The organism is Mesorhizobium sp. WSM4898 (genome assembly GCF_029625845.1).
GTDB lineage: Bacteria > Pseudomonadota > Alphaproteobacteria > Rhizobiales > Rhizobiaceae > Mesorhizobium.
In genome coordinates this window covers 852,189-961,303 of the sequence record NZ_JARTVQ010000002.1, presented here as the reverse complement: position 1 = coordinate 961,303, position 109,115 = coordinate 852,189, and the positions used below count along the sequence as shown (strand labels likewise).

The following is a 109,115-nucleotide window of genomic DNA, read 5'->3' as shown; positions in this document are numbered from 1 at the left end:
CTGCGCTCGATTCCGAGGTGGAGGCCGCTATCCAGGAGAACCTCTACAAGCTCATGCAGGGCAAGACGGTCATCGCCATCGCCCACCGTCTGTCGACCATCGCGGCAATGGATCGGCTCGTCGTCATGGACAAGGGCCGCATCGTCGAGGACGGCTCGCATGAGGCGTTGATCGCCAAGGGCGGGCTCTATGCCCAGCTCTGGCGGCGCCAGTCGGGCGGCTTCCTGCTCGAGGAAAAGCAGGCGGCCGACGATCTGCCGACGAAAGGTGAAGCCGCGGAATGATGAAGGCCGTCTATCGCTGGTTCGAAAGCTGGGTCTACCCGTTCCGCGAGCCGACGAACCTTCGTCCACCTGCCAGCGTCGGCGGCTTCCTCTGGCACTATGTCGGGCAAGCGAAGCTCGCCTTCTTTGCCATGCTGATCATCGGCGGCATCGCGCCGCTGGTCGAGGCCGGGCTGTTCTATTTCGTCGGACGGCTGGTCGATATCCTCGACCAGCTTCCCGGCGAACGCAGCTGGCACGCGCTGTGGGCAGCCGCCGGGCCGGAGCTGCTGTTCATGGGCGCGGTGGTGCTGATCATCCGCACGCTGGTGGTCGGCCTTTCGGCGCTGGTCGACGAGCAGACGATCACGCCGGGCTTCTACAGCCTGGTGCGCTGGCAGGCGCACCGGCATGTCTCTCGCCAGTCCTACGCCTTCTTCCAAAACGACTTCGCCGGGCGTATCGCCACCAAGGTCTGGCAGGCGGGGCAGGCCACTGGCGACCTCATGGAAAGCTTCATCGAAGTCGTCTGGTTCATGATCGTCTACACGGTGACGACGCTGGCGCTGGTCGCCGGCCTCGACCTCAGGCTGGCGGCGCTGGTGGTGATCTGGATCGTCGCCTTCGGCTGGCTGGCCAGGCTCCATCTGCCGGCAATCCGCAAGCATGCCGAGGCGACCGCCGAAGCCGGCTCGATGATCACCGGCCGCTTCGTCGATTCCTATTCCAATGTGCAGACGCTGAAGCTGTTCGCGGCCGACGGCGACGACCGCTACATCCGCAACGGCTTCGACATCTATCTCGATGCGCTGCGGCCCTTCACGCGGCGGCTGACCGGTGTGCGCGTGGCGCTGACGACGCTTTCCGGCATCATGATCACGGCGATCGCCGCCTTTGCAGTCTATCTGTGGGTGGAAGGCTCGATCACCGTCGGCGCCGTCGCCTTCACGCTCTCGCTTGTGCTGAGGCTCAATATGCTGCTGGGACGGCTGATGATGCAGCTCAACAGTATCCTCAGGAATCTCGGCGTGCTGGAAAATTCCAAGGCGCTGATCTCGCAGTCGCTCGGCCTGACCGACGCCCCGGATGCCAAGGAGCTGGTGGTTGCGGGTGGCCGCATCGACCTCAAGAACGTCACCTTCCACTACGGGAAAGGGGCAGGGGTCCTCGAGGGCATCGACCTCGTCGTGCGTCCAGGCGAGAAGGTCGGGCTTGTCGGTCCGTCCGGCGCCGGCAAGACGACGCTGGCCAATCTCATCCTGCGCCTTTACGACCTCGAGGGCGGCAGGATCCTGATCGACGGCCAGGATATCGCCCGTGTGACGCAGAATTCGCTGCGCGCCAATATCGGCGTGGTCAGCCAGGACACGGCGCTGTTCCACCGCTCGCTGCGCGACAACATCAAGCTCGGCATGCCGGACGCTACCGACGCCGAGGTGATCGCCGCGGCGCGCAAAGCCGAGGCGCATGACTTCATCATGGGGCTGCGCGACAATCGCGAGCGCCTTGGCTACGAAGCCTATGTCGGCGAGCGCGGCGTCAAGCTCTCCGGCGGCCAGCGCCAGCGTGTGGCGATCGCCCGCCTCTTCCTCAAGGATGCGCCGATCCTCATCCTAGACGAGGCGACCTCGGCACTCGATTCCGACATCGAGGCGGCGATCCAGGAAAACCTGGCAAGGCTGATGGAGAACAAGACCGTCATAGCCATCGCCCACCGGCTTTCCACCATCGCAGCGCTCGACCGGCTGGTCGTGCTCGACGGCGGCCGCATCGTCGAAGAAGGCACGCATGACGAGCTGGTGGCGCTGGACGGTCTTTATGCACGGCTCTGGAAACGGCAGTCCGGCGGCTTCCTCTTCAATGAGGAAAGCGCGCTGGAAGAGACGCGCCCGGCGGAGTAGAAACGCAGCCATGTCGGTCAGAATGCCCAGCAATTTCGGACGGTCAGGAGCGCAGGAAAGCGCTCTCGATCTGCTCGGCCACGAAATACTCGCTGAAAAGGCGGCCGCCCTCGGTCGCGCCGGCCAGCGCGTCGACGAGGCCTTGGCGAAGCTGCGCGAAAATGGGGAAGGCGGGGACCGCAACCGGCTGCTGAAAGAAGCGGCAGAAGCCGTCCACGCCTATTTCATCCAGCGCGAACTCTGCGGGCTGCGCAAGCATGACGCCGTCATCCGCGAATACGACATCCCGCGGGCGGTGCTGGCCAGGCTCGGCGCCAGCTAAGCGCTGACTTCCTTCCGAAAGCGCGCCAGGCGCAAGGCGAGCGCTCCGGGATTCTCATCGGCGACGAAGTGCCCGCTATCGGGGATGATGTCGCCCTCGACATTGGAGAGGCCGGCGGCCTTCAAGCCATTGAGGTAATCGGTGATCTCGCCGGTCTCGGCAGCGCCCCTGAGGCAGAGCACCGGCGTATCGATCGGGCTTGCCGGCGGAACGGCATTGGCCTTGGCGTCCTCGGAAAAGGCGCGGTACCAGCCGAAGCCCGCCTTGAGGCTTTCCGGCCGCGAATAGGCCTTGGCGTAAATGTCTCTTGCTTCGGCCGGGATGGCGGATTTCTCGTTCGAAAGGGTGTCGAAGAAGAAGTCGAAATAGGCGCGCTCGTGACCCCCAACCAGCAGTTCCGGGAGAGCAGGAACCGCGTGAAAGGCGAAATGCCAGAGGTTTGGATTGCGGATGACCTTGTCCCACGGCGCCACGCCCGGAACGACAACATCCATGATCGCAGCGGCGGAGAGGATTTCCGGATGGTTGCGCAAAAGCGCGAAGACGATCTGGCCGCCGACATCATGGCCGGCCACCATGACCTGTCGCAGGCCGCAGGCGTCAATCAAGGCCGCTATCACCCTGGCCAGATGGGCTTTCTCACCGGTTTTGCGCGTGCCTTGCGAGCCGCCTATACCCGGCAGGTCCGGCGCGATCACGCGCTGATCGGTGGCCAGCCGACCGATCACGTTCTCGAAGGCATGGGAACTTTGAGGCCAGCCGTGGAGCAGCACGAGGCCGGGCGCATCCCGTGGCCCGGCTTCGCGGATCGCAATGGTCAGTCCTTCAACCTCGATGCTGGAAGTTTCCATCCGCCCGGCCTTCACCTGTCCGATCGCTCCGACCGACAGAACTAGGCGGGAATCGGTCCGCGGACAGGGCCTGTCTCTCGAATAAGCCGCATCACTCCAGCCATTCGGTGATGAAGCTGCCGTTCTCGTGGATGTCGGTGGTCTCGAGCGGACCGGGGCCGAGATTGGTGAATTTGTGCGGCGTCTCGGCCGGCACGATCAGAATTTGGCCTGCGGTGGCCGTTATCTGCCGATCGCCGACCGTGAACAGGCCGGTGCCGGAACGGATGACGAAGATCTCCGCGTAAGGATGCTTATGCAGACGCGGGCCGCCGCCGATCTCGGGCTGATAATTGAAGATCAGGCAGGAGTTGGAGCCAAATGCGCCGCATTGCAGCTCACCTTGCCAACGGTCGGGAGTGCTCGCCCATTTGTCGCGGTCGATGACATGCGCCATGGCTCGACAATAGACCGGGCCGGCGGTTGCTGTCGAGGCAAGCGGAGTTCCGATTTACCGCTGAAGTTGGCGCTATTTAGCGCTGTTCGGCGGCCCGATCATCAAGCCGTTGCGCGGGCCGCGGCATGTGCCCGCGACAATGTGCCCTTGTGCCTCCACGCGTCTGGACAAAAACGGGCTTCACGCATAAACCGAACCTCCAAATGCCGGAGGAATTCGCTAGCCTGTTCGCCATGCGCTGTCGGGCCGGCGCGATTGAGCGGGGACAAGGCTCGGCCGCCGGCACGGAAAGAGGCGAAAGGATCAGGCACCCGTGAGCGCAACCGACATCCACGATCCCAACCGTCGCGATTTTCTCTACATCGCCACTGGCATGGCCGGCGTGGTCGGCGCCGGGGCCGTCGCCTGGCCGTTCATCGACCAGATGCAGCCGGATGCCTCGACGCTGGCGCTGGCTTCTGTCGAGGTCGATGTCTCCTCGCTGCAGCCCGGCAGCTCGCTGGTCGTCAAGTGGCGCGGCAAGCCGGTCGTGGTGCGCAACCGCACCGACAAGGAAATGAAGGACGGCGCGGCGGTTAGCCTCAACGATCTCAAGGATCCGATCGCCCGCAATGCCAACTTGCCGGCCGATGCGCCGGCGACCGACGCCAACCGGACCACGCCCGGCAAGGAAGCCTGGATGGTCATGGTGCAGGTCTGCACCCATCTCGGCTGCATCCCGCTCGGCCAGGAAGGCGATTTCGGCGGCTGGTTCTGCCCGTGCCACGGCTCGGTGTACGACACCGCCGGCCGCATCCGCAAAGGTCCGGCGCCGGAGAACATGGCGATCCCGGTGTTTAAATTCATTTCCGATACCAAGATCCTTATCGGTTGAGGCAGGGGGATATTTCGATGAGCGAGGGACACTCCACCTACACACCGAAGACGGGCCTCGGACGCTGGTTCGACGCCCGTATGCCGCTTCCCCGGCTTGTCTATGACAGCTTCATTGCCTATCCGGTGCCGCGCAACCTCAACTACATGTGGACGTTCGGCGGCATCCTGTCGATCATGCTGGTATCGCAGATCCTCACCGGCATCGTGCTGGCCATGCACTACACGTCCGACACCACACTCGCCTTCGATTCGGTCGAGAAGATCATGCGCGACGTGAATTCGGGATGGCTGTTGCGCTATCTCCATTCCAACGGCGCCTCGTTCTTCTTCGTGGCCGTCTACATCCACATCTTCCGCGGGCTGTTCTACGGCTCCTACAAGGCGCCGCGCGAGCTGCTCTGGATCCTCGGCTGCATCATCTACCTCCTGATGATGGCGACCGGCTTCATGGGCTATGTGCTGCCATGGGGACAAATGAGCTTCTGGGGCGCCACCGTCATCACCGGCTTCTTCAGCGCAATCCCGCTGGTCGGCAACTGGATCCAGGAACTGCTGCTCGGCGGCTTCGCCGTCGACAATCCGACGCTGAACCGCTTCTTCGCCCTGCATTACCTGTTGCCGTTCATGATCGCCGGCGTCGTCGTGCTGCACGTCTGGGCGCTGCATGTCGTCGGCCAGTCGAACCCGACCGGCATCGAGGTCAAGTCGAAGACCGACACCGTCGCCTTCACGCCCTATGCGACCATCAAGGACGCGTTCGGCATGATCGTGTTCCTGTTCTTCTTCGCCTATTTCGTCTTCTACCTGCCGAACTACCTCGGCCATCCGGACAACTACACGGTCGCCAATCCGCTGAAGACCCCGGCCCACATCGTTCCGGAATGGTACTTCCTGCCGTTCTACGCGATCCTGCGCGCCATCACCTTCAACATCGGGCCGATCAACTCCAAGCTCGGCGGCGTGCTGTGCATGTTCGGCGCCATAGCCATGCTGTTCCTGGTGCCGTGGCTCGACACCTCCAAGGTCCGCTCGGCGGTCTACCGGCCCTGGTACAAACTGTTCTTCTGGCTGTTCGTGGCCGACGCCATCCTGCTCGGGTGGCTGGGCTCGCAGCCGGCGGAAGGCTCTTACGTGTTCATGGCGCAGATGGCGACGCTGTTCTACTTCGCCTTCTTCCTGGTCGTCATGCCGGTGCTCGGCCTGATCGAGACACCGCGGCGGCTGCCGAACTCGATCACCGAGGCAGTGCTGGAAAAGAAAAACAAGGGAGCCGGCGGGCATCCGGCAGGCGCGGTCAGCGCGCCGGAAACCAAGGGCTGAGAATCTGAGGGGATTTGGCATGAAGAAGATTCTCACCTCGCTGGCGCTGCTTGGCCTGGTGGTCGCGGGCACCGCTGCCATCGCAGCCGAAGAGGAACACAACGCGGCTGCCCCGACGCATTTCCCGATCAATGAACCGAAGGAAATGAGCTGGAGCTTCGCCGGGCCGTTCGGCACCTACGACAAGGCCCAGCTGCAGCGCGGCCTGAAGGTCTACAAGGAAGTCTGCTCGGCCTGCCACTCGATGAACCTGGTGGCGTTCCGCACGCTGGAAGGCCTCGGCTACTCGGAAGCGCAGATCAAGACGCTTGCCGCCGAGTACACCATCCATGACGGCCCGAACGATGCCGGCGACATGTTCGACCGCCCGGGCAAGCCGTCGGATCACTTCCCGTCGCCGTTCCCGAACGAACAGGCCGCCGCGTCCGCCAATGGCGGCGCCGCTCCGCCCGACATGTCGCTGCTCGCCAAGGCGCGCGGTGTCGAGCGCGGCTTTCCGCGTTTCATCTTCGACATTTTCACCCAGTATGCTCAGGGCGGCCCGGACTACATCCACTCGCTGCTCACCGGCTACGACCAGGCGCCGCCGGCCGGCATGGTCATCCCCGAAGGCACGCACTACAATCCATACTTCCTGTCCGGCGTGTCGCTGAAGATGCCGAAACCGCTTTCGGACGGCCAGGTGACCTATGACGACGGCTCGCCGCAGACGGTCGACCAGTATTCGCGCGACGTGTCGGCGTTCCTGATGTGGGCCGCCGAGCCGCATCTCGAAGAGCGCAAGAAGACCGGCTTCCGCGTGCTGGTGTTCCTGCTGCTGTTCGGCGCGCTGGTCTACCTGACCAAGCGCAAGGTGTGGGCCGAAGTGGCGCACTGAACCGCGATCGGTCAGACACTTTCGAGGGGCGCCGCAAAGGCGCCCTTTTCAATTTCGGGACCGCTTTGATCCGGCCGTGTCACATGGCTGTCATTGCGCATCGCGATCCTGCGTTGGCTCACCTCAAAGGATCGTCCCCATGAAAAGATTTGCGCCGCTTGCAGCCGTGGTGCTGCTTCTTGTCGCCTCCTCGGCAGTCCGCGCCCAGGACGCCCAGCCCTTCGTCACCAACAAGGACATCGACCTGACGATGATCCTGCCGCCGCCGCCGGCCAATGATTCGGCCGAGACCAAGGCAGAACTCGGCGAGGTGCTGACCCTGCAAGTGACGCGAACGCCCGAAATGGAAAAGCGTGCTATCGCCGATGCCGAAGAGGATGTCTGGCGTTTCGCCGATGTCATGGGACCGAAATTCAGCAAGGAGACGCTGCCGAAGTTCAGCGCCTTCTTCGACCGCGTGGTGGCTACCGAAGGCGCGGTCGCCGATCCGGCCAAGGACGTCTGGAAGCGGCCGCGTCCGCACCAGCTCAGTGATCTGGTCAAACCAGCGGTGGAGCTGTCGAATTCCGGTTCCTGGCCGTCGGGCCATGCGACGGGTCGGCACCATGATGGGCAACATCCTGTCCGACATGGTGCCGGAGAAGCGGCCCGAGATCATGGCCCGCGCGGCCGAATATGCCCATAACCGCGTGGTCGGCGGCATCCATTATCCGTCGGATGTCGAGATGGGCAAGATTTCCGGCAGCGCGATCGCCGCGGTCCTGCTCAGCCGGCCCGATTTCAAGACCGAGTTCGAGGTGGCGCGATCCGAGCTGCGGTCCGACCTCGGCATGTGAGCCGTCCGTCGCCGACGTTTCTGCGAGGGCGCCAGCGGGCGCCCTTTTCGCTTGCGGCGCCGGCACGGGAGCAAGGCAGGCGATGCCGATCCTTTGCCGGATGCGCTTGTCTCCCGGGCTCCATCGCGGTAGCCGTTGTTGGTTGCGTTGCGCCGGGCGCGTCGACGCCGTTATACCCGACAGCCGGACACGCGGAGCTCGTCTCATGAAACCCTCGCTCGAAGACACGCTGCTTGCGGCCATCCGCACCATTCCGGATTACCCCAAACCCGGCATCCTGTTTCGCGATATCACCACGCTGCTCGGCGACGCTCGCGCCTTTCGCCGGGCAATCGACGAGCTTGTTCATCCTTACGCCGGGCTGAAGATCGACAAGATCGCCGGCATCGAGGCGCGCGGCTTCATCCTGGGCGGCGCAGTGGCGCATCAGCTTTCGGCGGGTTTCGTCCCGATCCGCAAGAAGGGCAAGCTGCCTTACGAGACCGTGCGCGTCGCCTACAGCCTCGAATACGGTCTGGACGAGATGGAGATGCACAAGGACGGCGTCTCGCAAGGCGAGAAGGTGATCCTGGTCGACGATCTGATCGCCACCGGCGGCACGGCGGAGGCGGCCGTCAAGCTGCTCAGGCAGATCGGCGCCGACATCGTTGCCGCCTGCTTCGTCATCGACCTGCCGGATCTCGGCGGGCGCCAGAAACTGGAAGCTCTCGGCGTGCCGGTAAGGACGCTGATCGGCTTCGAGGGGCATTGATCAGTGTTGAATGGTGAATAGTGAGTCGTGAATAGGGAATGGTTCACTAGTCACCATTCACTATTCACCATTCGCTACTCCACCTTCACCAGCACCGCGCTGTCGAACTCGATAACCTTATCGCCGCTGGAGTCGAAACCTTCGGAACGCAGCGTGAGCAGGCTCCAGCCGGGGCGGCCAGCAAGGGGTCGATGGGCAAGCGCTGTGCGGGTGAAGGTCACGGTTTCGCCGGCATAGACCGGCTTCAGCCATTTGAGGTTGCGAAACCCGGGCGAGGGGCCGAATTCGGGCTGCGGGCCGGGACCGGTCCAACGCACGCCCTCGGTCTCCATGCGCTTTTCGAGGTTGTATTTCATCCAGGTGGCGGCGGTGTGCCAGCCGGAGGCGCAGAGACCGCCAAGCATGCTCTCCTTCGCCGCCTCCTCGTCGACATGGAAGATTTGCGGATCGTATTTCCTGGCGAACGCCTTGATCTCGTCGGCCTCGAATTTGTGCGCGCCGAGGGTGACGGTTTGGCCGATGAGGAAATACTCGTCCAGGGTCACGCGACGGCCCCGCGGGTCAGAAACATGCCGGTGTTCTCAAGCTCGAAGACGCATTCGCCGCGCTGGTTGAACAGCTCGCTGCGCATGCTGACGAGGCCGATCTGCGGCCGCGACTTGGACTGGCGCTTGGAAAGCACGGTGACCTTGCCGGTGAGACGGTCACCGGCCAGAACCGGCTTCTTCCATTTGACGTGCTCGATGCCGGGTGAGCCTTGCGAGGTCGAATCGAGCAGGAAGGCATCGCACAGCATGCGCATGAACATCGCGCAAGTGTGCCAGCCCGAAGCCGAAAGGCCGCCCAGGATGCTGGCCTTGCCGGCCGCCTCGTCGAGATGCATCGGCTGGGCATCGAATTCGCTGGCAAACTCGATGATCTCGGCGGCGCTCACATTCTTGCTGCCGAGGTCGAGCGAGGCGCCCTCGACGAAATCCTCATAGGCCCAGGTCTTTCCGGTCATGTCGGCAATCCGGTTGACGAACGCGTGATCCCGAAGGTCGGGCATCCCGGATGGAGGCCCGAGCCAATTTGGTCAAGTCCTTTCTGGTGAGCCAGCCAGGCACTCAGGTGTTGAACTTGAACAGCATGATGTCGCCGTCCTGGACGACATACTCCTTGCCTTCGTCGCGCGCCTTGCCGGCTTCCTTGGCCGCCACTTCGCCGCCGAGCGTGACGAAGTCGTTGTAGGAGATCGTCTGGGCGCGGATGAAACCACGTTCGAAGTCGGTGTGAATGACGCCGGCAGCTTGCGGTGCCTTATCGCCCTTGTGGATCGTCCAGGCGCGCGTCTCCTTCGGCCCGACGGTGAAATAGGTGATCAGATGCAAGAGCTCGTAGCCGGCGCGGATCACCTTGTTGAGGCCCGGCTCGTCAAGGCCGATCGAGGCGAGGAACTCCATTTCCTCCTCGTCGGAAAGCTGGGCAACTTCCGCCTCGATCGCCGCCGAGATCACCACCGTGCCGGCGCCCTGCGCGGCGGCCATCTTCTCCACCGCCTTTGTATGCTCGTTTCCCGTGGCAGCGTCCGCCTCAGCGACGTTGCAGACATAGAGCACGGGATGCGATGTGAGCAGGTTCAGGCCCTGCAGGATGCGCAGATCCTCCGCCGCGATGCCATTGAGCAGGACGCGGGTCGGGCGACCTGCCTGCAGCAGTTCGAGCGCCGCCTCCATCATCGGCAGAACGGTCATTGCTTCCTTGTCCTTGCCGGCGGCGCGCTTGCGGACCTGCACGATGCGGCGCTCCAGGCTTTCGAGATCGGCGAGCATCAGCTCGGTCTCGACGGTCTCGGCGTCGGCGACCGGATCGATGCGGCCCTCGACATGGGTGATGTCGTCATCCTCGAAGCAGCGCAGCACATGCACGATGGCGTCGACCTCGCGGATGTTGGCGAGGAACTGGTTGCCCAGACCTTCGCCCTTGGAGGCGCCGCGCACCAGTCCGGCAATGTCGACGAAGGAGATGCGGGTCGGGATGATCTCCTTCGACTTGCCGATCGCGGCGATCTTCTGCAGCCGCGGGTCCGGAACCGCCACCTCGCCGGTGTTCGGCTCGATGGTGCAGAAAGGATAGTTGGCGGCCTGCGCGGCAGCCGTCCTGGTCAACGCGTTGAACAGCGTCGACTTGCCGACGTTGGGCAAGCCAACGATGCCACATTTGAAACCCATGTTCGTCCGGTCCTATCGGGAATTCGAGATTTGGTGAGGGCTATGGGCGAAAGCGCGGACGATCGTCAAGCCCTTGGCATGATCGTTTCGACGCTCAGTCTTTTCCGAACAGCTTCTTCAGCATCGCGGCCATCGGCCCGCTCTCGGGAACCTTCGCCGGCGGCTGCTGCGGGCGGGCCTGGCGGATATGGCTCTGCTGTTTTGGCGCCTTGGGCGGAGGCCGATCGTCATCGCCGGTCGGCACGAGCTTCTCGCGCAGCGCCAGGGTGATGCGGTTCATGAAGGAGTTGTCGTCGCCCTTGGCCAGCAGCGCGGCGTCGTCGGCGATCGCGTCGAGCAACACGTCGAGCCATTCACGGTCGGCCTTGGCGAAATCGCCGAGCACATGGCCGTGCACCATCTCTTTGACGCCGGGATGGCCGACGCCGATGCGCACCCGGCGATAGGCATTGCCGACATGCTGGTCGAGCGATCGGATGCCGTTGTGGCCGCCGGAACCGCCGCCGACCTTGACCCTGAGCTTGCCGGAGGCAAGGTCGATCTCGTCGTAGAAGACGGTGAGGGCGGCGGCATCGAGTTTGTAGAAGCGCAACGCCTCGCCGACCGACTGGCCGGATAAATTCATGAAGGTCTGCGGCTTGATCAAAAGGATCTTCTCGCCGCCCAGGGCGCCCTCGGCGATCAGGCCCTGGAACTTCTTCGACCAGGGCGAAAAGGAATGGCGGCGGGCTATCGCGTCCGCCGCCATGAAGCCGACATTGTGCCGGTTGTTCTGATATTTCGCGCCCGGATTGCCGAGGCCTGCAAAGACAAGCATCGTCGTCTCCTGGCGCCGAGAGAATTACTTCTCTTCGGCCTCAGCGGCCTCAGCTTCCGGCGCCGCCGCTTCGGCAGTCTCCTCCGTCTCCGGCTTCATTGCCGCGGAGCCGGCGATGGTCGCGATGGTGAAGTCGCGATCGGAGATCACCGGCTTGACGCCGGCCGGCAGGGCAACCGCCGAAATGTGAATCGAGTCGCCGATTTCGGTGCCGGCGAGATCGACGGTGATGAATTCCGGGATCGCGTTGGCAGGGCAGTGGAACTCGACTTCGTGACGAACGATGTTGAGCACGCCGCCGCGCTTGATGCCGGGCGACTTGTCCTCATTGATGAAGTGGACGGGCACGTCGACATTGACCTCGGTGTCCTTGCCGATGCGCAGGAAGTCGACATGGACCGGGAAGTCCTTGACCGGATCGAGCTGAAAATCCTTCGGCAGGACCTGGATCTTCTTGCCGTCGACATCGATCGTAGCGATCGTGGTCAGAAACCCGCCGCCGTGGATCTTGTAGAAGATGTCCTTGTAGTTGAGGGCGATCGCCAGGGGGGGCTGCTTGTCGCCGTAAATAACTGCAGGCACTTTGCCGTTGCGGCGAACTGCACGGGCGGACCCCTTACCGACCTGTTCGCGCGCTTCGGCCTTGAGCTCGTAAGCCTCGTGGCTCATGGCATTTCCTTTCGCGTGTTATGGAGCGTTCGCGGCGGGCAAGCCCATCCGTAAACGTCGAAAGCCGTCGCGGTCTTGCATGGTCGATCCAACGCTTTTGGCTGTCCAAACGCTTCGGGGATCATGCAGGCCTGGCCGGCCTTCCTCCGCGTTGCCTCCAAGGGTGTCTACGCGGGTGGCGGCTCTATAGCGGAAGGCGGGCAGGGGCGCAAGCCGTTGAACGGGAAGGCTCGGCCAGGCTGCGCGATGATATCCAGTCGGGGAGGCATAGCCGACGCGTTGCTTCGCTGCAAAGTCGGATCTGGCGAGTTGCGCCGGGTCCCGCCCGCATGCGTCATGTAGCATCGGGCTGGTTTCAAACGTCCTTGGCAGGCAATCGAAGGACTGGAGATTGACATGAAACTACTGTTTAGCCGCAATCCCAATCCTCGCCTCGCGGTCGCGGCGGCGCGCTATCTGAAGGCCGATGTCGCCTTCGAATTCGCCTCGCCCATGGCGCCGGGGCAGGCCGAGCGCTACCGCGCGCTGAACCCCAATTTGACTTTGCCTATCCTGGTCGGCCCAGGATGGAGCCTCTGGGAAGCCGATGCGATCGCCTGCCGGCTCTCGCGCGACATGCATTCGGATTTCTGGCGCACCGGCGACGACGAGCCGCAGATGATCCGCTGGCTGAGCTGGGGCAAGGAGAATTTCGTCAGGGCCTGCGACATGGTGCATTTCGAGCGCGGCACGAAACAGCGCTGGGGACTGGGGCCGATCGACAAGGCATTGGTCGAGGAGGGGCTGAGGCAGTTCCACATGACAGCCGCCATCCTTGAAGCAGAGCTTTGCGGGCGCCAATGGCTGGTCGGCAATTCGGTTTGCTATGCCGACTTTCGTATGGCGACCTTTCTCGCGTTCAACGATGCTGCCCGGTTGCCGCTCGATGACTATCCATCGCTCAGCCGCTGGTATCGGCGGATCGAGCATATCGATGCCTGGCGCGACCCGTTCCAGGGGCTGGATGCGCCGCAACTGCCGCCGGTCAGCAGCGAGGAGCAAGCAAGTACTTTGAACGTTCCGTCTTGAAAGGACCATTGTCGAGGATGGCTGCCAAGCCGCGGCGGAAATGGCTCGCCCCTGCGATGGGACGCGGGCCGTGGCCTGCACTGGACTTTGTCCGGCGTTTGGAGGTCAGGCAGCATCAGCCGATTGGTCGCCGCTCAACGCATCGCGCAACGCCCGGACTTTTCGCGTGAGAGCATCGATCTCGGCCGAGGTCATGCCTGAACGCTCGACCAGCGTTTCGCCCAGACAGCTGCATTGCGTGAGCAGCGCCCGGCCTGCCGCGGTGAGATCGACCTGCACCTGCCGCTCATCGTCGTGGCTGCGCTGGCGGGTCACCAGACCCGCCTGCTCCATGCGCTTGACGAGCGGGGTGACGGTGCTCGATTCCAGCGCCAGCCGGCGCGCTATGGTGCCGACCGACATGCCATCGGCCTCTCCAAGCGCATTGAGCACGAGATACTGGGGATACGTGATCCCCATCTCGTCGAGCATGGGCTTGTAGGTACGGTTGATCGCCATGCTCGTGGCGTAGAGCGCGAAACAGAGCTGATTGTCCAGGGGCAGAGGCATCGCGCCATGATCCTTTGTCGACGTCGTGAGGCTCTTTAGCACAAAAAATCATATCGCGATACATATTATCGTGGACAAGAAGTCATTGTTGCGCTAGACACATCATTATCGCGATATCATTTATCGCGACACCTAAAACGGAGATTGAGATGACTGAAGCTTCACATGCGAAGGCCGGCTCGGGCAGCGGCACGATCACCACCAACGACGGCACGCAGATCTACTACAAGGATTGGGGCACCGGTCAGCCGGTCGTCTTCCACCATGGCTGGCCACTGAGCAGCGACGACTGGGATGCCCAGATGCTGTTCTTCCTCTCCAAGGGCTATCGGGTCATCGCCCATGACCGCCGCGGCCATGGCCGCTCCAGCCAGACTGACACCGGCAATGAGATGGACACCTACGCCGCCGATGTGACGGCGCTGGTTGCGCATCTCGACCTCAAGAACGCCATCCATGTCGGGCATTCGACCGGCGGTGGCGAAGTGGCGCGCTATGTCGCGCAGTACGGTTCCGGAGGCCGTGTCGCCAAGGCTGTGCTGATCGGCGCGGTGCCGCCGATCATGCTCAAGACCGCTGCCAATCCCGGCGGCTTGCCTATCGAAGTGTTCGACGGCTTTCGCTCGGCGCTGACGACGAACCGCGCCCAGTTCTTCCGCGACGTTCCGGCCGGCCCTTTCTACGGCTTCAACCGTCCAGGCGCGACGGTGTCGGAAGGTGTGGTCGACAATTGGTGGCGGCAGGGCATGATGGGCGGCGCCAAGGCGCATTACGACTGCATCAAGGCGTTCTCGGAAACCGACTTCACCGAGGAGATCGACGTACCGGTGCTGGTCATGCATGGCGACGACGACCAGATCGTGCCGATCGCGGATTCGGCGCTGCTCGCGATCAAGCTGCTCAAGAAGGGCGAGCTCAAAGTCTACAAGGGCCTTCCGCACGGCATGGCGACGACCCATGCGGACGTCATCAATGCCGACCTCCTGGCTTTCTTCCAGGCCTGAGTCCCAGCGCCAGAAAAGCACCCGCCATCGCGCGGGTGCTTTGCTCTCTGGAGCTCGTCCGGAGTGGCCGGCTCAGGCTTTCCTGGCCTCCTTCATGTTCGGCAGGAACACGGTCAGCAGGCCGAGGAAGGGCAGGTACGAGCAGACGTGGTAGACGAAGTCGATGCCTTTCATGTCGGCGATGACGCCGAGCACGGCCGCAGCGATGCCGCCCATGCCGAAGGCGAAGCCGAAGAAGATGCCGGCGATCATGCCGACGCGGCCGGGAACCAGTTCCTGCGCGAAGACGACGATGTTGGAGAAGGCCGACGACAGGATCAGGCCGATCACAACGGTAAGCACCATCGTCCATTCCAAATTGGCGTAAGGCAGCGCCAGCGTGAAGGGCAGAACGCCGACGATCGAGAACCAGATCATCGCCTTCTGTCCGTAGCGGTCGCCGAACGGGCCGCCGAGCAGGATGCCAAGCGCCGAGGCGCCGAGGAACAGGAAGAGCATGACCTGCGACATCTGCACCGAAACGCCGAACTTATGGATGGCGTAGAAGGTGTAGTAGCTGGACAGCGAGGCGATATAGGCGTTCTTGCTCAACACCAGCAGCGTCAGCACCGCCAGTGCCCCCATGACCTTTTTGCGTGGGAAGGGCGAGACGTGAGCCGCCGGCTTGCGGCTGGCCATCGAGGCGCGCAGCCGGCTGTACCAGCCGCCAACCTGCCACAGCACGACGATGCCGATCAGCGAGCCGACGGCGAACCAGGAAATGCTCGTCTGGCCGAAAGGCACGACGATGAAGGCGGCGAGCAGCGGGCCCATCGCCTGGCCGAAATTGCCGCCGACCTGGAACAGCGATTGCGCGAGACCGAAGCGGCCGCCCGAGGCGAAGCGGGCGATGCGCGAGGATTCCGGATGGAAGATCGCCGAGCCGATACCGATCAGCGAGGCGCCGATCAGGAGCAGCCAGTAATGGCCGGCATGCGCGAGCACCACCAGCCCGACCAGTGACGAGGCCATGCCCCAAGGCAAGGAATAGGGCATCGGCCGCTTGTCGGTGATCATGCCGATCACAGGCTGCAACAGCGAGGCCGTCACCTGGAAAGTGAACGTAAGAAGGCCGATCTGCCAGAAATCGAGACCGTAATTCTCTTTGAGCAGCGGATAGATCGCCGAAAGCAGCGACTGCATGATGTCGTTGACGCAGTGGCAGAAGCTCACCGCAAGAATGACGGTGAAGGCCGTCGCTTGCGCCGAGGTGTGGCTTGCCGGCGCTGGGGTGGCGACGGCGGTGGCGGTCGTATCGGTCAAGGCAATGCTCCGGGTCTTTTTGGCGGCGAACCGCAGCCAGCCAGCTTTATTGGCCGCTTGTCTTATAATCGGCTTGAATGGCGACTTCTTTCGTGGTTTGGTCCAATAGTTTCGCAAGTGGGCCACATCGAATGCCGCATGGCCGGGAAATCTTCAGGGGCGATGCCGCCGAGCTCGGCCGGCTGCATGAAAGCCGCTGGCAATGGTTGGAGCAGGCGGTCGGGCCGGCGGTCGCGCTGCCGACCGAATATCCCGACGGCTACCACGTGCCGCGGCACCGCCACAGCCGCAGCCAGTTGCTGCATGCGCTTGTCGGCGTCGTGCTGGTGACGACCAGGCACGGTCGCTGGATGGTGCCGCCCGACCATGCGATGTGGATACCGGCCGGCATCGAGCATTCGGTCGAGATGCTGGGCGACGTCTCGATGCGCTCGGTTTATGTGGTGCCGGATGCAATTCCCGGCCTGCCGGAGGGCTTACGTGTCGTCGGCATTACCGAGCTGATGCACAGTCTGATCGTGGAATCGGAGAAGCTGCCTCAGGGCGGCGAGCTCGAAGGACGCGCCGGGCTGATCATGGGGCTCTTGCTGCATGAGATACCGAACCTGCCGGAGCGGCCGCTCGGCCTGCCTCTTCCGTCGGATCCGAAGCTCGCGGCGCTCTGCCGGCGCTTTGTCGCGGCGCCCTCGCCACATGCGACGATCGACGAATGGGCGGATGCCGCTGGCATGAGCCGGCGCTCCTTCACACGCGCCTTCCACCGCCAGACCGGGCTGTCGCTTTCCACTTGGCGCCAGCAGGCCTGCCTGTTCGCGGCGCTGCCGAGGCTCGCCGACGGCGAACCCATCACCAGGGTGGCGCTCGATCTTGGCTATGACAGCGTGCCGGCGTTCATCACCATGTTCAAGCGCATGCTCGGCAGCTCGCCGCGCGGCTATATGCGCGGCGCGCGCGAGTCAGGCGAGGGGCCAAAGCGATCAAGCGGCCCGGTTCAAGCCAGCAGCGCCGCGGCTTAGTCGAACAGGCTTGAGACCGATTCTTCTGTCGCCGTGCGCGAGATCGCCTCGCCCATCAGGTCGGCGATCGAGATGACGCGGATGTTGGGCGCGTCGAGCACGGCCTGGCTCGGCTGGATGGAATCGGTGATCACCAGTTCCTGCAGTTTCGAGCCACTGATGCGGGCAACCGCGCCGCCCGAGAGCACGCCATGGGTGATGTAGGCAGTGACGCTGGTCGCGCCGTTGGCGAGCAAGGCATCGGCCGCGTTGCAGAGCGTGCCGCCGGAATCGACGATGTCGTCAATCAAGAGGCAATCCTTGCCGGCGACGGCGCCGATGATGTTCATCACCTCGGATTCGCCGGGCCGCTCGCGGCGCTTGTCGACGATGGCGAGCTGCGCATCGAAGCGTTTTGCAAGCGCGCGCGCCCGCACTACGCCGCCGATGTCGGGCGATACGACGACGACATTGCCGAGCTGCTTGTATTTCGCCTTCACGTCGCGGGCCATCACCGGCACCGAGAACAGATTGTCGGTCGGAATGTCGAAGAAGCCCTGGATCTGGCCGGCGTGGAGGTCGAGCGTCAGCACGCGATCGGCGCCGGCGCGGGTGATCATGTTGGCGACGAGCTTGGCCGAAATCGGGGTGCGGCCTGAGGCGCGGCGGTCCTGCCTGGCGTAGCCGAAATAGGGAATGACCGCCGTGATGCGCCTTGCCGAGGAGCGCATGAAAGCGTCCATCATGATGAGCAGTTCCATCAGATGGTCGTTGGTCGGATAGGAGGTCGACTGCAGGATGAAGACATCCTCGCCGCGCACGTTCTCCTGGATCTCGACGAAGATCTCCTGATCGGCGAAGCGCCTGACGCTGGCCTTCCCCAGCGGGATGTTGAGATAGCGAGCGACCGCTTCGGCCAGCACCCTGTTGGAATTGCCCGCAAAAAGCTTCATGCACCGTTCCTGGTGAAGGATGGAGAGACGGGACAGACTCTCATGAGCCTTTATGCCGGGCTTTTAGCGGCCCGCGCCGGTATTGCAAGCCTCGTGATCGGGAATCGTTCGACAAGGCGCAACAAAGGCCGGCTGGATCGCAAGCCGGCAACAGGTTGGTCGATCAACCGGCGCCGCCGTTGCCGAGCCACGCGGTGAACTGGTCGATCGTCTGGTCGGCGATGGCCTGCATGGTCGCCGGCGCTACCGCCGGCCAGCCTTCGCCGCTGCCGACGGAAACCGCTTTCTGCTGGCCATTGATGCGATGCAGGCGGTTGCCCGACGGATCGTAGATATCCCAGACATAGATGACTGTGGTGTCCTTGCCTTCGGACATGGTCGAGAAATAACCCTTCAGCACATGCGTCGCCGTCTGGTCGGTGCTGCCGACAAGGGTCACGCCGCGCTGCCTGGCGCGCGTCTGCAATTCCGCCGTCAAGGGTGCTGCGGCCTCCACCGAGGCGCCGACGATCGGCGCTACCTGCAGCCGGGTCTTGGCGATGGCGGCGGCCTGAGCCGGCGTGGCAGGCGTTGAAGCCGCCGCGGTCGCTGTGGGCGCGGGCGCGGTGGTCGTTGTTGGCGATGCGGTGGCCGACGTGCCCTGGGTGGCCGGCAAAGCCTGGGCCGAACCCGCCGGCGGCTTGACGGCAGAAGGATCGAGGACGTCCTTGGCGTTGGTGCAGGCGGCCAGCGCCAGCGCCGCAAGCAATGACACGGTCGTCACCTGCGATCGTCTCATTTGCCCGACAACTCCCTGGTGGCGAACGCCCCCGCGTGAACCAACCATTATGGATTCACTGCACGATCAAGTCGAGATCATGGCGCGAGAGCGGCTTCGGCGCCGATTCCGTGGTAAGATAGGTGCGGCCGAGCGTCATCGCCGTATCGGTTTCCGAATCCATGATGATCATATGCGCGAACAGCGTCATGCTGGGCGCGATCGGCTCCGGATTGCCCTGGTAGAACATCGGCATGTCCATCCAGGACGGCGTGAAGCGGGCGCCGAGCGAATAGCCGCAGGCGTTCAGCCGGTGCTTGGTCAGATTATGCGCCTCGAGCGTGCGGGCATGCGCGTCGAAGACGTCGCCGAAGGAATTGCCCGGCGTCATCGCCTTCTCGACGGCAAGCAGAGCCGCGCGGGCGGCATCGAACAGTTCCTGGTGGCGCTTCGAGATCTTCCCGGTCAAAACGGTGCGCATCATCGCCGCGTGATAGTGATGGAAGACGCCCGCCCATTCGAGCGTCAGCTGGTCGTTCTTGGTGAGCTTGCGGCGGCCGGCCTTGTAGCGGCAGAGCAGGGCATCGGCGCCGGAGCCGATGATGAATTCGTTGGCGGGATAGTCGCCGCCGCCGGCAAAAACTGCTCCTTGCATGGCGGCCAGGATCAGCGCCTCGTCGCCGCCCTGCTTGATCAGCGGCAGCGCGGCATCGAGCGCATCGTCGGCGAGGCTTGCGGCTTTTTCGGCCTTGGCGATCTCGGCCGGACTCTTGAAGAGACGCAGCCGGCCGACGATTCCGGAAGCATCGGCGATCTGGCCGAAGGTCTGCAACTGCTCGTCCACGCGACGGCCATTGTAGGCCGTGAGGCCGTGCGTGTCGTATTCCACGCCGATGCGGGCGCCAAGCAGATCGAGATCGTTGAGTAGGTTGCGCAGGTCGATCGCGGGATTGGCGCCATCACGATCGGTCCACAATACGATATTCTCGATGGTCGAGGTGTTTCGCGCCTGCCTCAAATCGGCCGAGCGGGTGAGCAGCACCATCGAGCCGTCGCCCTTCACCACCAGGCACTGGAAGAAGCAGAAGCCGAAAGTGTCGTAGCCGGTCAGCCAGTACATGCTCTCCTGCGCGAACAAAAGCACGGCGTCGAGCTTCTTCTCGGCCATCTCGATCAGCAGCCGGTCGCGCCGCGCGTCGAATTCCGAACGTTCGAAATGCAGCGCCATTTACTCTTTCTCCAGAACGATTGCCGAAACCTGCCGCCCGTAATCCGCTTCCTTGCGGTGGGTGGTGCGGCGGTAGGAATAGAAAAGGTGTTCTTCGGCGTAAGTGCAGCGGCCGAGCCCGTCGGCGGTCACGCCGGCCTTGCCCAACCGATCGACCGTATATTGGTTGAGGTCGAACATCGAGTGGCCAGGGTTCTGCGACGATCTGAAGTAGAGTTGATTGCCGGGGTCGGCCTCGACGAAGCGAGCGACGAATTCCGGTCCCACCTCGTAATTGTCGGGTCCGATGGAAGGGCCGAGCACGGCGACGATGCGATCGCGGCGGGCGCCGAGCCCTTCCATCGCGGCTACGGTGTTTTCGAGCACGCCGGTGAGGGCGCCTTTCCAGCCGGCATGGGCCGCGCCGATGACGCGCGCCTCCGCGTCGGCGAACAGCACCGGACCGCAATCGGCCGTCGAGGCGCCGACAGCGATGCCCGGCCGGTCGGTGACGATGGCGTCGGCCTGGGGGCGAGGGCCGGCAAAAGGCTCCCTGGCAATGACGACATCGGGAGAATGGACCTGGTGCGCGGTGAGGAGATGATCCGCCGGCACGCCCATCCAGTAGGCAACGCGGCGACGGTTCTCGGCAACCAGCGTCTGATCATCGCCGGAGCCCGTGCCGATGTTGAGGCCTTGATAGATGCCGCCGGAGACGCCGCCGATGCGGGTGAAATAGCCGTGGCGTATGCCTGGCGCCTTCGCAAGCAGCGGCGAGCGTACTGGATCGGGTCTGGTCTGATTCAGCATGGAAGGGTTTGTTGTCCGCGTGGGCGATTTCGTCAAGGTGGAGTTCGGTTGGGGGATGTGAGGCTCGGGCAAGTGGCAGGGTCAGCTTGCACGGGTTGCCCGCCGATGTCAGCCAGTTTTCGCGGCTGGCAGGATCTTCATCACCTTGAACAGCTCGCCCATCGCATCGGGGCCGGCAAGGCGCTTGACCGCCTCGGAAATCGCCTGACGCGCGACATCATCGGCCCGGGCGCCCAGCGCGCCGGCGCGCTCGAGCAAGCCCATGCCGAGCAGGAATTCGCTCTGCGTGGTCAGTTCCGCCTGGAGGCCGTGCTCCCGGACGGCTGCGGCCAACGCGGCGAAATCGACGTGAGCGGTAAGATCGGCCCCGCCGGGATTGGCCAGCACGTCTTCGTGATCGTGCCTGCGCACAGCCTGCAATGTGTCGCCGAAGCCCGGCTCAAGATGGCCGTAGTCGATGAACAGCCCGGCGCCGCCATGGCCGGCGATACGCTCGGCAATCGCTGCCATCAGCGCGGCGCGGGCCGGCGCCACCTCGACGATGGCGCCTTGCAGAGCATCGGCCGCGCCGGCCGGCAGCAGCGCCGGGTCGACGGAACCCGCGCCGGCGAAGAAATGAAGATTGTCTTGTTCGTCGAGCCCGACCATGCGCTCGCGCCAGCCGGCGCCGACATAGACGAACTGGCGGATCGGCACGGCGTCGAAGAGTTCATTGCCGACGATGAAGAGCGGCTGCTGCGGCAGCGTGTCGATGGTTTGGTGCCAGCTCAGGGCGGGGCTCTGGCCGGCGAGCGTCTCTTTCTGGATTTCGGCCAGGCGCGGACTGGTCTCGATCATGGCGAAGGAAGCCTTGGCGGCAAGCGCCGGATCGAGGCGGGACCAGGTGCGCAGCATGTCCTTCATCAGCGTGCCGCGACCGGGGCCGATTTCGGCGAAGGTGGCTGGCAGCGGACGCCCGCCGCCTTGCCAGGCCTGGTAGAGCCAGACGGCGACAAGCTCGCCGAACATCTGGCTGATCTCCGGCGCGGTGACGAAGTCGCCGGCGGCGCCGAAGGGCTCGCGCGTCGTATAATAGCCGTCCTCAGGATCGAACAGGCAGAGCGCCATGTATTCGCTGACCGGGATCGGCCCCACCGCGCCGATCAGGCCGATGATGCGCTCCTTCAGCCTGGTCATGCCGGCTGCGTCTGCGTCGTCGGCTTTGCGGTGGCCATGGCCCAGATGCCGGCGAGCACCATCGGCGAGGACAGGACCATGCCCATGGTCAGCCAGTTGGTGCCGAGCAGATAACCGAGCTGCTGGTCAGGCTCGCGGAAGAACTCGACGAAGATGCGAGACAGGCCGTAGCCGCAGATGAAGGCGCCGCCGACGAAGCGCGGTGTCTTCAGCTTCAGCCGCGAGTGGGTGAGAAAGCGCAGCACCAGGAAGAGCACAAGACCTTCCAGCAGCGCCTCGTAGAGCTGGCTGGGATGCCGGGTGAACGGGCCGCCATTGGGGAATTCGATCGCCCAGGGCACGTCCGACGGACGGCCCCAGAGCTCCGAATTGATGAAATTGGCCACACGCACCAGCCCAAGGCCGACCGGCACGCCAGCCGAGACGACGTCAAACAGCGTCCAGGTATGAATGCCGCGCTTGAGCGAAAAGAGGGTCATGGCGAGGATCACGCCGAGCAGTCCGCCATGGAACGACATGCCGCCCTGCCAGACCGCCAAGGTGTCGAGCGGATGCGCGATATAGCGTGGAAGGTCGTAGAAGAGGACATAGCCGGTGCGCCCGCCGAGCACCACGCCGATCGCCGCCCAGACGATGAAATCGTCAAGATCCTCGGGCTTCATCGGCAGCTTGCCGTCCGGCCAAAGGCTGGCATTGCTGACCAGGCGCTTGGCGTACCACCAGGCGAACAGAATGCCGACGATGTAGCCGACGCCATACCAATGCACCGCCAGCGGCCCGATATGGACGATAACCGGGTCGATATTGGGGAAGGGCAGGGAGGCCAGCGGCAGCAGGAAATATTCGCTCAAACTGGGTCGCTCCGGTTGCGGTCGTCTATCGGGCGCGGACCATGCGGCAGGGTTTTGGCGGGGTCAAGGCACGCTTCGCTTGCAATCCGTGCCGCGCGCCACTACGTCAAAATAATCAAGCGAGGATTTGCCATGTCGACCGGAACGAACCGCATTCTCGATGAATTCGCCAAGCTGATGACCGATGCCGCGGGGGCAGCCCAAGGCGTCAGGCGCGAGATGGAGACGGCTTTCCGCAGCCAGGCCGAGCGCCTGCTCAACTCCATGGATGTGGTGAAACGCGAGGAGTTCGAGGCTGCGCGCGAGATGGCCGTCAAGGCAAGAGAAGACAACATCCAGCTTGCGGTGCGCGTCGAAGCGCTCGAGGCCAAGCTCGCCGAATTGACCGGGCAAGCCGCACCTGCGGCTGCGGCGAAGCCCAGATCAAAAAAATAATCGTAAACTTTTCCACAAAGCACGATCCGAAAAATCGCTTTGCCGTGAATCGCTTACCGGCATTGCATGAATCTTTTTGACAGCGCCTTTCCACATGCGAATGACGCAGTGCGAAAAATTGGGCTGTTCACGCGACTCCCGATCAATAGACTGAATTTGTTGCATGATTCGAAGCAGGGTCATGCGCCGGGCGGTGGGGTCCGGTTGGGGTCTTTGCGTTTGGAAAGTCCTGGCCGTCCGAGTTCTAGACAAGATTGTTCGTTGTGCGTGCCCTCTCTCGCGGAGCGTGTGGCGGCGCTCTCAGAACGACAGGAAGCATTCATGGAACTCCTCGAACTCGAATTCTCCCGCGAAATCCACCCGGTGGACGTCATCGAGCAGGTGGCCCACAACAATGACTGGTCCTTCGAACGCGCCGGCGACGACGAGATCTCGATTTCGGTAACAGGCAGCTGGACCGACTATCATGTCTCCTTCTCCTGGATGGAAGATTTCGAGGCGCTGCATCTGGCCTGCGCCTTCGACATCAAGGTGCCGGAAACGCGCGCGCTGGAGGTGATGCGGCTCCTTTCGCTGATCAACGAACAGATGCTGTTCGGCCATTTCGACCTGTGGGAGCAGGAGGGCGCGATCATGTTCCGGCAATCGCTGCTGCTCGCCGGCGGGGTCGAGCCGTCGAGCCAGCAGGTCGAGGTGCTTCTGTCATCGGCGTTAGAGGCCTGCGAATGCTATTTCCAGGCCTTCCAATTCGTCGTCTGGTCGGGTACGTCGGCCAAGGACGCGCTGTCCAGCGTGCTCTTTGAAACCCACGGAAGCGCCTGAGCGAAGCCAATACCGCCGATGAGTTCCAGCAGCGAGCGCAAGCCCGAGATCAGCTTTGCCGATTTCGATCGTGTCGACATCCGTGCCGGCACGATCGTCGAGGCTGAGCCCTTTCCGGAGGCGCGCAAGCCGGCATTCAAGCTGAAGATCGATTTCGGCCCGGCGCTGGGAGTGAAGAAGTCGTCGGCGCAGATCACCAAATATTATGCGCCGGAGACGCTGATCGGCCGGCAGGTCTTCGCGGTGGTCAATTTCCCGCCGCGCCAGATCGGCCCGTTCATGTCGGAAGTGCTGACGCTTGGCTTTCCGGACGAGGAGGGCGCCGTCGTGCTCGGCGCCATCGAGCGCAAAGTGCCGGACGGCGGGCGTCTATTCTAGAACCAGCCTGGGCCGGCCTGACGTCACCGCATCCCGATCGGTGCGCTTACGCGGCATTCCCCAGCGCTTCTTCGACCACGTCCAGGAACATCTCGGCGCATGCCTTCCAACTGTAGCGCAGAGCGCGCTGGCGCGCCCCCGCGCGGTCAATGTGAAGCGCCTTGAGCGCCGCCTCGCGCAAATCCCCGGATACGGCCCCACCGACGCCGTCGCCGACGATGTCGATCGGTCCGGTCACCGGATAGGCAGCCACCGGCGTGCCGCTGGCCAGAGCCTCGATGATGACGTTGCCGAAGGTGTCGGTGCGGCTCGGAAAGACGAAGACGTCGGCCGAAGCGTAGATTTCCGCCAGTTCGTCGTTCGGGCGATGGCCGAGGAAATGCGCGTTCGGATAGCGGGCGCTGAGCTTTGCCAGTTCCGGCCCTTCGCCGACCACCACCTTGCTGCCGGGGAGATCGAGATCGAGGAAGGCGGTCAGGTTCTTTTCGATCGCGACACGGCCGACGCAGAGGAAGATGGGGCGGGGAAAGCTGGTGTCCTTGCGTTTGTCCGGTCGGAAATGATCGGTGTCGACGCCGCGAGTCCAGGGCCTCAGCTTATCGAAGCCGCGCGAGGCAAGGTCGTCCGCCAACGATTGCGTGGCGACCAACGTGCCCTGCCCGGAATTGTGGAAGTCGCGCAGCCAGTTATAGGCCCACCTCTCCGGCACCGGCAGGCGGGCGCTGAGATATTCGGGAAAACGCGTGTGGTAGCTGGTGGTAAAGGGACGGCCGGCCTTGCGGCAGTAGCGGCGCGCCACGATGCCGAGCGGCCCTTCGGTGACAATGTGGATGTGGTCGGCCTTTCCCGCTTCGATCAGCCGCGCAACATGACCGGGGGTTGTCAAGGCGAGGCGAATGTCCGGATAGGTCGGCAGCGGCAAGGTGCGGAAGATGTTCGGCGTCAGAAAATCGAGCTGGACGTCGAAGGATTTCAGCGTTTCGGTAAGCCGCTCCAGCGTGTGAACCACGCCGTTGACCTGCGGTCGCCATGCATCGGTGACCATCAGGATTCGCATGGCGACCCTTCGCACAGATTCTTGGGCGCGCCGGCACGATGGCGGAACGGCAGCCAGGCTGCAGCTCGCGCTTCGCTCCAGCGCACCCGGGCGGGTGCGGGATCGAAGCGGGGCGGCATGGCCGAATCGATAAAAGTCGCGCGCTTCATGCGCGCTCTTGACCATGATTTCATGACGGAGGGATGAAGGCCGTCTTTGTCCGACTAAGCCGGCACCTTGATCACGGCTCGCAAACCGCCAAGCGGGCTGTCTTCCAGCATGATGTCGCCGCCATGAGTTCGGGCGATGTCGCGGGCGATCGACAGACCAAGGCCGGTGCCGCTGGCATCAAGATTGCGCGCTTCGTCGAGCCGCAGGAATGGCTTGAACACTTCCTCGCGCTTGTCCGGCGCGATGCCGGGACCGTCATCGTCGATGGTGACGGTCAGCGAGCCGCGCCCATGATTGGCATGGACCTCGACCGTCTTGGCATATCGGAAGGCATTGCCGATGACGTTGGACATCAGCCTGGCAAAGGCGTTCGGCCGCACATGCAGGGTCGGATCGCCGGTCAGTGTCGTCGACAGCTTGCATTTGCGCAGTTGCGCTTCCTCGCCAAGCTTCTGGAAATAGGCATCGAGATCGAAGCGGCCGGTGTCTTCCGCCGCCTCGCCGCGGGCAAAGGAGAGATAGCCCTCCAGCATCGACTGCATGTCGTCGATGTCCTGGTTCAGCGCGGCCTTGGTCTCGGCCTTGCCGCCGGCCAGGGCCAGCTGCAGCTTGAAGCGGGTCAGAATGGTCCTGAGATCATGGCTGACGCCGGTCAGCATGGCGGTGCGCTGCTCGATCTGGCGCTCGATGCGCTCGCGCATCTGGATGAAGGCGAAGCCGGCGCGGCGCACTTCCTCCGCGCCGCGCGGACGGAAATCGCGCGGCATCGGCCGGCCCTTGCCGAAGCTCTCGGCGGCTTCGGCCAAGGTCAGGATCGGCCTTATTTGATTGCGCAGGAAGGGGATGGCGATCATCAAGAGCACCAGCGAGGTGCCGACCATCCAGATCAGGAAGATATGGGTGTTTGAGGCATAAGCCTGGCTGCGACGCACGAAGACGCGCAGGACCTTGCCTTCGAGCTGGACGCGGACCTCGACGACATTGGAGTTGCCGACCGTGTCGATCCAGAAGGGACGGTTGATCTGCCGGGTAATCTCCGACGACAGGGCCGTGTCGAGGATTGAGAAGAACGGCTTCGGCCCGGGGGCCGGCAGCGGATCGGGCGGCAGCAGATCCACTTTCAGCTGCATGCGGTCTTGGGCGATGCGGATGATGTTGGCGTAATCGGCGTCGTGGGGATAGGTCTCCATCATGTCGATGATGGCAGCGATGTCTGCGATCGTCGCCTGCGACAGGCGTTGGGTAACTGTCTGCCAGTGGCGCTCCATGAAGACGAAGGCAACGACCGACTGCAAAAGGATCATCGGCGCGATGACGATGATCAGGGAGCGGGCATAAAGCCGCTTCGGCATGTAGAGCGCGACCAGGCGCCAGAACCGGTTCCAGGCGCGCGGCATCGCCCTCAGCGTCCGCAAAGCGAGATCGCCGGGGCTCCCGGTCTTGGGCTTTTCCAGTTGCGTGGTCGCCATTCGCCCTTCCGCTCGTAGACGGCCATTCAGCCAAGGCCGTCTGCGAGCATGTTATTCCACGCTGAGCCGATACCCAATACCGCGCACGGTCTGCAGCCACACCGGATTGGACGGATCGCGCTCGATCTTGCGACGCAGCCGGTTGATCTGGACATCGATGGTCCGCTCGCCGACATCCGATTCGTCGCCGACGAGCTCGTGCCGCGGTATGGTTTCGCCCGCCCGAGCGGCGAAGATCGCCAGGATTTCCTGCTCGCGGTCGGTCAGCTTCAGCGCCTCGCCGCCACGCTTCAGTTCGCGCTTGGCGATCTGGAACGTGTAGGGGCCGAAGACGAGCTGCTCGACTTTCGGCGTCGCCGCCGGGCCGCCGCGGCGCAGGATGTTGTTGATGCGCAGGATGAGCTCGCGCGGATCGAAGGGCTTCGGAAGATAGTCGTCGGCGCCGGCCTCGAGCCCGGTGATACGGCTGTCGGTTTCCGACAGCGCCGTAAGCATCAGGATTGGCACGTTCTTCTCGGCCCGCAGCGCCTTGGTGAGGTCGACGCCGGTTTCGCCGGGCATCATGACGTCAAGTACGAGCAGGTCGAAGTCCAGCCCCGCGAGCTTGCGCCGGGCCTCGCCCGAGTTGCCGGCGACGGTGACCCGAAAACCGTTCTCGGACAAATATTGCTTGAGCAGATTGCGAATGCGGGTGTCGTCGTCGACCACCAGCAGATGTGGCGCATCATCGCCGGGCGCTGCCGGATGATCAACCTTCTCAGTGGTCTCCATTTTGCTTCCCCGATGTTTGCGCAGGCACAATGTCGATCTGCGCTCTAAGTTCCGGATTGACCATCGCCTCGAGGAATCTCTCGATCGAGGCGCGCTCGGCGGTCCCGGAATCCTCCAATGCAGCACGGATGCGGCGCGACTGTGGCCGTGCCAGCGCCAGTGCCAGCGCGCGGCCTTTGGCAGTCGGATAGAGCTCGCGCTGCCGGCGGTCGCGCAACCCTTGCACCTGGACAATATGGTCCGTGTCGATCAGCTGCTTCAACACCCGCGCCAGGCTCTGCTTGGTGATCTTCAGCACATCGAGCAGCTCGGCTACCGTCAGTCCGGGCCTGCGGTTGACGAAATGCAGGACGCGGTGATGGGCACGGCCGAAGCCGTAATCGGCAAGGATCTGGTCGGGATCGGAGGTGAAGTCGCGATAAGCGAAGAAAAACAGCTCGATGATGGCAAAGTCGATGCCGTCCTCGTCGGTGATCGCCGTCCTGATCGGTTTTCCGGCTGCGGGGCTTCGTTCCGTCATCATTTCTCCATGCCAAGCGGGAATTACGTCAGTACTGTTGACGTAATTTCCCGCAAATGATAATTTTTGACAAGCTTTTCGGCGGATTGCGAACGAAAAGGCAAGCGGAAGCCGTTTTTCCGGAACTTCCTAAGTTTGCCAGGGATTGAATATCCGCCTACGCTTCCAGACACAGGCCGGCGGTTTCGGACCCAGTGGCGGGGCCGATACGAAAGGCCGTATGACACAACGATTGGCGGGCGCCCGCCCGCGGGAGGTTTCCATGGCATCCGTTCCCTTCGATCAACTGGACGGCTTCATCTGGATGAACGGGGAGTTCGTCAAATGGGGCGAGGCCAAGATCCACGTGCTGACCCATGGCCTGCACTATGCCAGCGCGGTCTTCGAGGGCGAGCGCGCCTATGGCGGCCAGATATTCAAGCTCACCGAGCACAATGAGCGCCTGCATGAATCGGCGCGCCTGCTCGGCTTCAAGATTCCCTACTCGGTCGGCGAGATCGACGAGGCTTGCCGCAAGCTTCTGAAAAAGCAGGGTTTCAAGGACGCCTATGTGCGTCCGATCGCCTGGCGCGGCAGCGAGCAGATGGGTGTTTCGGCGCAGAACAACCGCATCAACTGCGCCATCGCCATCTGGCAGTGGCCGAGCTATTTCGACCCGGCGCAGAAGCTGAAGGGCATCCGTCTCGACGTCGCCGAATGGCGCCGGCCCGACCCGCGCACCGCGCCATCCAAGTCCAAGGCCGCCGGCCTCTACATGATCTGCACGCTTTCCAAGCACGCCGCCGAGGCCAAGGGCTACGCCGACGCCATGATGCTCGACTGGCGCGGCCAGGTGGCGGAAGCCACCGGCGCCAACATCTTCTTCGTCAAGGACGGCAAAATCCACACCCCGACGCCCGACTGCTTCCTCGACGGCATCACCCGCCGCACCGTCATCGGCCTGGCCAAGGACCGCGGCTTCGAGGTGATCGAGCGCGCCATCATGCCCGAAGAGCTCGATGGCTTTGAGCAGTGCTTCCTTACCGGCACGGCCGCGGAAGTCACGCCGGTCTCGGAAATCGGCCCGTACCGATTCGAGGTCGGCGAGATCGCCAAGACGTTGATGAACGACTATTCTGCCGCGGTGCAGCCAAAGCACGCCATCGCCGCAGAATAGCGATAGTCACAGCCTTTTTGTGCAACGGGGCGGTTTCGGGCCGCCCCTTTTATTTAGGCGCCTGCGCAGCAATTCGGCGTCACATGGGTGCGGGCGATCCGGCGACGGCAGCGGAGCAGCCGGTGGGACTGGCAGGGCGATGGGCATACAAAGCATCATCGTCGGCGCCGGCGCCATCCTCACCGACATCATGCGCGCGGTCATGACCGTGATGAAGAACAGGCTTGGCAGAATTTCAGGCTTCCCATGGACGGCTGTGGCCGCCCATTTCTTTTAGAGGGATCACCGGTGGACGCAGTCGGCTGTGCCCTCTACATCAGGGCAACACCTCGAAAGGAAAGCCATGGGTCAGCTCAATGCCGGCATCGTGCCGGTCACGCCCTTCCAGCAGAATTGCACCATTCTCTTCGACATGGACGACAAACAAGGTGTCGTCGTCGATCCCGGCGGCGACGTCGACAAGATAGTGGCAGTGCTTAAGGACAACGCGATCAGGGCGAAGGCGATCTGGATCACTCACGGCCATATCGATCATGCCGGCGGCGCGATGGATCTGAAGGATGCACTCGGCATCGACATCATCGGCCCGCACGAGGCCGATCGGCCGCTGCTTGCCAATCTCGAGACCCAGGCCAAGCGCTTCGGCCTTACCGATCCGGTGCGCAATTGCATTCCGGACCGTTTTCTCAGCGAAGGCGACACGGTCTCGTTCGGAGAGCATGTGTTCGAGGTGCTGCATTGTCCGGGGCACGCGCCGGGCCATGTCGTCTACTACAACCGCGCGGCCAAATTCGCCCATGTCGGCGACGTGCTGTTTCGCGGCTCGATAGGCCGCACCGATCTGCCGGGCGGCGATCACGCCGCGCTGATCGCCGCGATCAAAGACAAGCTGCTGCCGCTCGGCGACGATATCGGCTTCATCTGCGGTCACGGTCCGGGCGGCCGCTTCGGCGAGGAGCGCCGGACGAATCCCTTCCTGACCTGATCCTCTGCGCAAAGAAAAAGCGCCGCTGGAGGGCGGCGCTTTTGCCTGGACTGGAAACCGTAAGTCTTAGTTGGCAACACAGAAATGCTGTTCGCCATCGTTGCCCGTGACTGTGCCGGTACGCGAGTTGAAGGTGCGGTACCGGTCGGAGCAATACTCGTACCATTCGCGGGTCCACGGCTCGGCATAGCGGTCGGCATAGACGACGCGCGGCTGTACATAGTAGCGGCGAACGGGGCGGTCGACATAATAGCCGTCATCATAGGCGGGATCGTAGTATCTCGGCCCAGGGTTGCTGAGAGCACTACCGATCAGGGCGCCCGCCGCCAGGCCGACAACGCCCGCGGCAAGGGCGTCGCCGCCATTGTGATGATGACGACGCCAGCGCCAATCATCAGCATTTGCCGCCGAGAAGGTGGCCAAAGTGGTCGCGGCGACGCCGGCGGCCACAATGGCGGTCTTGAGAATTCGGTTCATTTTCGGTCTCCTTCGCGCCGGCCCGCGTATTGTCAGGGGATGCGGATCGGCTTTAGGAGGGGTTAGTAGAGGACCGTGGCTGAACGGAGGCTGAACGGCACCGCGCGAACGATTTCGCGGCTCGACAAAATTCCGAGCTCTGCGGGAGCGCCCCGCCTGCTCAGTCTCCGTCGGATCTGTCTTGAGCCGGCTTAGCCGATAGACAGGTTGACGGCCTTCGGACCCTTGCCTCGCTTGTCGGGCTCGGTGTCGAATGTCACTTTCTGCCCATCCTCAAGACCGGGAAGGCCCGACGCCTGCACGGCCGAAATATGGACGAAGACGTCCTTCGCGCCATCGTCGGGCGTGATGAAGCCGAAGCCCTTGGCATGGTTGAAGAATTTGACGGTGCCGGTCTGCGGCATGGGAAGCTCCTTTGATCCCATCAAGTCAGTCTCGGGCCGGCAAATTGCCCGAGAGGAAATTTGTCCTTTATTTTAGCGCTATCGGCAAGAGAAAGTTTTCGCCTGCCAATACAACTATTTGCCGGACAAAAAAGAGCGCGACGGAACCGTCGCGCCCTCGAAAACTCAAGCTTCCTGCGAAGCCGATTCATGATCCTGCCGCGCCGTTCATCAGCGGAAGGACAGGCAGCGTCGCCCGCTCAGGCGGCGCGGAGGTTGACCGCCTTCGGACCCTTGCCCATGCGGTCAGGCTCGACGTCGAAGGTGACCTTCTGGCCGTCGACGAGCGTACGCAGGCCGGAGGCCTCGATCGCGGAGATGTGGACGAACACGTCCTTGGCGCCGCCGTCAGGCGTGATGAAGCCGAAGCCTTTGGTGGCGTTGAAGAACTTTACGGTGCCGGTCTGGGCCATGGGGGAAACTCCTTCACCCGTATCAGTCTCGTGGGCTCGCCCGCTTCCTTGGGCTGATCCCGGTGTTGCTTCGGCAGTCATGCATTCGCGCATGGTCAAAGCCCCCGCCGAAAAACGGGGCCGTCAGAGATTCACACTATCGGGGAAAGGTCGTCCAAAACGTGCCGCTCTCCGGGTCGCAAATGCCCGAACACCAAATTTATTACACGGAAATGTGATGGTTGCAAGACAGCACCGCGGGCGGCCCTCGGCGCGCCCAACGCGAGGCCATCGATAGACCCGGCGCCATGACCGGTCATCGGCCAGTGAAAAGCCGGGCATGGGCCAGTGCGAGAAGCCGACCGGCGATAAATTTCGCCCCGGGCAAAGCACAAGCCGGGGTTGCGTTCGATCCCAAAATGGCGAGGAATTGCGCGAGCTGGCGCGATCGCGCCTGAGCCAGATAGGAGAGGGACCTATGCGATTTCTTGCGGCAATCGTTTCGCGGCAGGGCCTTGTCGCCCTGCTACTGTCGGCATTGCTGGCGGCCTGTACCGTGGTCGTCGACGAAGGACCGCGTCCGCGTCCGCCGAGGCCGCATCCGCAGCTCTGCACGATGCAATACGAACCAGTGTGCGCAAGACGCGGCGGCGACCGCCAGACCTTCGCCAATGCCTGCCTGGCGGAGCGGGCAGGGTATCGCATCGTGCGTGACGGGCCTTGCCGGGATGGCGGCGGTGGCGGCGAGCAAACCTTCTGCACCCGCGAATACGCGCCGGTCTGCGCCAGACGCTACGGCGAGGTGCGCACTTTCCCGAATGCGTGCGAGGCCCGCGCGGCGGACTATCGCATCATCGGCGACGGGCCTTGCTAGCGGCATTGCGGGCAAGTCCTCGGAGCGCTGCCCACACACTTGCATCTGCCGCCCGCTTGGCTTAGGTCCGGCGGGCGGACAAACACGGCAGGTTTCCCATTAACAGAGATCAGAGAAGAGCGGCAAACGCGGGCGGCAAGCCAGGATCGGCGAGCCCCCTCGATCCCTATGTGCAACGGGCGCTGCAGCTGCACCAGGCAGGACGCCGGCAGGAGGCGGAGTCGCTTTACCGGCAGGTGCTGGGGCAGCAGCCTAATCATGCCGCCGCGCTGCATTTCCTCGGGCTCCTCCTGCACCAGACCGGTCGCAGCGAGGAAGGGCTGGACTCCATCGAGCAGTCGGTCACGCTGCAGCCCCAAAATGCCGATTTCCTCAACAACATGGGCACGGTGATGCGCGACCTCGGCCGCGTTGCCGCCGCCGTCGATTTCTTCCGTGGCGCGGTGGACATCCGCCCGGACCAACTCGCGGCACGCGACAATCTCGGCTCGTCGCTGAAGCAGCTCGGCCAGTTCGATGGCGCTGAGGAGATCTATCGCGGCACGATCGGCCGCAACCCGTTCCATGTCCGCGCCCGCATCGGCCTTGCCGAAACGCTGCAGGAAGCCGGGCGGCTCGACGAGGCGATTGCGCTCTTCCGCGAGTCGCTGTCGATCCGGCCCAAGGATGCCGAGCTGCTCTACGGGCTGGGCGTCGCCCTGATGGAGAAGGGCAAGCTCGCCGAGGCCGCCAATCTTGCCCGCCAGGCGGTGGCGATCGCTCCGGCGATGGCGAAAGCCTGGCTTCTGCTGACCCAGGTCAAGCGCCAGACAGAGCGCGACGCCGAGCTTGCCGGCATGGAGGCCGAGCACGCCAAGGCGCCGCAGGACAGCCTTGCGCGCATGCAGCTTTCCTTCGGCCTCGGCAAGGCCAATGACGATCTGAAGGATTATGGCCGCGCCTTCGACTATTTCGCCGAGGGCAATGCGATCCGCCGCAAGGGCATCGACTACGACCCGGTGAGAACGCGCGACGAGTTCGAAGCGATGAAGTCGGCCTTCGACAAGGCCTTCTTCGAAAAGCACAGGCCGAGCGACATTTCCGACGACACGCCGATCTTCGTCGTCGGCATGCCGCGTTCCGGCACGACGCTGGTCGAGCAGATCATAGCCAGCCATCCGCAGGTCTTTGGCGCGGGCGAGCTCAGCATCCTGAAGTCGGTCGTCGGCAAGCAGTTTCCGATGAGCATGCCGGGCGGTTTTCCCTCAGGGATAGCCGACATGCCGGACAAGGCCTTTGCCGAGGCCGGGCAGGCCTATATCGACATGCTGCATGCCCGGTATCCGGGCTTCCGCCATGTCACCGACAAGATGCCGGGCAACTTCCTGCTGGTCGGCTTCCTGCACATGATGCTGCCGAAGGCGAAGATCGTGCATTGCGCGCGCGACGCCGCGGCCACGTGCCTGTCGATCTTCAAAGTGCATTTCCGCGGCGACAGCCATCGTTACGGCTACGATCTTGGCGAGCTCGCCGATTTCCATAACCTCTACACCGATATCATGGCGCATTGGCACAAAGTTCTGCCCGGCGTCGTCCACGACGTCCGCTACGAGGATTTCGTCGCCGATCAGGAAGGCCAGACGCGGGCGCTGATGGCGCATCTCGGCCTGCCTTGGGACGACAAGGTGCTGGCGTTCCACGAGACCGACCGGCCGGTGCGCACGGCGTCGGCCGCGCAGGTGCGCCAGCCGATGTATCAGGGCTCGGTCGACCTGTGGAAGCGTTATGGGGAGCGGCTGAAGCCGCTGCTCGTCAAGCTCCAGAACGGATAGGGCCGGGTTGGATGGTAGGCCGCTTGCTCTCAGCCATCGCAGGCCTGTGAGATTAGCCGCTGCCTCGCAACCTCGTCATTCGAGGGGGAAGCAGGAGCTCCGTTCCTGCTCCGCCCTGGATGAGGACCGAATCGGCTGTGCTCAAACCTCGATAAATGGCTGGAAGCCGCCGAAGATCATGCGCTTCCCGTCGAAGGGCATTGTCGACCAGTCCATCTTGAGACGTTCGTCGGCCATCACTTTCGCCATGACCGCGTCGCGGCTCTGCCTGGATTCGTAAACGACCCAGGCAAAGATGACGACTTCGTCGTCCTTCGCCTGCACGGCGCGCGGGAACGAGGTCAGTTCGCCATAGGGCACGTCGTCGCCGATGCATTCGACATAGGCGAGCGCGCCGTGCTCCTTCCAGACGGCGCCGGCATTCGCAGCCATTTTCTTGTAGTCATCGAGATTTGCCTTCGGCACGGCAAGCACGAAACCATCGACATAGGACATGGGTAAGCTCCTTCGCTGAAAACGAGCGCCGGGCCGGCGGGGATACGACCCGGCGCGGGTGAGCGCGTCAGCCCTGGGAATGGCGGCCGACGCTTGCTCGCTGAGAAACCTATTTTACCGGCGCGTTCATCGCCCAGGCGACGCCGAAGGGATCCTTCACCTGGCCCCAGCGGTCGCCCCAGAACATTACCTGGAGGGGCGTGACGACTTCGCAGCCGGCGTCTACCGCGCGCTTCCACCAGGCTTCGACGTCGTCACTACCGAGATGGAGCTGGAGCGTATAACCCTGCGCCGCCTGATGCGGATGGCCGTGCTCGGGATAGGCGTCGCCCAGCATGAGCGTCGAGCCGTTGACATAGAGATGGATATGCATGGTGCGGCCCTTGTCGTCCGGCGGATAGGCAAAGACTTCCTCGGCCCCGAAAGCCTTCTTGTAGAACTCGGCCGCCTTGATGGCGCCGTCGACCTGCAGATAGGGGGTCAATCCGCCAAGAACTTTGGCGCGGGGCGGGTTCTGGTCTGTCATTTCACGTGTTCCTCTTCACGGGTTGATTGGGCGTTGCGATCAAAAGACGGACGAGGCGACAGCAATCCTACACGGGCAGCGGAATTTTTTTAGCGGGGCCGGGCCCGGACCGGCCGGGCAACCGGCGAAGCCGATGACCGTCGCATGAACCCGTTGGTCACTTTCAAATGACGTCGGTCGAGAAGGTGGCCGTTCGGCGGCTGTTCCGCGTGTCGAGAATTTCCGGAAACCCGATGTCCTTGCGCAGGTCGGCCGGCAGTGAAAGCAGAATGCGCTCGCTGCGGTAGCGGGCGCGCGCCGCCGCATATTGGCTGGCGATGCGGCTGATGGATGACAAGATAGACATGATAAACTCTCCCTGGTTGGTGCCGTCAGCATCGTGTCGGCATCCCAAGGACGAGGAATGCTGCGGCAATCCGACAGGTCACCGGAATTTTTCATGCGCGCCCGGAAAGCCGGCCCGTATAGGCCGGCCCCCCGTATAGGCCGGCCTTGTCGTGGCTATCAGCGCTCCGTCGCGGCCACCGAGCGGAAGAACCCTTCCGGACTGTCGACTTCGGTCAGCCGCCGCTTCTCGATCAGCCAGAACCGGTTGCCGATCGCGCGGATGAAGGAGCGGTCGTGCGAGGCGAGCAGGCAGCTTGCCTGATGCTTCAGCAACTCGTCCTCCAGCGCTTCCTGGCCGTCAATGTCGAGGTGATTGGTCGGCTCGTCGAGGAGGTAGAAATTGGGGTTGAGGAGCCGCAGCACCAGCAACATCAGCCTCGACCGCTGTCCGCCCGACAACGCGGCAATCCTTTTCTCCTGCATCTCGATGGCGACGCCGGCGCCGGCGAGAAGCGAGCGGGCGCGCTGCTCGCCGATCTCGAAGCGGCGCGAGACCATCGCCAGCGGGGTGGCGTCGGCGCCGATGCCGGACAGAGCCTGGTCGCTGTAGCCGAGCACGGTCGACGGCGTCACCTTGACGCTTTCTTCCGACCCCGGTTCGGCGATGGCGGCGCGGATCATTGCAATGAAGCGCGATTTGCCGACACCGTTCCGGCCGAGCAGCACGATGCGGTCGCCTTGGCAGATATGGCGTTTGCCGGTCCTGAACAGCAGCGTGCCGTCGGGCGTTTCGACCGCCGGGTCGTCGAGCGTGATCAGCACCTTGGCGTGGGTGCCACGGTTGGCCAATCGGATCGCGCCGGCCGAACGCTCGCGATGCGCTGCCACGGCTGCATCTTCCAGCCTTTCGGCCCGCTCCCTGAGCTGCTTGGTTTTGACCGTCAGCAGGTCGCTGCCGGAATTGATGCCGATGTTGTTGAGCTTGGCTGCCTGCCGGCGCAACTGCTGTGCGACCTTCATGTCGCGCTCGAACCGCCGCGCCGTCGAGGCGTCGACCTCGTCGAGCGCCTGCCGGGCGCGCGAATAGGGCAGCGAAAACACCGGCGATTCTTCCGGGCGCAAGAAGAGCGTGCGGTTGGTGGTGGCGTCGAGAAAGGCGCGGTCGTGGCTGGCGATGATCACCGGGACCTCGCGTGGCAGCGCGTTGAGCCAGGTTTCGAACTGGCCGATCCTGGCGAGGTCGAGATGGTTGGTCGGCTCGTCGAGCAGAAGCACGTCCGGGTCGGTGACCCAGACGCGGGCGATCAGCGCCAGCCTTTGCCAGCCGCCGCTCAAGGCCCGCATCGGCCTGTCGCGCATGTCCTCAGGCACATCGAGCGAATCCAGCACCACGTCGACGCGCCAAAGCTCGCTGCCAAGCTGCTCAGGCGGCAAGACATCGGCAACCACCTGATGGAAGCTGCGGTCGAGCAACGCGCCGGGGACGGATTGCTCGACATGGCCGACGCGCAAGCCGCGCGTCCGGGTGATCTCGCCGCTCGTGGCGTCCAGCTCGCCGGCCAGGCATCTGAGCAGGGTGGATTTGCCACGGCCGTTGGCCGCGACGATGCCCAGCCGGTCGCCGGGGCCGATGGTGAGCTCGAGGTTGGAGAAGAGCGGCGCACTCATGGTGACGCCGAGGGATTTGAGGCTGATCAGGGCCATGTCGATTTCTCTGGTCTTGCCGGAGCCCGGCTCAATGCACTTTGACGGTGCGCCGGTAGGCCATCAGGCCGAGATCAGCGGCACCACGAAGGGCAGACCAAAAATCGAAGCGGGGGAAAATTCCCGGACCGTCCTGGTCAGCCCTGCAAGCAAGCTCGCAGGGCACAGACAGGGCCGCGCTGACGGTGGTGATCGATAGACACGCAGCCCTCCTTTCCAGATGTTCGAGTTGGGGAAACTGGTACACCTGGGGAGGGGGGCATGGCAAGGGGCGGCAGGTCAGAACGGGGGCGCTGAAACTACCGATCTCCCCTCTTGTGGGCCCATTGTGGGCGAGATGTCCGGCAGGACAGAGCGCTGTCCCGCCGGCATGTTAACATATCAATCTCTTCAGAAAATCAATGCCCCGGCCGCCCAGTCTTGCTCGGCCGGCGCTTTTGACGGCGCTCATCGGCTGGGTCTTCGTAAGAGCCGATGCCAGAGCGCTGGCGGACGATGGGTTTATCGTCGCGTTCCTTCGCGCCCCCCTCTGTCCTGCCGGACATCTCCCCCACAAGGGGGGAGATTGGCCGTGGCTTCGTAGGCACCGTTCCTTCGACGGGTTTTTCGGTACGGCGCACCGTCATCTCGTCGAGCGAGTTCTTGCGGAACAGCGACCCGGTGCGATCGCCCGGGATGCCGAAGTCGGAGCCATGCGCTTCCTGCGCCGACTGCTTCTTGAACAGCGAACGCGAGACCGCGCCAGCGGGTGTTGCCATATCGGTGCCCGGTCCCATGTCGTCGATCGAGGGCTTGGCGAAAAGAGGCTTCTTCACCGGCACCGCGCCGTCCGCGCCCATCTCATCGAGATCCGGCTTGCGGAACAGGCCCTTGCCGTCGTCATCGACGGTGCGGTGCACCGCACGTCCCTTGTTGTGCCTGCCTTTCTCGCGGCCGGAAACCGGGCTTTCCATGTCGGCGTAGCGGGCGAGCGGATCGTCCGAGATGGACAGCTCCATTTCGCGCAGCCGCTTGATCTCGTCGCGGATGCGGGCGGCCTTCTCGAAGTCGAGATTGGCGGCGGCATCGCGCATCTGCTTGTCCAGCGCCTCGAGATGGGTTTTTAGATTGTTGCCGATCATGGCGCCGGCATCGTCGGTGAACTGCGAGATGTCGGCGCGCACGTGATCCTTCTCGTAGACGGAGTCGAGGATGTCGGCGATGCGCGACTTGACCGATTCCGGCGTGATGCCGTTGGCCGCGTTCCACTCCATCTGCTTCTCGCGGCGGCGGTTGGTCTCCGCCATCGCCCGTTCCATCGAGCCGGTGATCTGGTCGGCGTAGAGGATGACCTTGCCGTCGACGTTGCGGGCGGCGCGGCCGATGGTCTGGATCAGCGAGGTTTCCGAACGAAGGAAACCTTCCTTGTCGGCATCGAGGATGGCGACGAAGCCGCATTCGGGAATGTCGAGGCCTTCGCGGAGCAGGTTGATGCCGACCAGCACGTCGAAGGCGCCGAGGCGCAGGTCGCGCAGGATCTCGATGCGCTCCAGCGTGTCGATATCGGAGTGCATGTAGCGGACTCGAATGCCGTTCTCATGCAGATATTCGGTGAGGTCTTCGGCCATGCGCTTGGTGAGAACCGTGACCAGCGTACGGTAGCCCAGCCTGGTCGTCTCACGGATTTCGCCGACGACATCGTCGACCTGGCTCTTGGCGGGGCGCACCTCGACCGGCGGGTCGATCAGGCCGGTCGGGCGGATGACCTGCTCGGCGAAGACGCCGCCGGACTGGTCGAGCTCCCAGCCGCCCGGCGTCGCCGAGACGGCGATCGACAGCGGGCGCATGGCGTCCCATTCCTCGAAGCGCAGCGGCCGGTTGTCCATGCAGGAGGGCAGGCGGAAGCCATACTCGGCCAGCGTCGCCTTGCGGCGGAAGTCGCCGCGATACATGCCGCCGATCTGCGGCACTGTGACGTGGCTCTCGTCGATGAAGATCAGCGCATTGTCCGGCACATATTCGAACAGGGTCGGCGGCGGCTCGCCCGGCTGGCGACCGGTGAGATAGCGCGAATAATTCTCGATGCCGGCGCAGGAACCGGTCGCCTCGAGCATCTCGAGGTCGAAGCGCGTGCGCTGCTCGAGACGTTGCGCTTCAAGCAGACGGCCAGCCTTTTCAAGCTCTTGCAGGCGGTATTGCAGCTCTTCCTTGATCGACTTGATAGCCTGATTCAAGGTCGGCCGCGGCGTCACATAGTGCGAATTGGCGTAGATCTTGACGCTCTTCAGCTCGCCGGTCTTCTGGCCGGTCAGCGGATCGAACTCGGTGATCGCCTCGATCTCGTCGCCGAACATCGAGATGCGCCAGGCGCGGTCTTCGAGGTGGGCCGGAAAGATCTCGATCGTGTCGCCGCGCACGCGGAACGAGCCGCGCACGAAGTTGATGTCCTGGCGCTTGTATTGCTGGGCGACGAGGTCGGCAAGCAAGGCGCGCTGGTCGAGCCGGTCACCGACCTGCATCTGGAAGGTCATCGCCGTGTAGGTCTCGACCGAGCCGATACCGTAGATGCAGGAGACGGAGGCGACGATGATGACGTCATCACGCTCCAGCAGCGAGCGCGTCGCCGAGTGGCGCATGCGGTCGATCTGCTCGTTGATCGAGGATTCCTTCTCGATATAGGTGTCGGTGCGCGGGACGTAGGCTTCCGGCTGGTAGTAGTCGTAATAGGAGACGAAATACTCGACCGCGTTTTCGGGGAAGAATTTCTTGAACTCGGCATAGAGCTGCGCGGCCAGCGTCTTGTTCGGCGCCAGGATCAGGGCAGGGCGCTGCGTTTCCTCGATCACCTTGGCCATGGTGAAGGTCTTGCCGGAGCCGGTCACGCCGAGCAGCACCTGGGTGCGGTCGCTTTGCTCGACACCCTCGACAAGGTCCTTGATGGCGGTCGGCTGGTCGCCGGCGGGCTCGAAATCCGACACCATCTTGATGGCGATGCCGCCTTCCGATTTTTCCGGCCGGGCAGGCCGGTGCGGCGTCCAAAGCTGGCCATCCTTGTGCAGCGGATTGCCGGATTCGATGAGCCTCGACAGTGCGGCGACGGTCGCGGTCACACCGCTCGAGGAAACCTGCTCGGCGTCCTCCAGGCTGATGTCGAGGCCGGCCACCGGGTTGAGGCCGGCGGCGGCGCGTTCTTTCGCCGATGCCGCGCCGCCCATCGAGGTGCCGCGCGCCGTGCGCCCGGGCGCAGCAGAGCGCTCGGGGATTTTCTTCGGCGCTTTGGCCTTCGGCTGCTTTTGCGCCTCGCGCTCGATCTGTCCGGCCCAATCGGAGATCGAGCCGGTGAGAGGCGCGCCGGAGAACTCGCTTTGCGGCGCTTCGGCGAAGCCGCCGCGCTCCAGGGGCTCGGCGGCGTCGAGGAATTCGGTCAGCGGACTGCGCCGTTTCGGCGCGCCCTCTTGCGCCGGCGAGGGCGTTTTCTTGTCGGTGCGTTTGGCCATGGCCCGAATATGGGAGGACTCGGCCGAAATGGAAAGAGCGGAGTGAAATGGCGGGTGCGCGCTGCCGAGCCTGCTGACAGAAGGCTGTCAGGAGGCGCACGCGCCGTTTCGTTTCAGTTGAACCACAGCGCGAATATCAGGAAGCCGGCGCCGCCGAACTCGCGCTGAATCTGATTGAAATCGTCGCTGGTGAGGATTTTTCCACTTTCGAGATAAGGCGCGATGGCCGGGCCGGTGATCGACAGGACGAGGTCGAAAGGTTTCGGCTCGTCGAAGACGCGCTTCATGTTGATGCCTTTGCCGATGATGCGAAAATGCGGCAGCAGCACGCGCCCTTCGAGAAGGTCCTCTGCCGTGGTCAGGGCGGCAAGCCATGCCTGCACTTGCGCCTCGCCGACCTCGAGGCCGGTGAGCGGGTTGACGCCCTTCTGCTGCGGTCCCGGCAGCCATTCGCGGTCATTGTCGGTCTGGGCGCGTATCGCTTTCCAGTCCTCGCGCGAAAGCCGGATCATCTCCAGCAGGTGACGGCGCGCCGCCTTGCGGCGCTCCGGCTCGATCACCGGCCAGTTGACGAGATGCACCAGCGAGATGAAGTCGGCAAAGCGCCATTCCGAGGCGAAGATGCTGCCGCTCATGCCGCCATCCGGCGGGACCAGCGCGTCCTGCAGCGGCAGTTTCGCGTGCGGAAACAGCATGTGGAAAGAGCCGTCGAACATGGCTCTGAAATCATGCGCCAGCCAGAAATCGGCCTGCGCCATCAGGAACTCGGCGTAACCTTGCAGCCAGAAACCGTCGGCGCGGTCGAAGCGGAAGGCAAGCGAAGGGGCGGCATCGCTCGCGTCGACGCCGCGTGAGAGCGAGGCCATGATCGCGGCGATGCTTTCGTCCGGCGCGATGTTGCCGTCCTCGTTGAGATCGATACCGGCATGAGCGAGGTCGACCACCATGCCGATATCGGCATCGGCGGGCACCGAGCCCAGCGTGGCGGCGGATTTCTCCAGACGGTCGCGGAAAGCGATCAGGATGGCGCGGAACTTTTCATAGGTAAGCGGCTCGGGACTGGGATTGTCCGGCACGGGCAGCCGCATCAGCGGTAGCATGAAGGATTGCGGGCTCTCGAAACCGTGCCGATGCAGACCGCTGGCCAGGATTTCCAGCGCGGTAAAGAATTCGCCGGCGCCGGCGGCATAGGCCGATGCCGGATCGCTCGGTGCCGCCGCCTCCAGTGCCGCCAGGGCTCTGTTCCGCTCGGAAACGGTTTTCGCCTCGAACAAGGCGGCAGGGTCGGGGCTAGCCGCTTTGGCGTAAGCAAAGGGCAGGAGCAGCAAGAGTGTGAGTGCCACAAGGCCCGACAGTCGCTTCACGATGGATCCTCCCGTCCCAATCCCGCCAGCCACAATACACGGATTTGCGGCGCTTCGCCTGCTGCTTTCTCCTGGCGCGAAGACGGTCTACACACGATGGCAAACGGTTGGGCATCGCGTGTCGAATTATCCGCTTTCCTACAAATTGTCGTGGCTGCCGCGTTTTCTGAAGCCGTCGCTAGGCGGCGACAGAAACGGTTTCGCGGCGGCAGCAGCGACGCTGATGGTGCCGACGCCAACGCAAACTGTGCGGCTTGCTTTCATCGGCGACCTGTCGGCGGTCGCCAATCGCCGGGTGCCGGAATGCGACCCTGCGATCGCGGCGCTGCTCGCTTCGGCCGATCTCGTGGTCGGCAATTGCGAAAGCCCGATCGTCGAGCGGCCGAGCGCGGTGGCGGGCACGCGGCTTGGCACGCATCACGCGATGAGCGAACGCTTCCTGGCGGATGCGCTGGCAGACGTCGGCATTGTCCGTGACAGGCTCGTGCTGTCGCTCGCCAACAATCATATCCTCGACCAGGGCGTTGCCGGCTTCGACGAGACGGTCGCGGCGCTGAAGCGGCTCGGCATCCGCACCATCGGCACCGCGGCCGGCGGCCCGGTCCAACACCAGGCCGCCGGGCCGCTGACGATCGGCTTCGCCGCGTTCACGCTTTGGCGCAACGCTGACGAGGCCGAATTTCGGGCGCGGATTTCCATGGCGGGCGATCCGGCCGAATGGCCGCTCGGGATCCTCGCGAACATCGACTTGCTCTGCGCGGTGCCGCATTGGGACTGGGAGTTCCGGCATTTTCCGAGACCGGCGACGCGGGCGCTGGCGCGGCGGCTGGCGGGTTACGGCGTGCGGCTGATCGCCGGCCACCACGCCCATGTCGTGCAGCCGCTCGAGCGCATCGACGATGCGATCGTGGCCTACGGTCTCGGCGACTTCCTCGGCACGGCTTTTGCCAGGCAGCCATGGCCCGGCCGCATCGGTTCGATCCTGGTCGTCGACGTCCGCACGGACGCAGCCGCGCGAGGCAAGATTGCCGCTTACAAACTGCATTTCTTCATGCGCCTCGCCAAAGGCGGCCATGAGCAGCTGGTGCCGGTGGAGGCGCTGAAGGAGGAATTGTTGAAGCGGAAGGTTACCGAACGCCTGAGCGCGATCTTTTCCGGCTGACAGCCGACTGCTGACCGGGCCGACTGGCCGCGGCGAGCTTGCCGCAAAGGCAGCTGTAATGCCTTGGATGCAATTCAGCAGTCGAAGCCGTATTGGGTGCGCATGTAATCCGCTTCTTCCTTGGACATTTTCTTGAACATCACGCAGACGGTGAAGCTGCCGACCTGATGGCCGTCCCTGGTGTATCCCCAGTCGGAGATATCGTCCTTGGAGAATTCGATGTTCTGGCCGAATACCACGTTGCGGACGAGTTTAGGCTCGTTCGCCAATATGCCGACAAAGCCGGTGGCAGTCCGCTTGAAGGGGATGAGCCAGAAATGCTCCGTCGCATGTCCGTCGACCACCATGACCTTCAGCTTGAACCTGCCGGTTCCCGGCGGCGGCGCGTCGGACAAAGCCAGGAAGTCGTCCAGGCTGGATCGTGCCTTTGCAATCGCCGCCGCCATTTCGGCATCGTCCGGGGCTACCATCACCGTTTTGTCGTCACCCTGATCGGTGTCCTGCGCTCGAACAGGCAAGGGCGCGAGTGCCAGTAACAAGCTTAGTGTGGCGCGAACGGCAAAGGTCATGAAGCCCCCCAACTCCAGGTAGGCGCTCATCTTCCCGCATCGTGCCGGCATTATCAATCAGGCACTGCATTGTTCCGACGCGCCAGCGGCGGCCTTCGTCTGCAGCGTTCCGGTACCCCTATGGTTTTTGCCGGGTGTGGTCAGTCTATCCGTCACGAGCGGATGGTAACGGGAACGGAAGCGCTCTCGGTCGTCAAAGAGTCGAAAGCGCCGACCGCCGGAGAGGACAGGACATGCGAATGAAACTTGGTGCCACGGCGATGATCCCGGCAAGGATGCAGACGTGACCTTGCCCGGCGGTAAGAGGGCCAGGGTGCGGCTCGACCGCAACGACTTCGACACTTTGTCCGGCGGCAGGTTTTCCTTTGTTCATCCGAGCAGCATTTCCGTCACCAAGACGGATCTCGGCGAGAGCATCACCCAATACCTCGCTGCCTCGGCCCTCGGCACCGTCGTCGTGGTGCAGGAATACGGCAAGATGAATCCGGTGTCGCTCAATCAGCTGATGCTGCAAGAGATGACCAAGGAGTCGGTTCAGGCGGGCGGCACGCTGATACAGGAGCCGACGACCCGCAAGCTCGCCGACGGCAAGCAGTTGACCGGCATCAAAGCCACGGTGAAGACGCGTACCGACAAGGCCGATTTCGAGATCGTCGGCTTCGGTCTTGCCGATCAGGGGCTGCTGTTCATCACGCGCATCGGCGATCAGGACACCGCAACCGAGCAACCGATGATCGACAAATTCTGGCAGACGCTGAAGGTCAAACTGTAAGGCGCGCTGATATTCAAGTGCCTGGAATACCGGTTTCGTGCGCTTCCGGTGCTGGATTACAGCCCGCTCGGCACCAGTCCCGCCAGCCAGTTCGCCGATCGCTTTGCCATGTCCACCGTCGCGTTGGCCGCGCGGCCGAGATCGGTCTTGACCACGGCATAACCAGCCTTGGTGCGATAGAGCACGGCGCTGCCGCCGTCGACCGCGGCCTCGAAGGCAACAGGCCGCGCGGCTTCCGTCTCGCTCGCCGTCACCGTCGTGCCGACCGGGACGCTCGGCCGACGGCTGAGCTCGGGCGGCAATGGGGCAATGGGTTCGACGACGCGGTTCGGCGGCCTCAGCTCCGGCCTTGACGCTTTGGCTGCGAGCTCCGAAGTCGATGCCGACCCTTTGGTGCGGCAGATGCCGGAAACCAGCGGATAATTGAAATTGCGCTGATGCAGCATCTGGCTCTTCATCGCCGCTTCGCAGTCGGCAATCGTCGCCCATTTGGCGGGAGTCTCGCCGATATACTCGCAGAGCTTGGCGTCGCAGTCGCAGCCGACAATGGTCATGGCGACAAGGGCGGTCTTGATCACGGTCTTGTCCCTTTGAACTTCGTTCCCAGGCGATCAATCGCCGGGGAACAAGGCGGGATTTGGCCGCGATTGTGAATTGAGAGTGTCGGCGCGTTGCTTGGCTTGCGACTGTGGCGGGGAAGCATCAGTGGCAGATGCTGGGGAGGTGCAGGACGCTGGGAAAAGGGCCGGTGAAAGGGGCAGCCCAAAAAACAGTCGGCGCTGGGATTGCTCCCAGCGCCTCCCTGTCAGATCAGGAACCGGTTACGGCAGCAACTTCCGTAAAGTCGTCGCGCCAGGCCGGCCTTGATTTTGACGGTCCTGCCAGTCGCCACCCGAAGGCAGCGTCCGTTCCAGACCACGCCGATCTCCACCCTTGCGGGCTTTGCCGGCGCACCATCGAAGGTTTCACCCGCCTTCATGGCAGCATCGGTCCGCCGTCGGCGTTCGCACGCTTTCCGCGGCACCCGTAGGTCTCGGCATCCGTCCCTCCAGCAGGCGAACCTGCTCTCGTTCTGGGCCGTACGGGCCTCAGGAAATCCGCCTTGCGCTTCTGCCTTTCGGCCGGGGCGTTCGGTAGCCGCCTGAGATGGGTTCAATGTATGCCGGGTAAGGAATTTGCGGAATAGACGCGGACCTGTGGATAGCGGGATTATCGGGGACCGATGCGACAAGTCTCGGAATTTGCGGGCCGAACGCCTTAGACAGCCTGTCCCCATTTTCCGCGGTCCTTTCGACGATGAGCCTTGCCCCGCCAGTCGGCCCGCGTTTGAATGCCGGCAAAGTGCTGTGGCGTTGCATCAGCCGAGTCGCCTTGCGCTTCCACGCAATATGCCTCGGGGGAGATCAGGTTGAAGGTTGGGGTGGTTCTCAATCCGATAGCGGGAGGGGGCAAGCTCAAGCGGCATTGGTCCGAAGCCGCCGCATCGCTCAAGAGGCATTTCGGCGATTTCGAGCTGCGCGAGACGCAGACCAGCGGCGACGCCGAGCGATTGGCAATCGACCTCGCGGCCAGCGGGTGCGATCTGGTGATCGCGGCCGGCGGCGACGGCACCGCCAGCGAGGTGGCGGACGGGCTGCTGCAGGCAGAGCATGAGACCGGCCGGACCAGCGCGCTCGGCCTTTTGCCCTGCGGCACCGGTATCGATTTCGCCAGAGGGCTCGGCCTGCCCGACGAAATCGAGGAAGCACTGGCGCGTATCGCCGGCGCCGGCGCGCGCAAGGTCGATGCCGGCCGCGTCTGCTACATCGACGACCACGGCGCGCTCGCCAGCCGTCACTTCATCAACATCGCCAGCCTCGGCCTCTCCGGCGCCACCGATCGCGCGGTCAATGCGGACAAGCGCAAGGGCAGGGTCTCGGCCAAAGCGCTTTTCTTCTGGCGCACAGTGCTGGAATTCATCCGCTATCGCTTCCAGGAGGTCAGGATCACCATAGACGACGGCGAGCCGGTCGAGGCGCGCATGGCGCTGGTGGCGGTAGCCAACGGGAAATTCTTCGGTGGCGGCATGATGATTGCGCCGGACGCCGATCTGTCCGACGGCCAGTTCGATGTCGTCATCCTGCGCGCCGCCGGCAAGCTTGGGCTGATCCGCGACATCCGTCTCCTCTATGGCGGGCGCCACCGCAACCATCCGGCGATCACCATCCTGCGCGGTCGCAAGGTGCTGGTCGAACCGCTAGGCGACGTTGAGAAGAACGGAGCGCTAGTCGACATAGACGGCGAGTCGCCAGGTCGGATTCCGGCAACTTTCGAGATATTGCCCGGCGCATTGACGCTCAGGTGTTGAATCGCCTGCCTGAAGGTTTGATTCCGCCGGTGTGATTAGGCGATTGAAATGGCTGGCTAAAGTTTTGGCGGATTACAGTTCGAGCTTGGCCGGGAAGCCTGGCGCGCGAAGCTCCGTGCCGACCGCATCCTCCAGAAGCTTGACGATCTGGGTCGACCAGGCGCCACCGCCATACTTCTGCCTGCCGACCTCGAAAATCTGGTTGACGAGTGGTGCCAGTTGCAGCGGCACGCGAAAATCCCTGGCCATGCACAACGCGAAACCGAGATCCTTCAAAGCCAGGTCCATGGTGAAGCCGATGTCGTAGGAGCCGTTCAGGATGAGCTGGCTTTCGGTCTCGTGGACGAAGCTGTTGCCGGAAGAGGCGACGATGGCGTGATAGGCCTGGGCGAGGTCGAGCCCGCCCTGGTTGGCGAGCATCAATGCCTCGCCGGCGGCGACCAGATGGATGAAGGCCAGCATGTTGGTGATGACCTTGATCACCGCCCCCGAGCCGACCGGTCCCATCAGGAACGATTTGGCGCACATTGCCTGGATCGCCGGCCGGTGGCGCTCGTAGAGCGCGGCGTCCCCTCCTACCAGCGCGGTGATCTTTCTTGCCGCCGCCAAGTGCACGCCGCCGGTGACCGGACATTCCAGCGTCTCGACACCTTTCGCCGAAGCAAGTGCGGCCAGCCGCAGGATCTCGTCGCGGCCATTGGTCGACATTTCGATCCAGGTGCCGCCGGCGGCCAGGCCGTCCAGCAATCCGTCAGAACCGGCGAGCACAGCTTCGCTCACTTTCGGCGAGGGCAGGCAGGTGATCGCATTGCCGGCGCGGGTCGCGGCATCCGCCGGGCTCGCCGCCGCCGTTGCGCCGAGCGCGACCAAACGCGCAACCGCCGCTGGGTCACGGTCGAAAACGGCAACAGCGAAGCCGTGGCGCAGCAGGCTGGCGGCAAGGTTGCCGCCGAGATGACCAAGGCCGATGAAGGCGTAGGCGAGGCGCGCCGTCACGGCATCAGCGGCGTCTGCATCATCTGCAGATGCAGGTCTTTGCCGCTATAGGGGTGCGCCTCGCAGACTTCCTCGTTGAGCTCGACACCGAGGCCTGGCTCCTTCGACGGGATGACGTTCCCATCCTGCCATTCGATCTTCTTCTTGAGCAGCGTGGCGTGAAAACCGTCCCACTGCTTCAACGATTCCAGGATGAGGAAGTTGGGCAGAGTCACCGCAAGCTGGATGTTGGCGGCGCCGACGATCGGCCCGCAATAGCAATGCGGCGCCACCTGGATGTGGTAGGCCTCGGCCATGGCGGCGATCTTCTTGGTTTCGAGAATGCCGCCGGAGCGGCCGAGATCCGGCTGCAGGATGGTCGCGGCGCGGTTCTCGATGACGCGCGCGAATTCGAATTTTGTCGTCAGCCGCTCGCCGGTGGCGATAGGAATCGAGGTGCCGCGAGCGACCTGCGCCATCACCTCGGGCATGTCCGGCGGCACCGGCTCCTCGAACCACAGCGGATCGTAGGGCTCGATTGCACGGGCCATACGAAGCGCACCGGAGGCGGTGAACTGGCCATGGGTTCCGAACAGGATGTCCGCCCTGGTGCCTACCGCCTCGCGGATCGCCTTGATCATGCGCGCCGAGAGGTCGATGTCGATCAGGCGCGGCTGATGGCCGTCATAGGCCGTGTAAGGCCCGGCCGGGTCGAGCTTGACGGCGTTAAATCCCTGCTCGACATATTCCAGAGCGCAGGCCGCGGCCATGTCGGGATCGTTGTAGACGTTCTGGCCGCGGGCGTCTTCCGAATGGACGCTGCCGGTGTGCGGATAGAGATAGGTGTAGGAGCGCAGCGTCTCGTGCACCTGGCCGCCGAGCAGCTTGTAGGCCGGCTTGCCGGCCTCCTTGCCGATGATGTCCCAGCAGGCCATTTCGAGTGCCGAAAAGCAGCCCATCCCGGAAACGTCGGGACGCTGGGTGAAGCCGGAGGAATAGACGCGGCGGAAGATGTTCTCGATATCGTGCGGATCGCGGCCGATGAGGTAGCGCTCGGCCATATCCTCGATCATCTTGGCAGTGACATGCGCCGAGAAGGTGGCGTTGTAGGCCTCGCCATAGCCGACCACGCCGCCATCGGTGGTGAGCTTGACGAAGATGAAATACTTGCCGCCGATGCCGGGCGGCGGGTTGCCGACAACCCAGGTCTTGACGTCGGTGACTTTCATTTCTGATCCTCCAGAACCCGCTCGGCGCCTTTCCATCCGGTGAGGATTGCGGCGGCGTTGGTGTTGCCCGTGATGTTGTCGGGAAAGATCGATGCGTCGATCACACGCAAGCCCTCGAGCCCATGCACCCGAAGCCGGGGATCGACGACGGCGCGCGAAGCGTCCGGACCCATGCGACAGGTCGAGACGGGATGGTAGACGGTGCCCGAGCGCTTCCTGAAATCCTGAATCAGATCGGCATCGGAAGTAATTGATGGACCAGGCAAAACTTCTTCCTCGATGATCTCGGCCATTGCCGGCATCGAGGCGATTTTGCGCACGAACTTCACCGCCGCCAGCATCTCGTCGACATCGGCGTTGGTCGAATAGGCGTTCGCCGTGATCTTCGGATAGTCGCGCGGATCCTTCGAGCGGATCATGATCTCGCCGCGACTCGACGGCCGGCAATTGGAAAGTCCGATGGAGAAGCCCGGCCACGGATCGGGCGTCAGGATCGGGCGCTCGCCGCTCTTGGGGATGACGGTGGAGAAGGCCTGGAAATAGAGCTGCATGTTCGGCCGCGCCATCGACGGGTCGGTGCGGAAGAAGCCGCCGGCATTGTTCATCGACAACGACAGCGGACCGGAACGCAGCAGGATGTACTGCATGCCCACCAGCAGCTTGCCCCACCATGGCCGCAGGATCTGGTTCAGCGTCGGCAGCTTGCCCTTGAAGGTGTAGTTGATGCCGACATGGTCTTGCAGGTTGGCCCCGACATTGTCGTTGGCGTGGACGACCGGGATGCCGAGATCGCCGAGCAGCGCCGACGGGCCCACACCGGAGAGCTGCAGCAGTTGCGGCGAGTTGACCGAGCCGCCGGAGAGGATCACCTCGCGGCCCGCGCGGACCCTCTTGGTTTCGCCGTTTTGCTGGTACTCGACGCCGACGGCGCGCTTGCCCTCGAACAGGATTTTCGTCGCCAGCGCGTTGGTCTCGACGCGCACATTGTTGCGCTTCATCGCCGGGCGCAGGAACGCGCGGGCGGCGGACATGCGGCGGCCGTTCCTGGTGGTGATCTGGTAGACGCCGACGCCCTCCTGGGAGGCGCCGTTAAAATCCGGATTTAACGGCAGTCCGGCCTGCTGGGCGGCCGCCAGATAGCGCTTGGTCAGCGGATGCACCGCATTCGAGCAATCGGTGATGTGCAAGGGGCCGCCGACCCCGCGCCATTGGTCGGCGCCGGCCTCGTTGTCCTCCAACGCTTTGAAAGCGGGGAGCAGGTCGTCAAAGCTCCAGCCCGCATTGCCGGCGGCGGCCCAGGCATCGAAGTCCTCGCGCGCGCCGCGAATGAAGACCATGGCGTTGATCGAGCTCGAGCCGCCGAGCAGCTTGCCGCGCGGCCAGTGGTCGACATTGTTGCCGAGGCCGGGATCGGGATCGGCCTTGTAGTTCCAGTTGACGGCCGGATCGAAGAAGGTCTTCCCGTAGCCGAGCGGCATCTGGACATAGAAACGGCGGTCGGTTCCGCCTGCCTCCAGCACCAGTACCGAAAAGCGGCTGGAAGCCGAGAGCCTTTCCGCGACCACCGAACCGGCCGAGCCGGAGCCGACGATGATGAAATCATAAGTCTGCATGATGCGCGGGCGGGCTCCGAGATCCGGGCTTAGCCTAGACATTGCCGGCTCACGTCGTCGCCGGGGCTTCCGGCATGGCTTGTGAAAAAAGCGACCGAGCCGCGACGCGTCCTTCGCCTTCAGCAAAGCTTGCGACATCGCGATGGCGTTGGTACGGCTTCAGGAAGCAGCGGCTGGAGGATCCCTCATGGTGCAGTACGCGGACGGAAAGCCGCTCGGCGACCTGACATTGAGGACGCTCGCCATGCCGTCGGATGCCAATGCCGCCGGCGACATATTTGGCGGCTGGGTGATGGCTCAGATGGACCTGGCCTGCGGGATCCGCGCGGCCGAACGGGCCAAGGGCCGTGTGGTGACGGCGGCGGTCAAGGAGATGTCCTTCGCCAAGCCGATGAAGATCGGCGACACGCTCTGCATCTACACCCATGTCGAGCGCGTCGGCCGCACCTCGATGACGCTCAAGGTCGAGGCCTGGGCGCAGCGTTATCTCGCCGACCTGATGGAGAAGGTCACCCATGCCGATTTCGTCATGGTGGCGCTCGACGGCGACGGCAAGCCGAAGCCGATCCCAGCCGAAAGCTGACGGCGAACGATTCTCCGGCCAGGCAAATTTGTAACAACTCTTGCGCGGGACGTGCGTCCGACGACATCCGATGGTTGCTTCCGCGCCCGACGGTGCGTGCCGCTGGAGGAAAGACAATGCGTCAACACTGCTGAACGGCTGGCTCGTGGCAGCCCTTCTCGCCCTCATCTGCCTGCTCGGCATAACTGCCTATGCAGAAGTGAAAAAAGAGCTCCCACGCACCGCGTGGATGCAGGGCCCCGGGGCGGAGCAGAGTCAGGGAGCGATGTGCGCAGTCTGCTCCTTGGCGCCCCGTGGCAGTACCACGTCAAAAGCCTGAGTGCTCCTCTCAGGCGCGACCAAAGCCGTCAGGGTCGGGCGGGCATCAAGGTTGATGTGCCCTCGAATACGACAAGTCAAAAAGACACAACTGCAGACTCCTTGCGCAGTCAGCAACGCTGCGGAGCGATGCTCGCAACACGTTGCGCTTCAAGGCCTTCAGGGATGCTCGCCATCGAATTTCGCGCGCGCCGCGCGTACTCGATTGGTATTCTTTCGTGCCCATTCGCCGAGCGCGCCAACCGGCACCAGCAACTCGTGGCCGAGCTCGGTCAGCTCGTAATCGACGCGCGGCGGAATGGTCGGAAAAACCTTGCGCGTGACAAAGCCGTCCCGCTCCAGGCCGCGCAAGGTGATGGTCAGCATTTTCTGTGAGATGCCGCCGACGGCCGTGCGCAATTCATTGAAGCGCATCGGTCCGCCGCCCAGCTTGCCGACCACCAAAACGGTCCATTTGTCGCCGACCCGTTGCAGGATTTCCGATACGGCCCGGCAGTCCTCAGTGTTGTACGGGTGCCTCGGTAACAAAAATGTGCCTCCTTGCGCGCCACTTTGTCAGTATCACATATAGCGCCGGTATCCAAACGATACCGAAATTCCCCCGCAAGGAGAGCCCGCTTATGTCCAAACCCAAAATCGCCATTGTCGTCGGTTCGACGCGCGCCGCCCGCTTCGCCGACGTCCCGACGCAGTGGATCGCCAAGATTGCCAAGACGCATGCCGATATCGACGTCGAAGTCGTTGATTTGCGCGACTGGCCGCTGCCGTTCTTCGATGAGGTCGCATCCTCCGCCTGGGCGCCGTCGCAGAACGAGGTGGCGCAGCGCTGGCAGAAGAAGGTCGCCGAGTTCGACGGCTTCATCTTCACCGCGGCCGAATACAATCACGCGCCGACCGCCGTCTTGAAGAACGCCATCGATTACGCCGCCAATGAATGGAACAAGAAGCCGGCTGGTTTCGTCGGCTATGGCAGCGTCGGCGGCGCGCGCGCCGTCGAGCAGCTTCGCCTGATCGCCGTCGAGCTACAAATGGCGCCGGTCAAGTCGGCAGTGCACATCGCCTGGGGCGATTTCCTTGCGGTCCGCCAGGGCGACAAGAAGCTGGAAGAGATCGAACATCTGAACCAGGCGGCGGCGGCGCTCATCAATGACGTTGCCTGGTGGGCGAAGGTGCTGAAGGCGGCGCGCGCCGCCGACGCGATCGCCAGTGAAGCCCAGGCGGCTTAAGCCGCTTCATCCTCCCAAAATATCATCTACGGGCGGCGCTTGCGCCGCCCCTTTTATTTGCGGAAGCCTCGGTCGTTCGACAGAGGATCGCTCAAGGATTTCGCTCTGCTGCCGCTTTTATGTCAGGCATACTGGAGAAAGTCGGATTTCAATTGGGCATCCTTCGGGCGCAACCTTAGGCGTTCGCGTGAAGTTTGAAACGCCGATCGTCGTAGAAATCCAGATATCCCGAATGGACGGGATCCGCGAGACGGCGGGATTTCATGTAAGCCTGCGCCAGGACATGCGGACCGCCTTCAATGGGCTCAACCTCGATCGGGACGCGCAGGTTGCCGGGCTTGCCAACGGATTCGATCCGGTCAAGCCCGGCCAGGGCGCGGTCGTCGACCGCGTAGAGCTCGCCCCTGACGTGGAAGCCGAGACCCGGTTCATTGAACATCATCGGAGCGAAGCGAGGTCCGGCAATCAGCATCGGGAAACGCTCACGGGTCCTGCAGGCACCGATGCACGCGGCCCCGGACAAACCCGCCTTGTGAAGAGGAAACCCTCTCTTCAAGGTTCCGAACACGAAGAGGTTGACGAGCATTCTCCGGAACGCCGGCCGAAGCTGGAAGTTCATCCGTTTTCGCCATGTTCAGGACAGGTGCAAATCCGCATGACTCAAGAATTCCCGATTATCCTGTCTGCGGACGAAGCCGCGAAAGCCGAGGCCGCCGCGGCGCTCTACCGCTATAACGTCGCCATCACAGGGACGGACGACCGCATTCCCATAGGCGCCGTATTGTGTGATGGCTCGGGCAAAGCTTTGGGCGGCCTATGGGGAAGGACCGAACTCGGCCTTCTGTTCTTGGACATGTTTTTCGTGCCCGCGCATTTACGCGGTCTGTCTTACGGCGCCCGGTTGCTTGCCGCCGTCGAAGAAGAGGCAAAGGCGCGGGGCTGCAGACGCGCCGTCGTGGAGACCAGCAGCTTTCAGGCGCCTGGATTCTACATCCGCCACGCTTATGTGGAATTCGGCCGCGTTCCGTTCGGGTTCGATGGGCAGGTCCGCGTCTTTCTTCGCAAGGAATTGGCCTGAATCGACGTTGGGAAAACCCGGCAGATCCAGGCTCGCTATCGGCGCGCCATCGGACGGTGGCCGTCGGGCAGGCGGGTGGCGATCAGCTTGTCGATACGCCGGCCGTCGAGGTCGACCACCTCGAAGCGCCAGCCTTGCGCGTCCACGCATTCGCCGGTAGCGGGAAGGTGGTGCAGATGCGACAGCACATAGCCGGCCACCGTCTCGTAGTCGCGGTTCTCCGGCAAGTCGATGCCCAGCACCTCGGCCATCTCGTCAGCCTGCATGTAGCCGGCAAGCAGCCATGAGCCGTCCTCGCGTTTGACCGCGTTCTCTTCCTCGCCGGCGTCGAGGTCCGAGCGGAAGACGCCGGTGATCGCTTCCAGGATGTCGGCCGGCGTGACGATGCCTTCGAAATGGCCGTATTCGTCATGGACGAGCGCCATGGGCACGTCCGATTCCCGCAGCCTTTGCAGCACGTCGAGCGCGTCGGCCTGATCATGGACGATTGGCGCGGTGCGCACATGCTGGCGCGGATCCAACACTCTGCCGGCAAGAAGGGCGGCCAGCACGTCGCGCGTCTGGATGACCCCTATCATGGCATCGACATTGCCGTCGCCCGCAGGCAGGCGCGAATGCTGGCTCTCCATCAGAAGCCGCTTGATGGCCCCCTCGTCGGATTGCAGGTTGATCCAGTCGACCTCGGTGCGCGGCGTCATCACGGCGCGCACGGCGCGGTCGCCAAGGCGCATGACGCCGGCGATCATGCGGCGCTCGTCGGATTCGATGGTGCCGTGATGCTCGGCCTCGGCGACCAGCATCTTGATCTCCTCGTCCGTGACCTTCTCTTCCGCCTCGCCGGCCTGGCCGAGCAACCACAAAACCGCGCGGCCGGAAATGTCGAGCAGAAAGACGAGCGGCGCCGATACCTTGGCGAGAATGGTCATCGCCGGTGCGGCGCGGACTGCGACGCGCTCAGGATCCCTGAGCGCGATCTGCTTCGGCACGAGCTCGCCGACGATCAGCGAGGCGTAGGTGATGACCGCGACGACAATGCCGACGCCGATGGGGTCGGCGATGTTCTCGCGGATGCCGGTCGAGGCCAAGTATTGAGCCAGTCGCTCGCCGAGCGTGGCACCGGAAAAGGCGCCGGAAAGGACGCCGACCAGGGTGATTCCGATCTGCACCGAGGACAGAAACTTGCCGGGGTTGGAGCCGAGGGCCAGCGCGCGGCCGGCACCCCTGACATTGCGGTCGATCATCGCCTTGAGGCGGGCCGGGCGCGACGAGACGATAGCCAGCTCCGACATGGCCAAAAGGCCGTTCACCAGGATGAGGGCGGCCACAACGGCGATTTCGACGTATAGCATGCGGCGTCAATAGCATTGCTGCGGTGCATTCGAAAATAGCGGGTTGGGCGTTTTTCGAATTGCGCCGTTTGCCGCTTCGAGAATGCCGGATGCGCTAGGGCAATCGCTTCAACACGCCAACCACCGCCATACCGTCGGTGAAATAGGGATCGCCGCCGCCGTTCCTGCCGTTTTTCGTCGCGCCGATCCCCGGGATCTCGTCGGTCGATATCAGCATGCCTGCGGTGCTGAGGTCGCCGATCAGCAAGTTGCGCTCGGCGTCGATGTCCGGGCCGATATGATGGGTGATGGCACCGGTGTCGTGGCTCAGGCCGACGCCGCGGTCGAAGCTGGCAGCGCCCAGCCAGAGCGGGCGGCCGTCGTCGCCGACGGTATTTGTCTGCCAGAAGCGGACGTGGTGGCGCCGGTCGGCGCTGTCGCCGACGGGCTTTTCGAAAGCGAGGTCCTGGGCGCGGCCTTCAAACAGCAGGCGGCTGATCGGCGCATCGGGATAGGGTCGGGAGAACAGGACGCTCTCGCCGATGTCGATCGCTGTCCTGAGCGTGACGGCGTCGGCCGTGTCCCAGCCGGCCACGGCAAAAGCGTGGACCACCTCCTTCTCGGTGCCGACAAGTCCAACATTGATCGGGTCGCCGGGAATGCCCTGCGGCGTATGCGTCACCATCTCGAAGCGCTGCGTGCGGAAGCCGCGCTCCCGCCAGGTCCAGAATTCCGGCGCGGCAAGGTAGGCAAAGCCAAGATAGAAAGCACAGAAAGCCGCCAGCCAGATCGCCGCGCGTCGCCTAAGGCTTCGCTCACCCACGAGAGACCACTCCCAAGCCTGTGCCCGGCCCACTCTATGCGGTGTTGGGCCGGTTGGGCAGTAGGCCGAAGGTCAGCGGCAGGCGCGGTAGCCGTTCCTGCGATTCTTGACGTCGAAGTGAAAGTGGTTGCGGTGGTCGTAATTGTAGCCCGGGCCGAGGACCGTGTTGAAATATTGGCAGCCGTCGGCGCGAACATTGTTGAGGAAGCCGCGGGTGCGGAACGCAAACAGGCCAGGCTTGCGAACGTCGATGTCGTTGCCATTGTTGAGCTCGATGCTCATGACGTCGAGCGCATTGCCCTTGCCGTGCTCCGACAAGACGCCCTCGCCGGCGATCTTGCGGCAGGAATAGCTCGAGCCCTGGTGGATCGCCCTGACGCCGGAGAAATAGCGCCAGCGGGCTGCCGGCACGAGCTCGTTCCTGGTCCAGGCGGCGAAGGTCGCGGCCATGTTGCAGGTCAGTGTCGCTGCCGGTTTCATCTCGACGCTGCCGATGGCTGAAACTTTCACCGGGAAGTCGATGCCGCACTGGCCTTCGTGGATAGGCTGGATGTCCTGGTAAACGACGCCAAGCCGTTTCAATTCATTGCGGCAGTCGATCTCGCCGGCCGGCATCTGCTCGGGCGAAGACAAGGGCTCATCCATGCGCGGATAGGCTGCCTGGGTCAGGTAGGGATCGGACGGAACAAGCCTCTGCATGCCGGAATATTGCGGAGCCTCGGGCATGGCGGAGGTCTGGCTGCCGACGTCGACGGCCGGCTGCAGCGAAAAGACATCGCCGGTGGTGCAGGCCGAGACCGCTGTGATTGCGAGCCCCGTTGTCATTCTGACGGCAACGGAGCGCGCACGAGTGCTTAGTCGCGCCAAGGCGAGGCTGGCGCCAAATATTGCGGCCATCGAAAGGCATCCTGTCCCCGGATGGCACAAGTCTAGTCGGCAAGAGTAAAGGAAAGATCAGCGCCGGCATTCACGCCTGGGGCCGAATTGCGGCATCTGTTCTTCGCACCCACTCATTGGCAGAACGTTCCGCCATTCCGTCTCGGTTCGAGGTCGAAGTGGAAGTGCAGCGCATGGTCCGGATCGCTGCCTGGGCCGAGCACCGTCTTGAACGGCCCGCAGGCGGCCTTGCGGATCGTGTTCAGGAAGTTTGCATCTTTTTCGGGCGGCACCGGGCCGACCTCGATCGTCCTGCCGTCGGACAGTGTGAAGGATGCAATGTCCAGTGCATTGCCGAAGGCGTGCTCCGAAAGCTTTCCACCACCGTTGCGCGGGCGGCAAACAAAGGCGGAGGCCTGGCCGATCGATTTGAGATCGGCGCCAAATTCGGCCTTCGCGGCGGGTTGGATGACTTCGACGGCAAATCGTGCCGCAGCCTCCGCCATTTGGCAGTTGAGTTCGGCTCCGGCGCCTATACTGATCGATTTTCCTAATGTTTTCATGACGATGGGATAGGGAATGGAGCAGCCGATCTCGGCGTCGTGCTCGGCCTTGTGCTCCTCGAATTCGACGCCGAGCGTCTTGAGGCGCTCACGGCAGGCAACCTCCTCCGCCGGCATCTTGTCGGCTGGCAGCTCAGCGGAGCGCGGATCGGGCAGTATTTTGTTGTCGTGGGTATCAGCCGGCTTTTCAGGTGGCTTCGGTGCGGCAGCGGGCGGCTTCGGTTCCGCGATGTCGGGTCGTTGCGTCGGAATCGGCACCGCAGACGGCGCCTCAGGTTCGCCTTCCGTGTCGGTTGACGGCTCGGTGGCCGAAGGCTCGGGATGCTGCCGCTTTCCCTCACGAGACTTTTCCTGATTGATCGGGTCAGATGCTTCAGCGTCCTTTGGACCGGCAGCCTTCTGCTCTTCCAGCGTTGCGGTGCCGGCCTTTTGCGCTTCCGCGGGCCGTGGTTCTGGCACCAGAGCATCGGCGGGCAAGATCGGCTGGTCCTGCGTTTGCTGTTGCGCCAGCTTTGGCGCGACTTGCTGCTTGCCGCGGGGTCTCACGCGGTCCTTGCTCCTCGGCCGCAGTGGTTGATCCGCCCGCTGCGTCAACGGCTGCTCCATGCGCGGTGTCAGCGGTTGCCTGTGACGATGCTTGGCATCGGCCGGCGTGACCAGCAAAATCCCCGCCGCCAAAGGCAGCGCCAGTCTGCAAAATCCGGAAAAGCTCAGCCTCGCCATCGGCCGGAAACGGGCCCGGCATCGCAAGGTTGCCTTGGACGCTGCGGCGCTGCGATCAAAATCGGTTACCGGTTCGTTACGCGCCGATCGCCTCCAGGCCCTCCTCCAGCCAATCGGCGAGCTGCGGCAGTCCGAGCAGGTACTTTGCGGTGCGCTTGTTGGCTCGCTCGCGCGCGGCCGCCACCGCGTCGACCCATTCGGAAGCTTCGTAGTCGCCGCGGCCCACCCAGGCCAACGCTACGAGCTCGGCCGCTTCATCGACGTTGAGGTCGTTGATCAGCTCGCGGAACTCCTCCTCGGTGAGGTCTTCCGATGCCTCCTCGACAAGGCCGTCGTGATGGTGATTGTCGTGCCTGTCGCCATCGAACTCGACCTCGTGCTCGGCGCCGTCGTCGTAGTCCTCGTTGACGGCGGCGCTCAGCGCCTTGGCCTTCAGGATGAACAGTCGCACGGTATCCGGGTCGATGGAAAGCTCCCATTCCTTCTCGAGGCGCTGCTGCACTGGCCTTTCTCCTCGTCGTGCGCTCGACTGATGATAGCGGATTTGCGGCCCGCGTCACATCCGTTCGCAGAGGCGATGCGCTCCCCGACCTCCAAATAGTTTGGCTTTTGACAGGTTTTCGGGATGAAACCGCATCGAAGCGGCGTTAATCTGCCGTTGTCACGCTCAAGGAGGCTCCGATGCGCAGACGTTTGCTTGTTCAGGTCTTGGCTGCTGCCGTTAGCCTGCCGCTGTTCGCGGCGCCTGCATTCACCGCCGGCGAGGGCGGCGGTGGCGGTGGCAGCGGCGGCCAGACCACCACCCAATGCAAGAAGGGTCAGGTCTGGGACAAGAAGAAGAAGAAATGCGTTGTGCCGCAGTACGGCATGCTGGATGACGACAGCATCTACGAGGCAGGCCACGATCTGGCGATGGCCGGGCGCTACGACGAGGCGATCTCGGTGCTGACGCTCGCCGCCAACAAGCAGGATCCGCGCATTCTCAACTATCTCGGCTATTCGCATCGCCATTCCGGCCGTGTCACGGTCGGCCTCGGCTATTACGAGGAAGCGCTGCGCATCGACCCCGACTACACGCTGGTGCGCGAATATCTCGGCGAGGCCCATCTGCAAATCGGCGATCTTGCCGGCGCGCAGGAGCAGCTCAAGGAAATCGAGAAGCGGACCGGCAAAGGCTCGCGCGAATACGGCATGTTGTCAGAGCAGATCGAACGTTTCCTGAGGAGCTGATTCTTCTCAGATGCTTTTCGAAGCCGGCTGCGAGCAATCGCAGCCGGTTTTTGCTGGCGGCATTGCGGATTTAGCGCCGGATGGCCTTGCGAAAGCGGTGGTGATTTTACTGAACTTCATTTTTGAGCGTGAAAATCGCGCGGAGATCGCTATATTCAGGGAAATTGTGGTGAAACGGTTCCGTTAGCCCGAGGCTGCCGGACCGTTTTCTTTTTGTACCCAACGACAAGGCTATTCCCGAAAAGCGGGGGTAGTGGCAGGAAAGGTCAGGCATCATGATCAAGGTCCCGATGACAGGCGAGGGGTTCGCGTCATTGAAGGAAGAACTGCGCTGGCGCCAGCAGGAAGAGCGTCCACGCATCATCGAGGCGATCTCCGAAGCGCGCTCGCATGGCGACCTGTCCGAGAATGCCGAGTACCATGCGGCTAAAGAGTCGCAGAGCCATAATGAGGGCCGTATCAACGAGCTCGAGGACCTGATCGCGCGCGCCGAGGTGATCGACGTCTCGAAGCTCAGCGGCGACAAGGTGAAGTTCGGCGCCACGGTCGTGCTGGTCGACGAGGACACCGAGGAAAAGAAGACCTATCAGATCGTCGGCGACCAGGAAGCGGACGTGAAGTCCGGCCGTATCTCGATCTCGTCGCCGATCGCGCGCGCGTTGATCGGCAAAGAAGTCGGCGATGCCATCGAGGTCAACGCCCCGGGCGGCGCACGGGGTTACGAGATCGTCCAGGTGCAATTTATTTGAGGCCTAGACTGGCGTTTCCGATCTGAGCGCCAGCAGCCGCTCCGCTTCAGCCATCACTTCGGCCGGCGTAACTTTGCCGCCGGCGGGCGCCAGCAGTGTCGATGAATAGGGCCCGCGCGGGCCGGTCAGGCCGGGCTCCGTCGCCAGGAATATGGCGACGGTCGGCAGGCCGAAAGCGCTGGCGAGATGGGTGAGGCCGGTGTCGGCGCCGATGACGAGCGTCGACCGGCCGAGGATCGCGGCGACATCCGCTAGCGGCGATTTCGGAACCAGCACCGTTTCCGGCACGGCGCCGGCGACCGCCTCGGCAACACACTTCTCCGCTTCGTTCGACCAGGTGACGATCGGTGTAAATTGCTGCGACACCAATCGGCGCGCAGTCTCGACCCAGTCTTCGACCGGCCATTTCTTGTCTTCGCGGCTGGTGCCGTGCAGCAGGAAAGCCGTTTTGCCTTCGACGCCGGAAAGTCCGCCTGCCGGCGGCACTATGCCGGAGCTGAGCGTCGAGAGGTCTGCCTGATACCCCAGCGCCAGGCCGAACAGGCGTCTGGTGCGCTCGATGGCGTGCAACTCGCGCCGCACGGCGTATTTGCGCTCGTAGAGCAGCGTCGCCGAGGGCTCGCGGGCGCTGGAGCGGTCGAAGCCGGCGATCGGCGCGCCGGATTGCCTGGCGACCGCGGCCGATTTCAACAGCCCCTGTGCATCGATAACCAGGTCATAGCGGCGCGAGCGAAGCGCACGTCGCAGGCCGGCCATCTCGCGCCATGTGCCGCCGCCGAACGGCTTCTTGCGCCAGCGCCGGATCGCCACCTTGTGGATGGTTCCGATCGCCGGATGCAAGGCGACGACGGCGGCAAAGGCCTCTTCCACGCACCAGTCGAAGCTTATGTCCGGGCGATTGCGGAGCGCGTCCTCGACGGCCGGGAAGGTGTGGATGACATCGCCCATCGATGATGTCTTGACGATCAGAACCCTCATGCGGCCGCAGGAATTTCAAGCAACCGGTCGGCGGCGGCGGCGACCCGCGCGACATCGAGCGTCTTAAGGCAGTTGAGATGGCCGAGCGGGCAGACCTTGCTGTGGCAGGGCGAGCAGGAGAGGTGCAGCCAGATCAGTTCCGAACGATCGGTCAGCGGCGGCGTGTTTTCGGGCGAGGTCGAGCCATAGACGGCGATGATTGGCGTGTCGACGGCGGCGGCCACATGCATAAGCCCGCTGTCGTTCGAGACGGCTAGCTTCGCCGCGGCGATCAGGTCGATGGCATCCTCCAGCTTCGTCCTGCCGGCAAGGTCGACGGCGCCCGGCGCAAGCCTCGCGATCTCGCCGGTAACCTCAGCGTCGTTCTTCGAGCCGAGCAAGGCGACGCCCAGGCCTTTTGCCATCATCCCGCGGGCTAGCTCGGCATAGTATTCGCTCGGCCAGCGCTTTGCCGGACCGAACTCGGCGCCCGGCAACAGGGCGACGAATTCTTTTGCGCTGAGCCCGAACCGCGCCAGCAGATCGGCCTGATTGGCCATATCGACGGTGAGCTTCGGCGGGCGAAAGGTGCCGCCGCGCGCCAGGCCGAAATAGGCCTGAGCCGTGCGCCGCTTCACCGCATCGGGCAGCGGAACGATGTCGGTCAGCAGGCCGTAGCGCATTTCCCTCAGATGGCCGACGCGGCGCGGAATCCGGGCGAAGAACGGGATCAGCGCCGATTTCCAACTCCCCGGCAGCACATAGGCCATGTCGTAGCGGCCGCGCAGCAGGCGGCCGAAGCGCCTGCGGCTGCGGAATTCGAGCGTGCCGGGCATCAGTGGAAAGTCGATCTGGGAGCGTATTTCGGGCATGCGTTTGACCAGGGGCGCTGCCCAAGACGGCGCGAGCACGTCGATCGCGGCATTCGGATGCTTTTCCTTCAGCGCCGTAAACAGGCACTGGGCCATGACCATGTCGCCCACCCAGCGTGGGCCGATCACGAGGATCGTTGGGCTTTCAGCCATTGGACATAGTCTCTGACGCCGGTTTCGACGGTGCGGAATTGGCCATTGTAGCCGGCCGCGCGTAAGCGGGACATATCCGCCTCGGTAAAACTCTGGTAGCTGCCCTTCAGGTGTTCGGGGAAGGGAATGAACTCGATCTCACCCTTGCCGAGCGTGTCGATCACCGTCTCGGCGATGGCGCGGAACGGCTGGGCGCGGCCGGTGCCGCAATTGAAGATGCCGCTTGAGCCGCGCTTCCATAGCCATAGATTGACGTCGGCGACGTCGCCGACATGGATGAAGTCGCGGCTCTGCTCGCCGGGGCCGAACCCGCCATAGGCGCCGAACAGCTTCGGGTTCTGGCCCTGCTCGACCTGGTTGAACAAATGGAAGGCGACCGAGGCCATGGCGCCCTTATGCGCCTCGCGCGGCCCGTAGACGTTGAAATAGCGCAGGCCGGCGACCTGCGAGTGATCGGTGTCGAAGACATTGCGGCGGACATAGTCGTCGAACAGCTTCTTAGAATAGGCGTAAACGTTGAGTGGCCGTTCGAATTCGGGCTCTTCGCGAAACTCGCTGCCGCCGCCATAGACCGAAGCCGAGGAGGCATAGAGGAAGGGCACGCGCAGTGCCAGGCAGGCGTGCAGCAGGCGCTTCGAATAAGCGTAGTTCACGTCCATCATGAACTTGCCGTTCCATTCGGTGGTGGTCGAGCAGGCGCCCTGATGGAAGACGGCGTCGATGCGGCCCAGCCTGCCATCCTCGAGCCGGGCCGGAAGCTCGTCCTTGTCGAGATAGTCGGCAATGCGGAGATCGGCCAGATTGGCGATCTTGTGGCCGTCGGTCAGATCGTCGACGACCAAGATATCGTCATGCCCTTCGGCATTCAGCGCGGCGACGATGTTGGAGCCGATCATGCCGGCGCCGCCCGTGACGATGATCATCCTTGTGAGCCTTGTTTCGTTGCCGATTCCGGCCCTTATAGGGGAGGCGCGAGAGAGTGTCGATAAAAGGTCGCCGGTTGCGGAGCGTCGGCTACGACGAATGTAGGGATGGATCGGCAGAACGGCTCGCGAGATAAGCTCTGGCGCGCCGAACGATATGTCTTCAGTCGAAGCAAGCTATGGTGCCTTTGAGGGCCGTGGCATGAGCCGTCGGTGTGCGTTCTTGCCGTTGGTATTAGCCATGACATCCGATTTAAAGCCCGGCCTTCACCACCTTCAAACCCTGCGGGTCGACGACTCCCTGACGGTTCCGGCCATGGCAACGGCCTTTGCGGGTTTCGGCGACATGCCGCCGGTTTTCGCCACCGCCTTCATGGTCGGCTTCATCGAATGGGCATGCGTCGAGGCATTGCGTCCGTTCCTGAGCAGCCATGAGAGAACCGTCGGCACCCATGTCGACGTCAGCCATGTCGCCGCGACGCCCGTCGGCATGACTGTCACCGCCGATGTCGAGCTTGTCGCGGTGCAGGGGCGAAAGCTGCGCTTCAAAGTATCGTGCAGCGACGAGAATGGATTGATCGGCGAAGGTTTCCACGAGCGCGCGGTCATCGACCATGACAAGTTCATGGCGCGTGTTCTTGCCAAATCAGGGCAGACCGGTTCGTCGCCACAGTGAGGCCGCAAAGCTCCCGCTTCAGTCGGCTCCTATCGTGAGGGATCAAGATGCCGTCGACCGAACTGCTTATCGCCTTTTTCGTCACCACGGCTATCTTCGCCTACATTCCCGGACCGGCCATGCTCTATGCCGCCGCGCAGACCATGGCGCGCGGGCGTTGGTCGGGGCTGACGGCGGCGCTCGGCATCCATCTCGGCGGCTATGTCCATGTCCTTGCCGCCGCAACCGGGCTGTCGGTGTTGTTCCACGCCGTGCCGCCGCTTTACATGGCCGTCAAACTTGTCGGCGCGCTGTACCTGATCTGGCTCGGTGTTTCGCTGTTCCGCGCCAAGATCCAGGGAAACGGAACGCTTCCTGCCATAGAGCGAAAATCGGCGCGTCGCGCCTTTTTCGAAAGCATCGCGGTCGAGGTGCTCAATCCCAAGACAGCCATCTTCTTCATGGCGTTCCTGCCGCAGTTCATCGATGCCTCGGCGACCTTTCCGGTTTGGCTGCAGTTCGTGGTGCTGGGAACCGTCGTCAACCTGATGTTCTCGTCGGCTGACATCGTTTGCGTCTTTCTCGCCGGCGCGATGATTGCGCGGCTGCGGCGCTCCGGTCGCGCGCAGCGCCTTATGCAGCGCGCAGGTGGCGCCGTGCTTGTCGGTCTCGGCGTCCATGTCGCCTTGCAGAAGAGCTGATCCGTCCGGCGCCTTGGCCGGCGCGCGTGCACCGGCCCGCCGTTGCGCTGGCCCCGATTGCGGTATATCGGCATCGCGAAGAATGAAGAGCGCCGCATTTCCGGCGCTGCAACCCCGATCAAGAACCGCCGTTCTCGGCGCGCGCCAGTGAGATGATCAAGCACCATTTGCCTTCCCCGGAGCCCTTGCATCGCACTATCGCCCACTTCGGCGAGGTCACGGTGCTGGTGGTCGGCGATTTCATCCTCGATCGTTTCGTCAACGGCGTCATCGAGCGGATCTCGCCTGAAGCGCCGATCCCGGTGCTGCATGGGCGGGGCGAGGTGGTGGCCCTGGGCGGCGCCGGCAATGTCGTTTCCAACATCGTTTCACTGGGCGGCGCCGCGATCCCGGTGTCCGTCATCGGCGCCGACCAGGCCGGCGACAATCTCATGCGCATGCTCGGCGATCTTGGCGCCGATACGGACGGCCTTGCACAGCGGCAGGACCGCATGACCTCGTCGAAGAGCCGCTTCAGCGCGCTTAACCAGCAGGTGCTGCGTTTCGACGAGGAGGAAATCAAACCGTTGTCCAGTGGCGAGCGGGCGACGCTTGTCGAGCATTTCCAGGCTGCCCTTGCGCGCGCCGATATCGTCATCCTGTCCGACTACGGCAAGGGCATCCTGCTCGACGGCGTGGCGGCCGAACTGATCGCGATCTGCCGCGATGCCGGAAAACCGGTGCTGATCGACCCGAAGGGCCGCGACTATGCGCGCTATGCCGGGGCGACGGCGGTCACGCCCAACCGCAAGGAACTCGGCGAGGCGGTCGGACGCCCGGTCTTCGGCGATGACGAGATCGTCGCTGCGGCACGCGACCTGATTGCCGCGCATGACTTCGAGTTCATCGTCGCGACGCGCAGCGAAAAGGGCATGAGCGTGGTCACCGCGGAGGATGCCCGCCATATCTCCACGCAGGCGCGCGAAGTGTTCGACGTCTCCGGCGCCGGCGACACGGTCATCGCCACCTTCGCGCTGTCGCTCGCCGCGGGCGCCGACCGGGTGCAGGCTGCTACAATCGCCAATGCCGCCGGCGGCGTGGTCGTTGGCAAGCGCGGCACGGCGCGGCTGACAGTGGAGGAGCTTTCCGGCGCGCTGTTCCGCTCGCATGGACCGGTCGCCCACAAGGACGCCATTCTCGACGCCAATGCGGCGGCCAGGATGGTGGCGGCCTGGAAAGAGGAGGGGCTGTCGGTTGGCTTCACCAATGGCTGCTTCGACATTCTGCATGCCGGCCATGTCAGCCTGCTGCACGCCGCGCGCAGCCGATGCGACCGGCTGGTGCTCGGCTTGAACAGCGACGCCTCGGTGCGCCGGCTGAAAGGGCCCGGACGTCCGGTCAACGACCAGCACGACCGCGCCTGCGTGCTCGCGGCGCTCGCCTCGGTCGATGCCGTTGTCGTCTTCGAGGAAGACACGCCGCTCAAGCTGATCGAGGCGCTTCTGCCCGACATCCTGGTCAAGGGCGCGGATTACACGATCGAGACCGTGGTCGGCGCCGACGTGGTGCAGAACGCGGGCGGGCGTGTGGTGCTGGTCGACCTCGTCGCCGGCAAGAGCACCACCAAAACCATCGGCAAGCTGCGCGCCGGCGGCGCGAATTGAGGGTTTCATGTCCGAGCTGAACGACTATCTGGTCCGCTCCGCGGCGGCGATCTCGGCAATGGTCGAGCGCGATCTCACCGGCGAGATGGAGCGCGCGGTGAGCGCGGTCGTGAAGGCGCTGTCACACGGCAAGGCGCTGCTGATCTGCGGCAATGGCGGCTCGGCGAGCGACGCCATCCACATCGCCGGCGAACTGGTCGGCCGGTTCCTTAAAGAGCGCAAGGCCTATAATGTCATCGCGCTGCCGGCCAATGCGGCGGTGCTGACCGCCTGGGGCAACGACTACGGCTTCGACACCGTCTTCTCACGCCAGGTCGAGGCGCATGGGTCGGAAGGCGCGGTATTGCTCGCCATCTCCACCAGCGGCAATTCGCCGAGCATCCTTGCCGCCGCCGAGCAGGCGCGGGCCATGGGCATGGCGGTGATCAGCCTCACCGGCGACACCGGCGGCAAGCTCAAGCCGCTCACGGACATCTTGCTCAACGTGCCGTCGACCTCGACGCCGATCATCCAGCAGGGGCATCTCTGCCTCTATCACCACCTGTGCGAGGCGGTCGAAGCGCGTCTCAGCAATGGCTGACCGCGAAGGGGATTTTCCGCTCGTCGAGCCCGGCCTGTGGATCGAGCGGATTGGCGCCAAGGCGTTTCCGGCTGGCCTGCCGGCACTGTTTCTAGACCGTGACGGCACCATCAATATCGATACCGGCTATCCTGACGATCCGGACGCCATGGTGCTGCGCGACGGTATCGCGCCTGCCATAGAAGCCGCGAATCGGCGCGGCATTCCGGTCATCCTCATCACTAATCAGTCCGGTATCGCGCGCGGCTATTTTGGCTGGGATGCCTTCGCCCGGGTTAATCAGCGGGTGCTCGAACTGCTTGCCGAGAAGAACGCAGCCGTCGACATGGTGCTGGCCTGCGCCTACCACGAGGCCGGTTCGGGGCCGCTGGCGATCGCCGATCATCCGATGCGCAAGCCCAATCCGGGCATGCTGCTCGAGGCAGGGCGCCGCCTCGGCCTCGATCTCAAGCGATCGCTGATCGTCGGCGACAAGCCGGCCGACATGGAAGCAGGCCAGCGCGCCGGCCTCGAGCGCGGCTGGCTTGTCGATGGCGAAGCCACACCGATGGGCGGCTTTTCCGTTTTGCCGCTGCGCGATGTGCGGGACCTGGAAGGTCTGCTCACCGCGATACGATCGCAATGATCGCGGATTGATTCAAAATTGAGCGCCAAACCGCTGTTTTTCCAGCGGCTTCACCGGAAGCCGGCGCATTGAGCCGGAAAGGCGACCAGCCCCTCATCCTTGACCCGGCGGATGGTCAGCGCGGTGCGCACCGTGTCGACATTGGGCGCCGAGGCGAGCTCCTCGATGACGAAGGTCTGGAAGGTGCCAAGGTCGCTTGCCACGCAATGCAGCAGGAAATCGGACTCGCCCGACACCATCCAGGCATCGCGAACGATCGGCCAGCCCCTCGTCCGCTCGGCAAAAGCCTTGAGCTCGGCGTCGGCCTGATGGTGCAGGCCGATCAGGCAGAAGGCGACGACATCCATGCCGAGCGCCGGCGCATTGAGGAGCGCACGGTAACCGCGGATGATGCCGGCCTCTTCCAGTCGCCTGACGCGGCGCAGGCAAGGCGGCGCCGAGATGCCGACGCGGCCGGACAACTCGACATTGGTCATACGACCGTCACTCTGCAGCTCTCGCAGGATCTTCCAGTCGATGGCGTCGAGATCGGCTTTGAGCGGCATGATCAGCTTTCGCGCAAGAATCTTTCGCGATTTTGTAATTTGGTTTCGCGCGCGAGGCCATCCCTTTGCGATGATTTTTCTGCAACTGGCTGCGATATGGCCCTGTATACCGCTATGAAGCTTTCCGGGGACGAAGGCCAAGCTGCCTTGCTGGCTTGGCGGGCAGCACTTACATTACCGGCAACAAAACCACGGCCCTCGCCGCAGGGGACTTTTTCATGAACACCAAACACGCGCCCGTTCTCATCATCGGCTCCGGGCCGGCCGGCTACACCGCGGCGATCTATGCCGCCCGCGCCATGCTGAAGCCGATGCTTGTCGCCGGCCTGCAGCAGGGCGGTCAGTTGATGATCACCACCGACGTCGAAAACTATCCGGGCTTCGCCGATCCGATCCAGGGCCCCTGGCTGATGGAGCAGATGCTCAAGCAGGCCGAGCATGTCGGCACCGAGATCGTCAACGACATCATCACCGAGGTCGACCTCAATGTGCGGCCGTTTCGCGCCACCGGCGATTCCGGCACCGTCTACACCGCCGACGCTTTGATCATCGCCACCGGCGCGCAAGCCAAGTGGCTGGGTATCCCGTCCGAGCAGACGTTCATGGGCTTCGGCGTCTCGGCCTGCGCCACCTGCGACGGCTTCTTCTATCGCGGCAAGGATGTCGCCGTGGTCGGCGGCGGCAATTCGGCGGTGGAGGAGGCGCTCTACCTTGCCAACCTCGCCAGGAGCGTCACCGTCATTCACCGCCGCAACGATTTCCGCGCCGAGCGTATCCTGCGCGAGCGGCTGTTCAAGAAGGACAATGTCCGCATCATCTGGGATACCGTCGTCGACGAGATCACCGGGCAGCCGGGCAAGGCACCGCTGCCGCCTTCGGTCGACGGCTTGAAGCTGCGCAATGTGGTGACGGGCGAAGTGTCGCAGCTGCAGGTCGATGGCGTCTTTGTCGCGATCGGCCATGCGCCGGCGGTCGAGCTTTTCATCGGCAAGCTGAAGCAGAAGCCGAACGGCTATCTGTGGACGGCGCCCGATTCGACCCGTACCGATGTTCCCGGCGTTTTCGCCGCCGGCGACGTCACCGACGATGTCTACCGGCAAGCGGTTACAGCTGCCGGGCTCGGTTGCATGGCCGCGCTCGAGGCGGAGAAATATCTGGCGGGGATCGAGGTTCACCGCGAAGCGGCGGAATAATCGATCGGCTGAAAAAAGCCGCTTAAAAGCCTGATTTTTCATTCAGACGCCAAGGGCAACACGAGGGGAATCATGGCGCTGGACTGGGACAAGCTACGCGTGTTTCACGCTGCGGCGGAGGCTGGGTCGTTTACCCATGCCGCCGAAACGCTGCATCTGTCGCAGTCGGCGATCTCGCGGCAGGTCAGCGCACTGGAGCATGACGTCGGCGTGGCGCTGTTCCATCGCCACGCGCGTGGCCTCGTGTTGACCGAGCAGGGCGAGATGCTGTTCCGCACGGCACATGACGTGCTGATGAAGCTGGAGACGATCAAGTCGCGGCTGACCGAGACCAAGGATCGCCCGTCCGGCGTGCTGAGGGTCACAACAACGGTGGGGCTCGGGGCCGGCTGGCTGACCGAGCGCGTGCAGGAATTCATCGAGCTCTACCCCGAGATCAGCCTGCAGCTCATCCTCGCCAACGAGGAGCTCGACCTCACCATGCGTCAGGCCGATTGCGCCATCCGCCTACGCCAGCCGCAGCAGCCGGATCTTATCCAGCGCCGGCTGTTTACGGTGCATTTCCACCTTTATGCGTCGCCTTCCTATGTGGCGAAGTTCGGCAAGCCCGCCTCGATCGCCGAGCTCAGGAACCACCGGATCGTCACCTTCGGCGTGCCGGTGCCCTCGCATCTGTCGGAGCTGAACTGGCTGGAGACGGTGGGCGATTTCGAGGGCGGGCAAAGGGTGCCGACGCTGCAGATCAACGACATCCTGTCGATCAAGCGCGCGGTCCAGGGCGGCGCCGGCATCGCCATGCTGCCCGACTACGTCATCAACAAGGACTCGAACCTCGTCCAGTTGCTGCCCGAAACCGAGGTGCCGTCCTTCGACACCTATTTCGCCTATCCCGACGCAATGAAGAACCAGGCGAAGCTGCACGTGTTCCGCGATTTCATCATCGCCAAGGCGCGCAGTTGGTCCTACTAGCAGGGACCTGCCGATATTCGGGTGGTGCCGGCCTGACCTGGCCCACGACAGGGACTTAATCGCGCCATGGCGTGGGGCAGCCAGCCGGAGGCAGCGCGCCCGGGGCGGAGACAAAGAACAAGGCGCTGCCGGCAATTGCCGAAAAAGTTCGCATCGGGCTCTCCTGCCGCAGAAATAAACGCGACCAGCCCAAGTTCGCATCATTGTGAATTTAGCGTATTTCGGCACCGGAATCTGACCCGGTTTGCATATCAGCGATCGCTTTCAGTCCGGAACGGCTCTGGATTCGGCGATTTTTTCTGGTCCTATCGGTTCTCGCGACGGATTAGACCACAGCCTACCTCTTTTTGCATGCGTGTGTTGCAAAATAGATGCTTGTTTCTTGAGCATGATGAGCACATATATAGTTCATCTCCAGGGCGCGTTCTCCTCCCATTAGCGCCCTCGAGTGTTCCCCTCTGGAGGTTAGCCCTAATCGGCACTTCCAATCAAACTCAGCCGGATCTTTATTGATCCGGCTTTTTTGTTGCGCCGAAGTCACGCCGACACCAGAAATGCGTGCGCGCGGCCCGCGTAACAGTGACATGTAACATCGGGTAACATGTCGCAGACGCACTCTATCGATTAGGTAGATCATAGGACGCGGTTGGTCGGTCCGGGAGATGGGGGCATCACTCGGACAGGCCGGGCTCAGGCAGCTACCGCGTCCGATCCATTTCCTGATGCGGCGGACCTGCCGTTGCCTCCCAAGGAAGACAGTCCGCAATAAGAACGGCGCCCGGACGATCCGGGCGCCGTTTTCGCGTCTTCAACAAGATCCGATCAGGCGGCCTTGCCGTTGGCGTTCATCGCCTCGTCGGCGAGGCGCCCGGTCAGCTCGGCCATATGGTCGAAGACGGCCTTGTAGCTGGCGACGCCTGCCGTCGCCGAGCGCAGCTCGATGATCAGGTCGCCGATCTCGGCCTGGGGCATGGTCGCTTCGACCACGTCCCAGCCCGGCCAGCCGGGCCGCGCGTCATAGCCAAGGATCTGGCCGCGCCGCTGCGGGATCAAAGCGATAATCCTCGAGGTCGCATCTGAAGGCGTGACGATCTCGACCTTCATGATCGGTTCCAGCAGAACCGGCGAACAGGCCGCCATGCCTTCCTTCATCGCCAGCTTGGCCGCCATCTGGAAGGCCATGTCGGACGAGTCGACGGCATGATAGGAGCCGTCCGAAAGGTTGACGGCGACATCGACCACCGGGAAGCCGAGCGGACCGGATTTCAGATAGTCGCGGATGCCGGTCTCCACCGACTGGATGTAGGTTTTTGGCACGACGCCGCCGGTGATGGTGTCGGTGAACTGGAAACCCGTGCCGCGCGGCAGCGGCTTGATCTCGATCACCACGTCGCCGAACTGGCCGTGGCCGCCCGACTGTTTCTTGTGGCGGCCGCGCTGCTGCGCGGATTTGCGGATCGTCTCGCGATAGGGCACCGCCGGCGAATGGCCATCGATCGGGATCTGGTTCTTGCCCTCCAGCCGCTCGCGCACGACGCGCAGGTGCATTTCGCCATGGCCCGACAATATGGTCTCCGCGGAATCCTGGTTGTGGTGCAGGCTGAGCGAGGGGTCTTCCTCGGCTAGCCTCTGGATCGCTGCCGACATCTTGACCTCGTCCTTGCGCTCCTTGGGGCGCAGAGCGAATGCGAACACCGGTTGCGGGGGCTCCAGGGCGATCAGCGGCTTGATGCCGCCCTTGGCCGAACTCAGCGTTTGGCCGGTCCTGACATTGTCGAGCTTGCCGAGCGCGACGGTATCGCCAGCCTTGGCCGACGGCAGCTTCAACTGGTCTTTGCCAAGCATCTTGTAGATGCCGGAGACCTTCGTCGTGTCGCCGCTGGAGAGGAAGAGTTCGGCCGCGTCGGCCACCTGGCCGGAAAGCACACGCGAAATAGACAGTTTGCCGCCATGCGCGGTGTGGATGGTCTTCATCACCTGCACGACCGTCTGGCTGCCATCAGGCGCGCCAAGGCGCTTGCGCGTCGCCTCGACGTCAGGCGCGTCGTGGCGGATAGCTTTCAACAGGCGCAGCACACCGTTGCCCTTCTCGGCGGTACCGATCAGCACCGGCGTCACCGAGCCGGCGCGCAGGTCAGCGGCAAGGTCATCGAAGATCGCGTCCTTCGGCGGCTCGATCTCCTCCAGCAACTGCTCCATCAGCTGGTCGTCATGGTCGGCCAGCGTCTCCAGCATCGAGAACCGTGCCTCGAGCTCGCGCGCCTTGTCGTCGTCCGGAATCTCGGCGACCTGGCTTTCGGCATATTCCCGGTAGACATAGGCGCGCTCCAAGGCCAGATCGATCGAGCCGATGACGACACCATCCTTGCGCAATGGAATCTGGCGCAGCAGCAGCGGCGCCGAGCTGGCCGGCTGCAGCATCTTTAGCGTCTCGCGCACGCCGGCGACCGCCTTGTCCACCTTGTTGAGGAACAGGATGCGCGGCACGCCGAGATCGTCGAGCTTGCGCATGATGAGCTGAAGCGCGGGTATCTTCTTTTCGTCCGCTTCGGCCACGACCACGGCGACATCGCAGGCGGCAAGCACCGGCTCCGCCTCGAAGGCGAACTCGATGGAACCGGGGCAATCGACGAAGGTGAACTGCTCGCCCATGAATTCCGTCGTGGCAAAGGTCGCCTCGACGCTCATGGCGTGGGCGCGGGCTTCTGGCGAATGATCGGAAACCGTGTTGCCCGATGAGACGGGATTCTGGCGGGGAATGGCGCCCGTGCGGGCGAGGATAGCTTCGAGAAGTGTCGTCTTACCGCTTGCGAAGGGACCGACTATGGCGATGCATTTCGGTCCCGTGCGTCGTCCTCCGGCGCGATTACCCATGGCTGACCTCCACTCAGGCGTTTCCCTGGGAGCGGCGGCCGGCCTGTTCAGCCGTCGCGGGCGGGGTTGTTGCTCACCACCTGCCAAGGCCATCGTCACACGGGTTAGCGGAGAGGGCAAGGAAAATAGGAAATGCGCCGGCTTTGGTTTTGTGCTCGGTTTCGAACAGCCCGGTGGCTCAAGCGCTCAAAGGCGATTGCGTCGGTCGCCATATAGCAAGAAACTGACCTCCCGCTGCGGCGGACGGTCCCTAACGATTTGAGAGTTTCTACGATGAGGATCATTGCGTGCGGCAGCGTGCCGACGATCATCGCGCCTGAAAAGTATTTCACCGGCAAGGTGCTGCAGACGCCGATCATCGAGAAGGAGGCGCCGGCGCGGCTGAGGGCGACCCTGGTCAGTTTCGAACCGGGCGCCCGCACGCATTGGCACACGCACCCGCTCGGCCAGACGCTCTATGTCACCGCCGGCGCCGGGCTTGCGCAAACGTGGGGCGGGCCGATCGAGGTGATCAGGGCCGGCGACGTCATCTCCTTCGCGCCGGGCGAAAAGCACTGGCACGGCGCCGGGCCGAAGACCACGATGACGCATGTCGCCATGCAGGAAGCGCTGGACGGCGTCCATGCCGAGTGGCTCGAGGCGGTCTCCGACGAACAGTATGGCGGCTGATTGCCGTCCAACAAAAACCCGGCGCGAAGCCGGGTTTTTGTGGATGGCGGCGTTGCCGATCAGGTCAGCGACGCAGTGAAGCGCTGGATGCGGGTGCAGGCTTCCTCCAGCAGCGCCTCCGATGTTGCGTAGGAGATGCGGAAGTTCGGGCCGAGGCCGAAGGCCGATCCGAACACAACGGCAACGCCTTCGGCGTCGAGCAGCTCCGAGCAGAAGGCTTCGTCATTGTCGATGACCTTGCCGGCCTTCGTCTTCTTGCCGATCAGCTCAGCGCAGGACGGATAGACGTAGAAGGCGCCTTCCGGCGATGGGCACGAGATGCCGCGCGCCTGGTTGAGCATCGACACGACGAGGTCGCGCCGGCCCTGGAAGATCGCCTTGTTCTTGGCGATGAAGTCCTGCGGGCCGTTGAGCGCCTCGACGGACGCCCATTGCGCGATGGTGCAGGCGCCGGAAGTCTGCTGGCCCTGGATCATGTCCATTGCCTTGATCAGCGGCACCGGGCCGGCGGCGTAGCCGATACGCCAGCCGGTCATGGCATAGGCCTTCGACACGCCGTTCATGGTCAGCGTGCGCTCGTAGAGGCTCGGTTCGACCTCGGCGATGGTCTTGAAGAAGAAGTCGCCATAGGTCAGGTGCTCATACATGTCGTCGGTCAGCGTCCAGACATGCGGGTGCTTGAGCAGCACGTCGGCCAGGGCCCTGAGTTCACGCTCGGTGTAAGCGGCGCCCGATGGGTTGGACGGCGAGTTCATCAGCAGCCATTTCGTCTTCGGCGTGATCGCCCTTTCCAGCACCTCAGCCGTTAGCTTGAAGCCGTTGTCGATCGAGGTGTCGGCAAAGACGGACGTGCCGCCACAGATCGCCACCATTTCCGGGTAGCTCACCCAATAGGGGCGCGGGATGATGACCTCGTCGCCGGGGTTCAGCGTCGCCATGAAGGCGTTGAACAGGATCTGCTTGCCGCCGGTGCCGACGATGGTCTGCTCCGGTCGGTAGTCGAGATTGTTCTCCCGCTTGAATTTTTTCGCGATCGCCTCGCGCAGCGGCGCGATGCCGGAGACCGGCGGGTACTTGGTCTCGCCACGCCGGATCGCCTCGATCGCCGCGTTCTTGATGTTATCGGGCGTGTCGAAGTCCGGCTCGCCGGCGCCGAGGCCGATGACGTCACGGCCGGCATTTTTCAGCTCACGCGCTTTCTGCGTCACCGCGATGGTCGCGGAAGGCTTCACGCGGGAAAGGGCGTCGGCAAGAAAGGCCATGACAGAGCGTCTCCAAGAGAAGGGCGCGGCCAGGAGCGGCCGCGGCGCCTCTCATGTCGCATCATCGGGCCAAGCGCAAGCATTGTCGGGTGATCCAGAGGTCAAGGTGGCGTGAGCGGCAACTATAAATTCATCAACGAGCGGTAAACCCTTGGCTGGCAGGATGGCAGATCGAATTCCGCTTATTCTGCGGAGCGAGGGACCTTTGTCGCGCAGCATCGGGCTTGCCCGTATCATCCGTCATGATGACGGCACCTCAAGCGGTGTCTGGGGAATCTACACGCTGCAGAGCGCCTTCCAGCCAATCTTCGCCTTCGATGGAGGCAAGCTTTCGCTCGTCGCCTTCGAGGGGCTTATCCGCCCGTTCCGCGACGGTGAGCCGCAATCGCCGATGAGCTTCTTCGGCACTTGCCCCGCAGGCGACCGGCTGCATATCGAGGCGCTGACCAGGACGCTGCATCTGCTCAACGCCGGCGGCTGTCTGCCGCAAGAGGCGTCGATTTTCGTCAATTTCGATCCGTCGGTGTTCACCGACCGCGCCATCGTCGACAAGGCGCTGCGCGACATGCGGCTGGTGCTGCACGAGGCCGGCATCGACCCGCGCCGTATCGTGTGCGAGGTCACCGAGCAGAAATCGGCTTCGCAGGAAACGCTCTACAGCTTCGTCGAGGCGCTGCGCGCCAACGGGTTCCGCATCGCCGTCGACGATTACGGCGCCGACGAATCCGACATCAACCGCATCAAGGAATTGCGGCCGGACATCGTCAAGTTCGACGCCAACTGGATCACGCAGCTGATGGAGTCCGGAGCCGGATTCGCGCTGCTGACAACGATGGTGACGAGCTTCGAAAGTCAGGGCATCCGCACGGTTTTCGAAGGCATCGAGGAAGGCTGGCAGCTCGAGCTCGCCGAGAAATCCGGGGCGTCGATGGTGCAAGGCTATGTGCTTGCCCGGCCGGAGCTGGCCTCGACCAGTCTTCGCGTCTTCGGCAAGAGCGTGCAGGCGCCCGCGGCCGGGGAGGGCAAAACGATCGCGGCCGCCAGTCCCGCTCCGGTGGCGTCAGCTCGCCCGACCAAGGCGTTTGGGCGCAAGGTGACGCCATGATCGGGCGGCCCGACAGGCAGCGCCCCGAAAGGCGGCGTGGTGTCGCCGAAGCGATCTTCGAAGACGAGATCGGCCTTCAATTCGGCGTCTATGGCGAGTTCCGGCTGTGGAGCGCCTACCAGCCGATCTTCGCGCCGCGTGGCAGATCGCTGCAACCCGTCGCCGTCGAGGCGCTGATCGAGCCGCGGCGCGTCGCGACGCCGGTTGCGCCGCAAGTTTTCTTCGACAGCGTTGCGGCAAAGGACCGTCTGTTCGTCGAGACGATGTGCCGGATGCTGTATCTCGGCAACTACCGCAACATCGGCGTCGATGGCCTTACCCTGTTCTTCAACTACAATCCGATGATCAACGATCATCTCGGACGGGCGCTCGCCGAGATCCGGCTGATGGCCAGGCATCTCGGCGATTTCGGCCTCGAGCCGGCCATGCTGGTCTGCGAGATCACCGAGCAGGCAGCCGACGAGCATGTGCTCGCCCGCCTCGTGCGCGAGATGAGGCGTGGCGGTGTCCGCATCGCCATCGATGACTTCGGCACCGGACATTCGACCGACGCGCGCATCGGCCTGCTGTCGCCCGACATCGTCAAAATCGACGGCGGCTGGTTCGCCGAGTTCTGCCGCCATGCCGCCGCCGAGCGGTTCTTCCGGCCGCTGGTTTCGACGCTGCACGACCGCGGCGCCAAGGTGCTGGTCGAGGGCATCGAGCATGCCACGCATCTGCGCGTCGCGCTCGATGGCGGCGTCGACCTCCTGCAAGGATATCACCTCGCCCGCCCGGCGCTCGCCGGCACCATCTTCAACGAAGAGCCGCTGGCGATCGATGCGCTGCTCGGCATGGACAACAAGGTAGTGCCTTTGCATCAGCGCCGCTGATGCTTTCACTCAAAAACAAATCACTGGATGAACCCCGCACAGGCGAGTTAGAGGCAGCTGATCGTTCGTCGCGCGCGGAGAGGGCCATGATCCTTTATGACATGATCGACAGCGGCAATTGCTACAAGCCGCGTCTGTTGATGGCAAAGCTCGGCATTCCCTTCACCCGCATCGAAGTGAGCTCGCACACCGGGGAGACGCGCAAGGCCGACTATGTCGCCAAGAACCCCAACGCGATGGTGCCGCTGATCGAGCTCGACGACGGCCGACGCATCGCTGAATCCAACGCCATTCTGCTCTATCTCGCCGAAGGCACGCGCTTCCTGCCCGCCGACAGATATGAGCGGGCGCTAGCGTATCAGTGGCTGTTCTTCGAGCAGTACAGCCACGAGCCCTATATCGCGGTGCGCAAGGCGCTGCTCACATTTCCCGAGAGGGCGAAGGATGCGACGCCGGAACGGTTGGCGCTGACCTTGGAGCGCGGCAACAAGGCGCTCGGCGTGATGAACAAGTATCTGGAGCAGAACGCCTTTTTTGCCGGCGCCAGCTACAGCGTCGCCGACATTGCGCTCTATGCCTACACTCACACCGCCGAGATGGGCGGTTTCCAGCTCGACGCCTATCCGGCCGTGGTGGAGTGGCTGAAGCGGGTCGAGACGGACAAGGGGCACGTGCCGATCGAGTGGGTGGGGTAGTCTGTTTCTATGCCGCAGCATTTTGCAGCCGCCGAATGCTGGCTATTTGATGAGACGATCGTATTCGGCATGGGGTGCCGATCCAGATCCAGTCGAAGCATCAGCGCTTTCGAGGGCCAAGGCCCGATAAGTGTCGTCTATCCTCGCCGACCAAAGCTCTCCCACCTTTTGAAATGGAGGGATGGATGTCGCGGATTGGTCTCATCGAAGTGAAGTTCTTGTCGGCCGGTACGGCGAACTGCCTTTGGTCACGCAGTTTGCCGGCAGCAAAGTGGGACCACAAGCGCGGGCGGCGGCTTGCCAATTCAGGCAACAAAAAAGGCGGGACAATGCCCGCCTTCCTATGCCGGTAGCCTGATCGGAAGCGTTGGGGCCGGGCCGGCAGCTATCTGCTGTTCCAGCTTGTCGGGTCCTTTCGCTCCGGCGCGCTTATCGCACGACCGTCAGTACATCCGTGACTTGCCGCCCGCTCCAGGCTCTCGCCCGGTGCGCGTCGCTAACTAGGCGCATTGTGCAATGCCAGGCGATCACGCCCGGCTGCAAAATGCCAGCGCCAAATCAGGCTGCCTTGCTGAGAGACCCAGCAGCGGACTTGCCGGTGCGGCGGTCCTGCTCGATCTCGAAGCTGATCTTCTGGCCTTCAACGAGGGTGGTCATGCCAGCGCGCTCGACGGCGGAGATGTGGACGAAAACGTCCGCGCCGCCATTGTCGGGCTGGATGAAGCCGTAGCCCTTGGTGGCGTTGAACCACTTAACCGTACCAGTTGCCATGTAGAGTCCTTCACATTTGCTTCGTTTGACCGGACCAAAGCCCGGCCGGTGGTATCGAAATTTTGGAGATAGACGTCAGCAAACGCGAAGATCGCGGCCCGATCGATCGGCCAAATTCAATGCGCCGGATATAGTATGGTTCGCGAACGAAAACAAGATGGCGTTACCGGCATGTGCCGCGATAGCGTCCAACGGAGCCCACTGCGCTTGGAAGGTTTGCAGCCGGGGATGCGTTGTGGAGGGAAGATGCGCTTGCTGTTGCGGGAGAAGATCATGAGGACAATTCTGCTTGCCGCCTGCCTGATGTTGGTGGCCGCCGAGGCGCAGGCCGTCTCGCGCTACGACCCGACGCGCATGAGCTGCGACCGCGTGCGGGCGACGATCGCCAGGCAGGGCGCGGTCATCCTGCGCTATCAGTCGACGCGCGTGCCGGGACTGCCGCTTTATGACCGCTATGTGCGGGACGAGCGCTTCTGCAACATGGGCGAGGTGAGAGCGCGGGCCTATGTGCCGAGCGCCGATACTAAATCCTGCCCCGTCTATATCTGCAAACGGCCGGACTTCGACCGGCATTTCCGACGGCGGATCTTCCCACGCCATTAGAGTCCTTTCGGCAAGCTGTGTCAGAACGCGAATGATGCCTGAGCGGCCGGCGGCGGACCGACCCGCACGCCTTCCATGGCCAGCATCTTCTCCTTGGTGGCCGAGCCGCCAGTAGCCGAGAAGCCGCCGATCTTGCCCCCCGCGGCAAGGATGCGGTGGCAGGGAATGACCAGCGGCACCGGATTGGCGCCGAGGGCTGCACCGGTTTCGCGGGCAAGCCCGGCATGGCCGGCCCGCTTGGCCAGTTCGCCATAGGTGGTGGTCTCGCCGAAGCCGAGCTTGCGCGCAGCGTCATAGATGGCGAGGCGGAAATCGTCGACGCCGTCGAGATCGACCGGCACGCCGGAGAAATCGACATCCTCCCCGGCCGCATAGGCCTTGATCGAGGCGATCAGTTCGACCACCCATTGCGGCTGTTCGGTGGAGGTAGAGACGCCGGCATGGCGAAACAGGCGGCGCTCGACCGCTTCGCGGCTACGCTCGGGCAGGCAGAGCCGGATCAGGCCCTTTTCGCTCCAGGCGATGCCCATGAAGCCGATCACTGTTTCTAACACTGCGTGGCCGGCCGTGATCGGCAATGCGTTTTCCATGGGTGCGCTCCTTTCCGCAAACTGCGAAAAACGGGTACATCTCCAGTACAGATGGGGAACAATATCGCAGTTTGCTTCGAGTCTCGCCACCCGAAAGCTGCACACTGGCCCTGATTGCCCGGTTGGAATCGCTGGTGTAAGGACTTTTCAACAACGGACAATCGGACCTGCAGGGCTTGGCAGCGAAAATCATCCTCACCGCGATCGGCGTGCTCGTTGCCGCTGCCGGCCTCAGCGGCTGTACCTCGACCTCACAGATGAAACCCTCGCCGGCGCTTGCGGCGGCATCGACGCCGGCCGCCGAGGACGACACACCAACCATCGCGCTGCCCGAAACCGTTGCTGTGCTGCCGGAGCCTTCCGGCCTCGCTCAGGTGCAAACGGCGGCGTTGACCGGCGATGCCGTGGCCCTGACGACGGCACCTGGGGCGACGGCGCCTGGCGCGACGACGGCTGGCGCGCCGTTGCCGCCGCCCGCGCAGCCCGGCGCCGCCCTCCCGCCGCCGGCGCAACCTGCCGCGTTCGCCGGCTCGACACCCGTGGCCGGGCAGTTTCCGCCGCCGCCCGTGCTGATGGCCGGCGCATCGCCGACCGGCCCCGGTGCGCTCAAGCAGGCCGCCGTCTACCGGACTGCCGCTGTTGCCATGCCGGTCACCGGCCAATCTGCGAAGGTGGTTCCCATGCCGGGCGTGCAGCAGGTCGCCTATGTGATGCCGCAGAACCCGGCGCTGCTTGCCCAACCGGGCCCCCAACAGGATGCCACGGGTCCGCGCGCCGAGATCGAGCGGCTGATCGAGAAATATTCGGCGATCTACGAAGTGCCGGTCGATCTGGTGCGCCATGTCGTCAACCGTGAGAGCACCTTCAATCCGAAGGCCTATAATCACGGTCATTGGGGGCTGATGCAGATCAAGCACGCGACGGCACGCGGCATGGGCTATGACGGGCCGGCAGCCGGCCTGTTCGACGCCGAGACCAATCTCAAATACGCTGTCAAATATCTGCGCGGCGCCTGGCTGGTCTCGGGCGGCAACGCCAAGCGGGCCGACCAGCTCTATCAGACGGGCTATTATTACGACGCCAAGCGCAAGGGCCTGCTCGATCAAACGGGTCTCGGCGTCGACCGCCGCCGCCTGCAGCCAGGCGCCTGAGCGCCGGCAACGAGGCGCGTCCCATCGGTCTTTTGGGGCAGTTGCATGCGTGACACTGACAGTCGTCGGCCGCCGACCCCCAACGATGTCCACCTTCGCAAGCTTCTCGACGATGCGCTGACCGCGCCGCATTGGCCGGAAGGCTTCGTTATGCGCCCGTTCGAGCACAGGGATGCGCAGGCCCTGCACGCACTGCTGGAAGAGGCATTCGACGACGGCGCCGAAGGTCCGTTCGACGAATGGTGGCCGCGCATCTCTGGCGATGCCGAGTTCGATCCGGACCTCTGTTTCCTGGTCATCGACGGCAAGGGGCTGCTGGCGGGTGCCGCGCTTTGCTGGGCGTCGGGCTTCGTCAAGGATCTCGCCGTTCATCCGGACTCGCGAAGGCACGGCATCGGCGAGGCGCTGATGCGGCACGTGTTCCTGACTTTCCGCGACAGGGGTGCAGCCCATGTCGACCTTAAGACCAACACGGTGAAGAACCCCGCAGCCTTCAGGCTTTACGAGCGGCTCGGCATGGTTCCGGTGGCCTGGGAAGGCTAGGCGCTTCGCAGCATTCGCCTTCAGCGACACAACCGAATGCAGGGCGCATTGTGAACCGCTTCACACAAGCTGACGTTAGGACATGCTAATGCGTCGTGGTGCAGGGCGGCCGATCGGCGGATCGACGCTGGCAAGGCGTCGGAGAGGCTGTGCCGGCATGCGTCAGCCACTCCAAGGCGGGCTCCGGGGCGGCGGGTTTCGGAGCCCGCCCGCTTTGGGCCTGCGGCCAATCGCGAGATCTCCCTTAACTGAGTGACTGGGGTCAGTCCGCTCCCGGACCGTCCCCGATGGCCATGTCGGGAACCCCGAAGCGTCGCTCCGCATTCAATGCGGGCGGAGGGTCATCATCAGCCGACGCGGCAAGGTCCGCGTGGACGGTTCCGAGGCGAGGCCCACCAGCATGAAATTTTACCGCGCATTCCTCGCACTTGCCGTCGGCGCGATGCTCGCGGTGGCGCCGGCTCGCGCGGTCGAGCTGTCGATCGTGTCGGGCGACACGGGCAACGGCATCAAGGTCTTGCGCGAGATACTCGACCGCTACCAGAAGCAGAGCGGCAACAAGGTCGACATCGTGGTGATACCGCCGTCGGGCACCGACCAGTTCGGTCAGTTCAGATTGTGGCTCGCGGCGGGAAACAGCGACATCGACGTCTACCAGACCGACGTGATCTGGGCGCCGCAGCTTGCCAGCCAACTCGTCGATCTCACTGCGGCGACCAGGGATATCGTGGCCGAGCACTTCCCGTCGATCATCCAGTCGCAGACCGTGAACGGAAAGCTGGTGGCGCTGCCGATCTTCACCGACGCGCCGGCACTCTATTACCGCAAGGATCTGCTCGACAAATATGGCGCCAAGGTGCCGACCACCTGGCAGGAACTGGCCGACACCGCCAAGCTCGTCATGGACAAGGAGCGCACCGCCGGCAACAAGGACCTGTGGGGTTTCGTCTTCCAGGGCAACGCCTATGAGGGGCTGACCTGCGACGCGCTCGAATGGGTGAGGTCGAATGGCGGCGGCCAGATCATCGAGCCCAACGGCACGGTCTCCATCAACAATCGACAAGCCGCGGCCGCGCTCGACATGGTCAAGGGCTGGATCGGCACCATTGCGCCGCCGGGCGTGCTCGCTTACCAGGAAGAGGAATCGCGCGGCGTCTGGCAGACCGGCAATGCCGTCTTCATGCGCAACTGGCCCTATGCCTATGCGCTCGGCAACAGCGAGACCTCACCGATCAAGGGCAAGTTCGATGTGGCGCCGCTGCCGGCAGGAACCGGCGAAGACGCCCGGCCGACGGCAACGCTCGGCGGCTGGAACCTCGCGGTTTCCAAATATTCCAAGCACCAGGACGCGGCGATCGATCTGGTGAAGTTCATCGCCTCGCCCGAGATGCAGAAGTATCGGACGCTGAGGACGTCCAACCTGCCCACCATCAAAGCGCTCTATGACGATCCCGATATCGCCAGGGAACAGCCGATCGTCCCGCGATGGAAGCAGATATTTCTGAACGCGGCGCCGCGCCCTTCGGCGGTCGCCAAAATCAAGTACAACGAAGCCTCGAGCCAGTTTTGGACGGCCGTCCACAACACCATGTCGGGCGACGGCAGCGCCGCCGACAATCTGGCCGATCTGGAAGCCAGGCTGACCAGGCTGAAGGGCAAGGGCTGGTGAGGGCGATGCCTGTGAGCCGCTCGCGCCTGATGCGGCAACGCGTGCGCTCGGCCTGGCTGTTTCTGGCGCCGATGCTTCTGGTCCTTGCCGCCGTCGCCGGCTGGCCGCTCCTGCGCACTTTCTACTACAGCTTCACCGACGCCTCGCTGGCCGATCTCGACGCTCGCCAATGGATCGGCTTCGACAATTATTTCTCGGTGCTCAGCATGCCGAGCGGCCGCGTGCTCTATGACGGGCTGCTCGCCGATCCGGTCTGGTGGCGCGCCGTCTGGAACACGCTGCTCTTCGCCGTAGTCTCGGTGGGCTGTGAAACGGTCCTCGGCATGATCGTGGCGCTCGTTCTCAACGCCGACTTCAGAGGCCGCGGCATCGTCAGGGCGGCGATCCTCATTCCATGGGCGATCCCGACCATCGTCTCGGCCAAGATGTGGCAGTGGATGCTCAACGACCACTTCGGCATCATCAATGCGGTGCTGCTCAATCTCGGCCTGATCGACGCGAAAATCGCCTGGACCGCGAGCGCCGACACGGCGATGATCGCGGTGCTGATCGTCGACATCTGGAAGACGACGCCGTTCATGGCGCTGCTTTTCCTGGCCGCGCTGCAGATGCTGCCGCGCGATGTTATCGAGGTCGCCAGGCTCGACGGCGCCAATCCGTGGCAGATCTTCTGGAAGGTGACCTTGCCGCTCATCCGCCCGGCGGTCATGGTTGCGGTGATCTTCCGCGCGCTCGACGCGCTACGCATCTTCGACCTGATCTACGTGCTGACGCCCAACAACGTGCACACCAAATCGATGTCGGTGTTCGTGCGCGAGAACCTGTTCGAGTTCGACAAGTTCGCCTATGGCTCGGCCGGCTCGACGCTGCTTTTCCTGATCGTCGCCCTGCTCACCATTTGCTACATCCGCATCGGCCGGATAGAGCTGGAAGGAGGCCGCTGAGATGGCGATGTTGAAGCGCCTGGGCTTCTTCCTGCTGGTGGGGGCAATCGTCTTCGTCGCGGTGTTTCCGCTCTATTACGCCATCGTCACCAGCCTGAAATCCGGCACAGAGTTGTTCGAGGCGAGCCTTTGGCCGCAGGCGTTAAGCCTCGCCAACTACAGGAACGTGCTGGTCGAAGGTCCCTTCCTGCGCAATCTCCTGAATTCGCTGGTCGTCTCGGGCGCCGTCGTGCTCATCTCGCTGCTGCTCGGCGTGACCTCCGCCTATGCGCTGGCACGCGTCCAGTTTCGCGGCCGTTCGGCGCTGATGCTTGCCATATTATCGGTGTCGATGTTTCCGCAGGTCGCGGTGCTGGCCGGCCTGTTCGAGATCATCCGCGCCTTTGGCCTCTACAATTCGCTCATCGCACTGATCTTCTCCTACATGATCTTCACGCTGCCGTTCACCGTCTGGGTGCTCACCGCCTTCGTGCGCGACCTGCCGGTCGAAATCGAGGAAGCGGCGATCCTCGACGGCGCGACGCCATGGATCATCGTCACTCGCGTCTTCCTGCCGCTGATGTGGCCCGCATTGGCGACGACAGGGCTGCTCGCCTTCATCGGCGCATGGAACGAGTTCCTGTTTGCGCTGACCTTCACCTCCAACAACGCGCAGCGCACGGTGCCGGTGGCGATCGCGCTGCTTTCCGGCAACTCGCAGTTCGAGATCCCCTGGGGCAACATCATGGCCGCTTCGGTGATCGTCACGGTGCCGCTGGTGGTGCTGGTGCTGATCTTCCAACGCAAGATCGTTTCCGGCCTAACCACCGGCGGCGTGAAGGGATAGGCCGTGCTGATGTTCAGGTGATGCCGGGCTGCGAATGGCGGTGTCCTGCGCTTCGGTGTTCACGTACTTCAAGCACGCTCCGGTTCTCGGTACGACCATCCTCGGCTCGGCCTGACCCTGACTCAACACGGCCTCCTTCACGCCCTCAACGCAACCGGCAGCGCCATTTCGCGTTGGAAGTGCAAGGGGCTGATCGGAGATTCCAGATGAAAACACTTCTGACCGCGGCCGCCATGGCGCTCGTTGCCGGCGCGCCGGCCACCCTTGCTCAGTCGAGCGACAGCAACGATGTCGCGCCAATGGCGGCAGACAACAAGGTCGACACGCAGACTTTCGTCACCACCGTACCCAATGCCAACGAGTTCGAAATCCAGGCGAGCAGGCTGGCCGAGGAGAAGTCGCAGTCGGACGAAGTCAAGGCTTTTGCCAACGAGATGGTCAGGGACCACACCAAGGCAGGGGAGGATTTCAAGGCGGCGATGAGCCAGGGCCAGACGACGGCTTCTATCAAGTCGGCCGGCCCCGCTCTGGGGCCTAAGGAACAGCAGATGCTAGGCGAGCTGAAGCAGGCGAGCGGCACGGAGTTCGACCGGAAGTATATCAAGATGCAGATGGATGCGCACAGGGACGCGGTCGCGCTGTTCAGCACCTATGCCAATTCCGGCGACGACCCGGCGCTGAAGGAATTCGCCAAGAAGACTCTGCCGGTGCTGAAAATGCACGAGAAGCATGTGAAGGAACTGGCGGTGGCGCATTACGGGTGAGGGGTGGTTTCTGCCCCCCGCAGCGGGTCCTCAGCTCGCCTTGATCTGCTCGACCGCCGTTGCCAGCAACTCGTCCATGGCCTCGCGAATCTGGGCATCCGACTGGACGACGCCCGCCGCGTCGAAGTCGGCACGGACCTTGCGGAACACGTCGTTGTCGCCCGCTTCCTCGAAATCCGCGCGCACCACCTCTTTCGCATAGGCGTCGGCATCCACGCCGGATTTGCCGAGCTTTTCGGCGGCCCACAGGCCGAGCAGCTTGTTCCGGCGCGCCACGGCCTTGAACTTCGTCTCCTCGTCCATTGAGAATTTCTTTTCGAAGCCTTCCTGACGGTCCCTCATGCTGCTCATGGTTTGCCTCGCTCAGACGTGAGTTCGACCGCCTCCGATGCATGCGAAGAGCGGCCTGGAGAAGCGAAAATGGGGAGCATGAAGGCCTGTAGCAAGGCCTGATCGTGCTGTGGACGCCGCGGACCCGAAATTCGTGCCATGCCGGGCTTACGCTCCGATGTGATTTGACCTGGCCGGGCCGTAGCCTACTTTCGACCTGGCAGGAGGAGTGGAGGAGACGGGCGATGAAGTCACCGTTGAACCATATGCAGGGCGTCGTGCTGGCGGCGGCGTTGATGTTTGCTGCCGGCACTGCCGCCTATGCCCATCACGGCTGGTCGTGGACGCAGGACGACTTCTTCGAGCTCAAGGGCAAGATCGCGGCGATCTATATCGGCAATCCGCATGCGACGCTGGACGTCGATGCGAAGGGGGAGGTGTGGCGGGTGGAGATGGCGCCGCCGGCCCGCACCATCGCCGCCGGCTTCACCGAGGAGGTCGCCAAGGTCGGCGACGCGGTGACGGCGATCGGCCATCGCTCGCGCGAGGAGGCGGAAAAGCGCATGAAGGCGGTGCGCATCATCGTCGGCGGCAAGCGCTACGACGTCTATCCCGACCGCCTGCCGCCGGCCTAGATGGCGGAGTTTCTGGCCGGCATCGAGCAGCTTGCCTTGGTGCGGGGGCTGAAAGCCTCCTTCGTCGCCTATCCGATCGTCAATGCGCTGCACATCATGGCGGTCGGCGCGCTGCTCACCAGCGTCGGCCTCATGGATTTCAGCGTCCTTGGCGCCTTCCGCTCGCTGCCCCACGCGCCGTTCGTCGCGCTGCTGCGCCGCGTAGCCCTTGGGGCGTTTGGCGGCGCGATCATCACCGGGGCGCTGCTGTTTTCGGTAAAGGCGGGCACCTATGCGGCGATGCCGATCTTCCTTGCCAAGATAACGCTGATCCTGCTGGCGGGGGCCAATTTCCTCGCCTTCACGCGCTTGACCCGCACGAGCGGGGTGGCCGAGTCGGCCGGGGGCATCGCGGCCGTCCTGGCCGTGATTTCGGTCGGCCTGTGGACCTGCGTGCTTTTCGCCGGGCGGTTCATAGGGTTTTTGTGAAGCAGTTCCACGAAGAGCCGGCTGCTGCTCAGATGTCCGGCGCGTTGCCGACTTTCTTCTTCATCTCCAGCGCCCAGGCGCGGCCTTCGTCGCCGCCCCACAGCAGCCAGGCGATGTAGCCGGCAGAGGGATTTTCCTCGTTGCCGTAGTTCTTGCCGCGCTTGTCGACCTCATGGCGGGCGAAATAGCTGACCATGCGGCGGATGGTCGAGGGTGAAAGGTTCTTGCGGTTCTTCAACTCCGTCGCCCTCGCGACGCCGATCTCGGTGCCGCCGCGGCCGAACTGCTTGCGCAGGCGCAGCCCCTTGGTGGCGTTGTCGGCGACCACCTGCGGGCAGCGCAGATCGATTTCGTCTTCGGAGATGTCACCCATCGCAGATTTTTAGCCTGAGGGCAGAATGCGGGGAAGCGGGGTTCCGGAGTTGCTAATCGGTGCCGGTACCAAACTGCGCTGAGATGAACGGGCACGAAGTCGCGCTCTACGGCGCCCCCCTCTGTCCTGCCGGACATCTCCCCCCCCAAGTGGGGAGATCAGCCGTCATCGCGGCTTTCGCCAATCGCCAACGGTGCAGGATCGGCGAGGCGGCGAAGCTGCCAATCCCCCTCTGTCCTGCCGGACATCGGGGGGATTGGCAGCATCGCTCCAATATCTTGGCGAATTCCCGCAAGCTGGCTCTGTGGATGCGGCAGCCGCGAACTAAACTGCGCCTCTGTGAAAGCAAATTACCTAAACATTATACCTTTAAATTGGTGATGTTCCTTACCCTGCCAAAGTTGCCCTTACCCAAAATACTCCTGCAACGGCCGGACCTCGAGGTTCCCCGCCCTTAGCGCCGCGATCGCCTCGGCCACGGCCGCAGCACCCGACAGCGTGGTGTAATACGGCACCTTCTGCATCAGCGTCGCGCGGCGGAGCGACTTCGAGTCCGACACGGCTTTCTGGCCGTCGGTGGTGTTGAAGACGATCTGGACCTGGCGATTGCGGATGGCGTCCTCGATGTGGGGGCGCCCTTCGAGTACCTTGTTGATCTTTTCCGCCGTCACGCCGTTCTCGGCGAGGAAGCGGGCGGTGCCGGAAGTGGCAAGCACCTTGAAGCCCTGCTCGGCGAGGCGTTTTACGGCGGGCAGAATTCCCTTCTTGTCTTCGTCCCGCACCGAGACGAACAGCGTGCCCGCGCGGGGGAGATCAACACCCGCCCCTAGCTGGCTCTTGGCGAAGGCCAGCGCAAAGTCGCGGTCGAGGCCCATCACCTCGCCGGTCGAGCGCATTTCCGGCCCGAGCAATATGTCGACGCCGGGGAAGCGGGCGAAGGGGAAGACGGCTTCCTTGACCGCGATATGGCCGGGATTGCGCGCGTCAGGCATGGCGCCGTAATGCGCGAAGGCGTTTTCCAGCGTCTCGCCGGCCATGATGCGGGCGGCGATTTTCGCAATGGGACGGCCGATGGTCTTGGCGACGAAGGGCACGGTGCGCGAGGCGCGGGGATTCACCTCAAGCACATAGACCGTGCCGTCCTTGATGGCGTATTGCACGTTCATCAGGCCGCCGACATTGAGCGCCCGGGCAAGTGCGGCGGTCTGGCGTTCCAGCTCGTCGACGAGTTCCGGCTGCAGCGAATACACCGGCAGCGAGCAGGCGCTGTCGCCCGAATGGATGCCGGCCTCCTCGATGTGCTCCAGGATGCCGGAGACGAAGGTTTCCTTGCCGTCGCAGAGGCAGTCGACATCGACCTCGGTGGCGCCGGTCAGATAAGTGTCGAACAAAAGCGGGTTCTTGCCGAGCAGCGTGTTGATCTGGCCGGTCTTGTCGGCCGGGTATTTCTGCTTAATGTCCTCCGGCACCAGGCCGGGCACGGTGTCGAGCAGATAGGTCTGCAGCATGCCTTCGTTGTAGATGATCTGCATGGCGCGGCCGCCGAGCACATAGGACGGGCGCACCACCAGCGGAAAGCCGAGCTCGGCAGCGACGAGGCGCGCCTGCTCGACCGAATAGGCGATGCCGTTCTTCGGCTGGGTGAGCCCGAGCTTGTGCAACAGCTTCTGGAAACGGTCGCGGTCTTCCGCAAGGTCGATCATGTCGGGTGAAGTGCCGAGGATCGGGATGCCGGCCTTCTCCAGCGCGTCGGCCAATTTCAGCGGCGTCTGGCCGCCGAACTGGACGATGACGCCGACCAGCTCGCCGGAGGCCTGCTCGGCGCGCAGGATCTCCAGCACGTCCTCCGGCGTCAGCGGATCGAAATAGAGCCGGTCGGATGTGTCGTAGTCGGTCGACACGGTCTCCGGGTTGCAGTTGACCATGATCGCCTCGAAGCCGGCGTCGCGCAGCGCAAAGGCGGCATGGCAGCAGCAATAGTCGAACTCGATGCCCTGGCCGATGCGGTTCGGGCCGCCGCCGAGGATGACGACCTTCCTGCGCGACGAGACGCGCGCCTCGTTGGCGAGCTCGCCGGCGAAGGGCGTCTCATAGGTCGAGTACATATAGGCGGTCGGCGAGGCGAACTCGGCGGCGCAGGTGTCGATGCGCTTATAGACCGGATGAACGCCGAGCTTTTGCCTGGTCTTCTGAATGACTTCCGCGTCGGTTCTGGTCAGCGACGCCAGGCGTGCGTCGGAGAAGCCCATCGCCTTCAGCATGCGCAGGTTCGGCGCATCCTGCGGCAGGCCGTGCTCGCGGATGCGCTCTTCCATGGCGATGATGCCGGCGATCTGCTCGAGGAACCACGGGTCGATCTTGCACATGGCGTGCACGTCTTCGAGCGAGGTACCCATGCGGATCGCCTGCGCCACCATGCGCAGCCGATCGGGGGTCGGCGTGCCGAGCGCGGCGCGGATGGCGTTGCGGTCGTCGACGTGGTCTGCCGAGCCAAGGCCGGGGATCTCGATCTCGTCGAGGCCGGTGAGGCCGGTTTCCAGTCCGCGCAGCGCCTTTTGCAGCGATTCCTGGAAGCTGCGGCCGATGGCCATCACCTCGCCCACCGACTTCATGGCGGTGGTCAGCACCGGCTCGGCGCCCGGGAATTTCTCGAAGGCAAAGCGCGGGATCTTGGTCACCACATAGTCGATCGACGGCTCGAACGAGGCCGGCGTCGCGCCGCCGGTGATGTCGTTCTCCAGCTCGTCCAGCGTGTAGCCGACGGCAAGCTTTGCCGCGACCTTGGCAATCGGGAAGCCGGTCGCCTTCGACGCGAGCGCGGACGAGCGCGAGACGCGCGGGTTCATCTCGATGACCACGAGGCGGCCGTCGGCCGGGTTGACGGCGAACTGGACGTTGGAGCCGCCCGTCTCGACGCCGATCTCGCGCAGCACCGCGATCGAGGCGTTGCGCATCATCTGATACTCTTTGTCGGTCAAGGTCAGGGCCGGCGCGACGGTGATGCTGTCGCCGGTGTGCACGCCCATCGGGTCGAGGTTCTCGATCGAGCAGATGATGATGCAGTTGTCCGCCTTGTCGCGGACCACTTCCATCTCATACTCCTTCCAGCCGAGCACGCTCTCCTCGATCAGCACCTCCGTGGTGGGCGAGGCGTCGAGGCCGGACTGAACGATGTCGTAGAATTCGGCGCGGTTGTAGGCGATGCCGCCGCCGGTGCCGCCCATGGTGAAGGAGGGGCGGATAATCGCCGGCAGGCCGACATGGTCGAGCGCTTGCGCCGCGATCGCCATGGCGTGGCTGATATAGCGCTGCTTGCGGTCGCCTTCGCCGAGATTCCAGCGCGTCTCCAAAGCATCGAGCGCGGCATCGAGGTTTTCGGGGTTCTCGGCTTTGAGCGCGGCGCGCTCGGCCTCGTGGATCTTGCGGTCGGCGTCCTTGACTTCTGTGGCGTTGGCCAGCATCGAGCGCGGCGTCTCCAGCCCGATCTTGCTCATCGCCTGGCGGAACAGCGCGCGGTCCTCGGCCTTGTCGATGGCATGCGCATCGGCGCCGATCATCTCGACATTGTAGCGGTCGAGCACGCCCATGCGGCGCAGCGACAGCGCGGTGTTGAGCGCCGTCTGGCCGCCCATGGTGGGCAGCAGCGCGTCGGGGCGCTCCTTGGCGATGATCTTCGCCACCACTTCCGGCGTGATCGGTTCGATATAGGTGACGTCGGCCAGCTCCGGATCGGTCATGATCGTGGCCGGGTTGGAGTTGACCAGGATGACGCGGAAACCCTCTTCCTTCAGCGCCTTGCAGGCCTGGGTCCCGGAATAGTCGAACTCGCATGCCTGGCCGATGACGATGGGGCCGGCCCCGATGATCAGGATCGACTTGATGTCGGTGCGTCTTGGCATGGTCTGTGGATTCCGTTCGGCGAGCGGCTTGCACGAAAAACCGGGCGGGGAGGACCCGGCCGGTTGTGCTTGCGATTCTGGTATCAGGCTAGGAGGGCCTTATAGGGAAGAGTTTTGGCGGATGTAACCCCGAAAATGAGGGTTTTGCGGGTTGGCGTGACGGAACAAAACAGGCGTCTCATTCCTTCGCGCCCCCTCTGCCCTGCCGGGCATCTCGCCCACGAGGGGGGAGATTGGACGCCACGACTGCTTTCGCCAATTTTCGACGGTGAAGAAAAAGCGAGGCGCCAAAACAGCCGATCCCCCCCAAGTGGGGGAGATGTCCGGCAGGACAGAGGGGGGCGCTGTCCCGCCGGCGTCTTCAGCCTATCGCTTCCCCAGGGCCAGCTGATCCGTGATCTCAAAGCGCTCCGAAACGCCGATGCGGATCATGTTCAGGCTGCCTTCGCGGGTGAAGCGGAATTCGTCGGAGGAGTCAGAGCCGGCCGGCTTGCCGTCATGGAAGTGGATGATGCGCGTGCCGCCGTCCGGCCAGGTCACGGTCACGACGCTGTCGCCGGCCTCATGTGCGACGCTGATCAGGCAGCGGGTCATCGGCTGGCCGATCCGGCGCGCGCAGGGGATGCCGTCGGCGGCGTCTGGGGCAGGGGTGTCGGACTCCGTGATTGCCGAGGCGGCGAAGGCGAGGGCGTAGGCATCCTGCATGGCGACGGCGCTGATATCGGCCGCGGATGGCGGATCGGCCGGCTCGCTGCGACCCAGGCGCGCGGCGATGTCCGGCTGCGGTTCTTCAGAGGGCTCGGGCGCGTTCGCTTCCTGTGGCGGGCCGGCGTCAGTTGCCGGCACGGCTGCATCCTCGGGCGCCGGGGCCGGGTTGTTGGGGCTGAGATAGCGGGCCGGCGCCCATCCGACGATATGCGCGTCCTGCGTGTCCTCGACCTTGCACCAGGGATAGTTATTGACGGTCTTGCAGCCGTAATTCTTCACGGCTGCGCCGTTGGGCAGGCGCGCCGCGACCTTTCCATCTGGTGAAGCGGTGGCGCGGATGTTGAGGAGATCGTCCGGCGCAAGGCCGCCGATGATTGAAATGATCGCGGCTGGCGCGTCCTGGGCCAAAGCCGGCACGGCGGCCAGCAGCAAAGGAGCGGCGATCAGCAATGTCGATCGGAGCGTGACTTTACGCTTCATCCTTAATGCACTGCAATCCTGGCGTTTCCGCTCAATCAGATTATGAGCTTCGCTCAATCATGGATATGAGCTTCGCTCAATCTTTATAAATCCGGTCCGCGGCGCGTGCGCCCATTCCAGTCGTCCGCTTGTTCGGCCTGCTTTGCGGCAGCTTCATGATCGTAGGCGATGGCGATCGCCTCGGAGCGGCCGGGAGGCATCCATCTCGACGATGCCGTAGCGCGCATGCCGGCTGTCCTGCTCAGAGACATGCGCCGGCGGGAATGCGGATGAGCTCGCTGCGATGGCTATTGCCGCACAACGCGATCCGGCAGGCTGGAGGGCCAGCACGTTGCCATGGATATCGGCCAGAACGGCAATGCGCATCAGGCGTCGATCTCCGCATCGGCGGTGCCGACCGCTGGAAGCGCCTTGTCCTCGCCGGCGGCCGCGATCACGCTGTCGAGCAGGCCGGGGAAGCGCCTGTCGAGGTCGTCGCGGCGCAGGGTGATCAGCCGGCTGGTGCCGACCGCTTCGGTGCGCGTCACGCCAGCCTCGCGCAGCTTGGCGAGGTGGTAGCTGAGATTGGTCTTGGAGGCGAGGTCGAGGAACTTGCCGCAGTTCATCGGCACGCCTTCCTTGCTGGCGAGAAAGCGCACGATTGCCAGCCGGGTCGGGTCGCCGAGCACGGCAAGCACGATCGGCAGGCTGATCTGATCGGCGGTCGGATGAGGCAAGGTCATGGTTGAGAATTAAGCGCAAACGGAACCAACTTCAACGCGTCTCCGCTTCTTGCTTGGTTACGCAGCTTCCCGGTTTCTACGCCGTCCTGACACAGAGCTGTCAGCAGGGTTCCGCTAATTTGCCCAAGTTCCGTTGACATCATGCCCCTTCATGTCCAATTGTTCAATAACTTTTGAACAAAGGACATATCCCATGGACAAGCGGATCTTCTGGCTTGCGCTCGGATCGTTTGCGATCTCGACCGAAGGCTTCGTCATCTCCAGCCTTCTTCCCGATATTGCCGCGGATGCCGGCATCTCCGTTCCGCTCGCCGGCTCGCTGATCACCGCCTTCGCGCTCGCCTATGCGATCGGCGCGCCGATCCTGGCGACGCTAACCGGCGAGTGGGACCGGCGGCGCGTCATCCTGTGGACGCTGGTGTTCTTCGTCATCGGCAATATCGTCGCGGCGCTAAGCTCGTCCTTCGAATTGCTGCTCATCGCACGCATCGTCATGGCGCTGTCGTCCGGCCTGTTCGCGGCAACTGCGCAAGGCACCGCCGTGGCGCTGGTCGACGACCATCACAGGCCCGCGCCATCGCGGTCGTGGTCGGCGGCACCACGGTGGCGGTCGCGGTCGGCGCACCGCTCGGCGCGCTGGTGGCGGCGATTGCCGGCTGGCGCGGCACCTTCTTTGCCATTGCCGGCCTCGGCGCGCTTGCCGGCGCGATCCTGTGGTGGCGGCTGCCGCGCGGCATTGTCGGCACCAGGTTGCCGCTCAAGGCGCGGCTGGCGGCGGCGGTCCGTCCCGGCGTGTTGCCGATCCTGGTCACGACCGTGCTGGCGCTGGTCGGCGCCTTCACCGTCTTTGCCTTCATCGCGCCTCTGGCGATCGAGGGCGGCGGCCTCAGTCCGTTGGCGCTTCCCGGCATGCTGCTCGCATTCGGCGTTGGCGCCGTCATCGGCAACATCGCCGGCGGCCAGGCGGCGGACCGTTTCGGCGCGGCGCGCACGGTTTGCTGGTCGCTGGGGCTGAGCGCAGCGATGCTCGTTACCCTCTCGCTGATCCCGACCTTCCTGCCGCATTCGATCGCCGGGCCGGCGCTGATGGGCATGATGGTGCCGTGGGGCATCGTCGGCTGGGCCTTCCCGCCGGCCCAGGCGAGCCGGATCATCAAAATAGCGCCCGATGCCGCCCCGATCGTGCTCTCGCTCAACGCCTCGGCGCTCTATTTCGGCGTCGCCCTTGGCGCGGTGGTCGGGGGCGCGGTGCTGCGCTTCGGCGCGCCGGCCGATCTCGGTCTGGTCGCGGCTGTATTCCCGATCGTCGGGTTGGGTGTGGTGCTCGCGGGTCGCGCGCTCGCCCGCCCGGTCGCCATGCCGGCGGAATAGACTTCGCAAACCTGAAGGACTTGCCGGTCTCAGGCTGGCCGCCACATCTGCAGGATGGAGGCGGCCAGCAGCAGGCCAAGCACGATGTTGAGCGCGCGCCATTGCCGCTCGGTTCGGAGCAAACGTGCCAGCAGCGTGCCGGCTACGCACCAGAGCGACAGCGAGACGGCCGCGGCAAGGCCGAACACGGCGCCGAGCAGCAATGCCAACTGCAAGGGGCCGTCGGCAAGCGCCGCGAAGGAAGCGGCCGCACCCAGGCCCATTGCCCAACCCTTGGGATTCATCCACTGAATCCCGGCGCCGCCGAAGAAGCTGTTCGGCCTAGCCATGCTCACGTCGAGCTTGGGCGGGCCGCTGCGGCCGATCCTGATCGCCAGCCAGATCAGATAGAGCGAGCCGGCGATCTTCATCGCAAGCTGGAGCGAGGGGACGGCGGCGATCAGCCCGGCCAGGCCGGCAGCACCCGCCGCCGCTACTGACGCCAGTCCCGCGGCGCTGCCGGCCATCAGCGGCACCGATCGGCGAAAGCCGAACTGCGCCCCGGATGCCGTCGACAGCGTCGTGGCGATGCCGGGCGTCGAGGTCGAGATCAACGCGAACAGGACAAGGGGGATGATGGTTTCGGACATCCAAAGCCTCCACGGTGGAAGGAGCCTGCATGTTAGGCGCTGGGCGCTATCAGTAAATGCAATGTTGGATATGGTCTGCATTAGTGATTATAATGCAGCGATGTTCCGCGATCTCGACACCACACTTGTCCGCACCTTCGTGACGACGGCCGAAAAAGCCAGCATGACGGCCGCGGCCAACGCCCTCAATCTGACCCAGGGGGCCGTCAGCCAGCAGATCAAGCGGCTGGAGGAGATCCTTGGCCAGATGTTGTTCGAGCGCGACCGCCGCGGCTTGAGACTGACGCGTTCGGGCGAACGGCTGCTCGACAAGGGCCGGCGTCTCTTGCGGCTCAATGACGAGATCCTGGCGGAGATAAGCGGCAAGGCGGTCGCCGGCGGGGTGCGGATCGGCGTGCCCTACGATCTTGTCGGCACATTGCTGCAACCTGTTTTGAAAACCTACGCTGAAGCCTATCCGCAGGTGGAGATTTCGCTGGTCTGCGCCTCTTCGCCGGAACTCGCGGCGGCCCTGGCGGCAGGGACGATCGACCTTGCCGTCATCGAGGAGCGGGCCGGTCCGACGGCCGGCGAATGCCTGGTGGTCGACCGGCTGGTCTGGGTCGGCGCCAAAGGCGGCTCCGCGCGCCTGAAGCGGCCTTTGCCGGTCTCCATGGTCGCGGATACCTGCGCCTTCCGTCCGGCGGTGCTGGCGGCGCTCGGCACGCATAGGCTCGATTGGCGCACCGTGTTCGAGAACGGCAACATCGACGCAACGACCGCAACGGTACGGTCGGACCTTGCGGTGACCACCTGGCTCGCCTCGACGGTTCCGGCCGACCTCGACATCCTGTCCGACGCCGACTTACCGGCGCTGCCGAATTTTTCCGTCAACCTGCACCTGCCGAAGCATGCGGTCACGCCGACGGCAGAGGCATTCGCCACTCATATCCGCGAGGGTCTGGCGCGGCATCGCCAGGCAGCGTGAGCGACACTTTTCGTTCCTCGCCCCCGCTTTGGGGGCGAGGAACCTTGGCGCTACTTCCAGTTCTTGCGCCGTTCGAGCTCGGCTTCGGAAGGCTGCTCTGTCGCAAAAGATCCGGTCTTGACGTCGCCGCCACGTTCATAGGTCGCCATGATGACACCCGTGCTGGTGGTTTGCGACTTGATGAGCTTGAAGGCGGCGGGCATCGCGTCATCGCCGAACAGGCGCTTTCCCTTGCCCAGCAACAGCGGGAAGATCATCAACCGGATCTCGTCGATCAGCCCATTGGCGAGCAGGGTCTGGATCAGATTGCCCGAACCCTGGATGAGCAGATCGGGTCCGTCTTCCTGCTTGAGCTGCCTGAGCCTGGCAACGACGTCTGGTCCAAGCGGCTGCGTGTTCTGCCAGGTCAGGCAATCCGGCCGATGCGTCGCGACATATTTGGTCGCCGGGTTGAAGGCATCTGCGATCGGATCTTTCTGATACGGCCAATACGCGGCGAAGATGTCATAGGTTCTGCGGCCGAGCAGCAGGGCGAAGGGCTTGGAGAACAATTCGTCCATTGCCTCGCCCGCCACCTCGTCAAAGTAATGGAAGGTCCAGCCGCCGAATTGAAAGCCGCCGACCGGGTCTTCTTCCGGGCCGCCTGGCGCCTGCATGACGCCGTCGAGGCTGACGAATGTGGCGGCGATGATCTTGCGCATCTGTCTTCTCCCTTTTCGTGATCCGCGCCGTCGCGGCCGGATTTCGTCCTAAGGACGGGCGACAAGCCTGCGTTCCGACACAGGCTCCCGCAGATTTCTATCGTTCGCTGTCGGCGCGCATGGCGAGGGACGAGAACCAGACATCGCCGAACACGGCGGTGGCAGTGCGATCGGGCGCCTTGTCTTCGGTCAGCCAGATCGAGCGCGTGCGGCTGGCGCGTTCGCGGGTTGGCACTTTTGCGTCCGGGCCGGCGAGGGAGGCGCCGACGCAAGGGATGAACCAGGAACCCATGAAGGGCCGGCAGGCGAACCCCGCCTGCATGCGGGTGACCAGCACGGCGAGGCCGATACGCTGCGCCGGCCGCCAGGGGAAGATCAGCCGGCCGCCGGGCCTGAGCGCCCTCAGCCACGCAGGGGGCGGGGCAATGACGGCAGCATTGACATAGATGATGTCGGAGGGCGGTAGCGGGCCGGCGACAGCGTCGCCGGCAACGACCTCGACATTGCCATAGGCCGCGAGGTTCACCTTGGCTTGCGCGGCGAGATCCGCTTCGATCTCGAAGGCGGTGACGCTGCCGCCGGGCTCGACCAGCCTTGCCAGCAGCGCGGTATAGTAGCCGGTGCCGGCGCCGATATGGGTGACGGCTTCGCCGGGTTTCGGTTCGACCTTGCCGATCCACATGGCGTGCAGAACCGGTTCGCCGTTGTTGATGCCCTTGTCGGCATCGAGCACCACCAGCACGTTCTGGTAGATGTAGCTTGGATCGGCAGTCGGGGTTTTGAACGCTCCGTCGCCGGCAAAGACTGTCCAAGGTCCAGGGCCGAGAAAGGCCTCGCGCGGCACGGAGGCGAACGCCTCCTCGATGCGGGGATCGGCGGAGCGCGCATGCGCGGCCATCAGTTTGGCGTAGAATTTTCGGGCGTCGTCCGAAACGGTCATGCTTTCAGAAGATAGCGCGGCCGGCCGGGATGTCGCGGCTCGAACTCAGCCGGCAAAAGTGTCGAAGAGCAGCTTGAAGTTGAGCACCAGGATGATCGCCGCGACTACCCAGGCGAGTGCGGCGACGCCGCGCGAGATGGCGAAACTGCCCATCTTCTTCTTATCCGAGACGAACTGCACCAGCGGCACAACGGCGAAGGGCAACTGCATCGACAGGATGACCTGGCTGAAGACCAGGAGCTGGGCCGTGCCCTTTTCGCCGTAGAGCGCGGTGACGATCACGACGGGGACGATGGCAAGGCCGCGCGTCAGCAGGCGGCGCGCCCATTGCGGAATGCGCAGACGCAGGAAGCCTTCCATCACGATCTGGCCGGCGAGCGTGGCAGTGACCGTCGAGTTGAGCCCGGAGGCGAGCAGCGCGACCGCGAACAGGATCGAGGCGATGCTCAAGCCCAACAGCGGCGACAGCAATTCGAAAGCCTGACCGATCTCGGCGACATCCTGGTGCCCGGTGCCGTGGAAGGCCACTGCCGCGACGATCAGGATGGACGCGTTGACGAACAGCGCCAGGATCAGCGCGATGGTCGAATCCGTGGTCGCCCACTTGATGGCATCGCGCTTGCCTGCATCGGTGCGCTCATAGGCGCGGGTCTGCACGATCGAGGAGTGCAGGTAGAGATTGTGCGGCATCACGGTGGCGCCGATGATGCCGATGGCGATGTAGAGCATCGTCGGGTTGGTGACGATCTGGGACGACGGCACGAACATCGAATGCAGGATTGTGCCTGCGGGCGGGGCGGCGACGAAGATCTGGATGGCGAAGCAGCCAAAGATGATGATCAGGAGCGCGACGACGAACGCCTCGAGATAACGGAAGCCCCTGTTCATGAGCAGCAGCACAAGGAAGGCGTCCAGCGCGGTGAGGACGGCGCCGCCGATCAGCGGGATGCCGAACAGGAGCTGCAGCGCAATCGCCGTGCCGATCACCTCGGCGAGGTCGCAGGCGATGATCGCCAGTTCGCAGGCGATCCAGAGCAGGAAATTTACCGGACGCGGATAATAGGCGCGGCAGGCCTGCGCGAGGTCGCGGCCGGTGGCGATGCCGAGGCGGGCGGCCAGCGCCTGCAACAGGATCGCCATCAGGTTCGACAGCATGATGATGAAAAGCAGCGTGTAGCCGAACTGGGCGCCGCCGGCGAGGTCTGTCGCCCAGTTGCCCGGGTCCATATAGCCGACCGAGACCATATAGCCGGGACCCATGAAGGCGAACAGGCGGCGGAACCAGAGACCGGTGTCGGGCACCCTGATCGAGGCATTGACCTCGCGCAGACTGGGCTGCTCAGTCTCATCGGAGCGGGCAAATTGCCACGAGGGACGGGACACTGCTTCTGACATCGGGGGGGTCCGCTGGAAGGGTATCGAGGATCGCCACTATGTATGCTAAGGCTGAACATTATGCAACAGGCTATACTTCATTGTTCAAGCTCTTGTGATGCAAGCCGACAGGCGCCGCGTGCAGCAGCAAACGCCGGGTTGCGCCGACCCGGGAATGCAAATAAACGGCCAGAGCACTACGGTCCGTGCTATGAGTGCGGAGCCGATTCAGCCATGAAGGAGCGCGTATTGGCGCTGAAGAACAGACCAGTTCGACGCGAAAAGCCGCTTCCTGATGCCGAAATCCATTCGGAAGGGTTCCGGCAGACCCGCGAAGCGCGTCGCAGCGCGCTTGTCGAGGACTATGTCGAGCTGATCGCCGATCTGATCGAGGACGGAAACGAGGCCCGTCAGGTCGATATCGCGGCCAGGCTTGGCGTCGCGCAACCCACCGTGGCAAAAATGCTGACACGGCTCTGCGCCGACGGGCTGGTGTCCAGGAAACCCTATCGCGGGGTGTTTCTCACGGACGCCGGTCGCAAGGTGGCGCAGGAGAGCCGCATCCGTCACGAGACTGTCGAAGCCTTCCTGCGCTCGCTGGGTGTCAGCGCCGAGACGGCGCGGATCGATGCCGAGGGGATCGAGCACCATGTCAGCGCCGAGACGCTGGATGCATTTCGCAGGGCGATGACGACGCGCTGAGCCCCGCCAGCGTTAAACTTCCCGACCACGAGTCGCTGGAACCGCCGAACGGTACGCACGTTGCTGCTGACGTTGCGCGATGATCGCGTGGAAGGGAGGAAACGACGGCGTTGAACAGGCACGGACCACGAAGGGCAAGCGGCCAAAGGGTTGAGACAGGTGGCGGCTCGTGACGAGCGCAAAGACCGAGGCCGAAACCGGTCGAAACAAAAGCTCTGAATTCTCCTCCCATCTGGAGCCGGACGCGCGGTCTTTTGGTCAGCAAAAATGCTGTGACTCGGCGTGACCGTTGCGATAATTGTCTGAAGGGGGCGGTCTTCGGCCGGACCTTCCAGAACATCTGCATTGCGAGGAAGTTGCCATGCTTTGGAGAGGCCGCCGTCAGAGCGACAATATCGAGGACGAGCGCAGCGACAGCGGCGGCGGGTTCGGCGGTGGCGGTCCGCGGCAGTTCCGCGTTCCGATCGGGGGGCGAGCGGGCGGCGGCGGCAGCATCATCTTCGTCATTCTGGTGGTTCTCGCCGGATGGTATTTCGGCTTCGATCCATCGCAGATCCTGGGTGAAGGTGGTGGCCTTGTGCCGGGCGGCGGCGGCCAGATTACCGAAGACAGCAGTTCGCCGGACAGCGGCGCGCCCGCCTCGGACGAGATGAAACAGTTCGTGGCGACCGTGCTCGCCGAGACCGAGGACACATGGAGCGGTATCTTCAAGGCCAATGGCCTCACCTACGAGGACCCGAAACTGGTGCTGTTCAGCAGCCAGATCCGGTCGGCTTGCGGCTTTGCCTCTTCGGCCGCGGGACCGTTCTATTGCCCGGGCGATCACAAGGTCTATCTCGACATGACCTTCTTCCAGCAGCTCGACCAGCAGTTCGGCGCCTCGGGTGAATTCGCCCGCGCCTACGTGATCGCGCATGAGGTCGGCCATCACGTGCAGAACCTCACCGGCATCATGTCGAAATTCAACCAGATGCGGCAGGGCATGGGCGAGGCCGAGGCCAATCAGATGTCGGTCCGGGTCGAGCTTCAGGCAGACTGCTTCGCCGGTGTCTGGGCGCACTATACCGCGCAGAAGGGCATTCTGGAGCAGGGCGACATTGAAAGCGCGCTGAATGCCGCCAAGCAGATCGGCGACGACACGCTGCAGAAAAAAATGCAGGGCTATGTGGTTCCGGAAAGCTTCAACCACGGCACGTCGGCGCAGCGGCAGACCTGGCTGGCGCGCGGCTACAAGAGCGGCAAGCTTTCGGACTGCGATACATTCAACAATCCGGTCTGAGCGGCGACGCAGGGCTGCGGCACCGCGGCGGGCTGCCGGGAACTGATGTCAGGATGAGGCAGTTGCGGTCGTTCGCTTATTGTTCCGGCCGGCTGGCTCGCCTATAAGAGCCTCCCGCCCAAGGCGGCCGAGGAGCTTGTCACCATGATCGACCCCAAGACCGCCAAGCGGGGCCTTGCGCTCGTTTTCACGACGCTGCTGCTCGACGTCATCGGCTTCGGCATCATCATGCCGGTGCTGCCGGCCTATCTGCAGGAGCTGACCGGCGTCGGCGTCAGCGAGGCGGCGATCGAGGGCGGCTGGCTGTTCTTCGTCTATGCGGCGATGCAATTCTTCTTCGCGCCTGTCATCGGCGGCTTGAGCGACCGTTTCGGGCGGCGGCCGATCCTGCTTGCCTCGGTGCTCACCTTCTCCATCGACAATCTGATCTGCGCCATCGCCTGGTCCTATCCGATGCTGTTCATCGGACGCGTGCTCGCCGGCATTTCCGGCGCCAGCTATTCGACGACGTCGGCCTTCATCGCCGACATCTCGAACGACGAGAACAGGGCCAAGAATTTCGGCCTGCTCGGTATTGCCTTCGGCGTCGGCTTCGTCATCGGCCCGGTGCTCGGCGGACTGCTCGGCACGTTCGGGCCGCGCGTGCCGTTCTATTTCGCCGCCGGGCTCGCCTTCGTGAACTTCCTCATCGCGATGTTCTTGCTGCCGGAGACGCTGGACGAGCAGCATCGTCGCCGCTTCGAATGGAAACGCGCCAATCCGGTAGGCACGCTGATCCAGATGCGCAACTATCCCGGCATTGGCTGGATCGGGCTGGTCTTTTTCCTGATGACGCTCGGCCACATGATGTATCCGGCGGTTTGGTCTTTCGTTTCAAGCTACCGTTATGGCTGGAATGAGCAGCAGATCGGCTTCTCGCTCGGCGCCTTCGGCCTTTGCGGCGCGATCGTGATGGCGACGGTGCTGCCGCGCGTCATCCCGAAGCTCGGCGAATGGAGGACCGCCGCGATCGGCCTGACCTTCACCGCGCTCAGCGCCTTTGGCTACGCGTTTGCGACGCAGGGCTGGATGATCTACGCGGTGATCGTCGCCGGCTGCCTGGAAGCACTCGCCGACCCGCCATTGAGGAGCCTTGCGGCGGCCAAGGTGCCGCCTTCGGCGCAAGGCGAATTGCAGGGCGCGATGACCTCGATCTTCTCGATCACCTCGATCATCACGCCGCTGCTTTATACGGCGATCTTTTCCTGGTTCACCGGCCCAAGCGCGCCGATTGAGTTCGGCGGCGCGCCCTATGTGCTCGGCGCGGTTTTCCTCACATTGGCGGTGATCGTCTTCGTGACGAAGGTCGCCAAGCCGACACCGAAGGAGGTCGAGCGCATGCACGCGCAGGAAGCGGTGACCGACGCGGCTTAAGGCGTGTTGATAGTCGGGTGATGCCGGCCTGTTAAATGACGGCTTCCTGCGCTTCCAGTGCGCACGACCCAAAAGTACGGTCCGCTCCGGTTCTCGGACCCCGCCCAGTGTGGTCGCTCCGCGCCCGTCTTCGACCGCGGCTCCGCCTGACCCCGAATCGCCTTGGACTGGGCGCTTTGAGCTAGGCGCGCTCGGCCAGCGCCGGCTCGCCGCGCCGCTCGCGAATGAGATTGACGAAGCGGCGGAAGAGATAGTGCGAATCCTGCGGGCCGGGTGAGGCCTCGGGATGGTGCTGGACCGAGAACACCGGCCGGCCAGTCAGCGCGATGCCGCAATTCGAGCCGTCAAACAGCGAGACGTGGGTTTCCTCGACGCCTTCGGGCAGCGAGTCCGCGTCGACGGCGAAGCCATGGTTCATCGAGACGATCTCGACCTTGCCGGTCGTGTGGTCCTTCACCGGATGGTTGGCGCCGTGATGGCCCTGATGCATCTTCTCGGTCTTGCCGCCGAGCGCCAGCGCCAGCATCTGGTGGCCGAGGCAGATGCCGAACACCGGGAGATCGCTTTTCAGCAGGTCCTGGATGACCGGCACGGCATATTTGCCCGTCGCTTCCGGGTCGCCGGGACCGTTGGACAGGAAGATGCCGTCCGGCTGCATGGCCAGGATCTCTTCCGCGCCGGTTTTTGCCGGCACGACGGTGACCTTGGCGCCGAGGCCCGCAAGCAGGCGCAGTATGTTTCGCTTGACGCCATAATCGATGGCCACGACATGCAGCGACGACTCGTCCTGCTCGCCGAAGCCTTTGTTCCAGGCCCAAGGCGTCTCGCGCCAGACCGAGGATTGGCCCGAGGTGACCTCCTTGGCGAGGTCCAGCCCGATAAGGCCCGACCAGGCGGCGGCGCGCCGCTTCAGGTCGTCGAGGTCGAAAACGCCATCCGGTGCATGGGCGATCACGGCGTTGGGCATGCCTTTCTCGCGGATCAGCACGGTGAGAGCGCGAGTGTCGATTCCCGAAAGCGCGACGATGCCGCGCCTCTTCAACCATTGGTCGAGATGCCCGGCCGCCCGGTAGTTGGAGGGGTCGGTGACATTGGCCCTGAAAATCGCGCCGACAGCACCCGCGCGGGCAGCTGGATGCAAATCCTCGATATCCTCGCTGTTGGTACCGACATTGCCGATATGCGGGAAGGTGAAGGTGACGATCTGGCCGGCATAGGAGGGGTCGGTAAGGATCTCTTCGTAGCCGGTCAGGGCGGTGTTGAAGCAGACTTCGGCGACCGCCGATCCCGTGGCGCCGAGGCCGCGGCCTTCGATCACCGTGCCGTCGGCGAGCACCAGAAGGGCGGTCGGCTTTTCGGTGGTCCAGGGGGCGGTCGTGGCCATGGCGGCACTCCTAGAGGCTGCTTCCGGACCATTCCGTTGGAGGGACGACCCGCACAGCAAACGACGCGCGGCGGCGAACTAGCGAGCCTGCGCGCAACCAAAGTTTCAGTTCATGCGAGGCTCAGTACATAGGGGATGGCGGCAAAGCGGTCAATGACGCTTCCGCCGAGCAGAATCGTTTTATTTCACCGAGCAAAATCAACGGTTTGCCTGGATTTGCCTTGAGCGTCCGGCGAAGCTATTGTCCGCCGCGATCGAAGGAGAAGCATCATGCGCGAGAAAATCGCCGAATCCATGAAGAGCGCGATGAAGGCGCAGGACAAGCATCGGCTGCCGACGCTCAGGCTGATCCAGGCCGCCATCCACGACCGCGACATCGCCAATCGCGGCGCGGGCAAGCCGGCGGCGAGCGAGGAAGAGATCCTGCAGATCCTTTCCAAGATGGTGAAGCAGCGCGAGGAATCGGCCAAAGCCTTCGAGGACGGCAAGCGGCCGGAACTGGCGGCGCAGGAGCGCGGCGAGATGGAGATCATCCGCGAGTTCCTGCCGGCACAGCTCGACGATGTGGCGATCACGGCGGCGGCGCGCGAGGCGATCGCGGCGACGGGTGCCGCCAGCCAGAAGGACATGGGCAAGGTGATCGGCGCGCTGAAGCAGAAATATGCCGGCCAGATGGATTTCGCCAAGGCGAGCGCCATCATCAAGGGGCTGCTCCAGTAGAAGACCGGCTCAGTTCTTGCAGATCGGCACCGGCTGCGGCGGCGGCGCCGGATGGTCTTTCTTGTACTGCGCGATGATCGGCTCGAGGGTCTTCTTCGGCCAGAACTTCGGAGAGCCGATTTCCTTCAGGCAGGAAGCGTTCCAATAGACGCCCGCAGCCGACAGCGCTTGGCCGGCGGCCTTTGCGCGCGCCACAGCGGCGATGTCGCGCGATTCAGGATAGATATAGAGCGTCGTCGGGTTGTTCTTCACCAACGGGATGATCTGCTCGGCATCGGCCGGCGACCAGCTGGTGCAGCCATTGCTGCGGCCGCCGGCATAATTCACCAGCTTGCCGAATGGGACGAAGCCGTCATGGTCGGCGTAGGAGCTGTTCGGATCTTTCCGCAGGCACATGCCCCTGAGCAAGGCTGCCGGATGGCCGCCGATCACGCGCTGCCTGGCGTTCGCCGCTTCGCCTTCGCCATCGAACTGGATGAAGGTACGCATGAACACCGCGTTCTGCGCACCGACGCGATAATAGCCCTTGAAGGACGTCTTGGTCTCGGCGGTCATGTAGGCTCCGCCTGCCGTCAGCTCCGAATCCATCGCGTTGCCGAAGTTTTTCGCGCAACGCCTGCCATTGGAGAAATCGGCAACGCCTTTGAGATTGCGGCCGCCGCCATGGCCCGAAGAAACCGCTCGAAAGAGCTGCTTGGCCTCGCAGATGATATAGTAGCGTTGACCAAGCACACTGTTGCCCAGGTCGCCGGGCCGCGTTGCATCCATGGCGAAGTAGCAGGGGTTGCTGACCGAACCTTCACTGACCTTCTTCTGGTAGAGGGCGCGCGCCCGCTCCAGCACGACCTGCGAGATCTGACCTTCGTTGTCGCCGACATGGCGCTGCAGCCAGTCCGGAATGTTCGATGGGCGCAACGCCGCGAACGAGCCGACCGATGCCGTCAGAGCGGCGAGGACGAAGAGGACGGCGGCACCAAGCGGAACAGATATCAACCGCACCGGATTAATCCCCCCTCGAACTGGTATCGCTTGTGGTGAATCACCTGCGCCAATCATAAGAGCATAGCGCCGATGGGCGAAACACTTCTTGTCTAGTGCGCTCTGCCGAAGCTGGCGCATCTGCGATTTTCGACAGGCAAGAAGTTGGCTACTATCTGATTCCGGCGCGCCCACGCCTCCTCCCTCCGTTGGGAAAGCATTGTTCATGCAGGGCATTCGATCGCTAAACCGACTGTTCGAGCATCGGCATAAGGAGGGATTGCGAAGACTGCTCGCAATAGGAGGTTTTTCGATGCGGCTTTCCGCACCCGTCTATCATCTGAAGCGCCAGGCGAGGTTGCTGTCGCGCAAGGAAAATGTTCCCCTTCATGAGGCGCTTGACCGCATGGCCTTCAAGGAAGGCTTTGGCAGCTGGAGCCTGCTTGCGGCGAAAGCCGCCGAGGCCGCACCCGCCGGGAGGCTGCTGGCGCAACTGATACCCGGCGACATGGTCCTCGTGGCGGCCCGGCCGGGTCAGGGCAAGTCGCTGATGAGCCTCGAACTCGCCGTGGCGGCCATGAAGCAGGGCAGTCGCGCCGTATTCTTCACCCTGGAATACATGCATGCCGACATCCTCGACCGGTTCCGCGACATCGGCGTGGACCCTGCCGTTTTCGACCATCTGTTCGAGTTCGACAATTCCGACGCCATCAGCGCCACCTACATCGTCGAGGCGTTGGGGTCGGCGCCGCGCGGCACGCTGGCGGTGATCGACTATCTGCAACTGCTCGACCAGAAGCGCGAGGATCCCGAGCTCATGGTCCAGATACGCGCCTTGAGATCGTTTGCCCGGGAACGCGGGCTGGTGCTGGTCTTCATCTCTCAGGTCGACCGGTCATACGATGCGTCCAGGAAGCCGTTTCCCGACCTTGACGATGTCCGGCTGCCGAACCCACTCGATTTATCGCTCTTCGACAAGATGTGCTTCCTCAACAAGGGCGAAATCCGCTTTCAGTCAGCTTGAGGGCGATCCTGACCGGGGCTATGCCTCCGATCTCGCAAAGGACACGGCTTCATGGTCGAAATCGTCAAACCGGCGCTCGAGCATCTGCCATCCTACAAGGCGGCGCTGGAGCGCGGCTGGTCGCCGGACAATGTGCGGCTGCTGGAGGCTACGCGCGAGCAGCTTGAGGCCATTGAAGAAGATCCGGTGGCATTTCTCGCCGACCTGGACGACCCCGAGGCGAAAGGGTCGCCGATCGCGCTGCCGGACGGCACGACAGTGCCGCGCCTGCCGGGCTTCCGGCGCTGGATCTGGGACGGCGAGGCCGCCGGCTCGATCGGGCTTCGCTGGCAGAAGGGCACGTCGGCGCTGCCGCCGCACGTGCTCGGCCACATTGGCTATGCCGTGATGCCATGGAAGAAGGGGCGCGGCTATGCCACCGAAGCGCTGCGGCTGATGCTTCACGAGGCAAGGGCGGTCGGTCTCGACTATGTCGAGATCACCACCGATCTCGACAATCTTGCATCCCAGAAGGTGGTGCTCGCCAATGGCGGCATTCTCGTCGGGCGGTTCGCCAAAGTCGCCGCCTATGGTGGCGCGGAGAGCCTCAAGTACCGGATCGACCTTTAGGTCTCAAGGCAGGCGAACTTGAGAACCTTATTCGCCGGGCCTGGCCAGTCTTCCTTCTGCGGCCTTGTAGTAGAACTGGCTCGCGACAAGCCAGCCTTTCAGCGGCCTGAGCGGCGGAATGCAGGTCGCAAGGATGATCGGCACCGAAACGAAGGCGTGGAACCACATGGATGGCTCGAACGTCACCTGCGCCCAGACGGCGAACAGGACGGAGGGCACGCAGGCAAAGCAGATGACGAAGAAGGCGGGTCCGTCGGCCGGATCGGCAAAAGAATAGTCGAGCCCGCAGACTTCGCATTTCGGCGCCAGCTTCAGAAATCCGTCGAACAGCCGGCCCTCTCCGCAACGCGGGCATCGCCCGCGGATGCCGACCCGCCAGGGTTCGAGGTGGGGATAGTGCGCGTCGTGCATGGTCATCACTCCAGGACCTCGCATGCATTCGATCGGCCTTGAGGTCACGCATACATACTAATATGATTATTGTATGCATACAACGCGACAAAATGTATGGACACCGGTGGCATGAATAGTGAAGGGGACCTCAGCTGGCTTTCTCCCTTGGCGGAAGACTCACGGCCGCTCTATCTCAAGATTGTCGAGGCGCTTGCGGCTGCCCGCTCGATCGGGCGGCTGCAACCGGGGGACAGGCTGCCGCCGCAGCGAGAGCTTGCCCGCTTCCTTGGCGTGGATCTGACCACGGTCACCCGGGCGTTCACCGAAGCCCGCCGCAGGAACCTGATCGATGCAACGACCGGTCGCGGCACCTTCGTCACCCCCGGCGAGCCGGAAGAGCCGATCCTCGATCTGAGCATGAACATTCCGCCGGCGCCTTCGGGCCTCAGCCTGCCGGCATTGATCCGGAGTGGCATCGAGGGACTGCTCAAACGTTCCAGCGCCGAAGCACTGCTTTCCTACCATCCCGGCCCGGGCTCTCCCGCGGAACGCGCCGCCGGCTCGTATTGGCTTGCCGCAGCCAGCGGCAGGTTGCCTGTCGAGCGCGTGGCTCTTGGTTCGGGGGCGCAGGCGCTGCTCGCCGCCGTCCTTCTGTCGCAAACCCGTGAGGGCGATACGATCCTCACCGATACGCTGACCTATCCCGGCCTGATCGCGCTGGCGCAGGCCACGGGGCGAAAGCTGGCTGGGGCGGGACGCGACGATGACGGCATGCGCCCCGACCATCTGGAGGAAGCGGCGCGACGATATGGCGCCCGCGTCCTCTATCTCAACCCGACACTTCACAATCCGACCACGCTCACCATGCCGGAGGGCCGGCGCCGGGATCTGGCTCGGATGGCGGGCAGGCTTGGCCTGGTGATCGTCGAGGACGATCCCTACAGTCCCCTGCAGACCGCTTCACCGCCAGCCTTCCTCAGCCTGGCGCCGGACCGGACATTCCACCTGGCTACATTGGCGAAATGCATCTCGCCATTTCTGCGCACGGCGTTCCTGGCGGCGCCTGACGCGAAATCCGTCGAGCGGATCGCGGCGACAATCCGGGGCACCACCATGATGGCGCCGCCGCTGATGACGGGGCTCGCCTGCGAGTGGGTGCGAAGCGGCCTGGCCGGCGAGATCACCGCCGCGGTGCGTGCCGAAGCAGAGGCCAGGCAGACGATCGCGCGCAAGATCCTGCCGGCCGGTTTCGCCTCGACGGAATC

The 109,115-nt window shown here is 63.8% G+C and carries 118 protein-coding genes and 1 pseudogene (2 of these 119 cut by a window edge); 58 read left to right on the top strand and 61 right to left on the bottom strand.

The window, feature by feature from the left end:
- The 3 genes in view from P9228_RS12110 to P9228_RS12100 are tightly spaced (at most 10 nt apart) and all read left to right on the top strand, a layout consistent with a single transcriptional unit that may run on beyond the window.
- On the top strand, positions 1-284 hold the 3' end of the coding sequence (locus P9228_RS12110) for an ABC transporter ATP-binding protein (protein ID WP_278053595.1). The gene continues 1,609 nt to the left of window position 1, outside the view; only the last 284 of its 1,893 coding nucleotides appear in the window; its start codon lies off the left edge, out of view; its stop codon occupies positions 282-284.
- On the top strand, positions 281-2,164 hold the full coding sequence (locus tag P9228_RS12105) for an ABC transporter ATP-binding protein (protein ID WP_127216744.1): 1,884 nt from the start codon (positions 281-283) through the stop codon (positions 2,162-2,164). Before P9228_RS12110 ends, P9228_RS12105 begins: the two co-directional genes overlap by 4 nt.
- Positions 2,165-2,174: 10 nt before the next feature.
- On the top strand, positions 2,175-2,486 hold the full coding sequence (locus tag P9228_RS12100; RefSeq protein ID WP_127216745.1) for a DUF6665 family protein: 312 nt from the start codon (positions 2,175-2,177) through the stop codon (positions 2,484-2,486).
- Here P9228_RS12100 and P9228_RS12095 read toward each other — a convergent pair.
- Together P9228_RS12095 and P9228_RS12090 are read right to left on the bottom strand one after the other, a co-directional pair.
- Positions 2,483-3,337, bottom strand: coding sequence for an alpha/beta hydrolase (locus P9228_RS12095; protein ID WP_127245974.1), 855 nt, complete (start codon positions 3,335-3,337; stop codon positions 2,483-2,485). The two genes, P9228_RS12100 and P9228_RS12095, sit on opposite strands and share 4 nt — an antisense overlap.
- 91 nt (positions 3,338-3,428) lie before the next feature.
- Positions 3,429-3,773, bottom strand: a complete 345-nt coding sequence (locus P9228_RS12090) for a cupin domain-containing protein (protein WP_127216747.1) — start codon at positions 3,771-3,773, stop codon at positions 3,429-3,431.
- 313 nt (positions 3,774-4,086) lie between these two features.
- Here P9228_RS12090 and petA point away from each other — a divergent pair, with 313 nt between their 5' ends.
- The 6 genes from petA (at position 4,087) to P9228_RS12060 (ending at position 8,433) form a co-directional block, all read left to right on the top strand.
- A complete protein-coding gene (gene petA / locus P9228_RS12085) occupies positions 4,087-4,647 on the top strand; it encodes a ubiquinol-cytochrome c reductase iron-sulfur subunit (RefSeq protein ID WP_066994342.1) in 561 nt (186 codons plus the stop codon).
- A gap of 17 nt (positions 4,648-4,664) precedes the next feature.
- Positions 4,665-5,969: a cytochrome b N-terminal domain-containing protein gene (locus P9228_RS12080; protein ID WP_066994345.1), complete on the top strand. Its 1,305-nt coding sequence runs from the start codon at positions 4,665-4,667 to the stop codon at positions 5,967-5,969.
- A 19-nt stretch (positions 5,970-5,988) separates the two neighbouring features.
- Positions 5,989-6,846, top strand: coding sequence for a cytochrome c1 (locus P9228_RS12075; RefSeq protein WP_095823271.1), 858 nt, complete (start codon positions 5,989-5,991; stop codon positions 6,844-6,846).
- Between the two features lie 139 nt (positions 6,847-6,985).
- Positions 6,986-7,531 (top strand): hypothetical protein, encoded by a 546-nt coding sequence (locus tag P9228_RS12070; protein WP_278053589.1) that lies wholly within the window; start codon positions 6,986-6,988, stop codon positions 7,529-7,531.
- On the top strand, positions 7,503-7,682 hold the full coding sequence (locus P9228_RS12065) for a hypothetical protein (RefSeq protein ID WP_245460474.1): 180 nt from the start codon (positions 7,503-7,505) through the stop codon (positions 7,680-7,682). Before P9228_RS12070 ends, P9228_RS12065 begins: the two co-directional genes overlap by 29 nt.
- 205 nt (positions 7,683-7,887) lie before the next feature.
- On the top strand, positions 7,888-8,433 hold the full coding sequence (locus P9228_RS12060; RefSeq protein WP_066994354.1) for an adenine phosphoribosyltransferase: 546 nt from the start codon (positions 7,888-7,890) through the stop codon (positions 8,431-8,433).
- A gap of 74 nt (positions 8,434-8,507) precedes the next feature.
- Here P9228_RS12060 and P9228_RS12055 read toward each other — a convergent pair whose 3' ends face one another.
- The 5 genes from P9228_RS12055 to P9228_RS12035 all read right to left on the bottom strand — a co-directional run bounded on the left by P9228_RS12055 (position 8,508) and on the right by P9228_RS12035 (position 12,129).
- Positions 8,508-8,978, bottom strand: a complete 471-nt coding sequence (locus P9228_RS12055; protein ID WP_067326553.1) for a MaoC family dehydratase — start codon at positions 8,976-8,978, stop codon at positions 8,508-8,510.
- Positions 8,975-9,436 (bottom strand): MaoC family dehydratase, encoded by a 462-nt coding sequence (locus P9228_RS12050; protein ID WP_066994904.1) that lies wholly within the window; start codon positions 9,434-9,436, stop codon positions 8,975-8,977. The genes P9228_RS12055 and P9228_RS12050 overlap by 4 nt, the downstream gene beginning before the upstream one ends.
- Before the next feature lie 103 nt (positions 9,437-9,539).
- Positions 9,540-10,643 (bottom strand): redox-regulated ATPase YchF, encoded by a 1,104-nt coding sequence (ychF, locus tag P9228_RS12045; RefSeq protein WP_095777301.1) that lies wholly within the window; start codon positions 10,641-10,643, stop codon positions 9,540-9,542.
- Between the two features lie 94 nt (positions 10,644-10,737).
- Positions 10,738-11,460: an aminoacyl-tRNA hydrolase gene (pth, locus tag P9228_RS12040; RefSeq protein WP_095801668.1), complete on the bottom strand. Its 723-nt coding sequence runs from the start codon at positions 11,458-11,460 to the stop codon at positions 10,738-10,740.
- Positions 11,461-11,484: 24 nt separating this feature from the next.
- Positions 11,485-12,129 (bottom strand): 50S ribosomal protein L25/general stress protein Ctc, encoded by a 645-nt coding sequence (locus P9228_RS12035; protein WP_066994365.1) that lies wholly within the window; start codon positions 12,127-12,129, stop codon positions 11,485-11,487.
- A gap of 396 nt (positions 12,130-12,525) precedes the next feature.
- Here P9228_RS12035 and P9228_RS12030 point away from each other — a divergent pair, with 396 nt between their 5' ends.
- Positions 12,526-13,197, top strand: coding sequence for a glutathione S-transferase family protein (locus P9228_RS12030; protein WP_278053588.1), 672 nt, complete (start codon positions 12,526-12,528; stop codon positions 13,195-13,197).
- 105 nt (positions 13,198-13,302) lie between these two features.
- Here the strand turns inward: P9228_RS12030 and P9228_RS12025 are convergent, their stop codons facing one another.
- Entirely contained in the window at positions 13,303-13,746 is a 444-nt protein-coding gene (locus P9228_RS12025; protein WP_066994371.1) for a MarR family transcriptional regulator, read from the bottom strand.
- A 149-nt stretch (positions 13,747-13,895) separates the two neighbouring features.
- Here P9228_RS12025 and P9228_RS12020 point away from each other — a divergent pair, with 149 nt between their 5' ends.
- Entirely contained in the window at positions 13,896-14,750 is an 855-nt protein-coding gene (locus P9228_RS12020; RefSeq protein WP_278053587.1) for an alpha/beta hydrolase, read from the top strand.
- A gap of 72 nt (positions 14,751-14,822) precedes the next feature.
- Here the strand turns inward: P9228_RS12020 and P9228_RS12015 are convergent, their stop codons facing one another.
- Positions 14,823-16,052, bottom strand: coding sequence for an MFS transporter (locus P9228_RS12015; RefSeq protein WP_176477688.1), 1,230 nt, complete (start codon positions 16,050-16,052; stop codon positions 14,823-14,825).
- Between the two features lie 131 nt (positions 16,053-16,183).
- Between P9228_RS12015 and P9228_RS12010 the strand changes: the two genes are divergently transcribed.
- On the top strand, positions 16,184-17,068 hold the full coding sequence (locus P9228_RS12010; RefSeq protein ID WP_095801665.1) for a helix-turn-helix transcriptional regulator: 885 nt from the start codon (positions 16,184-16,186) through the stop codon (positions 17,066-17,068).
- Here the strand turns inward: P9228_RS12010 and P9228_RS12005 are convergent.
- The 6 genes from P9228_RS12005 to lgt all read right to left on the bottom strand — a co-directional run bounded on the left by P9228_RS12005 (position 17,065) and on the right by lgt (position 22,801).
- Positions 17,065-18,000, bottom strand: coding sequence for a ribose-phosphate pyrophosphokinase (locus P9228_RS12005; RefSeq protein WP_066994382.1), 936 nt, complete (start codon positions 17,998-18,000; stop codon positions 17,065-17,067). The genes P9228_RS12010 and P9228_RS12005 overlap by 4 nt on opposite strands.
- Positions 18,001-18,163: 163 nt before the next feature.
- Positions 18,164-18,778 carry a hypothetical protein gene (locus P9228_RS12000; RefSeq protein ID WP_278053584.1) on the bottom strand — a complete coding sequence of 205 codons (615 nt, stop codon included), beginning with the start codon at positions 18,776-18,778 and terminating at the stop codon, positions 18,164-18,166.
- Positions 18,779-18,833: 55 nt separating this feature from the next.
- The gene (locus P9228_RS11995; RefSeq protein ID WP_067326575.1) at positions 18,834-19,985 is read right to left on the bottom strand and encodes a Xaa-Pro peptidase family protein; all 1,152 of its coding nucleotides are present in this window, start codon (positions 19,983-19,985) and stop codon (positions 18,834-18,836) included.
- Positions 19,986-20,774: a peptidoglycan editing factor PgeF gene (gene pgeF, locus P9228_RS11990; RefSeq protein WP_278053583.1), complete on the bottom strand. Its 789-nt coding sequence runs from the start codon at positions 20,772-20,774 to the stop codon at positions 19,986-19,988. It abuts the gene before it with no gap.
- A 108-nt stretch (positions 20,775-20,882) separates the two neighbouring features.
- On the bottom strand, positions 20,883-21,950 hold the full coding sequence (locus P9228_RS11985; protein WP_067326581.1) for a class I SAM-dependent methyltransferase: 1,068 nt from the start codon (positions 21,948-21,950) through the stop codon (positions 20,883-20,885).
- Complete coding sequence (lgt, locus tag P9228_RS11980; RefSeq protein ID WP_082953956.1) at positions 21,947-22,801, bottom strand: prolipoprotein diacylglyceryl transferase; 855 nt, start codon at positions 22,799-22,801, stop codon at positions 21,947-21,949. The genes P9228_RS11985 and lgt overlap by 4 nt, the downstream gene beginning before the upstream one ends.
- 132 nt (positions 22,802-22,933) lie before the next feature.
- Here lgt and P9228_RS11975 point away from each other — a divergent pair, with 132 nt between their 5' ends.
- The 3 genes from P9228_RS11975 (at position 22,934) to P9228_RS11965 (ending at position 24,436) form a co-directional block, all read left to right on the top strand.
- Positions 22,934-23,236, top strand: a complete 303-nt coding sequence (locus P9228_RS11975) for an accessory factor UbiK family protein (protein WP_066994397.1) — start codon at positions 22,934-22,936, stop codon at positions 23,234-23,236.
- 321 nt (positions 23,237-23,557) lie between these two features.
- Positions 23,558-24,058 carry a YbjN domain-containing protein gene (locus P9228_RS11970; protein ID WP_066994911.1) on the top strand — a complete coding sequence of 167 codons (501 nt, stop codon included), beginning with the start codon at positions 23,558-23,560 and terminating at the stop codon, positions 24,056-24,058.
- 18 nt (positions 24,059-24,076) lie between these two features.
- Positions 24,077-24,436 (top strand): tRNA-binding protein, encoded by a 360-nt coding sequence (locus tag P9228_RS11965; protein WP_278053579.1) that lies wholly within the window; start codon positions 24,077-24,079, stop codon positions 24,434-24,436.
- A 46-nt stretch (positions 24,437-24,482) separates the two neighbouring features.
- Here P9228_RS11965 and P9228_RS11960 read toward each other — a convergent pair whose 3' ends face one another.
- From P9228_RS11960 to P9228_RS11945, 4 genes are all read right to left on the bottom strand, one after another.
- Positions 24,483-25,493: a glycosyltransferase family 1 protein gene (locus P9228_RS11960; protein ID WP_278053577.1), complete on the bottom strand. Its 1,011-nt coding sequence runs from the start codon at positions 25,491-25,493 to the stop codon at positions 24,483-24,485.
- A gap of 203 nt (positions 25,494-25,696) precedes the next feature.
- Positions 25,697-27,040 carry an ATP-binding protein gene (locus tag P9228_RS11955; RefSeq protein ID WP_278054062.1) on the bottom strand — a complete coding sequence of 448 codons (1,344 nt, stop codon included), beginning with the start codon at positions 27,038-27,040 and terminating at the stop codon, positions 25,697-25,699.
- A gap of 123 nt (positions 27,041-27,163) precedes the next feature.
- The gene (locus P9228_RS11950; RefSeq protein WP_059188911.1) at positions 27,164-27,883 is read right to left on the bottom strand and encodes a response regulator transcription factor; all 720 of its coding nucleotides are present in this window, start codon (positions 27,881-27,883) and stop codon (positions 27,164-27,166) included.
- Positions 27,870-28,403 carry a MarR family transcriptional regulator gene (locus P9228_RS11945; RefSeq protein WP_128203069.1) on the bottom strand — a complete coding sequence of 178 codons (534 nt, stop codon included), beginning with the start codon at positions 28,401-28,403 and terminating at the stop codon, positions 27,870-27,872. The genes P9228_RS11950 and P9228_RS11945 overlap by 14 nt, the downstream gene beginning before the upstream one ends.
- A 262-nt stretch (positions 28,404-28,665) precedes the next feature.
- Between P9228_RS11945 and P9228_RS11940 the strand changes: the two genes are divergently transcribed.
- The 3 genes from P9228_RS11940 (at position 28,666) to P9228_RS11930 (ending at position 30,544) form a co-directional block, all read left to right on the top strand.
- Entirely contained in the window at positions 28,666-29,559 is an 894-nt protein-coding gene (locus P9228_RS11940) for a branched-chain amino acid aminotransferase (protein ID WP_067326591.1), read from the top strand.
- 139 nt (positions 29,560-29,698) lie between these two features.
- The gene (locus tag P9228_RS11935; RefSeq protein WP_156751098.1) at positions 29,699-29,836 is read left to right on the top strand and encodes a hypothetical protein; all 138 of its coding nucleotides are present in this window, start codon (positions 29,699-29,701) and stop codon (positions 29,834-29,836) included.
- Between the two features lie 66 nt (positions 29,837-29,902).
- A complete protein-coding gene (locus tag P9228_RS11930; protein WP_067326594.1) occupies positions 29,903-30,544 on the top strand; it encodes an MBL fold metallo-hydrolase in 642 nt (213 codons plus the stop codon).
- Positions 30,545-30,610: 66 nt separating this feature from the next.
- Here the strand turns inward: P9228_RS11930 and P9228_RS11925 are convergent, their stop codons facing one another.
- From P9228_RS11925 to P9228_RS11915, 3 genes are all read right to left on the bottom strand, one after another.
- Entirely contained in the window at positions 30,611-31,021 is a 411-nt protein-coding gene (locus tag P9228_RS11925) for a BA14K family protein (protein ID WP_278053569.1), read from the bottom strand.
- A gap of 191 nt (positions 31,022-31,212) precedes the next feature.
- Positions 31,213-31,425, bottom strand: coding sequence for a cold-shock protein (locus P9228_RS11920; RefSeq protein WP_006202521.1), 213 nt, complete (start codon positions 31,423-31,425; stop codon positions 31,213-31,215).
- 239 nt (positions 31,426-31,664) lie between these two features.
- Complete coding sequence (locus P9228_RS11915) at positions 31,665-31,877, bottom strand: cold-shock protein (RefSeq protein WP_006202520.1); 213 nt, start codon at positions 31,875-31,877, stop codon at positions 31,665-31,667.
- 457 nt (positions 31,878-32,334) lie between these two features.
- Between P9228_RS11915 and P9228_RS11910 the strand changes: the two genes are divergently transcribed.
- Together P9228_RS11910 and P9228_RS11905 are read left to right on the top strand one after the other, a co-directional pair.
- Complete coding sequence (locus tag P9228_RS11910; RefSeq protein ID WP_066994414.1) at positions 32,335-32,730, top strand: Kazal-type serine protease inhibitor domain-containing protein; 396 nt, start codon at positions 32,335-32,337, stop codon at positions 32,728-32,730.
- A gap of 170 nt (positions 32,731-32,900) precedes the next feature.
- Positions 32,901-34,541 (top strand): tetratricopeptide repeat-containing sulfotransferase family protein, encoded by a 1,641-nt coding sequence (locus tag P9228_RS11905; protein ID WP_278053566.1) that lies wholly within the window; start codon positions 32,901-32,903, stop codon positions 34,539-34,541.
- A gap of 141 nt (positions 34,542-34,682) precedes the next feature.
- Here P9228_RS11905 and P9228_RS11900 read toward each other — a convergent pair whose 3' ends face one another.
- From P9228_RS11900 to P9228_RS11875, 6 genes are all read right to left on the bottom strand, one after another.
- Positions 34,683-35,036, bottom strand: coding sequence for a DUF1428 family protein (locus P9228_RS11900; protein WP_067326604.1), 354 nt, complete (start codon positions 35,034-35,036; stop codon positions 34,683-34,685).
- A 109-nt stretch (positions 35,037-35,145) separates the two neighbouring features.
- The gene (locus P9228_RS11895; RefSeq protein WP_127245960.1) at positions 35,146-35,562 is read right to left on the bottom strand and encodes a glyoxalase/bleomycin resistance/extradiol dioxygenase family protein; all 417 of its coding nucleotides are present in this window, start codon (positions 35,560-35,562) and stop codon (positions 35,146-35,148) included.
- Positions 35,563-35,725: 163 nt separating this feature from the next.
- The gene (locus P9228_RS11890) at positions 35,726-35,908 is read right to left on the bottom strand and encodes a hypothetical protein (protein ID WP_095801654.1); all 183 of its coding nucleotides are present in this window, start codon (positions 35,906-35,908) and stop codon (positions 35,726-35,728) included.
- A 158-nt stretch (positions 35,909-36,066) separates the two neighbouring features.
- Complete coding sequence (locus P9228_RS11885; protein ID WP_278053562.1) at positions 36,067-37,593, bottom strand: ABC-F family ATP-binding cassette domain-containing protein; 1,527 nt, start codon at positions 37,591-37,593, stop codon at positions 36,067-36,069.
- A gap of 398 nt (positions 37,594-37,991) precedes the next feature.
- Positions 37,992-41,069, bottom strand: a complete 3,078-nt coding sequence (gene uvrB, locus P9228_RS11880; protein WP_127325761.1) for an excinuclease ABC subunit UvrB — start codon at positions 41,067-41,069, stop codon at positions 37,992-37,994.
- A 113-nt stretch (positions 41,070-41,182) separates the two neighbouring features.
- A complete protein-coding gene (locus P9228_RS11875; RefSeq protein ID WP_278053560.1) occupies positions 41,183-42,433 on the bottom strand; it encodes a hypothetical protein in 1,251 nt (416 codons plus the stop codon).
- A 118-nt stretch (positions 42,434-42,551) separates the two neighbouring features.
- Here P9228_RS11875 and P9228_RS11870 point away from each other — a divergent pair, with 118 nt between their 5' ends.
- Complete coding sequence (locus P9228_RS11870; protein ID WP_278053559.1) at positions 42,552-43,595, top strand: CapA family protein; 1,044 nt, start codon at positions 42,552-42,554, stop codon at positions 43,593-43,595.
- A gap of 74 nt (positions 43,596-43,669) precedes the next feature.
- Here P9228_RS11870 and P9228_RS11865 read toward each other — a convergent pair whose 3' ends face one another.
- Entirely contained in the window at positions 43,670-44,194 is a 525-nt protein-coding gene (locus P9228_RS11865; protein ID WP_347404279.1) for a DUF2314 domain-containing protein, read from the bottom strand.
- Positions 44,195-44,447: 253 nt separating this feature from the next.
- On the opposite strand from P9228_RS11865, the gene P9228_RS11860 reads away from it, so the two are divergent.
- A complete protein-coding gene (locus tag P9228_RS11860) occupies positions 44,448-44,936 on the top strand; it encodes a hypothetical protein (RefSeq protein ID WP_245457075.1) in 489 nt (162 codons plus the stop codon).
- A gap of 56 nt (positions 44,937-44,992) precedes the next feature.
- On the opposite strand, the gene P9228_RS11855 is transcribed toward P9228_RS11860, so the two are convergent.
- The gene (locus tag P9228_RS11855) at positions 44,993-45,514 is read right to left on the bottom strand and encodes a hypothetical protein (RefSeq protein WP_095826559.1); all 522 of its coding nucleotides are present in this window, start codon (positions 45,512-45,514) and stop codon (positions 44,993-44,995) included.
- Between the two features lie 830 nt (positions 45,515-46,344).
- Here P9228_RS11855 and P9228_RS11850 point away from each other — a divergent pair.
- Entirely contained in the window at positions 46,345-47,283 is a 939-nt protein-coding gene (locus tag P9228_RS11850) for a diacylglycerol kinase family protein (RefSeq protein ID WP_066994447.1), read from the top strand.
- A gap of 72 nt (positions 47,284-47,355) precedes the next feature.
- Here P9228_RS11850 and P9228_RS11845 read toward each other — a convergent pair whose 3' ends face one another.
- The 3 genes from P9228_RS11845 to P9228_RS11835 are packed head-to-tail and all read right to left on the bottom strand — an operon-like array spanning position 47,356 to position 51,100.
- Positions 47,356-48,279 (bottom strand): NAD(P)-dependent oxidoreductase, encoded by a 924-nt coding sequence (locus P9228_RS11845; protein WP_278053556.1) that lies wholly within the window; start codon positions 48,277-48,279, stop codon positions 47,356-47,358.
- A complete protein-coding gene (locus P9228_RS11840; RefSeq protein ID WP_278053554.1) occupies positions 48,276-49,487 on the bottom strand; it encodes a mandelate racemase/muconate lactonizing enzyme family protein in 1,212 nt (403 codons plus the stop codon). The genes P9228_RS11845 and P9228_RS11840 overlap by 4 nt, the downstream gene beginning before the upstream one ends.
- Positions 49,484-51,100 (bottom strand): GMC family oxidoreductase N-terminal domain-containing protein, encoded by a 1,617-nt coding sequence (locus tag P9228_RS11835; protein WP_278053552.1) that lies wholly within the window; start codon positions 51,098-51,100, stop codon positions 49,484-49,486. The genes P9228_RS11840 and P9228_RS11835 overlap by 4 nt, the downstream gene beginning before the upstream one ends.
- A 187-nt stretch (positions 51,101-51,287) precedes the next feature.
- On the opposite strand from P9228_RS11835, the gene P9228_RS11830 reads away from it, so the two are divergent.
- On the top strand, positions 51,288-51,683 hold the full coding sequence (locus P9228_RS11830; protein WP_278053551.1) for an acyl-CoA thioesterase: 396 nt from the start codon (positions 51,288-51,290) through the stop codon (positions 51,681-51,683).
- A gap of 477 nt (positions 51,684-52,160) precedes the next feature.
- Here P9228_RS11830 and P9228_RS11825 read toward each other — a convergent pair whose 3' ends face one another.
- Positions 52,161-52,529 carry a helix-turn-helix domain-containing protein gene (locus P9228_RS11825; protein WP_066994462.1) on the bottom strand — a complete coding sequence of 123 codons (369 nt, stop codon included), beginning with the start codon at positions 52,527-52,529 and terminating at the stop codon, positions 52,161-52,163.
- Between the two features lie 92 nt (positions 52,530-52,621).
- On the opposite strand from P9228_RS11825, the gene P9228_RS11820 reads away from it, so the two are divergent.
- Positions 52,622-53,227 (top strand): NADPH-dependent FMN reductase, encoded by a 606-nt coding sequence (locus P9228_RS11820; RefSeq protein ID WP_067326641.1) that lies wholly within the window; start codon positions 52,622-52,624, stop codon positions 53,225-53,227.
- A 175-nt stretch (positions 53,228-53,402) separates the two neighbouring features.
- Here P9228_RS11820 and P9228_RS11815 read toward each other — a convergent pair whose 3' ends face one another.
- Positions 53,403-53,813 (bottom strand): gamma-glutamylcyclotransferase family protein, encoded by a 411-nt coding sequence (locus P9228_RS11815; protein ID WP_066994922.1) that lies wholly within the window; start codon positions 53,811-53,813, stop codon positions 53,403-53,405.
- A 69-nt stretch (positions 53,814-53,882) separates the two neighbouring features.
- Here P9228_RS11815 and P9228_RS11810 point away from each other — a divergent pair, with 69 nt between their 5' ends.
- Positions 53,883-54,305 (top strand): GNAT family N-acetyltransferase, encoded by a 423-nt coding sequence (locus P9228_RS11810; protein ID WP_278054059.1) that lies wholly within the window; start codon positions 53,883-53,885, stop codon positions 54,303-54,305.
- 35 nt (positions 54,306-54,340) lie between these two features.
- Here P9228_RS11810 and P9228_RS11805 read toward each other — a convergent pair whose 3' ends face one another.
- From P9228_RS11805 to P9228_RS11785, 5 genes are all read right to left on the bottom strand, one after another.
- A complete protein-coding gene (locus P9228_RS11805) occupies positions 54,341-55,654 on the bottom strand; it encodes a hemolysin family protein (RefSeq protein ID WP_278053549.1) in 1,314 nt (437 codons plus the stop codon).
- Positions 55,655-55,748: 94 nt separating this feature from the next.
- The gene (locus P9228_RS11800; protein WP_278053547.1) at positions 55,749-56,456 is read right to left on the bottom strand and encodes an LssY C-terminal domain-containing protein; all 708 of its coding nucleotides are present in this window, start codon (positions 56,454-56,456) and stop codon (positions 55,749-55,751) included.
- A 72-nt stretch (positions 56,457-56,528) separates the two neighbouring features.
- Positions 56,529-57,281: an extensin family protein gene (locus P9228_RS11795; RefSeq protein ID WP_245299594.1), complete on the bottom strand. Its 753-nt coding sequence runs from the start codon at positions 57,279-57,281 to the stop codon at positions 56,529-56,531.
- Between the two features lie 185 nt (positions 57,282-57,466).
- Positions 57,467-58,501, bottom strand: coding sequence for an extensin family protein (locus tag P9228_RS11790; protein ID WP_278054058.1), 1,035 nt, complete (start codon positions 58,499-58,501; stop codon positions 57,467-57,469).
- Positions 58,502-58,694: 193 nt separating this feature from the next.
- The gene (locus P9228_RS11785; RefSeq protein WP_067326696.1) at positions 58,695-59,120 is read right to left on the bottom strand and encodes a DUF3775 domain-containing protein; all 426 of its coding nucleotides are present in this window, start codon (positions 59,118-59,120) and stop codon (positions 58,695-58,697) included.
- A 179-nt stretch (positions 59,121-59,299) separates the two neighbouring features.
- Here P9228_RS11785 and P9228_RS11780 point away from each other — a divergent pair, with 179 nt between their 5' ends.
- The 3 genes from P9228_RS11780 to greA all read left to right on the top strand — a co-directional run bounded on the left by P9228_RS11780 (position 59,300) and on the right by greA (position 60,597).
- Complete coding sequence (locus P9228_RS11780) at positions 59,300-59,848, top strand: tetratricopeptide repeat protein (protein ID WP_067326693.1); 549 nt, start codon at positions 59,300-59,302, stop codon at positions 59,846-59,848.
- A gap of 10 nt (positions 59,849-59,858) precedes the next feature.
- The gene (locus P9228_RS11775; protein WP_156751100.1) at positions 59,859-60,035 is read left to right on the top strand and encodes a hypothetical protein; all 177 of its coding nucleotides are present in this window, start codon (positions 59,859-59,861) and stop codon (positions 60,033-60,035) included.
- An 88-nt stretch (positions 60,036-60,123) separates the two neighbouring features.
- On the top strand, positions 60,124-60,597 hold the full coding sequence (greA, locus tag P9228_RS11770; RefSeq protein ID WP_027168132.1) for a transcription elongation factor GreA: 474 nt from the start codon (positions 60,124-60,126) through the stop codon (positions 60,595-60,597).
- Positions 60,598-60,600: 3 nt separating this feature from the next.
- On the opposite strand, the gene waaC is transcribed toward greA, so the two are convergent.
- From waaC to rfaD, 3 genes are read right to left on the bottom strand one after another with little or no spacing between them, the layout of a single operon-like run.
- Positions 60,601-61,575, bottom strand: a complete 975-nt coding sequence (gene waaC / locus P9228_RS11765; RefSeq protein ID WP_278053543.1) for a lipopolysaccharide heptosyltransferase I — start codon at positions 61,573-61,575, stop codon at positions 60,601-60,603.
- Complete coding sequence (waaF, locus tag P9228_RS11760) at positions 61,572-62,579, bottom strand: lipopolysaccharide heptosyltransferase II (RefSeq protein WP_278053542.1); 1,008 nt, start codon at positions 62,577-62,579, stop codon at positions 61,572-61,574. Before waaF ends, waaC begins: the two co-directional genes overlap by 4 nt.
- Positions 62,552-63,502 (bottom strand): ADP-glyceromanno-heptose 6-epimerase, encoded by a 951-nt coding sequence (gene rfaD, locus P9228_RS11755; protein ID WP_278053541.1) that lies wholly within the window; start codon positions 63,500-63,502, stop codon positions 62,552-62,554. Before rfaD ends, waaF begins: the two co-directional genes overlap by 28 nt.
- Positions 63,503-63,659: 157 nt before the next feature.
- Between rfaD and P9228_RS11750 the strand changes: the two genes are divergently transcribed.
- From P9228_RS11750 to P9228_RS11730, 5 genes are all read left to right on the top strand, one after another.
- Entirely contained in the window at positions 63,660-64,178 is a 519-nt protein-coding gene (locus P9228_RS11750; RefSeq protein WP_278053539.1) for a thioesterase family protein, read from the top strand.
- A 47-nt stretch (positions 64,179-64,225) separates the two neighbouring features.
- Entirely contained in the window at positions 64,226-64,858 is a 633-nt protein-coding gene (locus P9228_RS11745; protein ID WP_278053537.1) for a LysE family translocator, read from the top strand.
- 152 nt (positions 64,859-65,010) lie between these two features.
- Positions 65,011-66,501: a D-glycero-beta-D-manno-heptose-7-phosphate kinase gene (gene rfaE1, locus P9228_RS11740; protein ID WP_082980447.1), complete on the top strand. Its 1,491-nt coding sequence runs from the start codon at positions 65,011-65,013 to the stop codon at positions 66,499-66,501.
- A 7-nt stretch (positions 66,502-66,508) separates the two neighbouring features.
- On the top strand, positions 66,509-67,081 hold the full coding sequence (locus P9228_RS11735) for an SIS domain-containing protein (RefSeq protein WP_278053535.1): 573 nt from the start codon (positions 66,509-66,511) through the stop codon (positions 67,079-67,081).
- On the top strand, positions 67,074-67,706 hold the full coding sequence (locus P9228_RS11730; protein WP_095781317.1) for an HAD family hydrolase: 633 nt from the start codon (positions 67,074-67,076) through the stop codon (positions 67,704-67,706). Before P9228_RS11735 ends, P9228_RS11730 begins: the two co-directional genes overlap by 8 nt.
- A 50-nt stretch (positions 67,707-67,756) precedes the next feature.
- Here the strand turns inward: P9228_RS11730 and P9228_RS11725 are convergent, their stop codons facing one another.
- Positions 67,757-68,251 carry an Lrp/AsnC family transcriptional regulator gene (locus P9228_RS11725; RefSeq protein ID WP_278053533.1) on the bottom strand — a complete coding sequence of 165 codons (495 nt, stop codon included), beginning with the start codon at positions 68,249-68,251 and terminating at the stop codon, positions 67,757-67,759.
- Positions 68,252-68,469: 218 nt separating this feature from the next.
- Here P9228_RS11725 and trxB point away from each other — a divergent pair, with 218 nt between their 5' ends.
- A complete protein-coding gene (gene trxB, locus P9228_RS11720) occupies positions 68,470-69,444 on the top strand; it encodes a thioredoxin-disulfide reductase (protein WP_278053531.1) in 975 nt (324 codons plus the stop codon).
- A 72-nt stretch (positions 69,445-69,516) separates the two neighbouring features.
- Positions 69,517-70,413, top strand: a complete 897-nt coding sequence (locus tag P9228_RS11715) for a LysR family transcriptional regulator (protein ID WP_095777339.1) — start codon at positions 69,517-69,519, stop codon at positions 70,411-70,413.
- Positions 70,414-71,235: 822 nt separating this feature from the next.
- On the opposite strand, the gene P9228_RS11710 is transcribed toward P9228_RS11715, so the two are convergent.
- Positions 71,236-73,287 (bottom strand): elongation factor G, encoded by a 2,052-nt coding sequence (locus P9228_RS11710; RefSeq protein ID WP_127325078.1) that lies wholly within the window; start codon positions 73,285-73,287, stop codon positions 71,236-71,238.
- 273 nt (positions 73,288-73,560) lie between these two features.
- Here P9228_RS11710 and P9228_RS11705 point away from each other — a divergent pair, with 273 nt between their 5' ends.
- A complete protein-coding gene (locus tag P9228_RS11705; protein WP_095801631.1) occupies positions 73,561-73,956 on the top strand; it encodes a cupin domain-containing protein in 396 nt (131 codons plus the stop codon).
- 59 nt (positions 73,957-74,015) lie between these two features.
- Here P9228_RS11705 and P9228_RS11700 read toward each other — a convergent pair whose 3' ends face one another.
- Complete coding sequence (locus P9228_RS11700) at positions 74,016-75,218, bottom strand: pyridoxal phosphate-dependent aminotransferase (protein WP_067326660.1); 1,203 nt, start codon at positions 75,216-75,218, stop codon at positions 74,016-74,018.
- A gap of 205 nt (positions 75,219-75,423) precedes the next feature.
- Between P9228_RS11700 and P9228_RS11695 the strand changes: the two genes are divergently transcribed.
- The 3 genes from P9228_RS11695 to P9228_RS11685 all read left to right on the top strand — a co-directional run bounded on the left by P9228_RS11695 (position 75,424) and on the right by P9228_RS11685 (position 77,890).
- Positions 75,424-76,323: an EAL domain-containing protein gene (locus P9228_RS11695; protein ID WP_278053528.1), complete on the top strand. Its 900-nt coding sequence runs from the start codon at positions 75,424-75,426 to the stop codon at positions 76,321-76,323.
- The gene (locus P9228_RS11690) at positions 76,320-77,195 is read left to right on the top strand and encodes an EAL domain-containing protein (RefSeq protein WP_278053527.1); all 876 of its coding nucleotides are present in this window, start codon (positions 76,320-76,322) and stop codon (positions 77,193-77,195) included. Before P9228_RS11695 ends, P9228_RS11690 begins: the two co-directional genes overlap by 4 nt.
- Before the next feature lie 86 nt (positions 77,196-77,281).
- Complete coding sequence (locus P9228_RS11685) at positions 77,282-77,890, top strand: glutathione S-transferase family protein (RefSeq protein WP_278053526.1); 609 nt, start codon at positions 77,282-77,284, stop codon at positions 77,888-77,890.
- A gap of 558 nt (positions 77,891-78,448) precedes the next feature.
- On the opposite strand, the gene P9228_RS11680 is transcribed toward P9228_RS11685, so the two are convergent.
- Entirely contained in the window at positions 78,449-78,661 is a 213-nt protein-coding gene (locus P9228_RS11680) for a cold-shock protein (RefSeq protein ID WP_066994534.1), read from the bottom strand.
- Positions 78,662-78,934: 273 nt separating this feature from the next.
- On the opposite strand from P9228_RS11680, the gene P9228_RS11675 reads away from it, so the two are divergent.
- Positions 78,935-79,264 (top strand): hypothetical protein, encoded by a 330-nt coding sequence (locus tag P9228_RS11675; RefSeq protein WP_067327152.1) that lies wholly within the window; start codon positions 78,935-78,937, stop codon positions 79,262-79,264.
- A 20-nt stretch (positions 79,265-79,284) separates the two neighbouring features.
- Here the strand turns inward: P9228_RS11675 and P9228_RS11670 are convergent, their stop codons facing one another.
- Entirely contained in the window at positions 79,285-79,854 is a 570-nt protein-coding gene (locus P9228_RS11670; RefSeq protein WP_066994936.1) for a methylated-DNA--[protein]-cysteine S-methyltransferase, read from the bottom strand.
- Positions 79,855-80,030: 176 nt separating this feature from the next.
- Here P9228_RS11670 and P9228_RS11665 point away from each other — a divergent pair, with 176 nt between their 5' ends.
- The 6 genes from P9228_RS11665 (at position 80,031) to P9228_RS11640 (ending at position 85,751) form a co-directional block, all read left to right on the top strand.
- Complete coding sequence (locus tag P9228_RS11665; RefSeq protein ID WP_067326652.1) at positions 80,031-81,005, top strand: lytic transglycosylase domain-containing protein; 975 nt, start codon at positions 80,031-80,033, stop codon at positions 81,003-81,005.
- Positions 81,006-81,050: 45 nt separating this feature from the next.
- Positions 81,051-81,548, top strand: a complete 498-nt coding sequence (locus tag P9228_RS11660; protein WP_278053522.1) for an N-acetyltransferase — start codon at positions 81,051-81,053, stop codon at positions 81,546-81,548.
- Between the two features lie 400 nt (positions 81,549-81,948).
- Positions 81,949-83,217 carry an ABC transporter substrate-binding protein gene (locus P9228_RS11655; protein ID WP_127241817.1) on the top strand — a complete coding sequence of 423 codons (1,269 nt, stop codon included), beginning with the start codon at positions 81,949-81,951 and terminating at the stop codon, positions 83,215-83,217.
- Positions 83,218-83,222: 5 nt separating this feature from the next.
- Positions 83,223-84,161, top strand: a complete 939-nt coding sequence (locus tag P9228_RS11650) for a sugar ABC transporter permease (RefSeq protein WP_278053521.1) — start codon at positions 83,223-83,225, stop codon at positions 84,159-84,161.
- 1 nt (position 84,162) lies between these two features.
- Complete coding sequence (locus P9228_RS11645; RefSeq protein ID WP_278053520.1) at positions 84,163-84,987, top strand: carbohydrate ABC transporter permease; 825 nt, start codon at positions 84,163-84,165, stop codon at positions 84,985-84,987.
- 206 nt (positions 84,988-85,193) lie between these two features.
- Positions 85,194-85,751 (top strand): DUF4142 domain-containing protein, encoded by a 558-nt coding sequence (locus tag P9228_RS11640; RefSeq protein ID WP_278053519.1) that lies wholly within the window; start codon positions 85,194-85,196, stop codon positions 85,749-85,751.
- Positions 85,752-85,781: 30 nt separating this feature from the next.
- On the opposite strand, the gene P9228_RS11635 is transcribed toward P9228_RS11640, so the two are convergent.
- Positions 85,782-86,102: a DUF1476 domain-containing protein gene (locus P9228_RS11635; RefSeq protein ID WP_278053517.1), complete on the bottom strand. Its 321-nt coding sequence runs from the start codon at positions 86,100-86,102 to the stop codon at positions 85,782-85,784.
- A 224-nt stretch (positions 86,103-86,326) separates the two neighbouring features.
- Between P9228_RS11635 and P9228_RS11630 the strand changes: the two genes are divergently transcribed.
- Entirely contained in the window at positions 86,327-86,716 is a 390-nt protein-coding gene (locus tag P9228_RS11630; RefSeq protein ID WP_278053515.1) for a DUF6152 family protein, read from the top strand.
- Positions 86,717-87,184 (top strand): hypothetical protein, encoded by a 468-nt coding sequence (locus P9228_RS11625; protein ID WP_278053514.1) that lies wholly within the window; start codon positions 86,717-86,719, stop codon positions 87,182-87,184.
- A 28-nt stretch (positions 87,185-87,212) separates the two neighbouring features.
- Here P9228_RS11625 and P9228_RS11620 read toward each other — a convergent pair whose 3' ends face one another.
- The 5 genes from P9228_RS11620 to P9228_RS11600 form a co-directional block, all read right to left on the bottom strand.
- Positions 87,213-87,557, bottom strand: a complete 345-nt coding sequence (locus tag P9228_RS11620) for a hypothetical protein (protein WP_278053513.1) — start codon at positions 87,555-87,557, stop codon at positions 87,213-87,215.
- A gap of 407 nt (positions 87,558-87,964) precedes the next feature.
- Positions 87,965-91,456 (bottom strand): carbamoyl-phosphate synthase large subunit, encoded by a 3,492-nt coding sequence (gene carB, locus P9228_RS11615; protein ID WP_278053511.1) that lies wholly within the window; start codon positions 91,454-91,456, stop codon positions 87,965-87,967.
- Between the two features lie 366 nt (positions 91,457-91,822).
- Entirely contained in the window at positions 91,823-92,614 is a 792-nt protein-coding gene (locus P9228_RS11610; protein ID WP_347404278.1) for an SH3 domain-containing protein, read from the bottom strand.
- A gap of 183 nt (positions 92,615-92,797) precedes the next feature.
- A complete protein-coding gene (locus tag P9228_RS11605; RefSeq protein ID WP_278053509.1) occupies positions 92,798-93,010 on the bottom strand; it encodes a hypothetical protein in 213 nt (70 codons plus the stop codon).
- Positions 93,010-93,366 carry a helix-turn-helix transcriptional regulator gene (locus P9228_RS11600; protein WP_067326737.1) on the bottom strand — a complete coding sequence of 119 codons (357 nt, stop codon included), beginning with the start codon at positions 93,364-93,366 and terminating at the stop codon, positions 93,010-93,012. Before P9228_RS11600 ends, P9228_RS11605 begins: the two co-directional genes overlap by 1 nt.
- 193 nt (positions 93,367-93,559) lie before the next feature.
- On the opposite strand from P9228_RS11600, the pseudogene P9228_RS11595 reads away from it, so the two are divergent.
- Positions 93,560-94,737, top strand: a pseudogene (locus P9228_RS11595) (MFS transporter).
- A 29-nt stretch (positions 94,738-94,766) separates the two neighbouring features.
- On the opposite strand, the gene P9228_RS11590 reads toward P9228_RS11595, so the two are convergent.
- Positions 94,767-95,366 carry a LysE family translocator gene (locus P9228_RS11590; protein WP_066994945.1) on the bottom strand — a complete coding sequence of 200 codons (600 nt, stop codon included), beginning with the start codon at positions 95,364-95,366 and terminating at the stop codon, positions 94,767-94,769.
- Positions 95,367-95,466: 100 nt separating this feature from the next.
- Between P9228_RS11590 and P9228_RS11585 the strand changes: the two genes are divergently transcribed.
- Positions 95,467-96,333: a LysR substrate-binding domain-containing protein gene (locus P9228_RS11585; protein ID WP_278053507.1), complete on the top strand. Its 867-nt coding sequence runs from the start codon at positions 95,467-95,469 to the stop codon at positions 96,331-96,333.
- 50 nt (positions 96,334-96,383) lie between these two features.
- Here P9228_RS11585 and P9228_RS11580 read toward each other — a convergent pair whose 3' ends face one another.
- The 3 genes from P9228_RS11580 to P9228_RS11570 all read right to left on the bottom strand — a co-directional run bounded on the left by P9228_RS11580 (position 96,384) and on the right by P9228_RS11570 (position 99,369).
- Entirely contained in the window at positions 96,384-97,034 is a 651-nt protein-coding gene (locus P9228_RS11580; protein WP_278053505.1) for a dihydrofolate reductase family protein, read from the bottom strand.
- A 97-nt stretch (positions 97,035-97,131) separates the two neighbouring features.
- Positions 97,132-97,974 carry a protein-L-isoaspartate O-methyltransferase gene (locus P9228_RS11575; protein ID WP_278053504.1) on the bottom strand — a complete coding sequence of 281 codons (843 nt, stop codon included), beginning with the start codon at positions 97,972-97,974 and terminating at the stop codon, positions 97,132-97,134.
- A gap of 45 nt (positions 97,975-98,019) precedes the next feature.
- Positions 98,020-99,369 (bottom strand): Nramp family divalent metal transporter, encoded by a 1,350-nt coding sequence (locus P9228_RS11570; RefSeq protein ID WP_095801618.1) that lies wholly within the window; start codon positions 99,367-99,369, stop codon positions 98,020-98,022.
- 228 nt (positions 99,370-99,597) lie between these two features.
- On the opposite strand from P9228_RS11570, the gene mntR reads away from it, so the two are divergent.
- The 3 genes from mntR (at position 99,598) to P9228_RS11555 (ending at position 102,742) form a co-directional block, all read left to right on the top strand.
- Complete coding sequence (gene mntR, locus P9228_RS11565; RefSeq protein WP_278054056.1) at positions 99,598-100,050, top strand: manganese-binding transcriptional regulator MntR; 453 nt, start codon at positions 99,598-99,600, stop codon at positions 100,048-100,050.
- Between the two features lie 361 nt (positions 100,051-100,411).
- Positions 100,412-101,329: a neutral zinc metallopeptidase gene (locus tag P9228_RS11560; RefSeq protein WP_278053501.1), complete on the top strand. Its 918-nt coding sequence runs from the start codon at positions 100,412-100,414 to the stop codon at positions 101,327-101,329.
- 144 nt (positions 101,330-101,473) lie between these two features.
- Entirely contained in the window at positions 101,474-102,742 is a 1,269-nt protein-coding gene (locus P9228_RS11555; RefSeq protein WP_278053500.1) for a TCR/Tet family MFS transporter, read from the top strand.
- A 181-nt stretch (positions 102,743-102,923) separates the two neighbouring features.
- On the opposite strand, the gene carA is transcribed toward P9228_RS11555, so the two are convergent.
- Positions 102,924-104,126 (bottom strand): glutamine-hydrolyzing carbamoyl-phosphate synthase small subunit, encoded by a 1,203-nt coding sequence (gene carA, locus P9228_RS11550; protein ID WP_278053498.1) that lies wholly within the window; start codon positions 104,124-104,126, stop codon positions 102,924-102,926.
- Between the two features lie 270 nt (positions 104,127-104,396).
- Between carA and P9228_RS11545 the strand changes: the two genes are divergently transcribed.
- The gene (locus P9228_RS11545; RefSeq protein ID WP_095779703.1) at positions 104,397-104,846 is read left to right on the top strand and encodes a GatB/YqeY domain-containing protein; all 450 of its coding nucleotides are present in this window, start codon (positions 104,397-104,399) and stop codon (positions 104,844-104,846) included.
- A gap of 9 nt (positions 104,847-104,855) precedes the next feature.
- Here P9228_RS11545 and P9228_RS11540 read toward each other — a convergent pair whose 3' ends face one another.
- Complete coding sequence (locus P9228_RS11540; protein WP_066994596.1) at positions 104,856-105,845, bottom strand: hypothetical protein; 990 nt, start codon at positions 105,843-105,845, stop codon at positions 104,856-104,858.
- A 292-nt stretch (positions 105,846-106,137) separates the two neighbouring features.
- Here P9228_RS11540 and P9228_RS11535 point away from each other — a divergent pair, with 292 nt between their 5' ends.
- Both P9228_RS11535 and P9228_RS11530 read left to right on the top strand, forming a co-directional pair.
- Positions 106,138-106,848, top strand: coding sequence for a DNA helicase (locus tag P9228_RS11535; protein ID WP_278053495.1), 711 nt, complete (start codon positions 106,138-106,140; stop codon positions 106,846-106,848).
- Between the two features lie 51 nt (positions 106,849-106,899).
- Positions 106,900-107,457, top strand: coding sequence for a GNAT family N-acetyltransferase (locus tag P9228_RS11530; RefSeq protein ID WP_095801612.1), 558 nt, complete (start codon positions 106,900-106,902; stop codon positions 107,455-107,457).
- A gap of 27 nt (positions 107,458-107,484) precedes the next feature.
- On the opposite strand, the gene P9228_RS11525 is transcribed toward P9228_RS11530, so the two are convergent.
- Positions 107,485-107,874 (bottom strand): DUF983 domain-containing protein, encoded by a 390-nt coding sequence (locus tag P9228_RS11525; protein ID WP_245322256.1) that lies wholly within the window; start codon positions 107,872-107,874, stop codon positions 107,485-107,487.
- A 141-nt stretch (positions 107,875-108,015) separates the two neighbouring features.
- Between P9228_RS11525 and P9228_RS11520 the strand changes: the two genes are divergently transcribed.
- Positions 108,016-109,115, top strand: partial view of a PLP-dependent aminotransferase family protein gene (locus tag P9228_RS11520; RefSeq protein ID WP_278053494.1) — the 5' portion only. It continues 241 nt past the right edge of the window; only the first 1,100 of its 1,341 coding nucleotides appear in the window; the start codon lies at positions 108,016-108,018; the stop codon falls past the right edge of the window.

What these genes read in the sequence shown, in the direction of transcription:
- P9228_RS12105 (WP_127216744.1), top strand. Translation starts at nt 281, where the DNA reads ATGATGAAGGCCGTCTATCGCTGGTTCGAAAGCTGGGTCTACCCGTTC.
- P9228_RS12100 (WP_127216745.1), top strand. Translation starts at nt 2,175, where the DNA reads ATGTCGGTCAGAATGCCCAGCAATTTCGGACGGTCAGGAGCGCAGGAA.
- P9228_RS12095 (WP_127245974.1), bottom strand. Translation starts at nt 3,337, where the DNA reads ATGGAAACTTCCAGCATCGAGGTTGAAGGACTGACCATTGCGATCCGC.
- P9228_RS12090 (WP_127216747.1), bottom strand. Translation starts at nt 3,773, where the DNA reads ATGGCGCATGTCATCGACCGCGACAAATGGGCGAGCACTCCCGACCGT.
- P9228_RS12080 (WP_066994345.1), top strand. Translation starts at nt 4,665, where the DNA reads ATGAGCGAGGGACACTCCACCTACACACCGAAGACGGGCCTCGGACGC.
- P9228_RS12075 (WP_095823271.1), top strand. Translation starts at nt 5,989, where the DNA reads ATGAAGAAGATTCTCACCTCGCTGGCGCTGCTTGGCCTGGTGGTCGCG.
- P9228_RS12070 (WP_278053589.1), top strand. Translation starts at nt 6,986, where the DNA reads ATGAAAAGATTTGCGCCGCTTGCAGCCGTGGTGCTGCTTCTTGTCGCC.
- P9228_RS12065 (WP_245460474.1), top strand. Translation starts at nt 7,503, where the DNA reads ATGGCCCGCGCGGCCGAATATGCCCATAACCGCGTGGTCGGCGGCATC.
- P9228_RS12060 (WP_066994354.1), top strand. Translation starts at nt 7,888, where the DNA reads ATGAAACCCTCGCTCGAAGACACGCTGCTTGCGGCCATCCGCACCATT.
- P9228_RS12050 (WP_066994904.1), bottom strand. Translation starts at nt 9,436, where the DNA reads ATGACCGGAAAGACCTGGGCCTATGAGGATTTCGTCGAGGGCGCCTCG.
- ychF (WP_095777301.1), bottom strand. Translation starts at nt 10,643, where the DNA reads ATGGGTTTCAAATGTGGCATCGTTGGCTTGCCCAACGTCGGCAAGTCG.
- pth (WP_095801668.1), bottom strand. Translation starts at nt 11,460, where the DNA reads ATGCTTGTCTTTGCAGGCCTCGGCAATCCGGGCGCGAAATATCAGAAC.
- P9228_RS12035 (WP_066994365.1), bottom strand. Translation starts at nt 12,129, where the DNA reads ATGAGCCACGAGGCTTACGAGCTCAAGGCCGAAGCGCGCGAACAGGTC.
- P9228_RS12030 (WP_278053588.1), top strand. Translation starts at nt 12,526, where the DNA reads ATGAAACTACTGTTTAGCCGCAATCCCAATCCTCGCCTCGCGGTCGCG.
- P9228_RS12025 (WP_066994371.1), bottom strand. Translation starts at nt 13,746, where the DNA reads ATGCCTCTGCCCCTGGACAATCAGCTCTGTTTCGCGCTCTACGCCACG.
- P9228_RS12020 (WP_278053587.1), top strand. Translation starts at nt 13,896, where the DNA reads ATGACTGAAGCTTCACATGCGAAGGCCGGCTCGGGCAGCGGCACGATC.
- P9228_RS12010 (WP_095801665.1), top strand. Translation starts at nt 16,184, where the DNA reads ATGCCGCATGGCCGGGAAATCTTCAGGGGCGATGCCGCCGAGCTCGGC.
- P9228_RS12005 (WP_066994382.1), bottom strand. Translation starts at nt 18,000, where the DNA reads ATGAAGCTTTTTGCGGGCAATTCCAACAGGGTGCTGGCCGAAGCGGTC.
- P9228_RS12000 (WP_278053584.1), bottom strand. Translation starts at nt 18,778, where the DNA reads ATGAGACGATCGCAGGTGACGACCGTGTCATTGCTTGCGGCGCTGGCG.
- P9228_RS11995 (WP_067326575.1), bottom strand. Translation starts at nt 19,985, where the DNA reads ATGGCGCTGCATTTCGAACGTTCGGAATTCGACGCGCGGCGCGACCGG.
- pgeF (WP_278053583.1), bottom strand. Translation starts at nt 20,774, where the DNA reads ATGCTGAATCAGACCAGACCCGATCCAGTACGCTCGCCGCTGCTTGCG.
- P9228_RS11985 (WP_067326581.1), bottom strand. Translation starts at nt 21,950, where the DNA reads ATGACCAGGCTGAAGGAGCGCATCATCGGCCTGATCGGCGCGGTGGGG.
- P9228_RS11975 (WP_066994397.1), top strand. Translation starts at nt 22,934, where the DNA reads ATGTCGACCGGAACGAACCGCATTCTCGATGAATTCGCCAAGCTGATG.
- P9228_RS11970 (WP_066994911.1), top strand. Translation starts at nt 23,558, where the DNA reads ATGGAACTCCTCGAACTCGAATTCTCCCGCGAAATCCACCCGGTGGAC.
- P9228_RS11965 (WP_278053579.1), top strand. Translation starts at nt 24,077, where the DNA reads ATGAGTTCCAGCAGCGAGCGCAAGCCCGAGATCAGCTTTGCCGATTTC.
- P9228_RS11960 (WP_278053577.1), bottom strand. Translation starts at nt 25,493, where the DNA reads ATGCGAATCCTGATGGTCACCGATGCATGGCGACCGCAGGTCAACGGC.
- P9228_RS11955 (WP_278054062.1), bottom strand. Translation starts at nt 27,040, where the DNA reads ATGCCGCGCGCCTGGAACCGGTTCTGGCGCCTGGTCGCGCTCTACATG.
- P9228_RS11950 (WP_059188911.1), bottom strand. Translation starts at nt 27,883, where the DNA reads ATGGAGACCACTGAGAAGGTTGATCATCCGGCAGCGCCCGGCGATGAT.
- P9228_RS11945 (WP_128203069.1), bottom strand. Translation starts at nt 28,403, where the DNA reads ATGACGGAACGAAGCCCCGCAGCCGGAAAACCGATCAGGACGGCGATC.
- P9228_RS11940 (WP_067326591.1), top strand. Translation starts at nt 28,666, where the DNA reads ATGGCATCCGTTCCCTTCGATCAACTGGACGGCTTCATCTGGATGAAC.
- P9228_RS11935 (WP_156751098.1), top strand. Translation starts at nt 29,699, where the DNA reads ATGGGCATACAAAGCATCATCGTCGGCGCCGGCGCCATCCTCACCGAC.
- P9228_RS11930 (WP_067326594.1), top strand. Translation starts at nt 29,903, where the DNA reads ATGGGTCAGCTCAATGCCGGCATCGTGCCGGTCACGCCCTTCCAGCAG.
- P9228_RS11925 (WP_278053569.1), bottom strand. Translation starts at nt 31,021, where the DNA reads ATGAACCGAATTCTCAAGACCGCCATTGTGGCCGCCGGCGTCGCCGCG.
- P9228_RS11920 (WP_006202521.1), bottom strand. Translation starts at nt 31,425, where the DNA reads ATGCCGCAGACCGGCACCGTCAAATTCTTCAACCATGCCAAGGGCTTC.
- P9228_RS11915 (WP_006202520.1), bottom strand. Translation starts at nt 31,877, where the DNA reads ATGGCCCAGACCGGCACCGTAAAGTTCTTCAACGCCACCAAAGGCTTC.
- P9228_RS11910 (WP_066994414.1), top strand. Translation starts at nt 32,335, where the DNA reads ATGCGATTTCTTGCGGCAATCGTTTCGCGGCAGGGCCTTGTCGCCCTG.
- P9228_RS11900 (WP_067326604.1), bottom strand. Translation starts at nt 35,036, where the DNA reads ATGTCCTATGTCGATGGTTTCGTGCTTGCCGTGCCGAAGGCAAATCTC.
- P9228_RS11895 (WP_127245960.1), bottom strand. Translation starts at nt 35,562, where the DNA reads ATGACAGACCAGAACCCGCCCCGCGCCAAAGTTCTTGGCGGATTGACC.
- P9228_RS11890 (WP_095801654.1), bottom strand. Translation starts at nt 35,908, where the DNA reads ATGTCTATCTTGTCATCCATCAGCCGCATCGCCAGCCAATATGCGGCG.
- P9228_RS11885 (WP_278053562.1), bottom strand. Translation starts at nt 37,593, where the DNA reads ATGGCCCTGATCAGCCTCAAATCCCTCGGCGTCACCATGAGTGCGCCG.
- uvrB (WP_127325761.1), bottom strand. Translation starts at nt 41,069, where the DNA reads ATGGCCAAACGCACCGACAAGAAAACGCCCTCGCCGGCGCAAGAGGGC.
- P9228_RS11865 (WP_347404279.1), bottom strand. Translation starts at nt 44,194, where the DNA reads ATGAGCGCCTACCTGGAGTTGGGGGGCTTCATGACCTTTGCCGTTCGC.
- P9228_RS11840 (WP_278053554.1), bottom strand. Translation starts at nt 49,487, where the DNA reads ATGAAAGTCACCGACGTCAAGACCTGGGTTGTCGGCAACCCGCCGCCC.
- P9228_RS11835 (WP_278053552.1), bottom strand. Translation starts at nt 51,100, where the DNA reads ATGCAGACTTATGATTTCATCATCGTCGGCTCCGGCTCGGCCGGTTCG.
- P9228_RS11830 (WP_278053551.1), top strand. Translation starts at nt 51,288, where the DNA reads ATGGTGCAGTACGCGGACGGAAAGCCGCTCGGCGACCTGACATTGAGG.
- P9228_RS11820 (WP_067326641.1), top strand. Translation starts at nt 52,622, where the DNA reads ATGTCCAAACCCAAAATCGCCATTGTCGTCGGTTCGACGCGCGCCGCC.
- P9228_RS11815 (WP_066994922.1), bottom strand. Translation starts at nt 53,813, where the DNA reads ATGCTCGTCAACCTCTTCGTGTTCGGAACCTTGAAGAGAGGGTTTCCT.
- P9228_RS11810 (WP_278054059.1), top strand. Translation starts at nt 53,883, where the DNA reads ATGACTCAAGAATTCCCGATTATCCTGTCTGCGGACGAAGCCGCGAAA.
- P9228_RS11805 (WP_278053549.1), bottom strand. Translation starts at nt 55,654, where the DNA reads ATGCTATACGTCGAAATCGCCGTTGTGGCCGCCCTCATCCTGGTGAAC.
- P9228_RS11795 (WP_245299594.1), bottom strand. Translation starts at nt 57,281, where the DNA reads ATGACAACGGGGCTCGCAATCACAGCGGTCTCGGCCTGCACCACCGGC.
- P9228_RS11790 (WP_278054058.1), bottom strand. Translation starts at nt 58,501, where the DNA reads ATGGAGCAGCCGTTGACGCAGCGGGCGGATCAACCACTGCGGCCGAGG.
- P9228_RS11780 (WP_067326693.1), top strand. Translation starts at nt 59,300, where the DNA reads ATGCGCAGACGTTTGCTTGTTCAGGTCTTGGCTGCTGCCGTTAGCCTG.
- P9228_RS11775 (WP_156751100.1), top strand. Translation starts at nt 59,859, where the DNA reads ATGCTTTTCGAAGCCGGCTGCGAGCAATCGCAGCCGGTTTTTGCTGGC.
- greA (WP_027168132.1), top strand. Translation starts at nt 60,124, where the DNA reads ATGATCAAGGTCCCGATGACAGGCGAGGGGTTCGCGTCATTGAAGGAA.
- waaC (WP_278053543.1), bottom strand. Translation starts at nt 61,575, where the DNA reads ATGAGGGTTCTGATCGTCAAGACATCATCGATGGGCGATGTCATCCAC.
- waaF (WP_278053542.1), bottom strand. Translation starts at nt 62,579, where the DNA reads ATGGCTGAAAGCCCAACGATCCTCGTGATCGGCCCACGCTGGGTGGGC.
- rfaD (WP_278053541.1), bottom strand. Translation starts at nt 63,502, where the DNA reads ATGATCATCGTCACGGGCGGCGCCGGCATGATCGGCTCCAACATCGTC.
- P9228_RS11750 (WP_278053539.1), top strand. Translation starts at nt 63,660, where the DNA reads ATGTCTTCAGTCGAAGCAAGCTATGGTGCCTTTGAGGGCCGTGGCATG.
- P9228_RS11745 (WP_278053537.1), top strand. Translation starts at nt 64,226, where the DNA reads ATGCCGTCGACCGAACTGCTTATCGCCTTTTTCGTCACCACGGCTATC.
- rfaE1 (WP_082980447.1), top strand. Translation starts at nt 65,011, where the DNA reads ATGATCAAGCACCATTTGCCTTCCCCGGAGCCCTTGCATCGCACTATC.
- P9228_RS11735 (WP_278053535.1), top strand. Translation starts at nt 66,509, where the DNA reads ATGTCCGAGCTGAACGACTATCTGGTCCGCTCCGCGGCGGCGATCTCG.
- P9228_RS11730 (WP_095781317.1), top strand. Translation starts at nt 67,074, where the DNA reads ATGGCTGACCGCGAAGGGGATTTTCCGCTCGTCGAGCCCGGCCTGTGG.
- P9228_RS11725 (WP_278053533.1), bottom strand. Translation starts at nt 68,251, where the DNA reads ATGCCGCTCAAAGCCGATCTCGACGCCATCGACTGGAAGATCCTGCGA.
- trxB (WP_278053531.1), top strand. Translation starts at nt 68,470, where the DNA reads ATGAACACCAAACACGCGCCCGTTCTCATCATCGGCTCCGGGCCGGCC.
- P9228_RS11715 (WP_095777339.1), top strand. Translation starts at nt 69,517, where the DNA reads ATGGCGCTGGACTGGGACAAGCTACGCGTGTTTCACGCTGCGGCGGAG.
- P9228_RS11710 (WP_127325078.1), bottom strand. Translation starts at nt 73,287, where the DNA reads ATGGGTAATCGCGCCGGAGGACGACGCACGGGACCGAAATGCATCGCC.
- P9228_RS11705 (WP_095801631.1), top strand. Translation starts at nt 73,561, where the DNA reads ATGAGGATCATTGCGTGCGGCAGCGTGCCGACGATCATCGCGCCTGAA.
- P9228_RS11700 (WP_067326660.1), bottom strand. Translation starts at nt 75,218, where the DNA reads ATGGCCTTTCTTGCCGACGCCCTTTCCCGCGTGAAGCCTTCCGCGACC.
- P9228_RS11690 (WP_278053527.1), top strand. Translation starts at nt 76,320, where the DNA reads ATGATCGGGCGGCCCGACAGGCAGCGCCCCGAAAGGCGGCGTGGTGTC.
- P9228_RS11685 (WP_278053526.1), top strand. Translation starts at nt 77,282, where the DNA reads ATGATCCTTTATGACATGATCGACAGCGGCAATTGCTACAAGCCGCGT.
- P9228_RS11680 (WP_066994534.1), bottom strand. Translation starts at nt 78,661, where the DNA reads ATGGCAACTGGTACGGTTAAGTGGTTCAACGCCACCAAGGGCTACGGC.
- P9228_RS11675 (WP_067327152.1), top strand. Translation starts at nt 78,935, where the DNA reads ATGAGGACAATTCTGCTTGCCGCCTGCCTGATGTTGGTGGCCGCCGAG.
- P9228_RS11670 (WP_066994936.1), bottom strand. Translation starts at nt 79,854, where the DNA reads ATGGAAAACGCATTGCCGATCACGGCCGGCCACGCAGTGTTAGAAACA.
- P9228_RS11660 (WP_278053522.1), top strand. Translation starts at nt 81,051, where the DNA reads ATGCGTGACACTGACAGTCGTCGGCCGCCGACCCCCAACGATGTCCAC.
- P9228_RS11655 (WP_127241817.1), top strand. Translation starts at nt 81,949, where the DNA reads ATGAAATTTTACCGCGCATTCCTCGCACTTGCCGTCGGCGCGATGCTC.
- P9228_RS11650 (WP_278053521.1), top strand. Translation starts at nt 83,223, where the DNA reads ATGCCTGTGAGCCGCTCGCGCCTGATGCGGCAACGCGTGCGCTCGGCC.
- P9228_RS11645 (WP_278053520.1), top strand. Translation starts at nt 84,163, where the DNA reads ATGGCGATGTTGAAGCGCCTGGGCTTCTTCCTGCTGGTGGGGGCAATC.
- P9228_RS11640 (WP_278053519.1), top strand. Translation starts at nt 85,194, where the DNA reads ATGAAAACACTTCTGACCGCGGCCGCCATGGCGCTCGTTGCCGGCGCG.
- P9228_RS11635 (WP_278053517.1), bottom strand. Translation starts at nt 86,102, where the DNA reads ATGAGCAGCATGAGGGACCGTCAGGAAGGCTTCGAAAAGAAATTCTCA.
- P9228_RS11630 (WP_278053515.1), top strand. Translation starts at nt 86,327, where the DNA reads ATGAAGTCACCGTTGAACCATATGCAGGGCGTCGTGCTGGCGGCGGCG.
- P9228_RS11625 (WP_278053514.1), top strand. Translation starts at nt 86,717, where the DNA reads ATGGCGGAGTTTCTGGCCGGCATCGAGCAGCTTGCCTTGGTGCGGGGG.
- P9228_RS11620 (WP_278053513.1), bottom strand. Translation starts at nt 87,557, where the DNA reads ATGGGTGACATCTCCGAAGACGAAATCGATCTGCGCTGCCCGCAGGTG.
- carB (WP_278053511.1), bottom strand. Translation starts at nt 91,456, where the DNA reads ATGCCAAGACGCACCGACATCAAGTCGATCCTGATCATCGGGGCCGGC.
- P9228_RS11605 (WP_278053509.1), bottom strand. Translation starts at nt 93,010, where the DNA reads ATGCGCATTGCCGTTCTGGCCGATATCCATGGCAACGTGCTGGCCCTC.
- P9228_RS11600 (WP_067326737.1), bottom strand. Translation starts at nt 93,366, where the DNA reads ATGACCTTGCCTCATCCGACCGCCGATCAGATCAGCCTGCCGATCGTG.
- P9228_RS11590 (WP_066994945.1), bottom strand. Translation starts at nt 95,366, where the DNA reads ATGTCCGAAACCATCATCCCCCTTGTCCTGTTCGCGTTGATCTCGACC.
- P9228_RS11585 (WP_278053507.1), top strand. Translation starts at nt 95,467, where the DNA reads ATGTTCCGCGATCTCGACACCACACTTGTCCGCACCTTCGTGACGACG.
- P9228_RS11580 (WP_278053505.1), bottom strand. Translation starts at nt 97,034, where the DNA reads ATGCGCAAGATCATCGCCGCCACATTCGTCAGCCTCGACGGCGTCATG.
- P9228_RS11575 (WP_278053504.1), bottom strand. Translation starts at nt 97,974, where the DNA reads ATGACCGTTTCGGACGACGCCCGAAAATTCTACGCCAAACTGATGGCC.
- P9228_RS11570 (WP_095801618.1), bottom strand. Translation starts at nt 99,369, where the DNA reads ATGTCAGAAGCAGTGTCCCGTCCCTCGTGGCAATTTGCCCGCTCCGAT.
- P9228_RS11560 (WP_278053501.1), top strand. Translation starts at nt 100,412, where the DNA reads ATGCTTTGGAGAGGCCGCCGTCAGAGCGACAATATCGAGGACGAGCGC.
- P9228_RS11555 (WP_278053500.1), top strand. Translation starts at nt 101,474, where the DNA reads ATGATCGACCCCAAGACCGCCAAGCGGGGCCTTGCGCTCGTTTTCACG.
- carA (WP_278053498.1), bottom strand. Translation starts at nt 104,126, where the DNA reads ATGGCCACGACCGCCCCCTGGACCACCGAAAAGCCGACCGCCCTTCTG.
- P9228_RS11545 (WP_095779703.1), top strand. Translation starts at nt 104,397, where the DNA reads ATGCGCGAGAAAATCGCCGAATCCATGAAGAGCGCGATGAAGGCGCAG.
- P9228_RS11535 (WP_278053495.1), top strand. Translation starts at nt 106,138, where the DNA reads ATGCGGCTTTCCGCACCCGTCTATCATCTGAAGCGCCAGGCGAGGTTG.
- P9228_RS11530 (WP_095801612.1), top strand. Translation starts at nt 106,900, where the DNA reads ATGGTCGAAATCGTCAAACCGGCGCTCGAGCATCTGCCATCCTACAAG.
- P9228_RS11525 (WP_245322256.1), bottom strand. Translation starts at nt 107,874, where the DNA reads ATGACCATGCACGACGCGCACTATCCCCACCTCGAACCCTGGCGGGTC.